This is a genomic window from Nitratireductor lacus, assembly GCF_056431025.1.
Window position 1 is genome coordinate 54592 of sequence record NZ_JBWKMB010000011.1, and the last position, 102318, is coordinate 156909.

Consider the following 102318-nt stretch of genomic DNA (forward strand, 5'->3'; position numbering starts at 1 on the left):
CACGGGCTTCCTGGCCGATGACATTGGCCTTCTTGCGGGCGTCAGCCAGTTCCTGCTCATAGGCAGCAACAGCCTCGTCCGCCTCTTCCTTCATCCGCGCCGCCTGGTCGAGATCCTGCGCAATGCGGTCGCGCCGCACTTCCAGGATACCGCCGATGCGCGGCAGCACGACGCGCTTCAGGAACAGGTAGAACAGCCCGAAGGTAATCGCCAGCCACAGGATCTGCGATGGAAATGTGGACGAATCGAAAGGCGGGAAGCCGGCCTCGTGTGCGCCGTCAGACGCCACGCCGGTTTCCGAATGGGTCGCTTCCGCGGCGTCTTGCGCCGAGGCTGCGAATGCCGATGCCACAAACATTGTCTACCTCTTTTAAAACCGGCCGGACGCCCGAGAGCGGCCGGCCACGCACACGAAAGGCGCGCTTAGGTGAAGAGGAGGAGCAGGGCGATGAGCAGCGAGAAGATGCCGAGAGCTTCCGTAACGGCGAAGCCGAAGATCAGGCGGCCGAACTGGCCGTCTGCTGCCGACGGGTTGCGCAGGGCGCCCGAAAGATAGCTGCCGAAGATGTTGCCGAGGCCAAGTGCTGCACCGGCCATGCCGAAACAAGCGATACCGGCGCCGATGGCCTTTGCTGCTTCTACTTCCATTTTAAAACTCCTTGTGATCGCGGATTTGCGTGTTTTCTTCAGACTTGGCGGAAACCGCCGGTGAAACCTGTTTTCCTCTGACCGACCCTTGAGGCCAGTACGAAGCCAGACTTTTCAAACCTCTTGATCAGTGGCCCGGATGGACGGCATCGTTCAGATACATGCAGGTCAGAACGGCAAAGACGTAGGCCTGCATGAAGGCGACGAGGAACTCGAGACCGGTGATCGCCACGGTCATGATCAGCGGCAGAATGGCACCGGCCACACCGGCCGCGCCAAGCGCGCTCATGGAGGTGACGAAGCCGGCAAAAACCTTGAGCGTGATGTGTCCCGCCAGCATGTTTGCAAAGAGGCGGACCGAAAGGCTGACCGGACGCGACAGGAACGAGACAATCTCGATCAGCACCACCAGCGGCACGACGATGCCCGGCACGCCCTGCGGCACGAAAAGCCTGAGGAAGCCGAAACCGTGCTTCCAGAAACCATAGACGACAACCGTTCCGATCACCAGAAGCGCGAGCGCGAAGGTGACGATGATGTGGCTGGTCACTGTAAAGAAGTAAGGGAAGAGACCGAGCAGGTTGGCCATCAGGACGAACATGAAGATCGAGAACACGAACGGGAAGAACCGCATCCCGTGCGAGCCCGCCGAATCTCTCAGCATGGAAGCCACAAACTCGTAGCTCATCTCCGAGATCGACTGCAGGCGGCCAGGCACCAGGCCACGGCTCGACGTCGTCAGGAACAGAAAAGCCCCGGCGGCGACCACCGTCGCAACCATGAAGGCGGACGAGTTCGTAAAGGAGAAATCCAGTCCGCCGACCTCAATGGGAATCCACTTGGAGATCTGGAACTGATGGATCGGATCGTTGGCCACCTGGCCCCCCTCACTTCTGGTCTGGCGCCCGGGCGCCGTTCACTTCTTCTCAGGATCCCGCCCGTCATCCGATGAGCGGATCCCAAATTCAGCAACAAGTCCCGCCGAACGCAGGACATTGAGAACACCTGCCCCAAAACCGAGGAGCAGGAAAATGATCAGTCCCCAGGGAGACGTACCGGCAAAATGGTCGATGAACCATCCAAGAGCAGCGCCGACACCCACGCCGGCAATAAACTCGCTGGACAGTCTGAGCGCCTGCGCGGCACCCGCCATATCGCCCTTCGTCTTCCCCTCACCGCCGTCCTGCTTCGCCGGTCGTCTTTCCGCGAGAGCCTTCTCCAGATCGGCGCGCCGGCGCTCCAGGTCGTCCGGCTGATCCTTGTCGGCCACCGCAATCTCCGTACCGGGTTTGCTGGTCAGCGGCTATCCGCTTGAAAGTCGCGCGCAACATAGTGAGCGCCCACGCCCCAGTCAAGCCGCTGTCGACGCCATTCACAAAGACGAAAATACGTTAAAAAACAACTGTATAAGAAGATGCGACAATGCGCGCAGCGGCAAATGGCACGATGAAAACGGGAATCGCGGCAGGTCCTGCCGCTTTTCAACCCGTCAATTGGGCGATTTCGCCGCCCCCGTCAGTTCCAGCCACCGCCATAGGTGCGGTAGAAAATGTGCTGGCCGATCTTCTTCATGCGCTGCATGGCGCCGGCCCAGCGCGGATGCACATAGGTCGCATGATAGTGCGTGGAGGAGCCTACTTCGGGCAGCCAGATCTTGCCGGCGGTCGTGGCCATCGCCACTTCCTGCGCGGTCTTGAAGTGGCCCGGGCTCTTCACACGGTCGCGGATTCCGTCACAGGCGAATGAAAACTGGCAGCGATTCCGCCACTTCTCGTTCTGGTAGACGACGCCGCAGATGGTGTTCGGATAGGTGGGATTGCGTACGCGGTTCAGGATCACCTGCGCCACGGCGGCCTGCCCCTTCACGGATTCGCCCCGCGCTTCGAAATAGATGCCGGCGGCAAGGCACTGCTGCTCCCTGTCGGAGAAAACCGCCTCCGGAAGCGGCTCGCGCGCCCAGGGGTGATCCTTTGCGCCGACCGGCGGAATGAAACGGCCACCCGCCGGGTCTTCCTCTCGCAGAATGCTTGCGAACGGCGAGGCCTTTGCATAATCGGGCTTCTGCGGCGCATAGGCCGTTGCAAGAATGTCCGGCTGATCATTGTTGACGAGTTCGGCAATCGCGCGCGGCAGGGCCGGATCGGCCTTCCTGTCCTTTTTCATGTAGAAAGCGGACGCGATACGCACCTCCTCACCCTTGATGTCGGGATCGACAAAGGCCATCAGCTTCTGGTCGGGCTTCGGTTTTTCGAGAAGAAAGCTTGTCTTTTCAAAGATTGTGCCGGCTTCAAAGAGTTTCGGTGGCTGCACGGGCACGACCTGCACGAGACGCCCGGTCTTCTCTGCACGGTTGATGCGGTCTTCGTCCGGCGTGGTTCCGGTGAACCCTTTCTTGCCGCGAAAGGCGATCTTGCCGATGCCGGGTGCAGCGATTCCGGAACCGGAAATGCTGCCTGTCTTCAGGTCGCCATCAACAAATGGCATCTCTGCCTGGTGGATCGAACCGGCGACCGATTTCTCCACGAAAGCCGCCCAGCGCGGCCCGGTGCCTTCTTCTCCTGAGACGAGCCCGGCCATGTCCTGATGCGCGACAATGCCCGGAAATCCGATCCAGAACCCCAGCGCCACCAAAGCTAGTGCCAGAAAGGAACGCGATTCATCAACCGCCTTGCGCGGTACTCTTCCACTCCGACGAAGCACCCACACTCTCCGCTACGCAACTCAACCCAATTTCCAAAACCATATTTGGTTAACCTTGATTACTGGTTAACGGGCCATCCAAAGGGCCCATCTGACGGCCAGGACAAAGCAAAACGGGCCCTGCAATGCAAAGCCCGTCACGCTCACGATGGAAATCCGGATACCGCGCCGTCAGCGGCGTTTCTTGGCTCGCCCCGCATAGGGATTGTCCGAGGTGCGCAGCGCCACGCGGATCGGCACGCCGTAGAGATTGAACGTCTCGCGCAGGCCGTTCATGAGATAGCGTACATAGGATTGCGGCATCGCCTCGGGCCGGGAGCAGGAGACCACAAAGCCCGGCGGGCGCGTCTTGATCTGCGTTATGTACTTGACCTTGAGCCGGCGTCCGGCCACGGCCGGCGGCGGATGCTGCCCCGTCGCGCCTTCCAGCCACCGGTTGAGACGGCCGGTTGAGATGCGGCTGTTCCAGGTGCGATGGGTCTTTTCCACCGCTTCCATAAGCTTGTCGAAGCCGCGCCCGGTCTCCGCAGAAATTGGAACGGCCTGCAGCCCGCGCACCTGTGGCAGAAGCCGCGCCGTCTTCTCATGCAGTTCGGCGAGCGTTTCCTGCCGGTCCTCGATCAGATCCCATTTGTTGAAGGCGATGACCGGCGCCCTGCCCTCGCGGATGATCAGATCGGCGATCTGCAGGTCCTGTTTCTCGAACGGGATGGTCGCGTCGAAGACCACGATCACCACTTCGGCAAAACGCACCGCGCGCAGCCCGTCGGATACGGAAAGTTTTTCCAGCTTTTCCTGCACGCGCGCCTTGCGGCGCATGCCGGCCGTGTCGAACAGCTTGATCTTGCGGCCACGCCACTGCCAGTCGACGGAAATCGAATCGCGCGTGATGCCGGCTTCGGGGCCCGTCAGCATGCGTTCCTCGCCGAGAAGCGCGTTGATCAGCGTCGACTTGCCGACATTGGGACGCCCTACAATGGCGATCCGCAACGGTCTGGACGAATCGTAAACCGCCTCTTCTTCCGAATCGGGCTCGATGTCCTCGCCGACAGTGATTTCATCCGTCGTGAGAACGGCCTCTTCCGGCTCTTCCGCCAGTGCCCGGTCCTCGCCGAGCGCCTCGACGATGGCGTCACGCAGGTCGGACATGCCGAGACCGTGTTCCGCCGAAACCTCGACCGGATCGCCCAGCCCCAGTTCCCATGCGTCAAGAACCCCGCTGCGGGCGGCATTCACGTCCATCTTGTTGGCGACGAGGACGACCGGCTTGCCGCTGCGGCGCAGAAGATTGGCGAAGGTCGCATCGTCAGGCATCACACCGGCGCGGGCATCGATCATGAAAAGCGCAATGTCGGCCTCGTCGATCGCCTGCTCCGTCTGGGCGCGCATGCGGCCTTCCAGCGTCGGTGCGGCGGCGCTTTCCAGACCGGCCGTGTCGATCACCTCGAATTTGAGGTCCTGAAGGCGGGCAGGATGCGAGCGGCGGTCGCGCGTCACGCCCGGCGTGTCATCGACAATGGCCAAGCGTCGGCCGGCAAGCCGGTTGAACAGGGTCGATTTGCCGACATTCGGCCGGCCGATGATTGCAAGCTTGAAGGCCATGGCGGCTTACCGGTTCCGGCTATTCGGCCGGGCTCGAGCCGAGAATCAGCTCGATCATCATTTCGGCACGCTGGCGCGTGTTGCGGGGTGCCTCGGCATCGCCGGAAATCTGCTGGAAGAGCTGCAGCGCGTCGTCACGCCTTCCCTCTTTCCATGCGGAGAGCCCGAGCGCTTCGCGCGCAGTGTGGCGCAGCGCGTTGCCGTCAGCCGTCAGCGTTTCAACCCGCGCGGAGACGTCCGTATAGGAACCGTGATCCACCAGCAGAAGCCCGGAGCGCAGGCGGGCGATGTCGGCGATCACATCGGTCACGGACCTGTCCGCGGCAATCGCATCGAAGGCAGCGACAGCCCCTTCGGTATCGCCATCGGCGGCCAGAACCGTGGCAGCGCGCATGCGCGCCAGAAGCGGATAGGAGCCGTAACCGCCCTCTTCCAGTTCCTTGAACGCGGCCAGCGCTTCGTCGTTCTCGCCCTGGCGGGCCAGTTCCAGTGCCTGGGAAAAGGCATCGCCCGAGGCGTTTGCGCGCGAGGAGGTCCAGCGCTCATAGCCGACATAGCCTGCGGTCGCGACCACGAGCAGCACGGCGGCACCAATAGCAATGGGCCCGAAACGACGCCAAAGAGATTTGAACTGATCCTGGCGGAGCTCTTCGTTGACTTCGCGAATGAAACTGTCGTCGGACATATGCGACCCATGTCTGGCGGGAATTTCCCGCGCTTTTCCGGTTCCGGGCTTTTTAGACTAAATTTGCCGCCATGGAAGGGGGGGCCGCCATTTCGTCCCGATTCTGTTGATTTGAAGTCAACATCAGCCGCAGCGCAACGGTGCTGCTTTCCAAACTCGGCCATATTTGGGCGGTAACGCTGCCCGCTTCGATTTGCATACTGGATTGCCCGATGATGCTCAAATTTCTCTGCGCCGGCGCGACCGCGCTGGCGTTGACAGGTTCCTGTTTTGCCGGCGACGCCGCGAAAGCGCAGAAGCCGCAATATGTGATCATTTCCTTCGATGGGGCCCTGCACCTGGAACAGTGGGAGCGCAGTCGCGCGCTCGGCCAGAAGACCGGTGCCCGCTTCACCTATTTTCTGTCCTGCGTTTATCTGCTCTCGCCCGAAACGCGCAAAGCCTACGAGGCCCCCGGCATGCCGCGCGGGCGCTCGAATGTGGGAAGCGGCTATTCACGCGAGGATGTCGAGGGCCGGCTCGGCCAGATCTGGACCGCCCGTTCCGAAGGACACGAAGTGGCAAGCCATGGCTGTGGGCATTTCGACGGGAAGAACTGGAGCACCGACGACTGGGCGCAGGAATTCGACCAGTTCACGACGATTGTCGCCGATGCGTGGAAACTGAACGGGATCGATGGAGAACCCCGGGGCTGGCAGGATTTCGCGCGCAGGGAAATTCGCGGTTTCAGGGCACCGTATCTGTCCACAAACAAGGGGCTTTTCAAGACACTCGAGAAAGCGGGCTTCGCCTATGACGCGAGCACCGTTTCACGCGGCCCTGTCCTGCCCAGAACACGCAATGGCGTCGCGCATTTCTCGCTTCCGCTGATACCGGAGGGACCGCGCGACAGACAGATCATCGCCATGGACTACAATCTCTATGTGCGCCATTCCGGCGGCAAGGAGAAGCCGGAGGCTGCTGCCTCCTTTGAGCAGCGAACCTATGATGCCTTCATGGCCACCTTCGAGAAAGAGTATGCCGGACGTCGCACACCCTTCCAGCTCGGCTTTCATTTTACCCTGATGAACGATGGCGCCTACTGGAACGCGCTGGAGCGTTTCGCAGAAGACGTCTGTATCATGGAAGATGTGAAATGCGTGAGCTATCGCGACTACCTGGCAGCGGTCTCCAAAGCCGGCACACCCGCTCAGGGCGGAACCTGACTGAATCAAAGAGCCCCGGCAGGTCCATGCCGGGGCCCTTTGTACGTTCAGATGGACGCACGGCGATCTAGAGCATCGGACCGAAAAGTGGAAACCGGTTTTCGGTTTATTCCGATGCTCCATCAATCGTCTAGATCGTCCTTTGTGCGTCCGGATGGACGCACGGCGATCTAGTTCCCGCTTGCCCTTTCATGCCGCAGCGCCTTGAAGGTGGCGTAGAGCATGACCATCAGAAGGATGGCGAACGGGAAGCCCGTTGCAATCGCACCGGCCTGAAGCGCGGCCAGCCCGCCACCGAGCAGAAGCACGATCGCGACCAGGCCCTCGAAAAGCGCCCAGAAGACACGCTGCGCCACCGGAGCATCGATCTTGCCGCCGGCGGTGATCGTGTCGATCACCAGCGAACCGGAATCCGACGACGTCACGAAGAAGACAACCACCAGAATGATGCCGATCAGTGAGCTGATACCGGCCAGCGGCAGATCAGCCAGCATCGCGAACAGCGAAAGTTCCGGTACATAATCCACCACCGTCTGCTGAACGCCCGTATAGCCTTCCGCAAGGAACTGGTTCATCGCCGTGCCGCCGAACGTGGTCATCCAGAGGATCGAAACCAGTGTCGGAATGATGAGTACGCAGACGATGAACTCACGCACCGTGCGCCCCTTCGAAACGCGGGCGATGAACATGCCCACGAAGGGCGACCAGGAAATCCACCACGCCCAGTAGAACGTGGTCCAGCCATGCATGAAGCCTGTGTCTTCACGACCGATCCAGTTCGACAGTTCGGGCAGCTCCTTCACATAGGACCATGTGTTGGAGAAAAAGCCGGTGATGATCGCCAGTGTCGGGCCAAAGATAATGACGAACAGCAGAAGAAGGATGGCGAGCACCATGTTGATCTCGGAAAGGCGCTTCACGCCGGCATCCAGCCCCGCCACCACGGAAACCAGTGCTACACAGGTGATGCCCATGATGAGCAGAACCTTGATCGTGTCCGTGTTCGGAACACCATAAAGCTCGTTCAACCCGGCAAGGGCCTGCGAGGCGCCAAAGCCGAGGGAAGTTGCAAGACCAAAGAGCGTTGCGAAGACGGCCATAATGTCGATCAAGTGACCGGGCCAGCCGCGCACCCGTTCGCCCAGAATCGGGTAGAACGCCGAACGGATGGATAGCGGCAGCCCCTTGTTGTAGGCGGCAAGCGACAGCGAAAGTGCCAGAACGGCATAAATCGCCCAGGGATGCAGCCCCCAATGGAAGATGGTCGCCGCCATGCCCATTTCACGGGCTGCCGGCACCGCGCTCGCGACGAGCTCGCCATCGGCAAGCGGCGCCTCGAGGCCGAGCGGCGGGTTGTTGAAATGATACATTGGTTCGAGAACGCCGAAGAACATCAGACCGATGCCCATGCCAGCGGCGAAGAGCATGGCAAACCAGCCGGAATAGGAATATTCGGGCACCGCATCCTTGCCGCCCAGCCGAACCTTGCCAAGGGGGGTCAGCGCGACCACGATGCAGAACAGCACAAACAGATTGGCCGACAGCATGAACACCCAGTCGAAGGTCGAGGTCAGCCAGACCCGAAGACCGCCCAGAACGTCGCCCGCTGCATCGCGAAAAATCAGTGTCACGATCACGAAAGCGACAATCAGCACGGCGGAAACGAAGAAAACGGGGTTATGAACGTCGAGACCAAGCAGACGAATATTGTCCTGCCCCGGTTCAAGCCCGTGGTCCTCCTCAATGATTTCATTTGACATGTCTCACTCCATTTCTGTCCGAGAGCTGGAAGCGAACGACAGAATGGCCACCCGTCCCCGGAACACTCCTCCACACATTGAAGGGTGGCCCAAAAACGCCATCGCACATTGTCTGTATGCGACTTCGACCGTGTGGATTGAGACCAGGGTCGGGCAAATAGAAGGCAGATGGAACCCCATCAAGCCAAATTTCTGCCCAGAAAAAGCCAAAATCTGCACTTCGCGATGAAATTCGCGTTGATTTCAGTGGTCTAACTCACACAAGAAGACGAGAAATAGACACAAACTGCGCTTGTCTAACGGAGTTTTGCCGGATTTCATGTCCATGCTATATCGCTATAGGGACATCATTATTCGGACGGCTACAGACGGAACCAAATCAGTGTCTGCGGCTTATGAACAAGGAACCAATTGGAGAGGATCCATGAAAAAGTCACTTCTTCTCGTACCAGCACTGCTTCTCGGTGTCGCGGCCTGCACACCCACCGAGCAGGGCGCTGCTTTCGGTGGCGCCAGCGGCGCGGCCATCGGCGCGCTCGCCTCGGGCAACAAGGTTGAGGGTGCCATCATCGGCGGCGCCATCGGCACCGTGGCCGGCGCCCTCGTCGGTCGCGCATCAGAAAACAGCAACCGCTGCATCTACCGCGACGAATACGGCCGTCGCTACGAGGCACGCTGCCCGCGCGGTTACTGATCGCCCGGCAGCGCAGGCCGCGCTGCCCGACGTCACAAAACATGGCGAAGGCCGGGATGTATCCGCATCCCGGCCTTTCTCATGCCTGCATCCCGATCGAGCCGGCCAGCCACCTCATCCTGGTCGGCGAGCCGCGCCACAATGGCACCGCCTCCCCGACCTCTCGCGTCTTCCCGCTCCCCCGATCTCCCGCTCCCCGAGCCTGCCCCTTCTTCCCGACGGTGAATTGACTTTTGTCAATCGCCGTGAATAATGTCGAAAGGAGGCGCGGAATGGCTTATCGTCCTGCAGAGCAGATCATACACAAGGCCGCCTGGCTTTATTATACGCATGGCCTGCGTCAGGACGAAGTCGCGCGGCGGCTGAACATTTCGCGCGCGTCGGTGGCGCTTTACCTGCGCAAGGCGCGCGAGGCCGGCATCGTCAACATCTCCACCTCCACGCATCTTTTCAGTGGCGAGCGCCTTGCGCGCCAGATGGAGGATGCCTTTGATCTGGAGACCGTTTGGCTCGTGGGTGAGGATTCTCTCTCGCCCTCGCCTGCCGCCGAAATCCCGACCCTGGCTGCCAATGTCTTTCTCGAAATGGTCGAGAATGGCGATCGCGTCTGCGTGGCGTGGGGACGCACCGTCTACGACATCGCCGACGCGATGAGCTATGCCGACCGCGAGGGGGTCACGGTCGTGGAAATGTGCGGCAATCTCGGCTCGCCCTATGCCTATCGCCCCGACCAGTGCACGATGGAAATCGCCCGGCGGCTGAACGCCAAGGGTCTGAACTTCTATGCGCCTCTCGTGCTCCGCACCGAGGAACTCGCGCGCGCCCTGCGCGAAGAGCCCGTCATCCGCGAGCAGCTCGACGGCATCGGCGCATGCGATCTGGCGCTGTTCACGGTCGGCGCGCTCGATACCGACAGCCATGTCATCAAATGCGGTGCTCTCAGCGTGGCCGAGCTTGAGCGACTGAAAGCGATGGGCGCGACCGGCGTCATCGCCGGGCAGATCATCACCGCCGACGGCACGCTGCTCGACTGCGACTACAACCGGCGCATGATCTCGGGCGATTTCGACGCCATCCGCGCCATACCGAAGCGCCTGATGGTGGTTCAGGAAGACGAGAAGTTCGAGCCCCTGCAGGCCGCCATCGCCGGCCGTTTCTTCACCCATCTGGTGACCACGTCATCCATGGCGACGAAGCTTCTGAAGCATCACATCGCCAGTGAACCCACGCCGGCCTGATCCACGCCGGCAAGCGCAACCCTTCAAGACACGTACAGGACAGACATGCAGAACCTCTGGAAAGACAGCGAAGCCGAAAAGCTCGTCGAGCACTACGCCGCAAAGGGCGTCGACCGCGATCTGGCGCTGCGCGTCTATACGACCCGACTTCTGGGCGGCGAGCCGCGCCTTGTCCTGCATGGCGGCGGCAACACCTCGCTGAAAAGCAAAGCCACCGACATTCTGGGCCGCGAGTATGATGTTCTGTGCGTCAAGGGCAGCGGCTGGGACATGGGCGTGATCGAGCCGCAGGGCCTGCCTGCCGTCAAGATGGACGCGCTCCTTGCCGCCCGCAAGCTCGATGCCCTGGCTGATGAAGACATGGTCGCCATGCAGCGCGCCAACCTCATCGATCCGGGCTCTCCGAACCCGTCCATCGAGACCCTTCTGCACGCCTTCCTCCCGCACAAATTCGTCGACCACACCCACTCGACCGCCATCCTCGCGCTGGTCGATCAGAAGGATTCCGAAGCGCTCTGCAAAAAGGTCTTCGGCGACCGGCTCGGCTTCGTGCCCTACATCAAGCCGGGCTTCGACCTCGCCAAGGAAGCAGCCGACATCTACGACAAGTACCCGTCCGTCGAAGGCCTGATCCTCGACAAGCACGGCATCTTCACCTTCGCCGAAGACGCGAAGACCGCCTACGATCTCATGATCGAGTTCGTTACCATGGCCGAGGATTACGTCGCCAAGCACGGCAAGGCTCCCTTCAAGCCGGTGGCGCTTCCCAAGGAACTCGCCACGCCGTCCGAGATCATGCCCTATCTGCGCGGCGCGATCGCCATTGACGAGGGCGAGGGCAAATATGGCCGCATGGTCTGCGACTTCCGCACCTCACCGAAAATCCTCGATTATGTGAACGCCGACACGGCCGAAGAGCTCGCCACACACGGCGTCTCGACGCCGGACCTTTCGATCCGCATCAAGACCGGCCCCATGGTTCTGCCCGCACCGGAGGCTGGCAAGCTCGATGACTATGGCAAGGTGATCCGCGAAAAGGTCGCCGAGTTCTCGGCCCGCTACAAGGACTATTTCGAGACCAACAACGCTGCCGACGATGTCGAGCGCACCATGCTCGACACCATGCCGCGCCTGACACTGGTGCGCGGTCTCGGCCTCATCGGCCATGGCCGCAGCATGAAGGAGGCGAAGATCGCCGCCGATGTGGGCGAGATGCTGGTGGAAGCGGTCACCGGTGCCGAGGCCATCGGCTCCTTCCACCCGCTGGCGCTGTCTGACCTCTTCGAGCTGGAATACTGGTCGCTTGAGCAGGCCAAGCTCGCCTCCAACAAGCCCAAGCCGCTTTCCGGCCAGGTCACGCTGGTCACCGGCGGCGCGGGCGCCATCGGTGCCGCCACGGCAAAACTTTTCGCATCGCAGGGTTCCCATGTGGTCGTCGTCGACATGCATGCCGACAAGGCCGAAGAGATCGCGAAATCAATCGGCAATGCCGCCATCGGCATCGGTGCCGACGTGACCGACGCCACCGCCGTTCGCGCCGCCTTCGACAAGGCGCGCGATGTGTTCGGCGGTGTCGACATCGTCGTTTCCAATGCGGGTGCCGCATGGGAAGGCAAGATCGGCGATCTGGAAGACGCCACGCTGCGCCAGAGCTTTGAGCTCAACTTCTTCGCCCATCAGAGTGTGGCGCAGAATGCGGTGCGCCTCTTCAAACAGCAGGGCACGGGCGGCGTGCTGCTCTTCAACGCCTCCAAGCAGGCGGTCAATCCGGGTGCGAATTTCGGCGCCTATGGCCTGCCCAAGGCGGCAACGCTGTTCCTCTCGCGCCAATATGCTCTGGACTACGGCTCCATCGGCGTGCGCTCCAACGCCGTCAACGCCGACCGCATCCGCTCGGGCCTCCTGACCAACGAGATGATCGCCAACCGCTCCACCGCGCGCGGCGTCTCGGAGAAGGATTATATGGGCGGCAATCTTCTCGGCCTCGAGGTCCGCGCCGAGGACGTGGCGCAGGCCTTCCTGAACCACGCCCTTGCCGAACGCACCACCGCCGACGTCACCACCGTCGACGGCGGCAATATCGCGGCAGCACTGCGCTGATATAGAGAAACCCGGCAGGCCCCTCATCCGCCTGCCGGCACCTTCTCCCCGTGAACGGGGAGAAGGAGGAAGCTTCGATTTTCACTCCTTCAAGTGCAACGTTGAAACAGCTCCACCACCCTCTCCGCACTTTCCTTCTCCCCGCCAGCGGGGAGAAGGTGCCGGCAGGCGGATGAGGGGCGAGCGCCAACACTGCAAAGATCGCCCCTCCATTCCGCCCTCGCCCTTCGACAAGCTCAGGATGAGGGCTCTCGTTGCCACGTCACCACGAGCCACGTTCCCCCATCAAGCCGCACCCCGTTTCCCTGCCCTTTCCCTCATCCTGAGCTTGTCGAAGGGCCGAGGGAAAGGGCACGCACCATCATCTCCGCGCAAAACAAAAAGGGGCGACCCGAAAGCCGCCCTCACCGATCCATTCTCGCACGACATTGGGCCCGCGCAACATCCCACCCACCCTGCCGTAAGAGCGCTGACGTACGAGCATTGACCATGCCGGCATGGCCCCTCGGGTCGGGGCCCGAGGGTGACGAAAAGCAGAAGCAGCGGCGTCAATCTCGAACGCCGACGATTTGCATCGCCCCCACCCCCAATTCGTCATACCCGGCCCCCGAGCCGGGTATCCATGCCTGAACGGCAAAACAAAAAGGGCGACCCGAAAGCCGCCCTCGTCGATCCATTCTAGCGCTGCCTCAGTCGCGCGCAGGCAGCGGCATCCAGTCCGGCACCGCCACATCGGCATGGGCAAACTGCGGCATCTTCGCCGAGAGGTCGTCCATGTTTTTGATGTCGCCATCGTTCAGCGCCTGCTGGGTGATCAGCGTCGGCGGGACGATCACGCTCTTGCCCGGCTCCTCGCCGGCCAGAAGCATGGCGAGCGCGCGCACCGAAACCTCGCCCACAACGGCGGGGTTGGTGGCAGCCGTCGCAACCCAGGCGCTACCCGGCTCGCGCATGGCCGAAATGTCAGCCGTCGAAACATCCGCCGAATAGATCTTGATGCTGTCGGAAAGACCCGCCTCGTCCACGGCGATCTTCACGCCCTTGGCGAATTCGTCATAGGGCGCGAACATGACCTGAATGTCCGGGTTCGCCGTCACCACCGAGCGCGCCTGATTGGCGACCGAATTGGCGATGGGATTGTCGAGCGTGCCGAACTGCGCCACTTCCTCGATGCCCGAATATTTCTCCTTGAACTCGCGCCAGGTCTCGTCGCGGCGGTCGAGCGGCGCGATGCCGGCCACATAGACATAGCCCGCCTTCCACGCTTCGCCATTGTCGGCAACGGCCTGCTCCAGCGCCAGACGCGCCAGATCCCGGTCGGACTGTTCGATCTGCGGGATCGCGTCATTCTCGACATTCACGTCGAAGGCCACGACCTTGATGCCCGCATCGACGGCGCGCTGGGCGGCTTCCTTCATGGATTCTGTCAGGCCGTGCTGGATGATGATGCCATCAACACCAAGCGCAATCGCCTGATCCACCATGTCGGCCTGAAGGGCTGCGTCCTGCCGGCTGTCGAGCACGCGCAGGTTCACACCCAGCGCCTCAGCCTGCTTTTCCACGCCCGAAAGATAGGCCTGGAAGAAGTCGCCCGTGGAAAGATAGCGCACCAGCGCAATCTCCACATCGCCCGGATTGTCGAATGGCGCGGGCTTGTCCTGCGCGCCGGCGGCTGCCGGCAGAAGCATGGTCGCGCCGGCCAGCGCCACGGCCATCTTGCCCAGAAGTCTGCGTGAAATTTCCATACTCTTTCTCCTCCACTGCCTGTTTTCTCTTGAACGGGCGCTACCGGGCATTCCTCCCAAGCAGCGCAAAGGTAAAGATCAGAGCGATGACGAGCACCGCGCCCTTGACGAAATCCTGTGTGTAATACGGCACGTTCATCATGGTCAGCCCCTGCAGGAGCACACCGACAAAAAGCGCCCCGATCGCCGTACCGAATGCGTTCGGTTTGGCAGCGCCCAGCACCGCAAAACCGATCAGCGCCGCCGCCACCGCATCCAGAAGCAGATTGTTGCCCGATGCGATGTCGCCGCGCCCCAGGCGCGCTGCCAGAAGAATGCCGCCGATGGAAGCAAACACGCCCGAGATCACATAGGCCCAGATACGATAGGCCTTGACCGGAGCACCGGCAAACTCAGCAGCCCGCGCATTGGACCCCACCGCATACATCATGCGGCCAAACCGCGTGTATTCGAGGAAGAACCAGATCAGGATGGCAAGCACGATCAGCACCACCACCGAGGCCGGCACAAGGTTCTCTATGAAAAGATCGAACCGATGTCGCCCGAGCGCCAGAAAGGCCTGGCTGAACGTACCCTCGGCCGTCGACCCGTCTGGCAGCGTCATGCCGGTGGCGATGGAGCGTCCTTCGGTCGGGATGCGCTGCAGGCCGATCAGAAGGAACATCATGCCGAGCGTCGCCAGAAGATCGGGCACGCGCATGTAGCAGATGATCAATCCATTGATCAGCCCGACCAGCGCGCCGATGGCGAGGCACACCAGAACCGCCACCAGCGCGTTTTGCTCCAGCACCACCATCACATAGGCCGCCGCCATCATGGAGCTTGTGGCGATGGAGCCGATGGAAAGGTCGAAACCGCCCACCACCAGCGTCGCCGTCACGCCGAGCGCCAGAATGCCGGTGATCGAAACGGATTGCAGGATGAAGACCGCCGCCTGCGGCGAGGTGAAGCCGCGCGTCGCAAGCGAGAAGAAGATGATCAGCCCCACCAAGAGGCTGAGAAAGCCATAGCGGATCGCCAGCTCACGCAGCGAGCGGCCGTCTTTCGGCTGCGCCAGCGCCTCAGCCGGGGTTTCAACCGGGGTCTTGTCCGCCGTACGGCTGTCCATTCTCTAAATGCTCCCTGCGGGTTCCAGACGCTGGCCGGCAACTTCGGCCAGCAGCCGGTCCATATCCACGTCGGCATTGCGATGCTCGCCGACAATCGTGTTTTCGGACATGACGAGAATACGGTCCGCCGTCTCCAGCGCCTCGTCCAGTTCGGTCAGAAAGACCAGTGTTGCGCGGTCGCCCGCACTTTCGCGCAGCTTGGCCGCAATGTCATGGCGCGCGGCAATGTCCACGCCCTGAAACGGCTCGTCGAGGATGAGCAACCGCGAGGGCTGCGTCAGCCAGCGCGCCACGGTCACCTTCTGCTGGTTGCCGCCCGAAAGCGTCGCCAGATCGTCGCGCTCGGAGCGGCAGACGATCTTGAGGTCCGCAATCTGCTCGCGCGCGGTCTGCCGCTCGGCCCGCCGCCGCGTCACGCTCATGTTCGAGAAGCGCGGCAGAAACGGCAGGCTCATATTCTCATAGATGTTGAATTCCGGCACGATGCCGGTGGAGGCGCGGTCCTTGGCGACAAGGAACACGCCGTCCCTGATCGCGCTGGCCGGCGTCCTGGGCGCATAGGCCCTGCCATCGAGCTGCATGGAGCCGGCAAGCGGCGCATGAATGCCGAACAGCGTTTCGGCAAGCCGCGTCTTGCCGACACCCACAAGCCCCGTTACCGCCACCACCTCGCCCGCGCCCAGTTCCATGGAAAGCGGTTTTGCGCCCGGTGCGATGCGCAGATCGCGGACCGAGAAAACCGACGCGCCGGCAGCGCGCGCATCGATGCTGTGAAGGCCGAGATTCTGCCCCAGCATGGCATTGACCGCGCCTTCATAGTCGAGCGGCTTCTCGTCGAACTGCCCGACGATTGCCCCGTCGCGCAGGCTGACAATCCGGTCGGCCAGACGGCGAATGTCCGACATGCGGTGTGAAATGTAGAGAATGGCGACGCCGCGCGCCCGAAGCCGCTCGATCAGCGCAAAGAGCCGTTCTGCCTCATTGCTTGAAAGCGAAGAGGTGGGCTCGTCGAGGATCATCACCTGGGGTTCATGCGCCATGGCGCGCGCAATGGCCACCATCTGGCGGTCGGCGAGCGGCAGGTCGGTCACCTCGGCGCTGAGATCGATCCCGAGTCCCATGCGCTCGGCCACCTCGCGCGCCTCGCGCCGCACCTTTCGTGGATTGAAGAAGAAGCCGCTGCCCGCGCCATTCAGCCGGTCGAGCACCAGATTGCTGGCGACGTCGAGCGCGCCCACCACACCGTCATTGATGTTCTGATGCACCGTCACCACGCCGGCGCGCATCGCTTCTGCCGGGGTGGCAGGAGAGAAAGGCTTGTCGCCCAGCATCATCACACCACGGTCGGCGCGGTGAACGCCGCTCATGATCTTGACGAGCGTCGACTTGCCGGCGCCGTTGGCGCCCATCAGAACCGTTACCTCGCCAGCGCGCAGGTCGAGCCCCACTCCACGCAACACAGCGTTGGGTCCGAATGCCTTGGTCAGGCCGGCAATACGAAAAACGGCGGTGTCGCCCATGCTCTCCTCCCAATATGACGCTATCAGATAACAAGCATTTGTCAACACGATTGACAAATGACAGAGCATTGGTAGCGTGGCATCAGAATTGACGACGCTGGCACCATGGCCATCGTCCTTCTCCCCGCACGCGGGGAGAAGGTGCCGGCAGGCGGATGAGGGGCAAACGTCGCGCGCTCGCGTGCGAAAGGGAGGAGACGGAGAGATGAAAGAGAACGCCTTCGAGGCTTTGACGGTGGAAACCCTGTCGGATCGCCTTGGCAGCATCCCCGAGATTGCGGACCGTCTCGGGGGCACGCCCGCCGCTTGGAAAGTCCGCGAAGTGGGCGACGGCAATCTCAATCTCGTCTTCATCGTGGAAGGTGAGGCGCAAACGCTCATCATCAAGCAGGCATTGCCCTATGTGCGGCTCGTCGGCGACAGCTGGCCCCTGCCCCTGAAGCGCTCCTTTTTCGAATATCACGCGCTGACACGTCAGGAGCAGCGAGCCCCCGGCACCGTGCCTGCCGTCCATTACTTCGATGAGACTCAGGCCCTGATTGCCATGGAGTTTCTGTCCCCGCACATCATTCTTCGCCGCGCTCTCATCGAGGGGCAGGAACTGCCGAAGATCGGCAGGGACCTCGGCCTTTTCATGGCCCGAACCCTCTTCCGAGGGTCCGACCTTTCCATGAAGGCGGCAGACCGCAAGGCCGATCTCGCCCTCTTCGCCGACAATGTCGACCTTTGCGACATCACCGAAAATCTCGTCTTTTCCGATCCCTATTTCGAAGCGCCGATGAACCGGCACACGCCCGGTCTCGACGCGCTGGTGAAGGAACTGCGTTCAGACCGCGATCTGAAGGTCGCCGCCCAGCGCATGAAGCACCTCTTCGCATCGAAAGCCGAGACCATGGTGCATGGCGACCTGCATTCGGGCTCCGTCATGGTCACGAAGGACGACACCCGCGTCATCGATCCGGAATTCGCCTTCTACGGCCCCATGGCCTTCGATGTCGGCATGTTGCTTGCCAATTACTGGATGGCCTATTTCTCCCAGCGCGGGCATGAGGAAAAGGGCAGCCGCGCCTCCATGCGCGGCTATCTGCTTGGCGTCATTTCCGAGACATGGACCACCTTCCGCGACGAGTTCGCCCATCTGTGGCGCACCGAGCGCAGCGGAATTCTTTATCAAACCGCCCTATATGAAGATCAGGACGACGGGCTCGCAGCCGAACAGGCACTCAACCATGTGATCCACGATCTGTGGACCGACATGCTGGGCTTTGCCGGCATCGAGATGCACCGCCGCATTCTGGGCCTCGCCCACAATGCCGATTTCGAGGACATCGCCGACGAGAGCCTGCGCGCTTCGTGTGAAGCACCGGCGCTGAAATTCGGCCGCCATATCGTCGTCAACCGCAATCACATTCAATCGCTGGCCGAGCTCGATCGGCTGGCCGAAGCACTCGACCAGGGGAAACTGTCATGAAGGTTGGAGACAAGCACTACCGCACCATCTGGGTAAACGAGGATGGCTGGTCTGTCGATCTCATCGACCAGCGCTGGCTGCCGCACGAGCTGCGCGTTGAAAACGTGAAGACCGTCGAGGGCATCGCCACCGCCATCCGCGACATGTGGGTACGCGGCGCGCCGCTGATCGGCGTCACCGCCGCCTATGGCGTTGCCATGCGCATGCGCGAGGATGCTTCCGATGCCGCACTCGATGCGGTGTGGGAACAGCTCCACGAGACGCGCCCCACCGCGATCAATCTGCGCTGGGCGCTGGATGAAATGCGCGGCCTCCTGCGCGACATTCCCGAGGCCGACCGCGCCGCGGCTGCCTACAGGCGCGCCGCCGAAATCGCTGACGAAGATGTGGAACTGAACCGCAGCATCGGCCGGAACGGTCTGGAAATCATTCGTCAGATCGCCGCCCGCAAGAAGCCCGGCGAGCCGGTCAACATTCTCACCCACTGCAATGCCGGCTGGCTCGCCACCGTCGATTTCGGCACCGCCACCTCGCCCATCTACCACGCCGTTGAAGAGGGCATCGCCGTTCATGTCTATGTGGACGAAACACGCCCGCGCAATCAGGGCGCGCAGCTAACCGCCTGGGAGATGGCCGGCCATGGCGTTCCCCACACGCTGGTGGTGGACAATGCCGGCGGGCACCTCATGCAGCACGGCATGGTGGACATGGTGATCGTCGGCACCGACCGCACCACCGCCGATGGCGATGTCTGCAACAAGATCGGCACCTATCTGAAGGCGCTTGCGGCGAAGGACAACAATGTCCCCTTCTACGTCGCACTCCCCTCACCCACCATCGACTGGACGGTGCATGACGGCGTGAAGGAAATTCCCATCGAGGAACGTTCAGGCGACGAGGTCTCTCTCGTCTGGGGCAAGGATGAGGACGGCAAGGTGCGGCAGGTGCGAATTTCACCCGAGGCATCACCCGCCGGCAACCCGGCCTTCGACGTGACACCCGCCCGCCTCGTCACCGGCCTCATCACCGAGCGCGGCATCGCCGATGCCTCCCCCGAAGGGCTCGCCAAACTCTTCCCCGACCGGGCGAAATCGAACGCTGCGTGAATTTCAGAAAACGATTCAGAAATCCGGGAAAATCACCTGTTTCTGAATCGTTTTCGGGAATTTTCAGGCGTTTTCCGGAAAACTGAAAACCGCCCCGCCCTCGTGGTTCGACAGGCTCACCATGAGGGCTATATCGATGCCCTCTCCTGGCGCCTTGATGCCGCCCGCCGCCACACCAAAGGCCCTCATGATGAGCCTGTCGAACCATGAGGGCAGCATCAACCCCATGGGCAAACGTCATGCCGTCCGCCGCCAGGCCAAAGGCCCTCATGGTGAGCCTGTCGAACCACGAGGGCAGCGCGCCGATCAATAAGGCGTGTCGCCACCATCAATGGTGATGGACTGTCCGCGGATGATCGTTGCCGCATCCGACAACAGGAAGACAATCACACGTCCCACCTCGACCGGCTGGATGTGACGCCCAAGCTGTGCGGGGACCATCTGCTTCATCATCTCTTCCGACTTCGCCGCATCGCCGCCGACGATGAAGTCCGCCACCGTCTTGAGCATGTCGGTTGCCACGCCGCCCGGACACACGGCATTGACGTTGATGCCGCGCGCTGCCCATTCGAGCGAGAGCGAGCGGGTCAGGTTGATCACCGCCGCCTTGGAGGCGTTGTAGCCGGCCATGTTGGGATAGCCGACCTTGCCGGCGTTCGAGGCAATGTTGACGATCGCACCGCCCTTTTCCATCTGGCACGCGGCAGCCTGCGAGGCGAGCAGAACGCCCTTCACATTGACCGCCATTTCGAGATCGATGTCGTCTCCGGTCAGTTTGTCTGCCGCCCCGAGGCGCACCACGCCGGCATTGTTGACCAGCCCGTCGAGCCTGCCCATGCGGGCGACCACTTCGGCGAATGCGGCCTCCATGCTGGCGCTGTCGGTCACGTCGCTTGCAGCCGCGATGACATTGGGCTCGCCGCCAATATCCTTGAGTGCCGCTTCGAGTTTTGGCCCCGGCAGATCGAGCAGTGCCACGCGCCCGCCAGCCTCGATGATCGCCTGAGCGATGCCACGGCCAATACCGCCGGCTGCCCCGGTCACCGCAATGACCTTGCCTTCAAGTGCCTTCATTCCAAGCCCCTGTCGTTCTTCGGAACCCACCTCACGGGTTGAGTCCGGTTCTTGTTGTAATTGTCTGTTTCAGTTTTGTTTCTCACCAGGTCGAGCGGGCGCTGACGCCACCGTCGACCGTGATGTTCGTCCCGCTCACCCAGCGCGAAGCTTCTGAGAGAAGGAAGAGCGCGGCGTCGCCGATATCCTCCGGCTGGCCGAGCCGGCCAAGCGGTGCCGCCTCCTTCCAGCGGTTCACACCTTCGGGCCATCCTTCCTCGATGCCATCGCGGTGGATCAGACCCGGAGAGACGGAGTTGACGCGAATGCCAAGCCCGCCAAGCTCCAATGCTGCCGCCTTGGTGAACATCAAGAGCGCTGCCTTGGAGGCCGCATAATGGGCATGGCCGGGGGCCGGCTGATGCCCTTCGATGGAGGCAATGTTGACGACGGCACCACCGCCACCGCGCGCCTCGACATGGTCGGCAAAGGCGCGCGTCAGGAGAAACGGCGCGCCGGTGTTGATCGCCATCATCTGCGCCCAGCCGGCCTCATCGATCTGCCTGAGAGCCTCGACGGGCTGGAATCCGGCGTTGTTGACCACGCCGTGAACAGCACCGAATTTTTCACGCGCCGCTTTCATGAGAGAGGCCGTTTCGGCTTCCTTCGAAAGGTCACCGCCGGCAGCAAAACCCCGCGCGCCAAGTTCGCCGGCAAGCGCCTCGGCGGCGCCTTTGTTGTCATTGTAGTGGCACACCACATTTGCGCCGGCCTCGTGCAGCCGCCGTGCGATGCCGCTACCAATGCCGCCGCTGGCGCCGGTGACGATGACCGTGCGACCGGTGAGATCAAGCAGTGATGCGACGGGTGGGATGGTTGCAGCCATGATCAGGCTCCTTTCAGATTGGGCAGAAGCTCGGCCAGGATCGCCTCGATTTTGCGCCCGGCAATCTCGGCATTGGCAAACACCTCTTCGATCGTGTCGGGCTGCTGGTCCGGCCCGCCGGTCGCCTTGTTGGTGATGGCCGAAAGCCCGATGACGGGCAGCGATGCGTGGCCAGCGGCAATCACCTCGGTCACCGTCGACATGCCGACGGCATCCGAACCCGAGGCGCGGTAATAGCGGCGCTCCGCCGAGGTTTCGAGGGACGGTCCCAGAACGCCCGCATAGATGCCCTGCCGCACGGAAATGCCAGCCGCATCCGCCGCTTTGCGCGTGAGCTCGAGCAGGTCTGGATCGTAGGCGCGCGACATGTCGGGAAAACGCAGGCCGATCTCATCGTCATTGGGGCCGACCAGCGGGTTCAGCCCCGTGAAGTTCATGTGATCCTCGATGAGCATCACGTCTCCGGGCTCATAGTCGGGATTGAGCGAGCCGGCGGCATTGGTAACGATCAGCGTTTCGGCACCGAGGCGCTTGAGCAGATAGACGGCAAGCGCAATATCGCGCGGTGCCCAGCCTTCATACAGATGCAGCCGGCCCTGCATCATGATCACGCGCTGGCCTTCCAGATTGCCGATCACGAAAGCGCCCTTGTGGCCGGGTGCGGTGGAGACCGGAAAGCCCTCGACCTCTCCGTAAGGGATCGTGACTGCATCCTCCACCCGGTCGGCGAGCTGGCCGAGCCCCGACCCCAGCATGATGGCGATGGGTGCTGGCGCCCCTGCCCGCTTGGCGATGGATGCATGGGCGCGCTCAAGACGCGCGAGTTGGCTTTCGCTCATTTCATTCTCCCAGGGTTTTACTGTCAGGCCACGGTGGCGGCGATGCGCGGCGCGAGCTCTGCCACCGCGTTCAGCGTGTCGTCGAGCGTGTGGCGGGTGAGCACGCCATCGCGCACCACCTGCTCGCCACCGACGAACACATGGCGCACGTCGGATTTGGCGGTGGAATAGACGAGATGGGTGACGGGATCGAACATCGGCACCGCATGCGGGCGCTTCACATCGATTAAAATCATGTCGGCGAGCTTGCCTTTTTCGAGACTGCCCAGCCGGTCGGCCGCGCCCAGCGCCCGCGCGCCGGAGCGTGTCGCCATACCGAGCGCCTCATGGGTGGAGACGGCATCGGCCCGCTGGCTCGCCCCCTTGTGCAGCGTGGCGGCCAGCCTCAGCGCCATCCACATGTCGAGATCATTGCCGCTGATCGCGCCATCGGTGCCAAGTGCGACATGGACACCGGCGGCCAGCATGTCGGGTATGCGGGCAATGCCGGAGGCGAGCTTCAGGTTCGACATCGGGTTATGCGACACGGTCGTGCCCGTCCGCGCCAGAATGGCGATTTCCTCATCGTCCAGATGGACGCAATGGGCGAGCGTCGTGCGCTCATCAAGGAGATCCAGATGGTCGAGATGGCGGATGACGGAACTGCCATAGCGGCCTTCCACATCGGCCTGTTCGGCCTTGGTTTCCGCCGCATGCGTGCTGAAGAGCCCACCATGTTTGTCCGTGATGTCCCTGGCCGTCTTCAGGTTTTCGGGCCCCACCGTATAGGCTCCGTGGGGCATGGTTGCCGGGAAGACATCGTCTGCGCCCGCAAACGCTTCAAAGAAGGCCTCGGCGCTGGCAATGCGGTCATCGAGTGTTGCGCCGTCCACTCCCGGCCCATCGAAGAAGATGCCTCCCGTCGACACCCGCATGCCCACTTCGCGCGCGGCGCGCACCGTTTCCACCGGATACCAGAACATGTCCATCGTGCTGGTGACGCCCGACAGGAGCAGTTCGGAAAAGCCCAGAAGGCTGCCGAGATGCGAGGTATCGGGATTGAGGATCGCGCCTTCGGCGGTCCACACCTTCTGCAGCCACGGCTCCAGCGGCAGATCCTCCACCAGACCGCGAAACAGGCTGTCGGCGGCATGGCAATGGCTGTTGATCAGCCCCGGCATCAGGATGTGCCCGCTGCCGTCGATGACGTTGCGGGCGTTCCCCGCAGCCTGTTCAAGTGCTGTGCTCTCGCCGATCTGCGTGATGCGGCCATTTGAGACCGCAACGCCGCCATCCCGGATCACCGTCTGCTTTTCATCGCAAGTCACGACAATAGCGTTTTTGACAACCAGATCGACGGTCATGAAGCATCTCCTCTTACGCGTCTTGCCCGCCACCATGACAGGGCCACCAGCACGATAAGGGTCGCCAGATACGGCATCATGTCGGTGAACTGCTGGGCAAGCCCAAGACCCTGCACGCGGAAGGACAGGCTGTCGACGGCACCGAACAGAAGCGCGATGAAGAAGAGCGGCCACGGGCGGCCACGCGTCAAGAGCACCGCGACAACGGCGATCCAGCCGCGCCCGGCGCTCATGTTTTCAACGAAGAGATTGACATTGGCGATGGAAAGCTGCGCCCCGCCCAGACCGCAGAGTGCGCCGCAGGCGATGAGCGCCAGAAGCTGGACGCGCTTTGGACTGACGCCGCCGGCCCGAAGCGCCTGAGGGTTTTCACCCGCCGCGCGAATGCGCAGGCCAAGGCGGTGACGGGCGAGAAACACATGCAGGAACGGAACGCTGAGAAGCGCCAGATAAAAGGGCAGCGCCTGGCCGCTCAGGATCGGGCCGAGGAGCGGCACGTCTTCGATGAAAGGCAGGCGGATGGGTGCGAACCCGGCAATCGCCGGATCGCTGAAGGCACCCGTGACATCGAAAATGGCGCGCAGAAAGAAGGTGGTGAGACCCGCTGCCAGAAGGTTGATGGCGATGGAAACGACGATGGAATCGCCGCCGCGCCGCACATTGAACTCGGCGAAAACAACACCAAGCGCCATGCCGGCCACCATGGCGGTGAGCACGCCGATATAGGGCGTGCCGGAGAAATAGGCCCCCAGCACCGCCGCGAAAGCGCCCACGAGCAAAAAACCTTCCAGCGCGATGTTGAAGACACCGGCCCGCTCACACAGCGCGCCGCCAAGGGCGGCCAAAAGGATGGGCGTGACAAAGCGCGGAATGGAGGCGGCGAAGGAGGGATCGGCGATCAGCTCAAACATGGCCGTCTCCATCGCCCCGGGACGCCGTCAATGCGCCGGAGACGCGGCTTGCCACGAAGAGGATGATGACCGCCTGCACGACAAGCGCGATCTCCTTGGGAACGCCGGCCGCCCGCTCCATGCCGGCAGCCCCCGTCTGAACGGCGGCAAAGAAGAAGCCGGAAATCGGCACCGCCCATGGCACCATGCCAACCAGCAGCACCGCGATAATACCGGTCCATGCATAGAGCGGCTGCACCAGCATGCCGTCGATATAGCGGTGGTGAATGCCGAACACGGCGATTGCACCGACCATGCCAGCAATCGCACCGCTGAGCGCTAGTGTCTGCAGCGTGAGCCTGCGCACCGGCAGGCCGACCGTGCGGGCGAAATCGGGCGAAAGCCCGTTGAGCCGCGTGTGATAGCCGTGGACGGTCCAATAGCTGTAGATCAGCGCAAAGGCTGCCGCCACTGCCGTGAAGAGGATGCCGATATCGAGCCGGGTTCCCGGAAAATAGGCCAACCAGGTTTCCTGCGGCACGAGATGCGACTGCACCATGCCCGACTGCACGTCGCGATAAGGATGCGCCACCAGATAGGAGGCGATGTAGCGGATCGGATAATTAAGGAGGAGCGAACCGACAAGCAGCGGCACGCCCATGAAAAGCTGGAGCACACCGGCAAGCAGTGCCCATAAGGCACCGGCCAGCATGGCAGCGAGGATCGCCACGACCAGCACAAGCAGCGGTGGCCCCGGCATGAGCACGGCAACGAGGGCTGCCACCAGCCCGCCGGCGACAAGCTGCCCCTCGCCGCCAATGTTGAACAGCCCGGCACGAAAGCTCAGCATGACGGAAAGCGCCATGCCGACAATCAGCGCCGAGCGGCTGAGGGTCGCCATAAGATAGGCGTTTCTGCGCCCGCCGAAAGCGCCGTTCCAGAAGCCCGAAAGCGCCTCGCCCACCGGCGCACCGACGAAGAGCAGCAGCGCCAGAATGATCGCCGCGATCCACAGGAAGGTGAAGAGCCATGGCAGCGCGCTGCGGGTGGCCTTGCCGGCATCGAAAGCCATCATGCAGCAGCTCCCGGCGACGCCGCGCCCAGCGCATCGGCGGCACGTGAGGTCATCAGCGCGCCGACGCGTTCGCGGCTCGCCTCGCCGCCATCGACCTCACCGGCGATTGCGCCGTCATACATGACCAGAATGCGGTCGGACAATGCGATCACCTCGTCGAGCTCGGTGGAGACCAGAAGAATGGCGTGGCCCGCATCGCGCATGCGCATCAACTCGCCATGGATGAAATCGATGGCACCGATATCGACGCCCCATGTGGGGTTTTCGGCGATCACCAGCGGGGTGTTGCGCGAGAGTTCGCGCCCGACGACGAGCTTCTGCTTGTTGCCGCCCGACATGGTGGAGGCGGAAGCGCGCGGACCGGCCACACGAATGCGGTAGCGCTCGATCAGGGAGCGCGCATATTGGGCCATGGCTCCATGTTTCAGGAACGGGCCGGCGGTGAAAGCGCCCGCATCGTCGCGGCCCGCATTGGCGTTTTCGCTGACGGAAGCGCCAAGGGCGAGCCCCATGCGTTGCCGGTCTTCGGGGATGTAGCTCATGCCGCCCTGCCGGCGGGCCTCCACATCCAGTTTTTGTATCTCATTGCCGCACAGGGTGATGGAGCCCGAACGCGCCGGCTCAAGCCCTGTCAGCGCGCGGATGAGCTCAGCCTGTCCATTGCCGCTGACGCCGGCAATACCAACGATCTCGCCTGCCCGCAGATCGAAGGAAACGGGGCCGACGTCCCGGCCCCGCCGCGCGACGGTGAGGCCATCGACGGCAAGCACCGTTTCGCCGGGCGAATGGGCCTTCCGGGTTCTGGCCGCCGGCAGATCGCCGCCGACAATGCCGCGGGCAATCTCGTCCTTCGAGGTTTCGGCAAGCGATGAAGAGGCGACAAGACGCCCCGCCCGCATCACGCTCACCCGGTCGGCGATCTCCATCACCTCATCGAGCTTGTGGGTGATGAGGACGATCGCCTTGCCCGCCTCGCGGAAGCTCTTGAGCGTTGCGAAAAGCCGGTCCTTCTCCTGCGGGGTGAGCACTGCGGTCGGCTCGTCGAGGATCAGGACTTCGGCTTCGCGGTAGAGCACCTTCAGGATCTCCACCGCCTGCCGCTCGCCGACGGAAAGGCGGCCGACGCGCCGGTCGAGATCGATGGCGACACCATGGGTTTCGGCAATCTCATCGAGGCGCGACCGCGCGCGGGCGAAATCGACAAAGCCGAAGCGGCCCACCGGCTCTGCGCAAAGCACGATGTTTTCCAGCACCGTCATCTCTTCCTGCAGCATGAAATGCTGATGCACCATGCCCAGCCCATGGGCGATGGCATCCTGCGGCGAGGCCCAGCGGCGCGCCTCGCCATCCAGACTGATCGTGCCGCTTGCCGGCATAACCAGCCCGAACAGCGCGTTCATGAGGGTGGACTTGCCAGCACCGTTTTCACCCAGAAGCGCGTGGATTTCGCCCGGCTTGATGCCGAGCGATACATTGTCCACGGCCGTGACCGGGCCAAAGCGGACCGTGACGTCCTGCAGGTGGATGCGCATGATGCGTGCTGCTCAGGCCGCTTACTTGGCGAACATCGGGTCTTCGAGTTTTAGCGAGCCATCCTCGATCTGGCCTGCGACCTCGCGCATCTTGGCCACCACCTCCGGATGATCGGCGATGAGGCAGCCGCTGTCGGCCAGTTCGTCTTCCTCGAGCGCGATGGTCGACACGCCACCTTCCTTGAGGCCGAGCGCCATTGTGAGCTTCTTCTCGCCTTCAAGGATCGCGCCAATGGCCTGAACCATGGCGTTGTCGACGCGCTTCAGCGTGACATCGACCACGTGGCCGGGCGCATTGGGGCACTGGTTCACATCGACGGAATAGACCTGGAAATCCTTTTCCTTCGCAGCCTCGAAGACACCGAAATCACCGCCCGACGTGGCCGTGAAGATCTGGTCGGCGCCGGCCGCCTGCATGGCCACGGCCTGTTCCTTGGCGCGCACCGGATCGGCGAACGGGTTTTCGCCACCCACCCAGCGAATGTCGACCGAGGCATCGGCATTCACCGATTTGACGCCATCGGCATAGGCATCCGTGTAGCGGTGCAGGAAGGGGATATCGAGCGCGCCGACAACGCCGACCTTGTTGCTCTCCGTCAGCATGCCGGCAGCAACACCCACGAGATAGCTCGCCTCATATTCGCGGAAGACCGCGCAATGCACATTGTCGGGCCGGTCGTCGATGCACTGGTCGACGATGAGGAACTGCGTGTCGGGCGCGGTGGGCGCGACCTGCTTCACGATGTCGTTGAACTCGAAACCGAGGAGCACGACGATGTCGGCACCCTCGTTGACGGCTGCGTTGACGTTTTCGAGACGGTCGGCCGCCGTGCGGCTCTCATAGGTTTCCACCTCGGCGCCATACTGCTCGCCAGCCTGCTCGATGCCGGACTGGCCGAGCTTCAGGAAGGCGTTGACGCCGATCTGGTCGGGAGAGACGTAGACGAAAAATTTATCCGCCGCAGAAGCGGGCACAGTGAACGCTGTCGTTGCCAGAAGCCCCACCGCCAACCAGTTTTTCAAACCCCTCATGCCACCACTCCCTGTTTGGTCCTTAGATCGCCGTGCGTTCATCCGGACGCGAAAAGGACGATCTGATCTTCTGATGGAGCATCGGAATAATCCGAAAACCGGATGCCACTTTTCGGTCCGATGCTTTAGTCGAAGGCATACTGACGCACCAACAGGACTTTGACAATTGTCAAGCTGACTGATCATTGTGGAAGTTTGATCGAGCGAGGTTTGTCATGCCCCCTTTATGGTTCATCGAAAACACCGGCCAGGCGGAGTTCTGGACCGAGGAACGGTGCTACATCACCGAGTTGATGAACACGCCGGCCTCGCCCGAAACCTCGCTGGCGATCGCCCGTGTGGAACCCGGCGTGACGACACAGTTGCACAGTCTGACGGGAATCTGTGAGCGCTATGTGGTGCGCAGGGGCGAAGGCGTGGTGGAAATCGAGGGTGTGCGGCAGGCCCTTGCGGTCGGGGACCAGGCGATCATTCCAGCGGGCGCGGCGCAGCGCATCGCCAATACGGGGACGGAGGATCTGGAGTTCTACTGCGTCTGCACCCCCCGCTTTACGCCTGAGACCTATGTGAATCTCGAAGACTGAAAACAAAAAGGGCCGGTCTTTCGACCAACCCGAAACATGTTTGCAGGTCTGAGTGTTTGTCTAGCCCCTCTTGGTCGGACCTGGTGACCGTCAGGACTGCATTTCGCGAATTTTATAGGCGACCTCGGTTCTGTTGGTCGCGTTCAGCTTTTTCATGATGTTGCGAATGTGCACCTTCACGGTGCTTTCGCAAAGCTGCAGTTCATAAGCGATGATCTTGTTGGCCTTGCCGCGCCGCAGCGCCTCGGCAACTTCGGCCTCGCGGGCGGTGAAGAGATTGCCAAGCCCGACCACGCGGCTGCTGTTCGAATTGATGACATCGCGCATCGCCAAAACGCCGCTGGCGGGAACGAATACACCGCCGGCGCGGGCCAGGAGTATGGCCTCCGCGGCGACATCGACGCCGACATTGCTGGGAATGTATCCCTTTGCGCCGGCTTCCAGCGCCTTCAGTATCTGGCCCAGATCGTCCGTATCGGCGATGACGATGACCGGCTGCTCCTCGAATTCTTCGGCTAGATCGTGGATTTCGTTGCAGATGCCCTGCTCGGTGATCTTGCGACTGCCGACGATCAGAAGCACGGCCTCGGGCTGGCGCCCGTCGGCAATCTTGTGCCATTCCTCCGAAGAGCCGACAGCGAAAATGTCGAGGGACGGGTTCTGCGTTTCCAGACTGCGTGCCAGACATTCCCGGTCCAGCACCCGGGGATCGATCAGAAGCACGAGCTCCCGATCCGTATCCTCGCGAGCCTCGTCCCAGTCTTTCGAACCGGTCGCTGCGAGTGCGCCACCCGACGCTTTCATGATTCCGTGTAGATTATTACTGCTGCTGCTCTGCCCTATCTTTGCGTGTTCCATGACCAATGCTCCCCAACACTCACCCAAAACAAACCCCAGTGATATTGGAGAAGCGCATTTTTGTTTTTATTGCACGCCCCATCCCCCACCGAACAGAGTATCGGCGGCGCGAACCCCTCAGAGAGGCCCCCAAACAGGATTATCACTTGGAGATTTATTATCCTCACGATTAGGGAGTTTGTGCATTAACATGGATCAATTTTATGCAAGAATCATTCAATATGATTATAATCACGAAATACTTTGTTAAAGTTGTACTTCACTCAAAATACCAGACATAATTGAAAAAATCGGCCTTGTCGCTGTCTGGTTGTCCCGCACATCAATGGGTTGGCGGTATCCATCATCCTCAAGGGGATGTGGTTTCAGATCATGACTGCATTGTATCGGAGGAAGGCATAGTCCTGACAAGCACCCAAAAGCTGTAACCACAGTCTTTTGATCTATGGTTGATATAATGGGTTATACAGATATGAAAAATTAGGGAGTGACCGGCTCGGCAAGTGCGAGGTAAGACCCCTCAAAGCCCGTGGCCTCGATCAATCCCGCACGGTTCTGAAACGTCACCACACCACTGCGGAAAGACACGTAACCACTTTCGCGCAGTTTTCTCAAAACACGATTGACGTGAACGACCGACAGGCCGAGTGCATCGCCCAGATCCACCTGGGTGAGCGGGCAGGCAAAGGAGCTCGCCCCCTGCCCTTCATACACACCAACACGGAATGACAGTTCGAGCAGAAGATGCGCGACCCGTTCAAACGCACCCCGGCGGCTGATGTTGACGAAATGCTCGGCCGCGCGCGCATAGCGCCGCGCCATTCCCTTGAGAATGAACTCGCGCACGTGACGCGGATAGGTCGACAGGTTTTCGTAGATCGCGCCAGGAAACTCAAACAACGTGACAGCCGTGAGCGCCCGCACCTCTTCGCGTGCCCACTCGGTGGTTCCCACGGTGATGACATCGCCGGTCAGGGAAAAGTCGACCACCGTGCGCGAGCCGTCTTCAAGTTCTTTGCCATTGGAAACCCAGCCCGAGACAACCAGGAGAACGGCGCGCTTCTGGCCATCCATATCCGCAATCGTATCGCCGCTTGAATATATGCGCTTGCGCAGCCCGGTATGGTTCGACTTGCTCGCCGCCATGCCGAACAGTCCGCGAGCCGTTTCAGCCTCCAGATAGTGTAGAATTTCCCTGTAATTTTCGGTGCCCCGAACCGGCATGCTACCCCGCATCCTGCGCTCCCGATCGTCCGCAGATCGACCACTATAGCGATCGGCAGTACTCATGGAGCAAATACCCGAGTTTTAAACGCCCCATCCATAGCCTCGGTTCCACTTATAGTCGTCAGCCGGCAATTAAACGCCTCCGAAATACGACCATCTGACCTTGGAAACACTAGAGCATCGGACCGAAAAGTGGAATCCGGTTTTCGGATTATTCCGATGCTCCATCAATCGTTTAGATCGTCCTTTGTGCGTCTGGATGGACGCACGGCGATCTAGACAAGAAGGCTCGATGCCCAAATCACAATAACGTTAGCTGGCATGAAGTGTAGCCAAGGACAGGACCTATTGATATGGCCGCGAACCATGATGGCTGCCGAACCGGTTTCCAGATATTCGCGACATCATCCCACGCAGGTTCTTCGACGTCGCCGTCATGCGGTCTCGCGTTCCGATCCACGGATCGTCATCTTCAACTCCGCTGCCAGACCATCAATTGCCTTCTCCGCCCTTTCGATACACTGGCGGCGATCATCAAGGTCAATTCCTTCTCCAAGAGTCGTCAAAATGCGTTCTCCAATCATCTCCACGTCTCCTTTGTGCGCGGAAACGAAGAATGGTTCACGGCCGATCAACTGGAAGAAGGACTCCACCTTCTGATCCCAACCGAGACCGACCGGAGGGACCCCGAGCGCATAGGCCGTGATGCAGGCGTGCAGTCGATGCGCTGCCACAGCGTCGAGCGTGCCGAGCAATGCAATCAGCTCCTGCGGAGTGTTTGGCCGTTCAGCAAAACAGCAGCGGTCCGGTGCCCGGCTTTTTGCCCTGGAGGGCGTATTCCGGATCTGTTCCAGACAGGCCTGATCTTCCACCGCACCATTGGTAAAGAAGACGACGTCGCACCCCGCGTCCATTAGCCATTCAGCCAATGCGCCATACCCCTGCACGGTCCCGAGCGGGATATCCTGCGTGTTCACACTGGCATGCCGCCTGAGAACGAGCGGGTGTGTCACGCATAGACCGACCAGCGGGCGGGCGCGGTCCCGCATCGCGTGCATTTCCACCTGCAAGGTCAGGGCCGGGTCGGGCGCGATGTTCGGGCTCGGCCAATCGGGAAAATGCTGCTCCCAGTTCTGCCGTGCACCATGATCGCGCACCGAAACACGAAGGACATTGCAGGTGCGAAGCGTATCGAACAGCGTCGCAGCACGCCGCGACCAGCGCCGCCCCACGCCAACGGCGTGGATCGCCACGGGGCAGTTTTCCTCTCGGCAGAGCTCCAGAACCTGCGCGATCTTCAACGGGAAATTCAGGTCGTCATCCTGAAAAAGATTGCCGCCGCCGATGACCACCGCATCGGCCCCGGCGATTTTCCCAAGCCATTGAGCGCGCAATGCGGCCAGTCTTGAGCCGAGCACACGCGCGACCAGAGTGCGGCGGACGGGCGGCGGCATGGCCCGCAACAGGCGCAGGACACCCGAACGCCGCGCATCCGCAGCGCCATAAGCAGTGCGGCCAGCCAGGTCCAGGGTTTCGATTTCCGCGCCTGGCAGCGACACGCCAAGCCGGTGTTCCAGACATTCGGCAAGTATTCCATCCCCCAAATTGGGACTGTAGCGGACATTGAAGATGACAATCTTCATTGAACCGCCTCCGCTTTCCCAGGTCTGTATGCCCCTGCCTCCACAGGAACCCACCGCAGCGCAGCCGCGCTTCCCGCCAGTACGAAAAAGAGGAGCCCCAGATCGTAGACCGTTCCGGAGATCATCGCTTCACTAAGGCCTGCAAGAACGCCCGCCCTGACCGCCCGCATCGTCGCGTGCTCGTGGAACCCGCCGGCGCTCTTCATCATCAGCGTGTTGCCGACAAACAGCAGGAACAGAACCGTGCCGATAAGGCCGACATTGGACAGGAGCACAAGCGCATAGCTGGAAGCACGCGCGCTGCCCAGACCAGCGCCCCACCCCCAGGTATCGAGGAACACCTGGAAGGCCACGGCGTTCCATTGCATGCGTTCGCGCGCCGACTGACTGTTCAGCTTGGAATAGAGCGTTTCATCCAGAAAATCCTGCACGGCCTTTGCGAATTCCGGCATCAGGACAAAGACCAGCATGAAGCAGAGCGGGACAGCAAAAAGAGCGAGCGCAATGGCAGCAGGCCGCCCCGTGGCACGCCTGCCGTAGGAAGCCGGCAATGCCCGCCACAGAAGAAAGACCATCACCATCGCAAGGCTGACCAACGCCGTTGTCGATGTCGACAGGAGAAGAGCAAGCAACAGCAGGCCGGCGATCCCCCCGGTCGCGACCGTTCGCACGCGGTCGATCCACAGACTGGCAGTGAACGCAAACAGCACGATTGTGTAGCCGGCGAAGGCTGAAGCCTCGGGAAACGTGCCCGAAATGCGTTTGAAGCCTGCCTTCTCCGATCCGGTCAGAAGCGCGTAATTCGCAGTGCGAATGAAGTCGAAAAGATGCGCCGTGCCCGTACGGTACGTGATCACGTCCAGAAGCGCGAAGATCAGATTGGCGACGGCAAGAACCAGCATGGCGTTGATCACGTCGCGGGCGGTGCCGCCGCATTTGAGATAGGCGTAAGTGAAGGCGAAGCAGAAGAGCCCGCCCACCGCATAGACCGTCTGGGTGATGTTGTTGCTTGAAAACGATAATGGCGTCAGATCAATGATGCGATGTCCCGCGGAGGAGCGCAGCACGATCATCGTTTCCGTCACCCCTTCCAGAAGACGCGGGAGGAAGAGCGCGGAGAAGACGCCATAGACAGTTAGCAGGAGAAGCCAGATGCCCGGCGACGAGGAAGACACTGCCGCCAGAACAGGCCTTTCGCCAAAGGCCATGAAAAGACGCAGGCAGTAAAAGGCAAGCAGGAGACTGGGAACCAGCACTGAAGCCCCGCCCAGACCCGGCACGCCGAAGGCAGCAGCAGCACCGAAAAGTGTCGACATGACAATGACATAAAAGGCCATACGGGGCGGCGCCAGCAGAACAGCCACCCCCAGAACCAGCGATAGGACTCCCAACAATTCGATGCGCATGGTGCGCCCCAACCTCTGGTTTTCGCTTTTCGTTGAATCGCGAAAACGCTCTACCCTGTTTTTGCGCAATTCCGGACGGAAAACCGGTACCCACTTTTCCTGGAATTGCCCTCGCCGCAAACCGGCTTAAACCCGGCCAAGAATACCACGCGGGCGATGGAGCGTCCCGCTTCGCCGGGTACCACTTATGGCCAGTGACGCGGCGATTGGCTGAGTTCCTGAGCAAGGCGCAGCGATGATATTCTGCCCGACGGGAGGTAACCGCATTGCCGTTCGCCTCGAGCACGTTGCGACATCTGACACGCCGCCGCTTACTTGGTGCCGGCACGGCGGGCCTCTGTGCAGCGCTCGTGACGGCCTTTGGCCCGCCTCCCGCGCCAGCCGAGGATCAACTCGCAACCCAAGCCGACGCGCTGGATGTGGATGCGATGCGGCTTTCCTTCGACGAGGATTTCTCCACACTCGACGTTTCGGCCTGGGGCCCCGGCACGCGCTGGATCGCGCACACGCCCTGGTCGGGAGATTTTGGCGGCGCGCGCTTTGCCAATCCCGGTGAACGGTCGCCGTTCCGCATCGAAGACGGCACTCTGCGCATTGAGGCAAAGCGAGATCCGGAGGGCGACTGGCAATCGGGACTGCTTGCCTCGGTCGATCCCGATGGCAACGGATTCTCACAGCAGTATGGCTATTTCGAAATGCGCGCGCAGTTGCCGGAGGGGCCCGGTGTGTGGCCCGCCTTCTGGCTGATCGGCAAGGATCGCTCGAAGGCTACAGCCGAAATCGACGTGATCGAATTCTACGGGGACAAGCCGGACGGCTATTCCTCCGTGGTCCATGTCTGGCATCGCGATGGGCGCCACTACTCCCGCTTTCATCGCAACGCGGTTTTCGTGGAAGCAAGCCCCGGTGCGTTTCACACCTACGGCGTGAAGGTGGACCGCAACTGGATCCGATTCTATTTCGACCGCGAGTTCATCTGGAAGACCGAAACGCAACCGGAGCACCGGCAGCCACTCTATATTCTGCTCAATCTCGCCCTCGTCGACGGACCGACCAGGGATGCGACCCCGGACCCTTCCTACATGATCGTCGACCATGTGCGGGCCTACCGCCTGGACTGACATTCTAATGCTTTGGGATAGGCTTTCTCCTCCACCCAACGGTGGCATCGCCGAATGGTCTATATCCGTGAAACCCTAAGACCTCCGGTCGGCTCGCGGGTCATCCAGATAGCTATCTGTCTCTTTGCCGGCCTGCATGAAATTCTTTCCCTCGAAGGCATGAGAACCATTTTTCTCCCGCGCCTCAACTATAAACAATAAGCGTTTTCGGATGCTTGAAATATAGGCGCGGGCTTTTTTCGGGCGGGGCGTCTACATGCATCAGAAAAGGCAATACGCGGAGCGATCCAGCCTCAACGGCGCCGTCACCGCCAGGCAATCCTCGCATCGACGCGCCTATGACCGCAATGCGTCGGTCCACGGCATCGTGGCCGGCATCGCACGCGCCCGACCGGATGCGACAGCCATCTCCTTCGATGACGCACGCATGTCGTATGGCGAACTCGACCGGACAGCCTCGAAACTCGCCGCGCATCTCATCTCCATGGGCATCCGCAAGGGTGACATTGTCGGTCTGCTCTTGCCGCGCGCGCAGAAAACGCTGATCGCCAAGCTGGCGATCCTCAAGGCAGGGGCCGCCTATGCCCCCTTCGACCCCGCCTATCCGATGGAACATCTCTCCTACATGACCCGGGACTGCGCGCCGCGTGCGCTCATGATCGACCGGGAAAGCGCCGCGCTTGCAGCCGGTCTGCCGATGGAAGCCGACCGGCTTGTCGACATAGACGCCGCGCTTGCCACACTGGCAGGGCGTGAGATTGCGGCGGCGTTTCCGTCCGTCGGCGGCGGCGATGCCGCCTATGTGATGTACACGTCTGGTTCGACGGGGCGACCGAAGGGTGTCGTCATTCCCCATCGCGGCATCCAGCGGCTTGTGTGCGACCAGAATTTTGTCGACTTCCGCCCGGACGACGTGGTGCTGCATACGGCGACGATCTCGTTCGATGCCGCCACATTCGAGATCTGGGGTGCGCTTCTCAATGGGGCGCGGCTGGCGGGCATCGGCGACCGCACGCTCTCCATGCCGCGCATCGCCGGCACGATCGACGACGAGCATGTCTCGGTGATGCTGCTCACCACCGGGCTCTTCAACCTTCTGGTCGATCATTCCGGCGGTAAGCTCAACTCGCTGCGGCATGTCTTCTTCGGTGGTGAAGTGGCATCCGCCGATCATGCGCGGAGATTTCTCGCCGCTCATCCGACATGCCGCCTGACCAATGCCTATGGGCCGACGGAGGTCACCGTCATTGCCTCGACCTTCGACATTCCCGCCGACCTCCAGGATGATACGGTGCCCATCGGTTATACCATCGCCAATAACGGCCTTCACATTCTCGACGATGATCTCACCGAGCTTCCGCCGGGACGGGAAGGCCAGCTTGCGGTTTCCGGTGACGGGCTCGCCATCGGCTATCTGAACCGGCCGGAGCTGACGCAGGAACGCTTCGTCACGATCACCGCGAGGAATGGCGAGAGCCTGCGCTGCTATCTGACAGGCGACATGGCCGTGATGGACCCTGACGGGCTCCTGCATTTTCGCGGCCGCCGCGACCGGCAGGTGAAGATCGACGGCAAGCGCATCGAGCTCGATGAGATCGAGACCGCGCTGCGCCGCGACAGGCATCTGGCCGACGCGGTGGTGCAGTGCCACCAGGCTGGGCCGGCGAAGCGGCTGATCGCCTATCTTCGCCCGCACACCATGAACGGGCATGACGAAGGGGACTTTGCCGCCGCCGTTCTCGGGCGGCTGAAGGGCGTATTGCCGTCGCATATGGTGCCGGGCCGGGCCATCGTTCTGGAGGAATTCCCCATGAACCGCGCGGGCAAGGTCGACCGCTCCCGCCTGCCGGCCCCGACAGAAGCGCAGGCGCCCGCGGCGACGCCGGCGGAAGGAATGGAAGCCGTCATCGCGCGGCACTGGCGCAGGGTGCTTGGCACCGAAAATTTCGGCACGGATCAGAATTTCTTCGACCTCGGCGGAACGTCGATGCAGCTCATGCGCGTCCACGCAGCGCTGGAACAGGAGCTTGGCCGCAGCATCGATGTGGTGACGGTGTTCGAACACCCGAAGATCCGCAGTCTGGCGCGCTTCCTCGAGAAAGCGCCGGACAGTCTCCAGAAGACAGCCAAAGCACAAAGCCGCGCCGCGCGGCAGAGAGAGGTCATGTCTAAACTCCGCCGGAGCAGACAATGAACGAGCGCATCCCGATGAAACACGGGCCGATGGAGCCTGAAACGGGACTGGATGAGGGCATCGGCAGCGTTGCCATCGTCGGCATGGCCGGGCGGTTTCCCGGTGCGCCCTCGGTCGAGGCGCTGTGGCAGATGGTGCGCGAGGGGCGGCATGCCTTCCGCACCTTTGCGGCCGACGAAATCGAGGACGCCTATGACGAGGCGACGCGCGCCTCGCCGGACTATGTGCCCTCCAGGCCCTATCTGGACGATGTGGGCATGTTCGATGCGGAGTTCTTCGGCATGTATCCGCGCGAAGCGGCGGTGCTCGACCCACAGTTCCGTCTGTTTCTGGAAATCTGCTGGGAAGCGCTGGAAAGCGCGGGCTGCGACCCCTTTAGCGCAAAACAGTCGATCGGCGTCTTCGCCGGCTCGGCGATGAGCACCTATCTCATCAACAACATCCTGTCGGACCGGAAAAAGGCCGAAGCCTTCACCTCCGGCTATCAGGTCGACATGTTCAACGAACTGGTGGGCGCGATCAACGACACGCTGGCGACACGTGTTGCCTACAAGCTCGACCTGAAAGGGCCGGCCTTCACCATCCAGTCGGCCTGTTCCACATCGCTCCTGGCGGTCACACAGGCCTGCCAGAACCTTCTGACCTATGGATGCGACATGGCGCTGGCGGGCGGTGTGTCGATCTCGGTGCCGCAGAAGCGCGGCTACATCCACATGGAAGGCGGTATGGTTTCGCCGGACGGTTTCTGCCGGCCCTTCGATGCGCAGGCAGGCGGCACGGTTTTCGGCAGCGGCGGCGGCGTGGTGCTTCTGAAACGGCTTGAAGACGCCATCGGCGATGGCGATACGATCCATGCCGTCATTCGCGGCTATGGCGTCAACAATGACGGCGCGGACAAGGTGGGCTACACCGCACCCAGCGTTTCGGGACAGGCCGACGCGATTGCGGCAGCCCTTGCCAGTGCCGGCATCGACCCTGATAGCATCGGTTATGTGGAGTGCCATGGTACTGCCACGCCGCTCGGCGATCCCATCGAGTTCAACGGCCTGATGAACGCTTTTGGCGGCGATGGCGCTGAAGGCCGCTGCGCGCTCGGGTCCGTAAAAGGGAATATCGGCCATCTGGATGCAGCCGCAGGCGTCACCGGTCTCATCAAGGCGGCACTCGTGGTGCGCGACGGCGAAATCCCGCCGGTGGCGAATTTCGTGTCGCCCAACCCGCATATGGCACTGGAAAACAGTCCGTTCCGCATTCCAACGGAACTCGTAGCGTGGGAAGCGGCGGGCGCAAAGCGCCGCGCCGGCGTCAGCTCGTTCGGCGTCGGCGGCACCAATGCACATGTGGTGCTCGAACAGGCGCCCGACAGAGATGCTCTTTCGGAAACATCGCCCGACCGCAAGCTCATTCTCCCGCTTTCGGCGCGGAACGAGGCGGCGCTTGCCGCGATGCGCAAGAATTTGGCCGAGGTACTGCGCGACAGCACTGTGCCGCTTGCGACTGTGGCGCATACGCTGCAGCAGGGGCGGCACGCTTTTTCGCACCGAACGGCGATTATTGTGCGCACGCGCGACGAAGCGATTGCTGGGCTTGAATCTGAACGCCCGATCAGCGGCGAGGCAGCACAGGATGCCCCGCCCGTGGTCTTCATGTTTCCCGGACAGGGCGCGCAGCATGTGGGCATGGGCGGCGCGCTTTATGGGACCGAACCGGTCTTTGCCGAATGGATCGACAAAGGCGCTGATCTTCTTGAGCCTCTGATTGGCCGCGACATTCGCGATTTCATCCGGTTGCCGGAAGGCGACGCGCCGGAAGAGCTTTCCGAAGCACTACGCGACACGGAGATCGCCCAGCCCGCCCTCTTTCTGGTCGAATATGCGACGGCAAAACTCTGGATGAGCCGTGGCCTCATGCCCGAAGCCATGATCGGCCACAGCGTGGGTGAATTCGTTGCGGCCACACTTTCGGGCACGATGCGCTTCGAGGATGCGCTCGGGCTGGTCGCAGCACGCGGGCGGCTGATGCAGAGCCAGCCCAGGGGAGCCATGGTTTCGGTGCGGGCGGATACGGAAACGGTGGCCGCGCATCTTTGCGACGGGGTGGAGATCGCCGCCATCAATGCACCGAAGCTCAGCGTCATCTCCGGCGCGTTCGAGGCAATGGACGAGACATGCGCAGCGCTTGACGCCGCAGGCATCGCCTACAGCCGGTTGCACACCTCGCATGCCTTCCATTCGGCCATGATGGACGAGGCTGCCAGGGCGCTCGAAGAAGAGACGGCAAAGGTCGAATACGGTCCATCCACCATTCCCTACATTTCGTGTGTGAGCGGCGACTGGCAGACGGACACGCAGGGCGCTTCGCCGGCATACTGGGCGCGCCACTGCCGCGATGCGGTGCGCTTTTCCGACGGCATCACGACCATTGCGCGCGAGCGCAGGCCCGTTTTCATCGAGGTCGGCCCCGGCCGCACGCTTTCTGTCTTCACCGCGCAGACGCTGAAGCGCGATGACATCGCCGCCATTATCCAGTCCCTGCCCGAACACGACCGCGCATCCTTTGGTGAGAAGGTTTTCGCCGAAGCCCATGCGCGGTCGTGGATCGCCGGCTGCGGGCTCGACTGGCCGGCCCTGCCAGAGACGGCGCGGCGGAAAATCCCGCTGCCGACCTATCCCTTCCAGCGCCAGATGCACTGGATCGACGCACCGATGCCACAGAACCGGGCGCATGCGGCCCTTCCCAATCCGCTGCCCGAAACACCGGTACAAGCAATCTCGACAGACGGAATGAGCCCAATGACCACCGCACCTTCGACCATCGACCGGCGCGCCACACTGGAACGCGCCCTGACCGCCCTGCTCTCAGACCTTTCAGGCGAAGACCTGCCAGACGATGCAGCCGGAGCGACCTTTCTGGAGCTTGGCTTCGATTCCCTCTTCATCGGCCAGTTCGCGCAGAAGGTGGAGAAGGAATACAAGATCAAGCTCTCCTTCCGCGAACTGCTCGGCAACATACCGACCATTCATGAATTGGCGCGACACCTGGATACCGAACTGCCGGCGGATGCCGTGCAGGCGGTGTCTCCCTCTCCGGTGGCTCAGGTCCCCCCCACGCCGGACGTCGCGTCTGCTGCGCCATCTTCAGTGGCGAATGGAACTCCACAGGCACCTCAAGGGCTCGAGGCGCTTTTCCAGTCCCAGTTGCAGATGGCGCAGCAACTTTTTGCACAGCAGTTCGCGGCTATCCAGTCGCTTGGCGGCTCCGTGCCGGCGGCCGCGCCTTCAGCCGCGCCGCAGGTTGCACCGGCTCCAGCCGCTGCGCCCGCGCCTGTGCCGGACACAAGCGGCGACGAGAGCGAGATCGGCGGGAGCCGCATCCGTGTGTACAAGCCCGGCGCGCAGCCCAGGGAACAGGCGCTCACGGAGGAAAAACGCGCCTTCATCAACGATCTGGTTGCCCGCTATTGCGAGAAGAACGCGCGGTCCAAAGCGTTCACGCAGGAACACCGGCCGCATCTGGCCGATCCACGCGCGGCCTCCGGCTTTCGCGCCGACTGGAAGGAACTGGTCTTCCCTGTTGTCTCCGACCGCTCGAAGGGATCGCGCATCTGGGACATCGACGGCAATGAATATATCGATCTCGTGAACGGCATGGGGCAAACCGCCTTCGGTCACGCCCCCGATTTCGTGGTCGAAGCGATCCGCGCCCAGACCGACAGGGGCTTTGCCATTGGCCCGCAGACACCGCTCGCCGGCGAGGTGGCGGACCTGATCAGTGAACTGACCGGGCACAGCCGCGTCACCTTCTGCAACACGGGATCGGAAGCGGTGATGGCCGCCATGCGGGTTGCCCGCACCGTGACGGGCCGCGACCGCATCGTCGTTTTCGGCAACGACTATCACGGCCAATTTGACGAGGTTCTGGTCAAGGGCCGCAGCCGTGCGGGGCAGCATCGCACCTTGCCCATAGCCGCCGGCATTCCCGCAGATTCCCTGTCGAACATCACGGTCCTGCCCTATGGCGCGCCCGAGAGCCTCGACTGGATCCGCGCCAATGCGGAGGAGCTTGCGGCCGTCATCATCGAGCCGGTGCAGAGCCGCCATCCGGAGCTGCAGCCGGTCGAGTTCGTACGTGCGCTGCGGACCGTCGCAACGGAACGCGATTTCGCGCTGGTCTTCGATGAGGTGGTAACGGGCTTCCGCGTCGACCCCGGTGGCATGCAGGCCGTGTGGGGCATACGCGGCGACCTTGCGACCTATGGCAAGGTGCTGGGCGGCGGAATGCCGATCGGTGTTCTGGCCGGAGACAGCCGGTATATGGATGCGCTCGATGGCGGTCACTGGGATTATGGCGATGACAGCGTGCCAATGGTCGCGCCAACCTTCTTTGCAGGCACATTCGTGCGCCATCCGGTGGTTCTGGCGGCGACACGCGCCGTACTCGAGCACATCAAGGGTGAAGGCCGTGCGCTCTATGACCGGGTGGCCACCCGTACGGAAGCGCTCGTCACGGAGCTGAACGGCCAGCTTTCGGATCGCGGGATTGCGACGCAGATCCATGGCTACAAGAGCTGGTTCGTGACAGATTTCGGCAATGCCGACCCGCTCGGCGCGCTGTTTTACCCCTGTGCGCGGATGCAGGGTCTGCATGTCCAGGACGGCTATCCCTGCTTCCTGACGACCGCGCATTCGGAAGAGGACTTTTCGCGCATTGCGGCAGTCTTCGGCGAGACGCTCGACGCGCTTCAGGGTGCCGGCATTCTGATGTCCGATGGAGAGCGGGCCGAACGACCTGCGGCAAAACCCGCGCAAGAGACGCCGCAACAGGCACCGCTGACCGAAGCGCAGAAGGAAATCTGGCTTGCAGCCCAGGCCGGCGACGAAGCCTCCTGCTCCTTCAACGAATCCTTCAATCTCACGCTCGATGGCGCGCTGGACGAAGCCGCATTCCGCAAGGCGTTCGACCTGGTCGTGGCCCGGCACAATGCGCTTCACATCCGCTTTGCGCGGACGGGCAAGCATTTCGAGGTGACGCCCGGTTTCCGCATCGACATGCCAATGACGGAGGTTTCGGATAGCGAAGCGCTTGCACGAATCGTCGAGCGCGAGGCGCGCGCGTCCTTCGATCTCGTCAACGGTCCGCTGGCGCGCGCAGAACTCGTTCGGCTTTCAAACGACCGGCACGTGCTTGTCTTCACGGCCCATCATATCGTTTGCGACGGCTGGTCGGCGAATGTGCTGATCGAGGAGCTGGCGACGGCCTACAGCGCGCTTGCGCGGGGCGAGACGCCTGACCTGCCACCGGCACTGGCTTTCTCGAGCTATGCGCAGGCGCGCGCGAGCCGGTCGGACGACGATGCAGAAACGGAGCGGTTCTGGCTTTCGCAATTCGAGACCGTGCCAGACCTGCCGGACATGCCGACCGACCGACCGCGCCCAGAACAGCGCAGCTTTGCCGGCGGCACCGTGACCGCGCATATCGACGGCGATGTCTACAGGCGACTGAAGAAGGCCGGCGCGAAGAACGGCGCGACGCTGTTTTCCACGCTGCTCGCAGCCATGCAGGTGATGATCGCACGGCTCTCAGGCAGCAACGACATCGTGATCGCCGTGCCTTCGGCAGGCCAGAGCCTGCTTGATGCCGAAACGCTGGTCGGCCATTGCGTCAACCTTCTGCCCCTGCGGCAGACGCTGGATGAAGAACGGTCCTTCGCCCAGCATTTGAAGGACACGCAGCAACTGGTTCTTCAGGCTTTCGAGCATCAGGACTTTACCTATGGAACGCTGGTGCGGAAGCTTGGCCTGAAGCGCGATCCGAGCCGCCTTCCCCTGACGGAAATCCAGTTCAACCTGGAGCGGGTGACGAAGGGAACGGATTTTGGCGGGCTTTCCGCGGATGTGGTCCCCAACCCCAAGGCGTTTTCGAATTTCGACATGTTCGCCAACATGATCGAGAGCGAGGACGGCATCCGCATCGATGTCGACTACAATGGCGACGTGTTCGATCCCGAGACCATCGAACGCTGGCTCGGCCATTTCGCCACGCTCGTCGAAGCTCTTGCGAAGGATATGGGCACGCCCATCGAACGCCTGCCGCTCATGTCTCAGGACGAGATGGACTGGCTTGCCTACGGTCTGAACCAGACGCAAGCGGCCTATGATGATGAGCGCTTTGCCTTCGAGCTGTTTGGCGACCGCGCGGCGGAAACGCCCGACGCCATTGCCGCCACTCATGGCGAGGAAAGCATCACCTATGGCGAACTCGATGCTCGAAGCTGGCAAATGGCACGGCTGCTCCAGGAAAAGCTGCTCGTGCCCGGCTGCCGTGTCGCCGTGGCGCTCGACCGCTCCATAGACATGCTGGTGACGCTGCTGGCGATCATGAAGGCCGACCACATCTATGTGCCGCTCGACCCGGATCATCCCGAGGCACGCCTGCGGCAGACCATGGAGGCAGCCAAAATCTCCGCCGTGATCTGCAAGAGTGACAGGATTGCCGCCCTTGCCGGTGAAGACGTTCTGCCGATCATGCTCGATCACGAGCGCGATGCGATTGCCGCCAGGGATGCGGCACCGCTCGAGGAGCGGGTTCATGGCACGCAGGCTGCGGCCTACATCATCTTCACTTCAGGTTCGACCGGCGTGCCGAAGGGCGTGGAGGTTCCGCACAACGCGCTGGTCAACTTCCTCACCTCCATGGCGAAGGAGCCCGGCTTTGCGGCGGACGACACACTGCTTGCCGTCACCACCATTTCCTTCGACATCGCCGCGCTGGAACTCTACCTGCCGCTGATCCGCGGTGGCCGCGTGGTGATCGCCGACAGGATCGAGGTGCAGGACGGGTTTCGGCTCGTGCAACGTCTCGACGAGTGCGGCGCTACGGTTTTGCAGGCAACGCCAACGCTCTGGCAGATGCTTGTCGAAGCGGGGCTGGGCGAGAGGAAATCGCTCAAGATGCTGTGCGGCGGCGAACCGCTGCCTGCAAGGCTGGCACAGAGCCTGTGCGCGCTGGGCGGCGAATTGTGGAACATGTATGGGCCGACCGAGACCACGATCTGGTCCTCTGTCGCGAGGATCGACGATCCGGATGCACCGATCACCATCGGCCAGCCCATCGCCAACACGCAGCTCTACATTCTGGACGCACGCAACCGGCTTGCGCCCGTGGGCGTGACGGGCGAACTGAACATTGGCGGCGACGGCCTTGCCGTCGGCTATTTCAAGAACGCCGAGCAAACCCATGCCGCTTTCCGCAATGTGTCGATTGGCGGCGTTCCGCAACGGCTCTACAAGACGGGCGATGTGGGACGGCGCCTGGCCGATGGCTCGCTCCAGCTTCTGGGGCGCCGCGACAACCAGATCAAGCTGCGCGGCTTCCGTATCGAGCTGGGCGACATCGAGGCGGTCATCGCAAAGGCCGAGGGCGTGCGCCAGTGCGCCGTTGTCGCCCCCGTGAACCGCAATGGCGACCGGCAGCTCGTGTGTCACACCGTGCCTGACGATCCGGCGAGCCCGCCTGAAGCAAAGGCGCTCAGCGCCCATGCCAAGGCGCATCTTCCCGGCCATATGGTGCCCGCCTTTTGGGTCAATGCCGAAGCGCTGCCCCAGACGGCCAATGGCAAGCTCGACCGCAAGACGCTCGAAAAGCAGGGCATTCCGCGCCAGGAGGCAGCCATCATCCGCACCGCGCCGCGCACGCCCATGGAAGAAAAGCTCTCGGCCATCTGGCGCGATGTGCTCAACATTCCCGAAATCGGCGTGGAGGAGAACATCTACGCGCTGGGGGCGGATTCGCTCAGCATCTTCCGCATCGCAGCCCGGATGATCGATGCCGGCCTGCCGCTGGAGGCGCGGCATCTCCTGCAGCACCCCACGATCGGGGAGCTGGCGCTGATCGCCGATGAGGCCGATGACGAGACTATGAACGGGATCAAGCCGCATGTGCCTTCGCTGAAAGATTTCCGGCACGGCGCGCGCCGCCGCATGGAGGCACACGGATGAGCGACATCGAACACCGCCTGATGACCTCCGATTCGAACGAGATCATCGGCGAATTTCCCTACACGCAGACGCAGCTGCGCTGCTGGTTCCTGGATCGTCTGAACCCCGGAAACCCCGCGCTCAACGTTGCCGTGCGGTGGGAGATTCGGGGGAGTTTCAGGACCGAGAGCATCGAAGAGGCTTTCCGGCAGATCATAGAGAGGCACGAGATTCTGCGGACCCGTTTCGTGGAGACGGACGGGCAACCCATGCAGCAGGTGGTGCGCGGGGTCGAGTTCCGCATGCCGGTCATTGACCTGCGTCACGTGCCGGAAGACCAGCGCGAGGCGCGCATCCAGTCGATCAGCAGGGAAACGGCGGCAGCGCCTTTCGACCTTGGCCAGCCGGGGCTCTTCCGCGTCACGCTGCTGATGGTGGAAAACAGGCGCGGCTTCATACTCATCACCGCGCATCAGAGCTGTTTCGACGGCTGGTCGATCCGCGTTCTCGGGCGCGAAGTGGGAGAACTCGCAGCGGCAATCGACGCGAAACGCGCGCCGCACCTGCCGGAGCTGGCGCTGCAATATGGCGACTTCGCGCTGTGGCAGGAGGAATACCGCAACAGCTACGGTTTCGAAGCGGAGAAGACCTACTGGCGCGAACAGTTGCGCGATGCCCCCTATTTCGAGATCAGGCCGGACCGGCCCCGTGGCCGTGTGAAAACCAGCCGCGGCGAGATCCTTTCCGCCGTGCTCCCGCTGGAATTCGGCGAGCGGATCGAGGCGGCGGCGCGCGCGCATCATGTTTCGCTGTTCAGCTATGGCGCGGCGGTCATCAGTGCTGCACTTCACCACTATTCGGGCGAACGTGAAGTGCTGTTCGGGACGCAAATCGCCGGGCGCGACGATGTGGATCTGGAGAGCCTGATCGGCGTTTTCATCAACAATCTCGTTCTGCGTTTCGATATTACCGACGAGTTGAGCTTTGCCGATCACCTCTCGAGGGTCAGCGCGACGGTGGGGGCGGCCCTCAACCATCAGAAAATGCCGTTCAACAATCTTGTCGAGCTGGTCAATCCAGTGCGCGATCCTTCCCGCAATCCGCTCGTCTCGGTGAACTTCAACCAGCAAAAGGCCTTTCTGGAAGACACGCGCTATGGCGATTTCGAGCTGATCAGCGCCCCGTCGCAATCGCCGGGCGTGATCTATGATCTCAACTTCATCATGATCGGCCGGCCGACCGGCTGGCGCATGTCGGTGGAATACAACACCGACCTGTTCGACGAAGCGACCGCGCGGGAGCTGCTCGATCTGTGGCAGAAGGCCTATGCCTTCGCGCTTGACGATCCGCAGACGCAGATTGGCGCGATGGCGGGGCCGGTTCGTGCCGGCAGTTTGCCGAAGGAAGCGCAGCCAAAGCCGGCATTGCGGCTGGAAGCGCTGCTTCTCGCACACCCGGATGTCGCCGATGTCGCGGTCCGGCGAAACGGCCCGTCCGGTCGGCCCCACGCCTTCGTGGTGCCGACAGCAGGGCTCATGGTGCCGCTCGAAACCCTTCCTGCGCAACTGGACGCCTATCTGGCAGAACGGCTGCCAGAGGAAGAGTTACCCGCCGCAATCAGCGTTCTTCTTTCCCTGCCGAGACGGGCGGACGGCGCAGTGGAATTGCCGGCGATGCCGCCACCCACGGCCAATGTCCCTGCCCCGGTTACTGCCAGAAGTCCGGCCCCGCCAGCAGACAGGCAGGCGGAGCTTGGCCGGATATGGGCGCGTGTGCTTGACGTGCCGCGGGTGGATGCAAACGACGACTTCTTTGCGCTGGGCGGTCATTCGCTTCTGGCTCTCAGAATGTTCTCCGGCGTGCGCGAGGCCTTCGGCATCCAGCCTGACCTCGCTCTCCTGTTCAGGGAGCCGACGCTCTCGGGCTTCGCGTCCGCGATCTTCGGCACACAGCCTGCCCCTGTTGCAGAACCGGCGGAAGAACTGGAGACCCCGTCACCGGTTACCGTCGACTGGGAAACGACAATCTATCGGCAAGGCAGCGGAGATTGCGCGGTCTATACGCTGAACCATCCCTTCCTCTATTACCGGATGGCGAAATCGCTTCCCGGCCATGCCTCCGTCGTCAATCTTCACATGTTCAACGCGAGGATCGATGAAGAAACCGAAGGCTTTTCGCTGGAAAAGATCGCCGGCGATGCGGTGGACGCGATGCAGCTTGGCGACACACCAAAAACCGTCGCGCTGGTGGGGCTTTGCGTCAACGGCATCCTGGCCGCCGAGATGACCCGGCAATTGCGGGCCCGGGGTCATGAAGTGAGTTTCGTTGCGCTGATCGACAGCTGGGCACCCGGTTATGTGCGTTCGCAGCCGGCCCTGATCCGCTGGCGCTGGAACACCGAAAAACGCGCAAAACGGCTCGTCTATTTCACCGGCAAGCTTTTGCGCGGGCGCATGTCGCTGATTACCTACCTGAAGGAGTTCAGCCTTTCGCTGAAGCTTGTCGAGCGCTTCGCACCTGCCCGTGCCATGAACGAAGAAGAGCAAACCACCGAAGCAGTCACCCAATATCTCGTTCGTGCGGCCCGGCGCTACAGTCCGCGGGCGCTTTCCGGCGAAACCGTTCTCTTCTTCCGCAGTCAGGCCACGCACCGGCGCGCAAGGCGGCTTCTATTCGGGTGGCGTGGTTTCGTGCCGGATGAATCGCCGGTTTTCGATCTCAGCGGCTGGCACGAGGATTCGCTCAGCGAAATGGGCATCGACAAGCTTTCATCCGTGCTGGGCGAGCGTCTTGAACTGGGAGGCTCCGCTGACCGCCGCTCCTGATAAGCAAGGCAAGCGAAGCCAGGCAACCCCTCCCCTGCGCATCGGCATAATGCGGCAGGCAGGCCTTCCATTCGAGAACTGGGAACTGCAGCTCGTCGAAAGGCTGCTTGCGGACCGCCGTTTCCGGCTTGTCGCGTTTCTGACCGTTTCGAAACAGGCCGGAGAAAACCACGCCGACATGCTGACCAGATTGGTCGCACAGCTTGACGGTGCGCTTTTCGCACGACAGTCCGACTATGGCGCAAAGCGGTTCGAGCGGGCTCGAAAAACCATACTGAACATCCCGCTGGACAATGCCGTGGAGGATTGGGCCGTGGAGGATGGCGACCGGCACCGGCTGCAACTCGATGTGATCCTGCGTCACTGCGATGCAAAACTGCCCGAGCCCATGCTTCGGAACCTTCCGTTCGGCGCCTGGTCGCTCAGTCATGTTTTCACGCAGTCGGGCTCGGCAAGCTGGGACGGCATCGCCGATATGGCGGCCGGTGCTCCGACAAGCCAGCTCTCGCTCTTTCTGGAAACGGCACGGCACCCGGGGAGGCGCGTCATCGCGCAGGCCGAATTCAATGTGAAATTCAGTGCGGCGCGCAATGCCGCCTTCATCAAGGAAAAGTCGGTTCTGCTTCTGATGCGTGAACTCAGGCGCGTCGCGGACACCCGCAAACTGCCAAAGCCGCTCAGAGCCCCCGATGCCGTCCAGGCGCTCGGGCCGCCCGGCGTTTTCAGGACAGGCCGCTATGCAGCGGCACTCACAAAAAACATAGCGCAGCGTGTGCTCAAAAGCGTGCGCCGCGCCTCCCATCAGGAAACCGCCGTCTGGACGCTTTTCAGCGGGCGCGGTGCCATTGACGATTTCGATCCCAGCGAAGCCATCGAGATCCCGCCGACGGACACGGCCATCAAGGCCGATCCCTTCCTTTTTCACCATGAGGGGCGGACCTATCTGTTCTACGAGAATTACGGACTGGGCGATACCAAAGCGCACATCGCCGTGGGCGAAATCACCCGCAGCGGCTTCGAGCCCATCGGCATAGCGCTGGGTGGCAGCGAACACCTCTCGTTTCCCTTCGTTTTCCGCGAGGGGGACGAGATTTTCCTCATGCCGGAGACGCATCAGAGGAAGCGCATCGAAATCTGGCGCGCGGTGAGCTTTCCGTTGATCTGGGAGCCCTATTCCCGAGCCCTCGAGGGATGGTCAACCGCCGACAGCACACTTTTCAAACATCGCGGTCAATGGTGGCTTTTCACCAATCTTTCAGAGCATCACGCGTTCGAGGATCACTGCTCCGCGCTCTACGCGTTCCAGGTCGACGGACCGGAATTGAAACGGATCGTTCCCCATCGGCGGAATCCCATTGTTGTGGGCAGCGCCACGGCACGCAATGCCGGCCGCATCTTCTCACGCCATCGCCGGCTCTACCGGCCCGCGCAGTACAATGCGCACGGCATCTATGGCTACGGTCTCAACATCATGGAGATCGAGCAACTGGACCTGGATGATTATCGGGAAACATGTGTGCGCCGCATCCTGCCCGATTTCAAACCGGGCCTGACCGGCTGCCATCATTTCGATGCGAGCGGCTCACGCTATATTCTGGATGCGCGGCTCAACGCCTGATGACGTTCGATCCGGGCTGCGGGCCACCAGGCCCCGCGCCTTTCGCGTCGGACAGTCTGCAATGTACCGCCGCGGTAGTTCAGCGAAACGGCGTTGCCTGCCGTCAGCGCCGCGACCGCTCCGACATAGCCACGCGGCAGGGTGAGGTTGAGAAACTGCCACTGGGCCGGCGCATCGTCCACGCCATCGAGCCGCAGCAGTCGCGGCTCACCGACGGGATCGATGGTGACATCAAAGGATTCAAGCGGCAGCGAAAGCCCCGCACCATGCGCCTTCACGAACGCTTCCTTGCGTGTCCAGCAGCGGAAAAACGCTCCAAGATAATCCTGCGCCGGCACCACCTTCAGCGCTTCGTTCTCAGCCCCGGAGAAAAAGTGCTCTGCGAGATTTTCCCGGAACGGAAGGACGCGCTCTATGTCTATGCCGAGCTGATAGCGATCGGAAACGGCGAGAACCGCCGTCGGGCCGCTGTGACTGAGATTGAAATGAAGCGGCGGTTCACCGCGCCCGGCAAGCCGGGGTTTGCCAAAGGCATTGTACGAGAAAGCAAGCCGATTTGGCGCCACGCCTAGATAGGACCCGAGGATCGCCCTCAGCCGACCTCGCCCGGCGATGAAACGCAGCCGGTGCTGCTCATGCACGAAGCGAGAGGCACGTGCGAACTCCGCCTCATTGAGTGCCGAGACGAGCGGCGGAAGCGCCTCCAGGGGTACGTCGAGGGACCACTGCCAGACATCGATCGTGCCGGCGCCGATGCTTACGGGTTTAAGCTGCATAGGAGAACCGCCTTTCCTGCGCCCCCTGGCCTGCCATGCGGCGGGCAAGATAGGCCATGAGCGCAGTTGGATAGTTTTCACCAAGGCTGATGCGGCAGGTGCGCTTGAGAATATCCAGCGAACGGGCACACATATCGGGCCCGTACTCCACATCGGCCGAGGCCCAGCCATACGGGTTCATGGCCGGATGGAATGCCCGCTTTTCCAGGATCGGAGTCCAGTGGGTGCAGACGTGGCGGCTTGAATCGAAAACGCGATAGACGCCGCGCCGGTTCCGGGCGGCAAAGGCCTTGGCTTCGCCTTCCGTCTCGAACAGCACATGGAGACCGACGGCGTTTTGCGGGTCGTTGTGCGGCCCCAGCCGGAAGGCGTCGCTGCCCGACAGGATGTGCGACATGACCTGATGCCGCCTGCGCATGCGACCCAGCATGGGATCGAGCTTGGCAAGCTGCACATTGAGCATCGCGCCCTGGATCTGGCTTGCCTTGAAGTTCACACCGAAAAAACTCGGCTCGTTGTAATTGTCGAGATGCCCGCGAAAGAGTTCGCCCACATCATGATACATGCGCGCGCGGGCGAAATACCGGTCGCTCTGCGAGACCACCGCACCGCCCTCGCCGATATTGATGTTCTTGAACTGGTTGAAGCTGAAAGCGCCAATGTCGCCAATGGTGCCGACACGCTGCCCCCGGTAACTCACCCCCACCGCCTGGCAGGCATCCTCGATCACCATGAGACCGTTCTGGCGGGCGAGCGTCGTGATCGCCTCCATGTCGCAGACCATGTTGGCCATATGCACCGGCAGGATGGCACGGGTGCGCGGCGTGATCTTGCGCGCAATGTCTTCGGGATCCATGGTCAGCGTCTCGTCGATATCGACGATGACCGGCACGGCCCCGACAGCGAGTACCGAGGCGGCCGTGGCGATCCAGGTATAGGCAGGCACGAGCACCTCGTCGCCGGGGCCCACCCCGGACGCAGCCAATGCACTGATCAACGCGCCTGTGCCGCTGCTGACTGTCAACACATGTTTGACGCCGAACTTTTCGGAAAATGCCTTTTCGAACCGGTCGAGCGGCCCCTCGCCGGGCCCGCCATAGCGCGCAAGACGCCCCGAAGCGATGACCCCGCCGATCGCCAGCCACTCACGCAAACCAACCTTTGCCATGGTGTTTTCCCGCTTGGCCGACGGGCGAGCCGTGCCCGTGGCGCCCCATTTATTCTTCAAGCGTATGCCCGGGCCATGGGCTTTTCAAATAATCCAATAATGTAGCGACGCGGCGCCGCGCACTACTTCGCAGTGGCCAAAACCCTTAGCAAGTCGCCCCTTCTATGCAATTTGGATGAGTTCGGCTGGGCCGGAGATTTTGCTAGCGTGCTTAAGGGTCAATCACGATGCAGCAAACCGCTTTTCATGCGCGGCTGACGTGCTGCTGTGATGGCCTGCTCAGGGGGCAACGTGTCCACTCTAGACTTGCGCAGCGTGCCTTCGGGCACACAGTTTGACGCCGATCTCGCCCTTGTCGGGGCGGGACCCGCGGGGCTGGCACTGGCGCGAGAGTTTTCCGGTACACGCCTCAGGATTCTCCTTGTCGAAAGCGGCGGCGTGGACTTCGATCCCGAAGTACAAACCCTCAATCGGGTGGAGAATATCGGCGATCCCAACGCGCGTGATGCCATGCCGCTCCAGCGAGGCTATACGGGCGATCTTGCCTGGCTCAACGACATCCCCGCCTTCGAGCTTCGCAACCGCATGGTCGGCGGCAGCACGCACACCTGGGTCGGCAAATGTGCCGCGTTCGACGATATCGACTTCGACGCCCGCAAATGGGTTCCCGATTCCGGCTGGCCGCTGCAGCGGCGCGATCTCACGGATGTGCTCGACCGCGCGGCGGCGCTGCTCAATCTCGGCCCCAACATCTACGACAGGGCGCTCTATCACCGGCTGGCCTCACCGCCCGCCGATATCGACCTGAATGACGATCTCGTGCGCACCTTCTTCTGGCAGTTCAGCCACAGGATCAAGGGCAGCGAGCCGCTGCGGTTTGCAGACATTGCGAGGGGACTGACGGCGGGGAACATCGACATTCTGACCCATGCGACCGTCACCCGCATCGGGCTCTCCGAGAATGGAAGAAGGGTCGAAGCACTCGATGTCAAAAGCCTTTCGGGGGAGGAAGCGGTGATCCGGGCGCCGGTGATCGTGCTGTGCGGTGGGGGGATTGAGAACGCGCGCATGCTTCTGGCCTCCAGAGATGTAGCGGCAAAGGGCATCGGCAACGATCATGACTGCGTGGGCCGTTACCTGGCCGACCATCCGCGCACGGTGATCGCACGGTTCGGGAAGGAGACGCTGCAGGACGTTGCCGAGCATTTCGGCTTTTACGGGCTCAGCCACAAACGCCGCACGCATTTTTATCTGCGTGGGCTGGCGCTTAGCCCGCGCCTGCAGGCGCGCGAGGGGCTGCTCAACTGCGCGACCTATCCGGTGCAGATACTGGCGCCGAACGACCCGTGGCTGGCGCTCAAACGCTTCTATGCCGGAAACCGGCGGTTCCGGCTCGACGACCTGAGGACCGCGCTTGCGGCCCCCGGCGGGCTGGCAGCCGGCCTGCACCGGCGGCTCATCATGAAACGGGGCCTGCCGCGCCAACTCACCGAGCTGCGCTTCGACGCCATGGCCGAACAGAGGCCCAACCGCGACAGCCGCGTGACGCTCTCATCCCTCCGCGACCGGCTTGGCATCCCGCTCGCGCGTGTAGACTGGAAGATCGGCTGGGCGGAAACCGCCAGTGTCGCGCGGCTTGCCGAACTCATCTCGGCCGAGTTCTGGCGGGTCGGCCTGCCCCAGCCCAGACTCGAGCCCTGGATTCTGGAGGAGGATTTCAGGAACGCACCCTTTAGCGACATGGCCCACCCGGCCTGTACCACGCGCATGGGCGATGATCCGGCGACAAGCGTGGTCGACCGGAACGCCAGGGTTCATGATGTCGAGGGACTTTACGTTGCGGGCAGTTCGGTGTTTCCAACGGCAGGCCACGCCAATCCGACGCTGATGATCATCGCCATGACCCTGCGCCTTGCCGACCATCTCAAGACGCGGCTTCTTGCCTGAACACACACACATATATTCACAGGGTCAGTGCCCGGATTTCAGCCAGCCCGTCCATTTCCAGCTTGCATAGAGAACGGCCAGATAGATGGTTGCTCCCACCAGAACCTGCATCGCCATTTGCGAATAGGGCGGCAGGTGGGTCTCGGCGGGCCAGTGAGCAAGCGACGACACGCCGACGAACATCACCGCAGCCGCGAGCGCAATCAGCCCGCTATTGGCGGAAATCCCGACCCAGTCGAGCTTTCCATAGCGTATCTGGAACCATACAGACAGCGCACCGGCAAAGGCGGCCGCCACGCATTGGCCCAGCGCCGCATATACGAGGCCGAATGGAGCCAGCACCAGGATCATCAGGATCGAAGCGAAGCTTATGAGCAGTGAAAGGGGCCAGAGCCGCTTCACCTCACCGCGAACAGTCAGGAGCGGCTCGGTTACATATCCCTGAAACATCAAAAGTTGCCGGACCGCGAGGATTTTGACGACAAGCGCCACCGGTGCCCAGGCGGCGCCCAGCGCAATGTCCACCAGATTGCCGGAAACCAGAACCAGGCCGAGATACACCGGGGCTGCGATGGCGAAAAGCACAGGCAGAAAAAAGCTGCCCGCGCGCGTGACCGGATCACCTGCCGAGGCAGCAGCGTTTCGGCTGTTTGCGCGGCGAAACACAACCCAGGCCAGCAGTCTGGCCGGTTCGCCAACCAGTTCTGAAAAGGCCGCCACAATGCGCTCGGCCGCGCGGTAGTAACCGGCATCCGCAAGACCGAGCAAACCACCGACCGCGAGCGTGCCTGAATAAGAACGGGCAAAGACGATGATCCGCACACTCAGGATGTACCGCGCGAAATGGATTACCTCAGCAAGAACTGCACGGCTCGGAAGCCTGGGCGTGATCCAGCCGATCACATGGATGCCACCGGCAAGACCGAAAATGTGCGTGGCAAGACGTCCGATCACGAGGGCGACAATGTTCCAGCCGGCCCAGAGCCCGATCAGCGTTACCGTTAGTCCAGCCGCCTCGGCGAGAATGCGGATAACCGCCTGTCTGTTGAGGAGGTTCCGGTGCACCAGCATTCCGTCATAAACCGCGTTGAGAGCAGCGGGGATAAACCAGAGAGCAAACAACACGAACAACCAGGCCTGCCAGGCGGGGAACCAGAACGCACCTGCGAGAAGTGCAAGGACAAGCCCCGCTGCAGTAAAGCAGCAGCCGCTCACAAGCGCGATGGAAGCGAGCTGCGGCAATTGCTCTTCGCCATGGTCGGCGCGCATGATGTACTCCGCCCACCCTCCTTCGCTGATCACGACGAACAGGAAGGCGATGGCGGAGACGAAGGCAAAGAATCCGAACTCGGCGGGCGAGAGAACCCGCGCGGCAGCGACGAAGGCGACCAGTTGCGCGACCTGCGAAAACAGCCGCGCGACCATGACCCACACGCCGCCGCCCAGAAGATTCGAGACGGACAGACCAAGGAATCCGCTCACCTGTGTGTCATCCTGCCGTGGTTTGTGATCCGGTTTCACGTTGCATTCCCCCTGCCGCTATTCACCTGCGCAAGCGCTTCCGCTACGATTTCCACGGGAACACTGATGATTCGTCGTCCCTGGCGATGAAACTTTCAGATGTGCAGCCGCATGGGTTTCGATGCTCGATGCGGCCTGGCGTTCAGTATGGGAACCGGAGCGATTGCGGTTCCCTGTGTGCGGTTTCCAGTTTTGATGCTTTGCGGCGGACAATGAGCAGCCAGTGCGAGATGCAAGTAAAGAAGACCAGCTGAACCACGGCTTCCTCGCGCGGCCGTTCAAGGCCATCAGCGCCAAGATCAGCATACGCTGGCTCGTTATCGGTTTATGCCTCATCGTCTGGCTGGCCGTTCTGTTTCTCGTCCTCCTCTGAAACGCTTCCGGTTTTCGGTCCGATGCTCTAGCAGCCATTGTGATCGAACAGGAAGACGCCGACCGTGCGCCAGACGATCTTCAGATCGAGCCAGGTCGTACGGTTCTGGAAATATTGAACATCAAGCTGGACCCGCTCGGCATAGGATGTGTCGCTGCGACCTGACACCTGCCACAGACCGGTAATGCCCGGCTTCATCATGAGATAGTCGTTTATGCGCTCGCCGTAGCGTGCCATCTCGTCCTCGACGATCGGGCGCGGGCCGACCACACTCATCTCACCGCGCAACACATTCAGGAACTGCGGCAACTCATCCAGGCTCGACACGCGAAGGAAATGGCCGATGGGATGAATGCGCGGATCGTTGCGCAGCTTCTGGCAGGCGCGCCACTCCTGGAGGAGGACGGGATTCTGGTCCAGGAGTTCCTTGAGCAGACGGTCGGCGTCGCGGCGCATGGTGCGGAACTTCAGGCATTCGAACACCCGGCCATCCCGACCGATCCGCTTCTGTCTGTAAAAGACAGGCCGCCCGTCGCTGACCAGAATACAAAGACAAATCAATGCGATGGCAGGGAGAAGAAAAACAACGACAAGAACGCTGAAAGCGACATCGAAAAGTCTCTTCACAACGAAGTACGAGCGGAGATGCCTGACTTTCCGCAGCTCCAATCCCTGCTTTACGGAATCATCATATGCGTACAGCATGAACCCGCCCCTGGGTGTTTTTGTTTGCCTCGCCGTCGATCATTATAAGGCCCCGCAGACCCCGTGATATAACTCCATCGGGGTATTGGGCGGGGCAATTTAGGTGCAATCCACCGCACAATCGGACCATCCCTACCCCTGCAGCGCCACCGGACTAATCGGCTTCATTTGACTGGCTGGCTGCGTGGCCAAAAGCATTAGCTCCCGGTGCATTTCCGCTGGTGCCAACAGCCTGCCTCGCCGTGATTTCCATGCGGCGATTCCCCCGCCCACCCCCTGGCGTCGGTCCTCTGATCACGCGGTCCAGGATGCCTGCATAGAGCGCAAGGAGCGCCGCCAGCCAGCTTTCCGTCGTGTTGGAGAGCTGCGGCGCGCATGCGAGGGCGTTTTCGCTCATCGCCGAAATCAGGTCATCGTCATCGGCCAGCCGGCGCAGAGTGGCAGCAAGGGCCTCTATGCCGCCCGTGGGAAAAGTGAAAGCCGCACCCGCCTCCGTCAGCTCGCCGCCGAGCAATGCATGGGATGGAAGCACGACTGGGATGCCGCTTCCCACGGCCTCAAGGGCAGCGAGGCCGAATGGTTCGGGAACCCTCGAGGAGATGACGACACAGCGTGCATCGCCGATCAGGCCGGCAATCTGCGCGCGATTGCACCAGCCATGCAGTGTCACCTCCGGATAGCGAGCCTCAAGGAGCACGCGCCCGGCACCCTCGCCAATGACATGCAGGGGAACACCGGCAAGATGTGCTGCCTGTGCGGCGTCTTCAAACCCCTTTTCAGGCTCCAGACGTCCTATGAAGAAGAAATCTCGCTTCTCCTGCGGACGGGCCCCGGAAGACAAAAAGGGCGCAACGGGGTTGCGAATGGTCACCATCCGGCTGTCATTGATGCCGGCACGGTTGAAAAAGCGCCGCATCCCCTCGTGCACGAGCACGATGTTGGCGGGCTGTCTTTGCAGGGCAGAGAAACGCTGCATCAGAAGGTGTCGCGTGGAACGCCAGGCCTTCTGGTGAAAGCCGCGCTTGTCGCACTGCGTCGCGAGGCAGCGTAGCGACATGGGATCAAGGTCGCATATGGATGCTGCCGGATAGTTGATGAAGCCGCCATTGGGGCAGGCGAGAAAATAATCGTGTGCATGCAGGACCACCCGCTCGCGCACCGGTGCGAGCGCCCGGAAGATGGACGGCGACAGGATCTTGGACCATCCATGGACGTGATAGATTGTCGAGGGCCTGTCATGCCTGGCAATCCAGCCACTCAGGGCGCTGTAGGCGTTCCGGTTGTAGAGCCCGCCGGCAAGGGCAGAAAAACGCCCGCGCTCGACAAGCGGCTTTCCGTTGACGTGGACGGTCTCAGGCTGCGCCGTCCGGGCTGGTTCATCGCCTGCAAAAAAGGTCACGGGCACGCCTGCCTCACGCAGAAGCCGGGCAGACAGGCAGGACAGGTTGGAGGCGCCGCCGATCTCCGTCGACCGATCGTTGATGATGACAACCCGCCCCGGACGCATGATCGCCCCCTATTCCAGAACTGTCACGTTCCGGGGGGAGAGCCGGCCGCGCACCAGATCCGCGACGGCGCGCATATTGCCCAGCAGCCGGCCGCGCCGGTCCACCCATGGCTCGGGCCGGAAAACCTTCACCGCATTGGCGGCAAGGTTGCGCATGATCTGCGGCGCCGCATGACGCGGGCTCATGGTCTTTTTGCCCATGAGGTAGACCGGATTGGCAATCTGCGAATACCCCAGCCGGAGGCCCGATGTGCGGCCAGTCTTGGTGCCGAGATGCACGCCATGAAGACGCTCGGAACTCACAATACGCCCATGCCGCGCCAGTTGCCGGCTGAAATCCACATCCTCGAGCCAGCCATAAAGCGGGAGATTTTCGTCGAAGCGGAGGCCATACCCGCGAACGGTCGACATGCGGACCGCCATGTTGCACCCATAGCCGCTGTAGACGGGCTTTTCGCCACCGACCGGCTCTGCATCCGATTGCGAGCGGATGATGCGCAAACCGTCATCAAGCGGAATTCCCGGCCCGAGAATGCCGTCCGCGTCCACCGTTCCCGTGCTCATGACCACATCGGGATAGCGCTGGAAGATGCGCACCGTCTCTTCCAGATAGGACGGCGTGACAAGGAAATCATCGTCGAGGAACAGGACGATGTCGGCATCTTCCACACTCTCCAGAATGCGGTTTCGCTGCCGGCAGAGCCCCCGTTCGGCAAACACGACGCTGGTCCGTTGAAAGAGTGCGGCCAAGGCATCGGCGTCCACATCATCCTTCTCTGCCGCACATATGACGATACGGTCCACCGGCCGCGACTGGTCCAGCAGATGCGGCACCACGGCGTGGAGAATTTTCCTGCGTCCAGTGGTGGCGATGCCGACAGCGATCCGAAGATCCATCCGTCCCGGGTAGCGTTCAAACTGCATGGCGGCCTCCCGTATCGAGTTTGTTTCGGGCGATTGGATGCCACCATGGCCGGGTTTTGCGCTTGTTGAAGACGACACCCAGAATGCCGACGCGGGACTTGCCGAATGTGGCAAGCGCGCGGGCCAGCCATTCGACAGTCATCTTGCGCCGGTTGCCGAGCATGAGGAGGATGCCGTCGAGATAGGCGCTGGCCGCACGCGTGTCCGCCGAGGACGCAAAGGTGGAGAGGTCCACGATGATCACATCGTAATCCTGACGGAGCTCTTCGAGCTTTTTCTTGAGTGCGGGCAGGTGCCCGAAGCGGTGACCGGGGTGCGCTGCCCTTCGAATCTGCTCGACGGTCAGCACGGGGAGGATCGGCGCTTCCTCCAGTTGGGTGCGCTTCTCGCCCTTGTGCTTTTCCTCAGGCGCATCATCGACGTCCATAGCGCCACGATAAACGGAAAGGCCTGCTTTCGGCCCCGCGTTGACCGCCTGAATGCTGAGAAACGGATTCTTGAAATTGGCATCGACCAGCACCACCCGCAGGCCCTCATTGGCATAGAGCTGTCCCAGATTGGCTGCGATCGTGCTCTTTCCCTCACCACCGCCGACCGACGTCAGTCCCACGACGATCGGCCCGCCCGAAGGAAATGCCGCGTCAATGGAGCTTTTCACGCCACGCAGCGCTTCGGAGAAGCCGGAGTAAGGTGCATCCAGAACGAAGCGCAGTGCACCCTTGGCACCCGGCGCCTGAAAGCGCGTAAAGGGAACATGGCCGAGTGTGGGCAGGCCCAGCTCACGGCTAAGGCGCTCGCCGGAACTGATGCGGCGGTCGAGCACATCGCGCAGGCCGGCGAGCCCCAGGCCGCCGGCAAAGCCCAGCATCAGGGCCATGGGAATGATGAGCGTCGTTTTCGGCCAAATCTTCGCAAGCGGCGGGGTTGCCGCCGTCACCATACGCGCATCGCCGATGGGGAAGGACTGCTTCTGCAGCGTGGTGATCAATTGCTGAAGGACACTTTCATACATACGCCGATAGGTGGTCGCCCGGCTTTCAAGCTCGGTCAGTTGGACGCGAGCCAGGTTCTTTTCCGTGACACTGCCCTTGATCGCGTGAAGTTGCTCCCTGAGCAATTCTTCGCGGGCCTGCGCGGTGTCGAGATTTGATTTGTAGACACCTTGAATGCGAATGAGCTCGGTGTTGATCTGTGCTTCCAGCCGCGCGATCTCTGACTTTGCCGCCAAGGTCGGTTCGCTGTCGGCACCATAGCGGGTCTGCAAGGTTTCAAGCCGCGTACGCACCGCTCCGAGTTCCGCTCTCAGACGGTTGATTTCGGTGTTGCTTAACGCATCGCCGACATAGCTGTCGGGCAGTTCCCCGGCCAGCATGCGGTTTATGCTGGCAAGCCGCGCCGCATCGCCTGCGGTCGCCGCCTGGGCCGCCAGCAACTGACTGCTGATTTCGGCAAGCTGCTGCTGGTCGAGACCGGAGGGGCCGACCTGCGCGATATCGTTGCTGTTCCTGTATTCCTCGGCACTGAGAGCGGCTTCCTGTGCCTGCCGGCCAATCTCAACCAGCCGATCCTCGATCCACTGCGCGCCGCGCGCGATGATTTGCGATTTCGCATCCAGGCTCGACTGCATATATGTGTTGGCGATGGCATTCGCGGCCCGCGCCGCCTTGACGGGGTCCGTGGACGTGTAGCCGATCTCCAGAACATAGGACTGGCCCACGCGGCGAACCGACACACGGCCGAGAAAGCCCGCCATGGTGCGGCGCATGATGTCTTCTTCATTCGGCTTGCCGGCTGCTTCTGCATCCTCCCCGGTCGCTGGATCGAACACGGAGAGCATCACCGCGAGCGCTCTACGCACGGCCGATCTCCAGGAGCCGCTCGTCTGGATCTCCGGGTCTTCAGTCAGATTGAGCTGCTTGATGACGGAACGGGCAATCGCCTCCGATTCGACGATCTCCACCTCGCTCGCAATTTCTGCGGTCTCGATGATGATGGTGCCGGTGGAAGCGTCCTGTGAGGCGATGCGCGCCTGTTCACGGTCGATGACGATGCGTGCGATGGAGGTGTAGGTGGGTTCCGTATTGGCAATGTAGAGTGCGCCGAGCGCCACGCCCGCAGCGGAAGCCAGGGCAAGAATCAGAAAATGCCTTTGCAGGAAGGCCCAGATGTCGCGAAAGGAGATGTAGTCCTGCTGCCGACCGCTTTCCTTCGACGCCATCTCCGTTCCGGTCAGCTTCCTGATTTCCTGCACCACCATGTTCTGCCCCACCCGTCCTGAAGCCCCATGCGTCCTTTCGGAGGCAGAGGGCTATCTCATTGTTTTCCGCATTTGCGCGGACGCCAGGTGACCCAACCTGACTGCAAATGCTCTAAGCATCGGACCGAAAAGTGGAATCCGGTTTTCGGGCCATTCCGATGCTCCGTCCATCGTTTAGATCGTCCTTTGTGCGTCCGCATGGACGCACGGCGATCTTGAGCATCGGACCGAAAAGTGGAATCCGGTTTTCGGGCCATTCCGATGCTCCATCAATAATTAGATCGCCGTGCGTCCGGACGGATGCACGGCGATCTAGCGAGACTGCGCCTGCCTGATCCCGTTTTCGAGGGAAGCGCGCGGCATCGAGGCGCGCAGCAGGTCTAGCTGCACATCCAGAACGTCGCCCGGTTCCAGCCCGGTCGTTTCAACTGCGTCCACACGCTGTTTCTCATCACCGCCGCGCAGGATGCTGAACCGCAGCGGCTGCTGCTCGAACGCCCTGTCCTCACGGTGCAGGATCGACGCCCCGGTTGCCTGAAGAAGCTGCTCCGTCATTCCACGGCGCAATTCCAGGTCGTCGATCTCCAGATTGACCCGTTGCAGCTCGGCGCCGATTTCCGTGCGCCTTGTGCCTTCGAGGCTGAGCGCATCACGCTCGGTCTCGCTCAGCCGCTGCCGCGCGCGCATGGATGCAACCGCGAGATCGAGCCGGCTCGACTGGAGGTCGGCAACAATGCGTTCAAGCCCTGTCTCGCGCGATTTCGTGACTGTGCCCTTTTTGACCAGCTGCGCGACATTGCCCAACTCTTCCTCGGCGATTTTGATCTGCCGGTCCTGCGCCACCATCTTTTCGCCGAGTATCCTGATCTCCTCTCGGAAAAGCAGTCCGAGTTCGTTCAGCGAGTTGCGCTGCCGCTCATAGGCATTGCGCCGGGCCTCGAATATCGCCCGCTCGTCCCGCACAAACTGTGCCGCGTGCCCGGCCAGCGGGCGTCCCTGAAGAGCGGCGTCGAAATCGACCTCCTTTCCCTCGACCAGTTCAGCTTCGAGCCGCGCTCGCCGAGTGGCAAGCTGCAGGAGCTGAAGATCGATGCGGCCGATCTCGCCGGCATAGCGGATTTGTTCGAGCTCCGAATAACCGCCCGTCAGATCAGATCTACGCACACGCCCGCCTGCCATGGCCAGCGCCTGCAAGACGTTGAGCCCCGGCTTGAACTCGAATTCTCCCGGCCGCTCCACACTCCCGGTGACGAACACAGACGGATAGCGCACCACTTCCACTGTGGTGGCCGGTGGCGCGATAAGGCCTGTCTTCTTTTGAAGTGCGGCGGCGATTTCGTCCGCGAACGCCTGGCTTGTCCTGCCGTCCGCTGCGATCGGCCCCACCAGCGGAAGGGCGATCATACCTGCCGAGGAAACGGTATATTCCCCGCTGAGGGCCGCCCATTCCCGATATTCGCCCTGCGCCTCCACCCATTCGACCACAGCGATCTTCACCCGCGTCTGCGGCATGAGCCGAAAATCGTCTTGTGCCCGTGCGGCATCACTGCTGGCGAGAATGCAGAGGATGAAGACAAACGCCGTGAGGACAAACGATCTCGCGCTGTCGAAAGAAATGGTGCGATCAGTCGTGCTTTGCTTCATCCTGCCCGTTCCGGAGATATCCATGGCGTTCGGGAAGGACGCAGAATCGCCTCCCCCACCGTCGATCATCGGGCGAAACGGCGCGAGGTAAATTCGGTTGAAATGGTGTGCGGCTAGTTCCTTTCGGCTAGAGCGCCTAAGTCCATTGGGCTTTTGACGCAGAACGGGCACCCCACGCGAAGCGTCAACGTCCGATCGGATGATGACCTAGCCCGTTTGAGCGCGCCGCTCCATCGTTCAGACACGCGTTCAACCGTATTGTCGGCGTGCCCCCGCGTGCCGTTTCAAAGCAATATCCCGGAGGGCAAATCCGGGAGAACCATCTTGCGTGTCGCCATCGTTCACTACTGGCTGGTCTCCATGCGTGGGGGCGAAAAGGTCGTCGAAGCCCTGTGCGACATGTATCCCGACGCCGATATCTTCACGCTGGTTTATGACGAAAAACGGGTTTCGGAGAAAATCCGCCGGCACCGGATCACCCCCTCCTTTCTACAGAAGATACCAGGTGCGAAACGGCACTATCAGTCGCTCCTGCCGCTGATGCCCTTCGCGCTGGAGAGCCTGGACGTCTCCGGATACGACCTCGTGATCTCCAGCGAATCCGGACCGGCCAAGGGCATCACGCCCGGCCCCCAGGCAACCCATGTCTGCTATTGTCACTCACCCATGCGCTATGTGTGGGACCACTATCATTTCTACCGGGCCAATGCCGGCCTGCCGGCACGGCTGCTCATGCCGTGGATCGCACCGGCGTTGCGCGCCTGGGACGTGACCACCGCTGCGCGCGTCGACGCCTTTGTCGCCAATTCGCGCCATGTGGCGGACCGGATCGGCAAATATTACCGCCGCCGGGCGACCGTGCTCAACCCTCCGGTGAACGTCGATGATTTCGCGCCCGTGAGCAACCTTGGCGACCATTATCTCGTCGCCGGCCAGCTTGTCGGCTACAAGCGGGTCGACCTGGCCGTGCGCGCGTTCACACGTATGGGCCGCAAGCTCGTCGTAATCGGCGAAGGACCGGAGATGGCGACGCTGAAGCGGCTCGCCGGGCCCAGCGTGATGTTTCTGGGCCGAACCCCCTTCCCGCAGCTGAAAGACATGCTTGCCCGCTGCCGGGCGCTCATCTTTCCGGGCACCGAGGATTTCGGGATCGTGCCGGTGGAGGCGATGGCGAGCGGCCGGCCGGTCATCGCCCATGCGAGCGGTGGCGTGCTCGATTCGGTCGTTCCCGACCAGACGGGGCTCCTCTTCGACGAGCAGTCCGAAGCCGGTCTCATCGATGCCGTGCGTCGCTTCGAGGCCATGGAAGGGACCTTTCATCCCGAGATCATCCGCCAGCATGCGCAGCAGTTCAGCGACGCTCACTTCAGACAGCGCATGCAGCAGATCATCGATGACGAGATTGCCAGGCGAAAGCCGATGCCGGTTTCGCTCTCACAGGCGGCGCGCAGACAGCCCCCCCTGCGCCCCCGGGTCGCCAGAGTGAAACTCCCCGACACACACTTGAGAAACGGAGCGTGACAGAGCCATGTTTTCAGTCCTGCGTATGAGGAGCGCGGCGCGTGACGAGGAAACCGATACACTGCGTTTCAACACGCTTCTGCACACGCTCGACCTTCTCGACAGGGAGTTGCGGGCTGAACGACGGGGCCTGAAGGAGCGCTGCGAGCGGATCGCGGCAACCGCCGCTTTCGCGCAGGAGCGCTTTGAAAGCAACGACCATGAGAACGCGCTCTCGACGCGGATCGACGAGATGACCCGCTCGATGAAGAACTACACGCGGCGGATGAATGCGCTTCAGCGCCAGATCGACCTTGTCGGTCAGCTGCGCGCGACCGCGTCGACCTTCACGGCGGACCACCATTTGCCCCCGGAGCCACGGGAGGCTCCCGGCTTGCGGCACTAACCCGCGCCGCAACGCGAAGCGTGGGATCCATGCCTTTCAAAATGATTAGAGGAGACCCGCCGATACGCTGACAAGATGAACGCCGTAACACCTAAGCGCAGGGGATTTGCACCAACGTTCTATCTGCACGACGCGCCGGGGCTTTTATGATTTCCAGCAGTTGAGAAGATTGAGAATCGTCGAATATAAAACGCTAAGTTACCGCCTTTATTGAGGTTTCGGAACTTGGCGCAGCGCAGAAACGAGGCTCCGGATCGCCAGTGCGAAGGCATGGCGAGGGATGTCTCCCGGTTCAAACGGAGAGGAGCGAACCGGGAGCGGGGGAGGACACGCGAACGATGGACACGTCTCGTGCGGAGAGGCTTCGCACCGGGCGGTAGACCAGGAAAGGTCGGCGAACCGGGCAGAACTCTGATGGCAAGCAGTGGCAGTTCAGAACGAGCACTTCAACACACAGACACAATCGGGATGCTCGCGCTCATCGAAGAGAACATTCGAGCCTTCGACCTGAGCCTTTCGGGACTGCGTGTCGTGGTTCCCGTCGACAGCCGATTTCTGGCAGCAACCGCAGCAACCGCCCTCATGGCGGGTGCCGCTGCCGTGACCGCCGTCACACCGACGGCCACCCGGTTCCAGTCAGCCGAAGAAGCGGCAGAGGCGACGCGTACACTGGTCGGGGCCGCCGGGCTCCTGGAAAATCTGTCGATCGACGAACGGATCGACCACGAGACCTGCCGTGCGACCAATGTCCTTCTCAATGGTCCATCCATCCGCCCGATCACGCGCTCGCTGATCGAACGCCTGCCCGACCATTCGGTCGTGGCATTGATGCACGAAGCCTGGATGACGCTGACAGGAGAGGTGGACATTGAGGCCTGCCTTGAGCACGACATCCCGATCTCCGCCGTCAACGAATCCCATCCGCTGGTGGGTGCCAGAGACTACCACCCGGCCCTCTGCCTCGCGCTGCTCAAGGATGCGGAAATCCCCGTGGCGGGGGCCGATATCGCACTGATCTGCGACAATCCTCTCTCCAACACGCTGGAACAGGGGCTGAGGCAGGCCGGTGCGCAGGTGGCTGTCGTCGCGCATGCCAATCAGATTTTCGAGCATGACTGGCGCGCCATCCTTCTCGCCAAGCGTCCCCGCGAGGAGCCGCGCCTCGGGATTCAGGATCTCGGCTGGATCGCCAAGAGCGCGCCCGACGCAACGGTGGTTCAGTACTGGGGAGATGTGGACCGGAAGGCGGCGCGGTATTTCGAGCTGAAGGTATGGCCGCAGCGCACACCCGGCAAGGGTCAGTGGGGAATACCGCTGGATACGCTGGGGCCCGGCCCGATATTGCAGCGCATCACAGGCGGTCTCAAAGCCGCCCAGTCCGTGCTCGCCGGAATGCCGACCGCACCCGACAGCCTGGCGCAAACCCTTACATCGACTGACATTTTCAACGGCGATTGACATTCGGCAATCTGCGCCGCAAGTCTTCGCATCCGCAAAAAACTGTGTCATATCCCTGTCGCAATCGTTCCGGCGCGGCACGTTCCGTACCAGTGGCGATACGCGAAGGGAGGACAGTTTGAGCGCAAACGCACGGATTACGGCACTGACGCCGCCCGACATCCTGGCGCGGAAGGGCGGCGATCCGCTCGTCTGCCTGACCGCCTACACCACCCCGCTTGCCCGCCTCGTGGACCGGCACTGCGACATCGTTCTCGTCGGTGATAGTGTCGGCATGGTCCTGCATGGCCTGCCAAGCACACTCGGCGTTTCGCTCGACATGATGATCATGCACGGCCAGGCTGTTCGGCGTGGCGTGGAACGCGCCCTACTCGTCGTCGACATGCCCTTTGGAAGCTACGAGGAAACGCCGGAGCAGGCTTTTCGCAATGCCGCCCGCATCATGGCCGAGACCGGATGCGCGGCCGTCAAGCTCGAAGGTGGCGAGACGATGGAAAAGACCATCCGGTTTCTGACCCGGCATGGCATTCCGGTCATGGCGCATATCGGCCTCACGCCCCAGGCGGTCAACAGTTTTGGCGGCTACAAAGTGCAGGGGCGCGGCGGCGACGCATTCCACATACTGCGGGATGCGGAAGCGGTGGCCGATGCGGGCGCATTCTCCGTCGTGCTTGAGAAGGTTCCCGCCACGCTCGCCGATCGCATCACCGAGACAATTGCCATTCCCACCATCGGCATCGGCGCATCGCGGGCCTGCGACGGGCAGATACTCGTGGTCGATGACATGCTCGGCATGTTCGACGCGTTCAAGCCGAAATTCGTCAAGCGCTTCGCCGAGCTTGGCGAGGCCGCGGATGCGGCCATCGCGGCCTATGCGCAGGAAGTCCGCTCCAGGGAGTTTCCGAGCGACGCCCATGTCTTCACCGATGGCAGGAAGGGAAAGACCGAATGAGCCCCAGCATCCTCCGCACGGTTGCAGAACTGCGTGAGCGCGTTCGCACATGGCGGTGCGCCGGCGAGCGTGTTGCCGTCGTGCCCACCATGGGCGCGCTCCACGAAGGTCATCTGAGCCTGGTGGAAGCAGCAAAGGCGCGCGCCGAACGGGTGATCGTCACGCTGTTCGTTAATCCCAGACAGTTCAACGACGAGTCCGATCTCGCCGCCTATCCACGCACGGAAGCCGACGATGCGGCCAAACTCGCGCCATTGGCTGTCGATGTCCTGTTCGCCCCTGCGGTAGAGGAGATGTATGGCTCCGGTTTCTCAACCACCGTTTCCGTCTCGGGTGTGAGCGATGGGCTGTGCGGAGCGCACCGGCCCGGCCATTTCGACGGCGTTGCGACTGTCGTCAGCAAGCTCCTCCTGCAGAGCGAAGCCGACATCGCCTGCTTTGGCGAGAAGGATTTCCAGCAGCTTCTGGTGGTGCGCCGGCTTGCCATCGACTTGAACATCCCGGTCGAGATCGTCGGTTGTCCGACGGTGCGGGAAGTCGACAATTTGGCGCTCTCATCCCGCAATATGCGCCTCACGACCGAGCAGCGGCGCATCGCACCCGCCATTGCAGATGTGTTGCTGAAAAGTGCGGCGCACCTGGCCACCGGTAGTGACGCTGCTCCCGTTCTGGAAGCGGCGCGGAACGCCCTGCAAAAAGCAGGGTTTGACCGGGTGGAGTATTTTGAACTGCGGGATGCAGAAACCCTCGAGCCTGTCCAGCGCGCCGATCGTCCTGCAAGGCTTCTTGCCGCCGCCTGGCTCGGAGAAACACGGCTGATCGACAATGTCCCTGTAGTTCCCGCGAACCTCTGAAACCCATGGGTGTTCCCTTCGAGGCTTTCAATGAGAATCGCGTAACACCCGCGTGAATATTCTTCCCAATGGCTTGATCGAAAGTGGCCGCGGTTTTCGCCAGCACTTGATTTCTCGGTGATCGCCTATCCTGCGATGGTCCCGGCATCGGCGCTTGCTATGTCTCGCCGAGATTACAAAGCAAACCAGATGCGACACGGAGATCATCATGAAAACCGCAATTCTTGCAGCACTCGCCACACTCATCCTCGCCGCGCCTGCAGCGGCGCTTGAGCCGATCAAAGGGAGCCTGAACTACAATGCCGATCAGACCGCCCTGAGCAAGACGCCCGTCGGTTCGGTAACCTTCAACGAATTCCATAACGGCGGCAACCGCTACCGTGAGGTCTATGTGGTCGATACTGATCGTCGGTTGAAAATCGTCAACCGCTCTGTGGTCGACAACTCCTAAATCCAGTTCCAATCGCGCTCAAACGGCCCCGCTTCGTGAACTAACGCCCGAAAGTTGGACACCAACTTCGGGGGGCAGTTCATTTGCGGGGCCGGTTTTCGTTTTCTGGCAGAAAGAAGGGCGATTCCAGAGCACCTTCACTCATCATCGCCATTGCGAAATACGGCCTGCACATCGTCTGCAAGAAGCAGCGCGATCGGCCGCGTGCTCTCGAAGTTGGCCATGATGATGGCGATGATCGAAGTCAGGGGGATGGCAAGAATGGCCCCGGGGATGCCCCATAGCGACGTCCAGACCGCCAGGGACACCAGAACGACGAATGGCGACATGTTGATCCTGCGGCCAATCATGCGCGGTTCAAGGGCATTGCCCACCCACATCTGCGCCGAGGTCAGCAAGACCGCGACCAGAAGCGTCGTCTGGAGTGATCCGTACTGCGCCAGTGTCAGAAGCACGGGGAACATCACACCAAGCAGCGAACCGACATAGGGTATGTAGTTTAAAAGGCCGATCAGAACTGCCCAAAAGAGCGCGAAATCGACGCCGAAGAGCTTGAGCACGACAAAGGAGAGGAGGCCAAGAATGATGTTCACAAACGTCTTGACCGCCAGATATTCTCCAATGCTGCGATTGATGTCGCGCACAATTGTGTGGGTCTGGCTTGCCCTGTCTCTTGGAAGAGCAGCGGCGATCTTTCTCGCAAAGCCACCCCGTTCCGCCATCAGAAAGGTCGAGTAGACAACCGCCATGAAGATGATGCCGGCCAGAGAACCGACCGAACCAAGACTGACAGCCGCGAGGCGCTGAAGATTGATGCGTCCCCATAGTGTTTCAATAAGGGTTGAAAGATTGGGAATCTCTTCGATATCGAAGCGGGAAAGGATGCCGGTGAGCATGTCCGTCAGGTTCTTCTGATACACCGGCAGACGCGCGATCACCTGTTCGGCTGTGCCGACCATCACACTGGCCAGCATGACCAGGGCCAGAACAAAAATTGCCAGAACGAGGCCGCGCCGCATCCACTCGGGAAGACGGCCGAGCACCGGCAGGCGCCCCAGCGCTTCAGACGCGGTCAAGAGAACATAGACCGAGATCACCGCAATGAAGATCGGCATCAGGACCGAGCGCCCGATCACCAGTATCCACCCGATCAGAACCGTGAGAATGACGGCAAGAACCAGGGTGATAAATGCGCGAAGCGGGTCAGTTTTCTCCAGCATGTCTCTTCAATCGCAACGACAGCAGCACGAGCGCGACACCGCTGGCCAACAGTTCCAGAGCCACAACCAGGCCGAAATTGATCGTCACGCCGAGAAGGACGATCGCACCAAGGATTGCGGAAACGCCACCTGCTCCGAGAAGTACGGGGAACACACGATCGCCGTGCAGACTACGTCCCACCCAGAGTTTCGCCGCACCCGACGCAATCAAAAGCGCTCCGAGGAGAAACTGCAACAGGCGACCATCCCCGAAAGGGCCGAGTAGAAGAGACAGGCCGAGAAAGACACCGGCGAGCGCCAGCAGTCCGGCACCGATCATCGTCGGGACACTGGGCGGCTTATAGGCTGCCCATCCCTGCAGGGCGCCAACAAGGATCAACGCCCAGCCGCCCAGTGTCAGCGTCAAACTGGAAGCGGAACCGAGGTTGAAAAGAGCGGCAAGACCGCCGATCAGAGCAACAATCCCCGCGAGCAACCACAACATCCAGTGCTTCATCTTCCCCTCCGTTCGGCCTCAAACGTTTTTTGGGACCTCCGGCTAAAGCAGCCACTCCACCGGAAGCCAGCCGGCAACCACTGTTGCCACCTGCTGGAACCACGTGGCGCCGGGCTCCTCCTGATAGATGACCGGATCCTGCTGTCGCCGTTCCTCCACCCAAATCATTTTGTTCTCTGGGGTCAACCGAGGTTGATAACTGACCAGCCCCAGCCTCTCGTCGAATCCCTCGCTGACCTTCCGGGCCATGTTCTCGCTATCGATCAGGAAGCCCATCTCACAGTTCAGGATCGCCGATCGCGGATCGAAATTGAAAGAACCGATAAAAATGCGTTCGCCGTCAACGGCGAAGGTCTTTGCGTGCAGGCTGGCACCCGAAAGACCGAATGGCTTTAGCTGAATCTCGGAGCCCTGCGTCACGCCGCCACGCAGTTTCAGCTCGTAGAGCTTTACCCCTGCCTCGAGGAGCCCTCGCCGATATTTGGCGTAGCCGCTGTGCACGAGGAGCACATCCGTCGTGTTGAGTGCGTTGGTCAGAATGCGCACCTGCCTGCCGGCCTTTGCCAGATCGCTGAAATAGCTGCTTCCGATCTTTCCGGGAACAAAGTAGGCCGAGATCAGATCGAGCCGTTCCTGCGCCTCACCAAGGATCGCGCCGAGCCGCATGATCATTAGCTGATCGCGCGTGGCGATCCCCTCTCCCTTTACCGGGTCATCGGCAACGAGCTGGACATCCGTCCATTCCAGCGCCTCACCACCCCCGGCATAGCGTTCGGCACTGCTTTCCAGCTCGGCCAGAACCGCGTGCGCTTCCTCGCTCGAGCGCACCTGCGCGACACGGGCCTCAAATGCCTGCAAATCTCCCGAACCGGGGATGATCTTCTCGACGCCATAGACCGAGGCGCTGTTCCAGTATTCGTCGAACACCGCAGCTGTTTCGGGAAGAATCGCGCCTGTCGCCAGCACATCCATGTCGACGTAGAACGCCTCGCCGATCTGGAAATACTCGTCGCCGATGTTGCGGCCACCGACGATTGCCGCAGCGCCGTCGACGATAAACGACTTGTTGTGCATGCGCCGGTTCATGCGGAAGAAATCGAAGGTGTAGCCGAGGAGCTTCGGCCGACGAACCGTCGACGGGTTGAACAGGCGAATGTGGAAATTCGGCAGGGCGTTGAGCGAAGCCATGTGGGCATCGAGCCCCGGCACCCCATTGTCGTCGAGCAGGAGCCGCACCCGCACACCGCGTGCCGCCGCTTCGCGCAGCGCAGCCAGCAGAAGGATACCCGACGTATCGTCGTGCCAGATATAGTACTGCGCATCGATGGAGCTTTGCGCGTGCTCGATCAGAGCCAGCCGGCTCGCCAGCGCGTCCTTGCCATCGGCAAGCGGCAGAACGCCTGTCTTGCCCGGATGCGCCGCCTCGCCCGCCTGCAGCAGCCGGCCGAGTTGCGTCGCAGGGTCGGCGGCGCTCGCGTTCTGCGGTTCCCTGTCCGAGATATCGGGCAATGGAAAGACAAGCCGGAGGACGATAACCGCCAGCACAACCGCGAGGGCTATGGAAATCAGACCGAACATAATCTGCTTTATACGCACGAAGCCCCCTTCCCGCACGAATGGAGTGCCCATTTTATCCCAACTGTGGGAAAGCAAGGCAAGGAAGGGTTTCACCGGTAGGCATCGCGCACCCGCGGCACTGGTCCCGGCCTGCGCTCAGGCAGAGAACGCAGCTTCGTAGATTTCCGGCTTGAATCCGACCAGCCGCCGGTCTCCGAGATCAAGCACCGGGCGCTTGATCATGGCCGGCTGTTCTTCCATCAGGCGAACCGCCTTCCCGGCATCCATATCGGCCTTGTCTGCGTCGGAAAGTTTTCGGAAAGTGGTGCCGGCGCGGTTGAGAAGCTTCTCCCAGCCAACCTCCTCCACCCACGCCTCCAACCGCGCGCGCTCAATGCCGACGGCCTTGTAGTCATGAAACGCATAGGCAATGTCATGCGCCTCAAGCCAGGCCCGCGCCTTCTTCATCGTGTCGCAGTTCTTGATGCCGTAGATCACGGGGGGCTTTGATTCTGTCACCACCGGTTCGCTCCCATTCCATTATGCCATGACCGCACAGCCACCTGATTTCGCTCATGGTTTTCAGATGGCAGGAATCACGTATCGACAAAATAGCCTCAGTACGCGGGCTCTTGAAAGCGCTGTCCTTCCCACACTTCCGCGGGTTGTGCAATTTGCCGGACACGGGGCTCAAATGGCCTCTTCAGGCCATTTGTTCGGAAAGACGATCTGCAGCCTTCACCAATAGCCCCAGATCCACGCCGGCGGCAACGAACTGATAGCCCCAGTCGCGGTAGCGCCTCGCATCTTCGGGACTGGTTGCAAGGATGCCGGCTGGCTTGCCGAGCAGCTTGAGCTGGTCCACCGCTCCCCGCAATGCCTTCTGCACATCTTCATGGCCAGGATTGCCCAGATGCCCGAGCGAAGCGGCAAGATCGGACGGGCCGATGAAAACGCCATCGACCCCGTCGACCGTGGCAATCTCGCCCAGTGCCTCCAGCGCCTCGCCCGTCTCGATCTGCACCAACAGGCAGACTTCGCGATTGGCGACCTTGAAATAGTCCTTCGCGCGGCCGTAGCGGCTGGCGCGCGTGCTGCCGGCGACGCCACGAATGCCCTCCGGCGGATAGCGCGTGGCCGCAACGGCAGCGCGCGCTTCGGCGGCGTTCTGGACAAACGGAACGAGAATGGTCTGCGCGCCGATGTCGAGCACGCGCTTGATGAGCACCTTGTCGTTCCAGGCCGGGCGCACGATGGCTTCGGCAGAGCCGCCGGACGCCGCCTGCAACAGCGGATAAAGCCCCGCCACTTCCACCGGCGAATGCTCGCTGTCGAAGAGCAGCCAGTCGAAACCGGCATCCGCCAGCGCTTCGGCGGCAATGGGGCTGCACAGGCTGCTCCAGAGGCCGATCAGCGTTTCGCCGGCCAGAAGCCGCTTCTTGAACGTGTTTTCCAGGCTCTTCACAGCGGACCTCAGACGAACTGGACGGCAACGCTGCCGAGCGGGCCGAAATCCGCATGCAGCGTATCGCCCTTCTGCGCCCAGACAGGCCGCGTGAAGGAGCCTGACAGCATCATGTGGCCAGGCTCCAGCGTGATGTCGAACGGCGCGAGCTTGTTGGCGAGCCACGCGATCGCCATCGCCGGATGGCCGAGCACACCGGCGGCAAGGCCCGTCTCCTCGATCTCTGAATTCCGGTAGAAAACCGCACCGACCCAGCGCAGATCCACCTCGTCGGGCCGCACCGGCCGGCCACCGAGCACGATGCCGGCGGCAGCGCCATTGTCGGCAACCGTGTCGAAAATCTTGCGCGGCTCGGTGACGCGGGCGTCGATGATCTCGATGGACGGCACCACATATTCCGTGGCGCGCAGCACGTCGATCAGGCCCACATTCGGTCCCTTGAGCGGTTCCTTCAGGATGAAGGTCAGTTCCGGCTCAACGCGCGGCACGCAGAAATTCTCGAAGGGAACCTTCGCGCCGTCATTCAGGATCAGATCGTCGAACAGATAGCCGTAGTCAGGCTCGTCGATCTTCGAGCTGGCCTGCATCGCCTTGGAGGTTAGGCCGATCTTGTGGCCGATGATCTTCGCCCCGGCCCTGACACGTTCTTCGGCGACCGCGGACGAAATGGCGTAGGAATCCTCGATCTGGATGTCCGGGAACATTTCCGAGGGGCGACGGCCCTGCACCTTGGTGCGGTGGCTTTCGAGCAGGGAGCGAACCGCTTCCGCGCGCTGTTCTTCGCTAAGCATTATGAATGTCCTCTGAAGCGATTTCAGGAAAAGTGGGAACCGGACTTCGGTCCGAAGCTGCGCAAAGCAAAGGTCAGAGCTTTACGCAGACATTGCGCAGTTCGGTGTAGAATTCGAGCGAATGAACGCCGCCCTCGCGGCCAATGCCCGAGCGTTTGGAGCCGCCAAAGGCGGTGCGCAGGTCGCGCAGGAACCAGCAATTGACCCAGGTGATGCCGGCGTCGATCCGGCCGGCCACGCGGTGCCCGCGCGACAGGTTTGTGGTCCAGATCGAGGTCGCCAGCCCGTAGGGGCTGTTGTTGGCGAGCTGGATCGCCTCTTCTTCATCGTCGAAAGGCGTGATGTGCGTGCAGGGACCAAAAATCTCGTCGCGCACGACGGGCGAATCTTCCGGGAGGCCGGTCCACACCGTCGGCTCGACCCAGCTTCCGCCTTCATAGCCCTGAATGGAGGGCACCCCGCCGCCGGCGAGAATCTCCGCGCCACCGGCCTTCGCCTTCTCATAATAGGAGAGCACCTTGCGGCGATGCTCCTCGCTTATGAGCGGCCCCATTGTCGTTTTCTGGTCGAACGGATCGCCATAGGCATAGGCTCTCGCTCTTGCCGCGAGTTTCTCGGCCACCTGATCGAAGATACCGCGCTGCACATATAGCCGTTCGGTGCCAAGGCACACCTGCCCCGTATTGGCGAAACAGGACCGGCCAAGCCCCTCTATGGTGATGTCGATGTCCGCGTCGTCGAACACGATGCCCGGGTTTTTGCCGCCAAGCTCCAGCGACACCGGACGCACGCCGCGCGAGGCCGCCGCCATGATGGCCTCACCCGTCGTCGTTTCGCCCGTGAAGGTGATCGCGTCCACGTCGGGGTGGCTCGACAAGAACTCGCCCGTGCTGCCGCCGCCAAAACCATGCACGACATTATAGACGCCTTCGGGAATGCCGGCCTCGTTCATCACCTCACCGAGCAGTGTGGCGGTGGCCGGTGTTTCTTCCGATGGCTTCACCACCACCGTGTTGCCACAGGCCAGTGCCGGCGCGACCTTCCACGTCATCAGGAGCAGTGGCAGGTTCCACGGGCAGACGACGCCGATGACGCCGCGCGGCATGCGGATCGCGTAGTTCAGCGCCCCGGCGCCGTCCGGCGTCGCCATCTCGAATGCTTCGGTCGCCACGCTGGCGATCTGATCTGCGAAAACGTTGAAATTGGCCGCGCCACGCGGAATGTCGATATGGCTGGCAATGGAGACGGGCTTGCCCGTATCCATGATCTCGGCGCGCAGGAATTCGTCGAAGCGCGCATTGATGCCATCGGCCACCTTTCGCAGAAGCGCGATGCGTTCCTGCACGCTCAGCCGTGCCCATGGCCCCGTGAGCGCCCTTTTTGCCGCCGAAACCGCGGCATCCACATCCTGCTCGCCGGCCGAGGAGACGAGCGACTGCACCTCGCCCGTTGCCGGGAAACGGTTTTCGAACAGGTCGCCTGTGCCATCGACAAAGCGGCCGTTTATGAAATTCTGAATACGCTTCACGTAATCTCGTCCTTCTTGCGGAAACTCAGAGTTCGGGATCGCCTGCCGTGAGGAAATCCCACATGCGCTCGAAAATGCGGCCGGCCTTCGTGGCCCGTTCGTTCGCCCCTTCGGCGGTAAAGGTCGGCGGCTCGTCGCCAAGCCCGGCTGCCAGCGCTTCAAGCTCGATGCGGCAGGCATCTTCCAGATACCAGGCAAGCACGATGGCCTCTTCCAGCGTGTCGCCCGCCGTCACCGCACCGTTGCCGCGCATCAAAACGGCGCGGGCATCGCCCATGGCGGCGAAAACGCCTCTGGCCTTTTCATCATCGCGCACCAGCTGCGGATGATCCCAGAGCGGCGGCTCCGGCGCGAAATAGGCGCCAAAGCCGTGACGTGCCTTCGGTGACCTGCCGAGGGCTGCAAGCGCCATCATCTTCGGCGACATGAAGCGGGCCACGCCGCCGACCGTCGGGCGGTTGCGATAGATTTCCTGATGGATACGCACCTCGCCCAGAACGCCTTCCGGCAGCGGCCCGCTGACCGGCACAACGGTGCAGGTTTCGCCCCGCTTCACCAGCCCCATGGGCTGTGGTGGACAGACGAGAAAACGTTCCGCATCGATCCGCGTCGAGCAATGGCCGTAGGCATGAGCAAGCCCATGCCTGCCAAGCGCCCGCGCCGCCATGCGCACCCGGCGCGCCAGATCGTCCATATCGGTCTGTGTCACGGCTCAGTCCTCGAACGCGGCGATGTTGGGCTTCGCGCCCCAGTGGCAGAAGCCAACGGGTTCGAAGGCGAATTGCCGGTCGCGCCACAGGGGTTCGTCGTGGATTTCGCAGACGCCGGTCGAATATTCGAAGGTCATGCCATCGGGGCCGCTGAAATACAGAAACTGCGCAGACGATGTGGGATGGCGACCGGGGCCGAAAGTGATGTTGATCTGACGGTCGCGGATGAAATTGGTCGAGCGCTGGATGTCGTCGGTCGACTCCACCTGGTGGTTGATGTGCTGGATGCCGGCCTTGTGATAGGGAAACAGCGCAATCGTGTGGTGGATCGAGCCAAGCCGCATCAGCGGCGCGTCTCCAATGCGGTCGGAAACGCGCGCGTTGCAGACCGTGGTCCAGAATTTCTCATCCCGCTCCAGATCGCTGGAGCACAGGCCCACATGGCTGAAGCCCGTGATGCCCGCATCACGCGTGCCGTGGTAGCGCTGGCCGGAAATGGCCGGGCGCACGACGAATTCGATGCTGTTGCCTGTCGGGTCGCTGAAACGGATGAACTCACGCACATGACGCGCCTCGCATTCCTCGCGGGTGCCGTAATACACCTTCTGCTGCAAGGTTTCGAGGGTGGCAGCGGCGGCGTGCAGATCCGCCGATGAGCCAAGCTCGAACGCGGTCACCTGGTCTTCCGGATCGCCTTCGAAATAGCACAGCGTGTGGTCGCGGCTGTCGGATTTGAAGTGCACGGCACCCTTGCGATCTTCGGACACTTCCAGCCCGAGAATGTTCTGTGCAAACCAGACCGCCCCTTCCAGATCGCGCGTGCCGAGACGGCAGTAGACCACGTCCTTCAACTCGATCATGTCGGTTCTCCTGTCGGTTACGCGCCCGAAAATTCAGGCTCGTTGGTGGGGGAGCCCCATGCGCAATGGGAAAGGGCCGTATCGGGAAACTGGCGCGGCGTGCGCTCAGGCTCGGCCTCGTTCATGCCCGTGGAATAGCTGAAGAGCACATCGCCCGGCCCGCGGGTGGCGACGAAAATCTTCTCCGACGCCGGCTGACGGCCCGGCCCATGGACGATGGGCATCTGCCGCGCCTGCAGGAAATAATGGTTCTGCATCACATTGTTGATCGACTCGACGGCGAAGTCGACGCCCAGTATGCCGTCGCGGGCGGAAGGATAGAGCGCGATGCGGTGATGCGCGCCGTCAATGCGGACATAGGCGGCATCGCCGGCCCAGTCGGAGACGGCGCCGCCCAGAACGCGCGTCCAGAAATCCTCATTGGCAGCGATGTCGGTGCAGGCCAGCGACACGGAAGAGATTTCTGTGATGCCCGCATCGCGCGGACCGTGATAGCGCCAGCCGGATGTGAGCGGACGCCAGACGAGTTCAACCGTGACACCGTTGGGCGCGCTGGTCGCGATGCCCTTCTTGATCTTCCGCGCGGCACAGGCCGCCTGATCGAATTCGGAGACGGAGAACCCTTCGGCGCGCAGCCGCTCGGCCATCGCGGTCAGGTCTTCGTCGCGGGCGACGGTCAGGGCGACTGCCGCATCCGTTTCAGCGGCGCTGAAGCAGAGCGAATAGGCGCGCGCATCGGAGCGGAAGTAGGCGCGCTCCTCTTCCCGCGCAAACTCCTGCAACCCGACGATATCGGTGGCGAAGGCGGCTGCCTGTTTCAGGTCTCCGGTCGCCAGCCGCACATAGCGAAGATCGCGATAGGGTCCGCTCACAATATCCTCCACATTTCCGTGCGGAGCGCTTTACGCGCCCCGCCTTTTTGATCTCGATGGCCTCAGAGCCCCGAGGCTTCCGCTTCCAGTTTTTCAAGCATTGGGGCCTTGGTGCGCCATTCCTTGTACCAGTTGTCGATCGCCACACCGAAGAAGGCGCGGTCGATCGTGATCACCGGCACTTCGGTGCCTTTCAGCTTTTCGAGATAGTCCGCGTCGATTTTCGCATAGGAGCCCACCAGCGTGTCGAGATGCGCCTTCAGCACGTCCTCGATGATCGCCTGATCCTCGGCGGGAACCGCACCCCATTTTCGCCCGGAACCGACGGCGATCATCGGGAACATCATGTGGTTGGATTCGATGATCGTGCCAGCATGCTCGTAATACTTGCTGTTCCAGGTGCCTTCGAAGTCGATCTGCATGCCGTCGACTTGCCCATTGGCGAAGGCATCATAAAGCGCCGGCAAAGGCATCGGAGTCGGAGCAGCCCCCACCTTGACCCAGAAGTCGAGTTCCGGCGCAAAGGGCACCGTGCGGATTTTCTTGCCCGAAAGCCCGCCAACGTCCTTTACCTCGCCACGCATGACAATCTGGCGCAGGCCGGCCATCGCATAGCCGAAACCTTTCAGGCCGAACTTGTTTACACCGTCGAGCAGTTCGCCCGCCGTGTCGCCCTTCAGGAGCTTTTGCGCGCCGGCAACATCCTTGACGATATAGGGAGCCAGAAAAATGCCGTAGTTCGGATCGCGGTTGGCGAACTCTCCCAGCGTGAGAAAGGCGAAGTCCAGCGCGCCCGTCTGCAATTGCTGGAGCATCTGCGCTTCGTTGCCGAGCTGGCCGCTCGGGAAGATCAGAAGCTCGACGCGTCCGTCGGTCTTTTCCTTGAGTTCTTCGGCGATTGTGTTGGCCGTCACCGTCCATTGATGCGGCGGCGGCGTGATGAGACCGAGCCGGTATTCTGCGGCACCGGCGATCTGCGTTGCCAGCATGACGCCGGCAATGGCGAGCGCACCCGCAATCTGTTTCAGCATGTTTCTTCCTCCCGTTTGTAATGCTTCGACCCGTTCCGGCCTTCCGTGCCGGACAACAGATTGAGAATGTCAGGCACCCGCGCATCCCGCCGGCCGGCGAGCGCTTGGGCATCCACCAGATCGGGACTTTGCGCGACGCCATCGATGAGAGCGGCGCGGGTTTCCGCGTCGAGGCGGGGCGCACCAAGCGAGGCCCACCACTTTTCCACCTCCGGCCCCAGATCGTCGAAAAACTTCGCCAGACCGGCATCGCCGCCTGCCAGATGGAAGATCGCCGTCGGTCCGGTCACGCACCAGCGCGCGGCAAGCCCCCTGGTGACCGCCTTTTCAATGTCGTCGACCGACGCGACACCTTCCGCCGCCAGATAAACCGCCTCGCGCCACAGCGCGGCCTGAAGACGGTTGACCAGATGGCCGGGCATTTCGCGCCGAAGCCGCAGCACCGTCTTGCCGATGCCGGAATAAACGGCCTCCGCAATGTCCATCGCAAGCGCGTCCGTCTTCGCGCCGGCGCAGATTTCCACCACCGGCATGAGGTATGGCGGATTGCAGGGATGACCGATCACAAGGCGTTCGGGATGGGTCAAAGCATCCTGAATATCGCTTGGCGACAGGCCCGACGTGCTGGACGCGATCACCGCATCCGCCGGCAAATGCCGCTCGACCCTGACAAGCACCTCTCTCTTGAGTTCCAGCCGCTCCGGAAGGGCTTCCTGCACGAAGGCCACGGCCTCCGCGACATCATCGAGCCGGGCGATGTGGGACGGCGGTGCCACATCGGCGCGGGCGCTTCCAAGCCGCTCCAGAACGGGCAGAGCCTTTTGCCAGACCAGATCGAGGCGCGGGACCGTGTCCGGCGCCGGGTCATAAACCTGTACCGGGTGCCCGGCAGCCGCAAATGCAGCCGCCCATCCGCAGCCGATGGTTCCGCCTCCGATGATCAGGACAGGTGCTTTCGCGTTGACCATCACAAAAACTCCTTCAGGCCCGTTGCCAGCCATGGAAAGAAGGCCAGAAGAACCAGAACCACGGCGACGGCCACAAAGAACGGCGTGACCAGCCACGCAATGCGCTCGGCCTTCACTCCACCCATCAGGGCGGCGGCGAAAAGGCCTGTTCCCACCGGCGGCGTCAGCAGACCCAGCGTCAGATTCAGGCAGACGATGACGCCGAACTGGAACGGATCGATGCCATAGACATCCGTGGCGACCGGCAGCAGAACCGGAACCACGAGAATGATGGCGGGGATCGGGTCCGTGACCATGCCGAGCATCAGAAGAAGCAGGTTGAGAAGCAGCAGGAACACGATGGGCGACGCGGTGATGAGTTGCAGCCCTTCCGCCACCCGCGCCGGCAGGTTTTCGAAGGTGATGACCCAGCTGAACACCTGCGCCGCCGCTATGAGAAAGAGCACCACGGCGGCACTGCGCGCGGCATTGGCAAAAGCCGGAAAAATGTCTGCCACGCTCATCTCTCGATAGACGAAGAGACCGGTCAGCATCGCCGCAAGCGTGGCAATGGCGGCGGCTTCCGTCGGCGTTGCAAGGCCGCCCAGAATGCTGCCGATAATGACGGCGGGAATGGCCAGCGCCGGGAGCGCATCAAGCAGTGCCGCCAGACGCCTCCGGATCGAAAGGCGTTCCGAATGCGGGAAGGCATAAAGCCTTGCAAAAACGGCAATCACCACGATGAAGGAAACGAACATCATCGCGCCCGGCACGATGCCTGAAATGAACAGATCGCCAATCGGCATCTGCGCAACCACGCCAAAGATGATGAACAGCATGGAAGGCGGGATGATCGGGGCCAAAAGACCGCCAGCCGCCGTGATGCCCACGGATACGTCGCGCGGATAGCCGGCCTTTTCCATCTCCGGCACGGCGATCTTCGACATGATGGTGATCTGCGCCACGGTCGAGCCGAGGATCGAGGCCATCAGCATGTTTGCGATGAGATTGACATAGGCGAGACCGCCCCGCACCGACCCAAGCAATGCAAGTGACAGGCTCATGAGACGCCGGCCTATACCGCCGGCGTTCATGAATTCGCCAAGCAGAATGAACATGGGCAGAGCCAGAAGGCCGTAATTTTCAAGCCCGCCGAAGAGCTGCTGGGCATAGGACTGAAGCAGCACCGTGTTGCCGCTGACGGCGATGAACACCAGCGCCGTTGCGGCGAGAACGAAGGCAATGGGCAGGCCGACGAGCAGAAGGGCAAGGAATGAGCCGGCAATCGTCATCGCCCGCCCTCCCCGCCGCGCAGGCGCGTCGTCAGGTTGGCCGCTGCGTGAAGCGTACCGCTCAGAAAGAAGGCAGGCAGGATCAGCCAGAACCAGACCTTGCGCATGGCGATGGTCGTGGTCGGTTCTTCATAGATGAAGTTAAAGCTTTGCTGGCTGAAATCGGCAAGCGTCTCAGCGGAGAGCACGCCGACCGGATCGAACCAGTTCCAGAGAATGACGCCCAAAATGGCGAAGAAGACCAGCAACGCTGCGTCAACACCGATCAGAAGCGCCCTGCGGCTTGCCGCCGGCAGCATGTCGGTAAAAAGGGTCATGGCGATGTGATCACGGTTGCGGATGCCGATGGACGCGCCGATGAGCGCGGCCCAGATCATCACATAGATCGCCAGCTCATCCACCCAGATCAGAGGCGAACCGAGACTGCGCGTCACCACATTCAAAAGCAGCAGCAGAAAGACGACGCAGAGCAGCAGACCGGCGCAATACCACTCGACCGCCGCAAGGCGGGCGCTGACGCGTTCCAGCGCACCAGCCCGTTCGGTTCGTTCTTCAGACAATATGCTCGACATCAGCAGAAACTGCCGCCTCCTCCAGGCTCCGTCCCCAACGCTGCGAATAAAATATCGATATTATTTGCAAGTCAACAAAAATATCGATATTTTTCCAATCAGGGAAACGCGCTTGTCGAAGACGGCGCGGGCCGGTTAACTGGGGAAACGAGCGGAATGGCAGAGATCCTGGTCAACATGCGGTATGACGGACCGGAACGAACAATCGCCGAGCGCGCCTACCGGCTGCTGCGGGAAGACATCATATCAGGCGCGCTTGCACCCGGCCTGAAACTCAAGATCGAAATGCTGCGCACGCGCTATGGGCTGGGCGCAGCGCCGATCCGAGAGGCGCTTGCGCGGCTTTCCAGCGACCATCTGGTCAAGCTGGAGGGGCAGCGCGGCTGCGAGGTGGTGCCCATGTCCGTCGGGGATGCACGTGACATCGGCAATATGCGCAAGCTGCTTGAGGTGGAAGCCCTGCGCATATCAATCGACAATGGCGACGACGAATGGGAGAACGGGCTTGCAGCCGCGTTTCATCGACTGGAGCGGCTCGAGCGAACAATCGATCAGGGCATTGACGACCTGGCCGCATGGGAGACCCTCAATCACCAGTTTCACAAGGCGCTGGTTGCGGCCTGCGATTCGCAATGGCTTCTGCGCATGCGCCAGCTCATGTTCGACCAGCATGAGCGGTATCGCCGCCTTTCCCGCGTCAAGACCGTGGCGACCCGTGACATCAGCCTTGAGCATCGCGCCCTCTTCGAGGCGGCGCTAGACCGCGATGTGGAAAAGGCGGTCACCGTTATGGAAACACATATCCGGCGGACCACAGATGCGGTTGTGCATACATTTGCGCGGCACGATCTGGCAGAGCAGACCAGCTAGGGTCAGGACCTATCAATATGACCGCAATGGTCAGCCTGATCTGTTTTTCTTATCATAGCAGCGACGTGGCGGCCTGGGTTTGTTGACGGGCTTTGCCCGGGTAAGGCAGGAATGGCACTGGCGCGAAGTTGGGATGTCGCGCCGGAACTGGCGAAGTGGCGGGGCCTTGAGGGCTGCGCTATCGTGACAGGGGGAGGTTGATGCGCCGAGGAGGCGCGGCGATGCCGTGCGGCCTGGCCTCCCTGGGAGGAGAGCCTTTGCGCAGATTGTTACATTGCTGGGTGGTGTCGGCCTGCGTCTGGCTGTCGGGTGCAGCGTTCGCTCAGGCCGCCGACACGGGATGCCGGCTCCAGATCATCACCTCCTACCCCGAAAGCTTTTACCGGCCTTTTGTGGAGCGGTTCTCCAGCGATCATGGCCGCGCCTGCGTGACCAACAAAAACACGATCGCACTGATGCGACACATGCGCGAAGGCCGCCGACCGGTCGCCGATGTGGTCTGGACAAGCTCGCCCGTTGCCTTTGCTGCGCTCGACGCCGACGGCCTGCTCGATCACCGGCCGGAGCTTTCTTTCGACCCGTCGCATTTCGGCGGGCTCGCGGTGGATGAGGCGAGTGGCGCGCGTTTCGGCTTTGCCCTGTCGCAGATCGGCCTGATGTGGAAGCCCGATGGCGACACGATAGGGCCAACCGCCGAGGTGGAGCTTCTGGCGCAGGATCGCTATCGCAACCGCATCGGCATGACATCGCCGGCGCGCAGCGGCACCACGCATCTGTTCGTCGAGACCGTCCTGCAGAACCAGGGCTGGGATGAAGGGTGGGCGCTCCTGTCGCGCATCGGAAGCAATCTGGCCACGGTCACGGCGCGCAGTTTCGGCGTGCGCGAGGGCATCGCCCGAAACCGGTTCGAGCTGGGCATCGGCATCGATTTTCTCGCCAAGGCGGCCAATGAAACGCAGCCGCCCATCGCCTTTGCGCCGCTGCGCGACAGTGCGGTCTTTCCGGCCAGTGTCGGCATCGCCCGCACCGGCGCGGAGAACCCGCTGGCGGTTGATTTCGTTGAGTTCCTGCGCTCCGATACGGGGCAGAACCTGCTGTTGCGTCCGGCCATTGCGCGCATTCCCGTCAATCCGGAGCTCTGGGGGCAGGTGGGATTCGAGCCCGAGCAAAGCGCCGGCGCGGCCTTCGATGCGGCGCTTGCCGCGCGCCGGCTTCCCATCGTCAATGCGCTGTTCGACGAGATGATCACCTATCGTTATCTGGAGCTTGCCGAAATCCGGGCCGGCATCGACCGCCTCATGGCTGCTCCGGAAGCCGCTGACGATCCGCAATTGCGCAATCTCATCGACGAGGCGCGCGACCGGGTGGAGACCGTGCCGGTCGCCTCCTTCATGTCGGATGCCGCAGAGCTGATTTGGCAGCTTGAAGGAAGCGATCTGGTCGATCTTTCCGCCGATGGCGAAGGCACGCTGCGGGACAGCTGGTCGCGCGACTTTTCAGGCCGCTTCAGCCGGGCCCGCGAACTGATCGCGCGCGGAGACGCCCGGCTTGCCGAACTCAATTCCGGGCGCGCGCCGTGAGCGGTCATTCCACCTCCCTGCGCAGCAAGCTTCTGGTCGCCATGGCGACGATTGCCGGATTCGCCATCGTGGCGATGCTGGTGGCGAATTTCACGCTGGGCAATGTCGGCAACACCATTTCCAACCTGGCGTCGGACAATCTCAAGACGGCGGCGGCCAGCGCCCGGCTCGCCGAAATCGGTCAGGCCATTCGCGTCGATGTGCCCATGCTTGGCAGTGCGCGCACGCGGTTCGAACGGGAAGCCGCGCTGGAGCGGCTCGAGGACCATTTCGAGCAGCTTCGCCAGCTTCTGGCGACCGGTATGGGAAAGGATGAGGCGTTTAGCGGGCTGGGCGGCGTTCTGGCCGAAGTGGAGGCCAATGTGCTGGCGCTCGACCGCAATGTGGCGCGGCGCTTCGTTCTCGCCAAGCAGCGGGAGGAGGAGACGGCGCGTCTCAACCGCCTGCATGGCGATTTTCTGCTGGAGGTCGATCCGCTTCTGGTGGACGCCAAGTTCAACGTGGAATCGGCGCTTGAGGCGCGGGCCGGCGAAGGCCTCGCCGACAATGCGCGGCGCAGTCTCGTCGAGCGCGAGGTGCGTCTGACGGAGGCGCTTGGCCGTCTGCACGCCAGCGCCAATCTGGCGGTCGGGATGATCCTGCGCGGCGCGAGCGAGACAGATTTCCGCCTGATCGAGCAGTTGCAGGGGCGGCTTGCGGAAACGGTCGATGAGGGCAACGCCAATGCGGCGCTGATCGCGAGCAATGCAAGCGCCATCACGCTGCGCCAGATCTGGGGCGACATCGCCCTGTTCGCCACCGAGCCCGACAATCTGCTGGATCGTCGGCTGAACGAAAGCGGGCTCCTGGCTGAGAGCGCTCAGTTGCAGGAAATGAACGCCTCGCTGCTTGAAGAGCTTGGCAATGTGGTTGCCGGCGCGGTGCGCGAAAGCGGCCTTCGGTCGAGCCTAGCGTCTGCGGAAATCAACGATGCCCTGTCGGGCTGGCGCGTGTTCAACGCGTTCAGCACCGCCATTCTTCTCCTTCTCCTGCTCGCCTTCTCCTATTTCTTCGTGCGCGGGCACCTGTTCCAGCGTCTGATGAAGGTTCTGGAGGCGATGGGCCGCATTGCGGGTGGCGAGAAAGGCATTCAGGTCGGCGTGTCGGGTTCAGACGAAATCGGCCAGCTTGCGGATGCGGTTCGTCTGTTCCGCGACAAGTCTGAAGCGCTCGACCAGCGGGCGCGCGAGCTGCGGCAGGCCAATGTCAGCCTGACGTCGGAGATCGAGCGGCGCAGACAGGCGGAGACCGAGCTGCGCGAAACACAGGCAGAACTGGTGCAGGCTGCAAAGCTTGCCGCCCTCGGGCAGCTTTCGGCGGGCATTGCGCATGAGTTCAACCAGCCGCTGACGGCGATGGGATCCTATACGCACAATGCGCTGCGCTATCTGGAGCGCGGCGACATCGACAAGGGCAGGGAGAAGCTGGGCGACATCGAACGGCTTATCAAGCGTCTGGCGAAAACCTCCAATCATCTGAAGACCTTCGCCCGCAGGCCGCAGGATGTGCTGGTGCGCAACGATGTGACGGAGGTGGTCGCCAACGCGCTGACCCTCTTCAAGGAGCGGATCGAGCGGCAGGGCGTCGCGCTTGTCATGGAGCACCCGCCGCACCCGGTTCACGTGATGACGGAGCCCGCACTCCTAGAGCAGGTGCTCGTCAACCTCATTTCCAACGCGCTCGACGCTCTGGAGCCTGTTCATCCCGCCCGGCTCACAATCCGGGTAAGCGAGACGGACATGCTGGCGCGCATCGAGGTGGAGGACAATGGTGAGGGCATTGCCGAGGGACTGGAAGGAAAACTGTTCGATCCATTCTTCACGACGAAGCCGCCTGGCGAAGGGCTCGGGCTGGGCCTCTCCATATCGTATAACGTCATTCGCGACCTGGGTGGCCGACTAGACGTGAAAAGCCGAAAGGAGGGTGGAGTGATCGCAACCGTGGAGCTGTTCAAGACATGAATCCGATACCGGTCATTCTGGTGGACGACGAGGCCGATATCCGGGATGCGTGGGCGGAGACCCTGGCGCTGGAGGTCTATGAACCCTTCCCGTTTTCACAGGGAGGAGAGGCACTCTACGCGCTGGACCGTGACTGGCCGGGCGTCGTCGTGACGGATCTGAGGATGCCCGGAATGGACGGAACCGCGCTCCTTGAAGCGGTGCGGGAAATCGACCGGGATATACCGGTCATCATCATCACGGGCCATGGCGACGTTCCCATGGCCGTTTCGGCCGTACGCAGCGGCGCCTATGACTTCATCGAGAAACCGGTGGATCCTGACGTGCTGTTGGCCGCGGTGGAGCGCGCGGCCCGGATGCGGCAGCTCGTTTTACAGAACCGTCAATTGATGAGCGGCGCCGGTGAGCGCTACACACTGGAAAAACAGCTCATAGGCAACAGTGAAGCCATTCAACTCCTGCGCAAGCGCATCACCGCCGTCGCCCTCGCCGATGTGAACACGGTGATCTATGGCGAAACCGGCTCCGGAAAGGAAGTGGTGGCAACGGCGCTTCACGAGCTTGGCCAGCGGCGCGACGGCCCTTTCGTGGCGCTCAATTGCGGCGCCCTGCCCGATACGCTGATCGCAAGCGAACTGTTTGGCCATGAGCCCGGTGCCTTCACTGGAGCGGACCGCCGGCGCATCGGCAGGCTGGAACAGGCAAGCGGCGGCACACTGTTTCTCGACGAAATCGAAAGCATGCCCCTTGCCCATCAGACCCAGCTTCTGCGCGCGCTTCAGTCACAGACCATCACACGGCTCGGTGGCAGGGACGAAATCGGGATCGATGTCCGGGTCGTCGCAGCAGCCAAGAAGGATCTGGAGGAGGCATCCGAAGAAGGCACTTTCCGCGCCGATCTTTACTACCGCATCGCCGTTGCAACGCTCTCCATCCCGCCGCTTCGCAAACGGTCCGAAGACGTGCCGATACTCTTCATGCACTATGCGCAACAGGCTGCCAGACGTGTTCAAAGACCCTTTGTCGAGCCCGATCACAACTATCTGGATGCATTGCGGAACCGGCCATGGAAGGGCAATGTCCGCGAGCTGATCAATCTGGCCGAGCGATATGCGCTTGGCATTGACGGCGAAGGACGCAGGGAGGGGGCGGATCATCCGACAGCCGGCCTTGCCGAACAGCTCGACGCCTTCGAGAAGCGCGTTCTATCCGCGGCATTGCGTAGAACCGGCGGGCAGGTGCAGCGGGCAGCCGACCTTCTCCAGATCCCGCGCAAGAAGCTGTATCTGCGCATGCAGCGCCATGGCCTTTCCCGCGAAGACTTCAGCAATGAAGAAGGTGTCAATAGTGACACGCGAATTGGATAAATGCGTCAAAAGCGACCCACGTACGACCACGTCCATTGGGTTATTTCCTTCGTGATATCAATTACTTGCTGAAAATACTCTGCGGCGCTGAAAACTGGCACGGCAGTTGCTCCCTGTTTGGCGCGATGAAAAAGATCGCGGTAAATTTCTGGGAGGAATTTTATGCCTGACTTTAAACGCAAGCCGCTTCGCTTTCTGGGACTGGGGGTCGCGGCTGCGGCCCTGCTGGCGACGTCACCGCTTCATGCGGCCGATGACAAGCTTGTCATCGTCACATCCTTTCCATCCGATCTGACGGATGTCTTCAAGACCGCCTTCATGAAGGAGAATCCCTCCATCGCCGTCGAGGTGGTGAACAAGAGCACGTCCTCGGGTGTGAAATATCTGATCGAGACGGCACAGAACAACCAGTCCGACATTTTCTGGGCGTCCGCGCCGGACGCGTTCGAAGTGCTGAAGGGAGAGAAGCTTCTCGGCAGCTATTCCAAAGAAGTCGACGGCATCCCTGCCGATCTCAATGGCTACCCGATCAACGACCCCGACGGCCAGTATCTGGGTTTTGCGCTTTCCGGCTACGGCTTTATGTGGAACACACGCTACATGGAGGCCTACAATCTGCCGGCCCCCAAGGAGTGGGACGACCTGGAGAACGCCGTCTATCACGGCCATGTGGGCATCTCCTCGCCCTCGCGCTCGGGCACGACGCACCTCACAATCGAAACCATCCTTCAGGGTGAAGGTTGGGAAGAAGGCTGGACGACGCTGAAGGCCATCTCCGGCAACGCGAAAACCATCACCGAGCGCAGTTTCGGTGTGCCGGATGGCGTCAACAGCGGTTCCTTCGGCGTCGGCATCGTGATCGACTTCTTCGGGTTCTCGTCCAAGGCCTCCGGCTTCCCGGTCGAATTCCACTACCCGAGCGTGACGGCGCTGGTGCCGGCCAATATCGGCGTGGTCGCCAATGCACCCAATGAGGGACCGGCGCAGAAGTTCATCGACTTCCTGCTGTCGGAAAAGGGGCAGGAACTGCTCTTCGATCCGAAGATCATGCGTCTCCCCGTCAACAAGAACGCCTATGCGGGAGCGCCAGAAGGCCTGCCCAACCCGTTTGACGGTTCCATCGAGACCAAGGTGAACTTCGACAGCGATGTATCCGAACAGCGCTACAACGTGGTGAATTCCCTGTTCGACGTGATGATCACCTATCGACTGGACGATCTGCGCAACGCAACTGCTGCCGTGCAGGCCGCCGAGACCGCCCTTGCCGAAGCCGGTTCGGACAATGCCGAGGCTTCCAAGCTGATCGAGGAAGCAAAGGCGCTGCTCTACGCACTTCCGGTGACCGCAGAAGAAGCCTCAGATCCGGACTTCAACGCGATCTTCACTGTCAAACGCAAGAAGGCCGACACGCAGGTCGAGGGCCGTCAGGCCGAGATCGAGCAGCAGTGGGACGCCATGGTGGTCGAGAACTATCGCAAGGCTGCCGAACTGGCCGAACAGGCCAAATCGCTGCTCTAAGACAGGAACGGCCCGCCGGGGGCTCTTCTTGAGCATCCCACCATAAAGCTGGTTCCCGGCGGGCCGGCCATTCAAGACTTCCCGTTCCAACGGAGCATTTCCATGCCCACTGCAGCCCTTCGGCGGCCGGCACTCAACGTGTCTGTCGGACCCTATCTGGCGGCTGGCCTTGTCGTTCTGTTTCTCGGCGCGTTTCTCGTCGTGCCGGTGCTGAAAGTCATTCAGGTCGCGTTTCAGGACCCGGCCACAGGCAGTTTCACACTGGTGAATTTTCAGGACTTTTTCGCCAGCACGCTGTTTCGCCAGTCTTTCTACAATTCCGTCTATGTGGCGGGCATGTCGGTGGTGATCGCCTCGGCCATCGCCCTGCCGCTTGCCTATTTCACCACACGCTTCAACTTTTCCGGTTCCGTCATCATCCAGACGCTGGCCTTCGTACCGCTCATCATGCCGCCCTTCATTGGCGCAGTGGCGATGCAGCTCCTGTTCGGGGCGAATGGCAGCATGAACCTCATCCTGCGCGACTATTTCGGCGTCACGATCCCCTTCATGAAGGGGCTGAACGGTGTGATCTTCGTGCAGAGCCTGCACTATTTCCCGTTCATCCTGATCAACCTTTCGGCCAGCCTGCGCAACATCGACCGCTCCATGGAGGAAGCGGCCCAGATGCTCGGCTCCAGCGGCGTGCGCATGTTCCGGCGCATCGTGTTTCCGCTGGCCATGCCCGGCTATATCGCTGGTGCCTCGCTGGTCTTCGTGAAGGTGTTCGACGATCTGGGCACGCCGCTGCTGCTCAACGTCAACACCATGCTTGCGCCGCAGGCCTATCTGCGCATTTCCTCCGTCGGCATCTCCGATCCGATGGGCTACGTGATCTCGTGCATCCTGATCGTGTTTTCGATCTTCGCTATGTGGGTGTCGTTTCTCGGCATGCGCGGCAAGGATTATTCGACCACGCAGAAGGGCGGTGGCGGACTTTCCAAACGCGACTTGACGCGGCGCGAGGCGGTGCTCTGCTACATCGTCGTTCTGTTGATCCTTGCGCTGGTTCTGGCGCCGCATCTGGGGCTTCTGCTTCTGTCCTTCGGCACGGTCTGGTCGTTCGGTGTTCTGCCTGATGGCTTCACTGTAGAGCACTACGAGACCGCCCTCACTTCTGCCTGGGGCTTCATCCAGAACACGCTTATCTATGCCGGGCTTGCTGGCCTGATCGACATCATCATCGGCACCGCCATCGCCTATCTGGTGCTGCGGACGAACATCATCGGGCGCAAATGGCTGGACTATATGGCGGTCTCCGCACTCGCCGTTCCCGGCGTGGTGCTGGGCATCGGGTATCTGCGTGTCTATTACGGTGTGGAGATGCCGCTCACCGGTCAGCCTCTGGCAACCTGGTGGGGCATCATCGTGATCGCGCTTGCCGTCAGGCGGCTGCCTTACGCGCTGCGCTCATGCACCGCTGCGCTTCAGCAGATTTCGCCCGCACTCGAAGAAGCGGCCGAAAACCTCGGTGCTTCGAAACTGCGCACGGTCCGGCGTGTCGTCGTGCCGCTCATGGTGAGCGGTCTGGTGGCCGGTTTCGTGACCAGTTTCGCAACCGCAGCGGTGGAGCTTTCGGCCACGATCATGCTGGTGGCCAGCGAGAAAGACGCGCCGCTGGCCTACGGACTTTATCTTTTCATGCAATCGGCGGCAGGCCGCGGCCCCGGCGCGGCGCTGGGCATCATGGCAGTCGTGATCGTCGGGCTGGCGACTTATCTGTCGCATCGCCTGGTCGAAAACGCACGCCATAACCAGGCCACGGCCGGCAATCAGGGGGGAGGACATTGAGATGAACATGCCCATGAAATCCGTAACCACTCACGAGCCACCTCAAAACGTCAAAACCGGCGGGGTGGAGCCTGTCGAGATCGACATTCGCAATGTGTCCCTCTCCTTCGGTACGACCGAAGTGCTCAAGGGGATCGATCTGAAGATCGAGCCCGGCGAGTTCTTCGCATTCCTAGGCCCCTCGGGGTCGGGAAAGTCCACACTGCTTCGCGCCATCGCCGGCTTCGGCCCGACGCCCAGGGGAGAAATCCTGCTTGGCGGACAGGATGTGGTCGGCATGGCGCCCTGGAAGCGCAATGTCGGCATGGTGTTCCAGAGCTATGCGCTTTGGCCACATATGAGCGTGGCGCGCAATGTCGCCTTCGGTCTCGATGAACGTCGTGTGCCGAAGGCGGAGACGGAGCAACGCGTCAGGGCGGCGCTGGAGATGGTCGGCATGAGCCAGTATGCCGAGCGCTATCCCTCGCAGCTTTCGGGCGGCCAACAGCAGCGCGTGGCGCTGGCCCGCACCATCGTCGTGGAGCCGCGGGTGCTTCTGCTCGATGAACCGCTTTCCAATCTGGATGCCAACCTGCGGGTCCAGATGCGGCAGGACCTCCTGAAACTGCAAAGGCGGCTCGGCATCACGACCATCTTCGTCACGCACGATCAGGAGGAGGCCAACACGATCTGCGATCGCATTGCAGTCATGGCTGACGGTGTGGTGCAGCAGGTTGGCAGACCCGATGATGTCTACGACACGCCGGCCAATGCCTTCGTGGCGAAGTTCCTCGGCACGGCCAATGTGCTGGAGGGCATGGTGGAGCAGCGAACGGACGGAAACGCATTTGTGCTGCCGTCCGGCATCGCCATCCCCTGCGCGGCGGATGCAGGGGCCGGCGCGGGAAAGCTCGTTCTGCGCCCACAGAGCATTTCGTTTGCGCAAAATGGGGATGCCGGTCTCAGCGGCACGGTTCAATCCGCCGAGTTCCTTGGCGGCATGATCCGCTACACCGTCGAGGTCTCGGGGCAGACGCTGCTCGTGGACGAAGTCCATAACCGGGGCAGCGGGCGGCGGCAGGCCGGTGAGGCGGTCAGCCTCGATGTGCGCCACCAGGAGGGTGTTCTGATCCATGGCTGACGACATGCTTGTCCGTGAGGCCGGTCGCGCCGGCGACGTATGTGAGGCACCGGGCCGTGAGCCCGGCCTCTACCCGCCGATCCTGCTCATTCGCCACGGAGAGACACAGTGGAACCGGCATGGCCGGCTTCAGGGGCGTATGGACGCGCCCCTGACACTCAACGGCACGCGGCAATGTCTTGCCGTCGCCACGGCAGTCGAGGCACATCTTCGTTCCCTGCCCCCTGATGCACGCTTCTGGGTTAGTCCGCTCGGACGTGCCCGGCAGACGGCTTCCATTCTGGCGGATTGCTGGAGCGTCGATTTCGAGCGTTTCGTCGAAGTCCCCGAGATCGCCGAGCGTGCCTATGGGGCGTGGGAGGGAAACACTCTGAGCGAAGTGAAGGCGGAGCGGCCAGGAGAGTTCGATGCACATGCCGCCGATCCCTGGGGATATCGGGTGCCCGGCGGCGAGAGCAAGGATGAGCTCTTCGCACGGATCAAGGCATGGCTTGATCATCTCGACCGACGGCAGGCGCATGTCGTCGTGACACATAGCGGCTGCTTCCGGGCTCTCCGCGCCCATTATACAGGCGCTTCGCGTGCGATGATCGATGCATATCGCGAGCCGCAAACCACGGCATTTCTGCTTCAGCCGGCCGGTGAGGAAGAGATCGTACCATCCCCCTCACTTCTCAACACCTGCGGTGTCGCGGGTACCGGACACACGGTGGAGATATAGCGCAGTCCAAAGGCATGCCCCAACGCTGCCTGCCGTTCACTTCACCAACGCTGGCTTTCTGCGTCGTGCTGCCCATATGGGCAGCACGACGACCACCGCCGCCAGCAGATAAAGAATGATGCTGTTCCAGGAGTGCAGCAGGATCCCGCAGTCTCCGGCCGATATGGAGAGAGCGCGACGGAGATTGTTTTCAAACAGGTCACCCAGCACGAATCCGAGGATGACTGGCGCAAGGGAAAAATCGAGCTTGCGCAGGCCCCACCCGAACACCCCAAGCAGGGTGATCATGTAGAGATCGTGGGATTGCTGACCACGGAATAGACGCCGATGAATGCCAAGACGGCAATCAGCGGCGTCAGATATTGCTGCGGGATGCTGAGCATGCGTGCAAAAAGCCCCGCAAGCGGAAGATTGATCACCAGAAGGGTCAGGTTGCCGATATACATCGATGCGATCAGCCCCCAGGCGATTTCCGGCCTCTGCTCGAACATCAGCGGTCCCGGTGCGACATTGAAGAGAAGCAGCGCCCCGAGCAGAATGGATGAGATGCGCGCCCCATATTCCGCTCCATAATAGATGCCGGCAAGGAGAATGAGGGCTGCTTCAGGCGGAAAGCCCAGTCCATACGCTATGGGCAACAGGATCGCCACGCCGTTTATCGGTCCGATGCCAGGCAGCGCACCAATCAGCGTGCCGGCAAAGCATCCCGCCAGAACCAGAAAAAAAGAAGGGTTGCAGGGCGACAGAAAAGCCTGCCGTCAGTCCGGAAATCACACTATCCATTGGAGTCTCTCAGCAAGGATTCGAGTAGTCCGCCCGGCAGGTTGAGTTCGAGCAGAACGGTGCAGAGGAAATACTAGCGCCGTCATGCAGCTTATTCGCCAATTTGAAGTCAGCACGCCGGGGGTGCGTGTCGAATATACCGAGTTCAACACAAGCGAACTCTACCCGGAGATTCGCAGGGGAGATTCACCAGCCGATGTGGTCATCAGTTCCGCCATGGATTTGCAGGCCAAGCTCGTCAACAGCGGGCTGGCCCATGCTTTCAGGCCAGCCAACGCCGGGAATGTTCCCGCCTGGGCGCAATGGCGCGACGAGCCCTACGGATTCACCTTTGAGCCCGTCGGCCATGGTCTACAATCGCGCGGCATTTGCTCAAAGGGAACTGCCGCGCAAACAGCGACCCGCGCGTCGGCGTCTATCTGCTGGACGACTGCACGCACCTCATGACCCGCACGGCGTTCATTCCCAAAACAGCGCCCAACAAGGCCCCCGCAGCCGCCTTCATCGACTTTCTGCTCTCGCCGGCGGGACAATCTATCATCGCCCGGCACTCGTCCCTTTTGCCACTGCATTTTAGCGCATCAGATCAGGAGAACCCATCTCCCGAGATGGCCACTGAAGGGCGTTCTGCCCTGCCCATACGTCTGGGTATCGGGCTTCTGACTTACCTGGACCGTCTCAAGAAGAAAGCATTCCTGGCAGACTGGGAAGCAGCGATGCAGCCGGGGCTGAATGCCGGGCAGCAGACACGCGACTAAATCGGGCGGACTTCATGTCCGCCCGTCGCATCCACTGTCCCGTCAGGTCGTTGTGCGGGGATTGAAAACCACTCTAGATCGCGTAGCGCTTTTCGAGCTCGTCGAACAGATCCTTGCGGACCATTCTCTGACGTTCAACGAAGCTTGCCACTGGACCGCCCTCGTCCATTCGGCCCGTTTCCCGGAGCTGGCCCAGTGCCATCTGCATGCCGTAAACGGCGGATTGCAGGGCGACATTGGCGTAAAGCACAAGCGAGAAGCCCATGTCGCCCAGCTCATCAAGATCGAGGATCGGCGTCTTGCCGCCGACGACCAGATTCACGAGCTGCGGCGTGCCTTTGAGAGCTGCCGGAATGCCGCGCATCTCTTCTTTTGATTGCGGCGCTTCAACGAAAGTGATGTCGGCGCCGTCCTCGATGAAGGCGGCGGCACGCTCCAGCGCTTCATCGTACCCGTCCGTGGCGCGGGCATCGGTGCGCGCAACGATGAGCGTGTTCTCATCCTGGCGGGCGTCGACCGCTGCGCGAATGCGCGAACGGGCCTCATCCAGCGGCACCACTTCCTTGCCCGAAAAGTGCCCGCAGCGCTTGGGTGTCTTCTGGTCTTCGAGCTGCACGGCACTCGCGCCTGCCCGCTCCAGAGTGCGAATGGTGTGGCGCACATTGAGTGCATTGCCAAAACCGTTATCGGCATCCACCACGATGGGAAGTTCGGTCGCGTCACGAATGGTGGAGGTGTGCTGCGCAATCTCGTTCAGCCCGACGAAACCCATGTCCGGCATGCCGAGATAGGTGTTTGTAAGGCCTGCGCCCGACAGGTAAATCGCCTCGAACCCCTGGTCTTCGATAACCCGCGCCGCAAGCGCATTGGCCGCGCCGGGCATGAGTACGGGGCCGCCCTTCAGAATACGCTGCTTGAAGGCGCGGTTGATTTCGTGGTTCAGCATGAAACGTGTCTCTTTCTTCAGTCCTGTTAGGCGAGGGTTTGGTTCCGGTCAGGGTATGTAGACATGCCCGTCCATCAGACGGCGCTGGGTGCGAACGATGCGTGCGGCGCTGATCACGCCGCTTTCAGCATCGCGCGTCGCGCCCACCGTGACGATGCCGCTCGGCGTAGCGATGCGCAGATTCAGCGGATCTGCTCCCTGCGAGAGACAGGCGCTCACGACCGAACCCTCCACCACCGCAGCGCATGCAAGCGCCAGCGCGCCGGTGACCGGGACCGCACGATGCGCCTGCCCTGCGGAAATCATGCGGATCTGCAGATCCTGTGTTTCAGTCGAGTGCGTGATGCCCGCGATATCCCTGTATTCGGCAGCGGGCCCCACCATGGCGACTTTCGGTGTGGCGATGCGCCGCTCCGCAGCCTGGAGATCAGGGCTCAACCCCATCATCACGGAAGCCTGCCGGCGGATGTCTTCAAGGCGATCCATCAGCGTAGTATCCTCGTCGATCGCGCCGGGGTGGCTGCGCGTGTCGCCAGCGACATCCCCGGCCGCCACGAACACCGAGGGTACGGCTGCATCGATCATCGTCACGCGAACCCTGCGGCCATCGGCCAGCGTCAGTTCGCGGCGTGCGCTGCCGCCCGGAAGCGTGCCCCGGCCGAATGTGTCGGAAGGATCGAGAAAGTCCAGCACGACCGGCGCGCCGGTGCCATGCACACCGGGAATGGCCGTGTCGCCCGCCACCACCGCATGGCCTTCGGATACAGCGAAGCGGGCAACGATCACCTTGCCCGAATTCGTGTTGTGGATGCGCACGACGGCTTCGCCATCGCGCGGCCCCTCGACCAGCCCTTCATCATAGGCAAAGGGCCCCATGGCAGAGCTCATATTGCCGCAATTGCCGCTGAAGTCGACGCTGTCACTGTCCACGCCAATCTGGGCAAAGGTATAGTCGATATCGGCGTCATCGCGGGTCGCAGGACCGACAACACACACCTTGCTCAGGGAGGAAATCCCGCCGCCCATGCCGTCAAGCTGCCGTTTGCCGGGATCAGGACTGCCCATCAGCCGCGCAAAAAGCTGCGGCCATGCGGCTTCGTCTTCAGGCAGGTCCGCGCGTTTGAGCACCACTGCCTTGGAGGTTCCCCCGCGGATGAAGGCTGCAGGGATGCGCTTCTGGCTCATTCCACCTCCCCGGCGGTCTCGGAAAGCTGCGCCTCGAGCGCAGTCCAGCTGTTGCGGATATGACGACGCATGAGAAGTCCGGCGATTTCCGCATCTCCGTCGGCGATCGCCGTAGCTATGCGCTTGTGCTCGTTCAGCGCTTTCGTTCCGCGTCCGGTCACATTGCGGTGCTTCACGCGCAGGAGCGAAAGCTGCGGGTAAAGCTCGCGCGCCAGATAGCGCAGGATCAGCGGGTTGCCGGCCATTCGTGCGATCACCATGTGGAAGTCGCGATCCCCGGCCCCCTGCAGATAGGCCCCTTCAGGGTGCGCTGCGATCTCACCGGCATGCTGGTCCAGAAGATCGCCAAACAGGGCCGCCGTTTCCGGCCCGGCTTTAGAGGCGGCGAGCATGGCGGCTTCGGCTTCAAGCGCTGCGCGCACCTCGTAAAGTGCGCGCGCATCCGCACGCCCCATTTCGCGCACACGCGCGCCGCTGTTGGGGACAATTGTCACAATACCGGCTTCGCTGAGCAGATTCAGGGCCGCGCGCACAGGCCCCCGGCTGACTTCAAACCGCTCGGCCAGTGCCACCTCGCCCAGCCGCGCCCCTGAAGGAAGACGGCCAGCAAGAATATCTTCCCGCAACACATCGGCCAGCCGCTCGGCCGCGAGCCCACGAGATTTATCCAATATTGTTGACAATTTTTCCTCCCTCAAGCGGGCAATCAAAGCGGGAAACAAAACCACTTTCCATAAAATCCTTAAAAAACATCGATATGTCAATGTTTCCTGTTCTCTTGACATACAGAGCCTCAGAGCGATAACTGTTCATCGCAAAAGATTGAGCTACAATTCTTTAGCGCAACGTCAGGGAGGACAGTCTGACCATGAGAAAACTCGCAATCGCCGCAGCTGCGCTCGGCATGTCGCTGGCCGCTGCCTTGCAGCCGGCCACCGCCAAAGCCGAAGAGAGCTGGCCACCACGCAAGATCACATTCGTCGTTGCACTGGGACCGGGTGGCTCGGCCGACCGCACGGCACGTGCGCTCGCACAACGCCTTCAGGACGAGCTTGAAACACCGATTTCCGTGATCAATCAGGAAGGCGGCGGCGGCCACGTCGGTCACACCTATTTCTCCCAGATGCCGAAAGACGGCAGCTACTTCCTCGCCACCTCGATCCACCCCTATATTTCCAATGCGATCCTCCGCTTCGATGCGGATTACACGCTCGACGACTTTGCCTTCATAAACGGCCAGTGGAACGATCACGATCTCTTCGCGGTCAATGCAGAGACGCCCTACAAGACGCTCGCCGAGTTCATGGATGCAGCTAAGGCCGAGCCCGGCAAGCTCAAGGTTTCGGTCGTGCCCGGCTCGACCGGCGCCATCAACCTGGAACTCGCTCTTGAAGCCTTCGGCGTCGACAAGAGCGCCGTCAACATCGTGACCTATCAGTCCGGTGGCAAGGCACGCACGGCCGTGGCCGGCGGGCAGGTCGACATGACCGTTCTGGCAGCAGATGGCACGCTCTCCATCGCCGAATATGTGCGCCCGCTTGCGCTGGCCGCTGATGAGCCGAGCGAAGACTGGGATGCCCCAACGCTCAACCAGGCTCTTGAAAAGAACGGCCTCGAAGCCGTCCCCGTTCTTGCCGGCTCCATGCGCGGGCTGGCGGCGCATGCGGAATTCAAGAAGAACCATCCCGAGGCTTTCCAGAAGATGGTCGATGCCTATAAGGCCGTTCTCGAAGACGAGGCGTTTGTGAAAAGCCTCAAGGAGCAGAAGATCGGCGCGGAATGGCTGGGGCCGGAGCGCACGACCGAGATCATCAACTCCAATTTTGATGTTCTGAAACGCTTCGACACCGAAGAATAGTGACGATAAGGCGGGGGCGCAGCTCCCGCTTTCTTTCGCTCCTGCACAAGTGAGGGACGGACATGACCACGAGATTCCCGGCCACGCATGCCGCTCTGCTCGGCATCGTGTTTGCCATATCAGGCTTCATACTCTGGAGTGCCGTCTCCGCCTCCTCTTCCCTCAACAATCTGGTGGTGGCTGTTCCGGTCGCAGCCGTGCTCGGCATTCTCGTGCTGCTCGTCATTGCCGACACAATCCGCAAGCCGATGGACGAAAGCGCAAAAACCGGCCTCTGGGGCGACCTGCTTTTGCTCGCCGGCTTTGCCGCCTTCTGTTTCGCGCTTACCCATATCGGCTTCGATGTCGCGACCTTCGTCTTTGTCTGGGCCGGCGTGGTGATGAGCGGCGGGCGCGGTCTTTGGCAACCACCCCTTTATGCAGCGCTCTTCACCGTGCTTCTGGTCAAGGGGTTCGGCTCACTTTTCCCATACCCGATGCTGACGCTGGTGCTCTGAAATGATCGACCAAGTCGCCCTTTCACAGGCCCTCGGCCTGCTCTTCACCAGCATCGAGCCCTGGCTTTGGGTCATTCCCGGCCTGCTGATCGGCCTGATTTTCGGCTCGATCCCCGGCCTTCAGATCTCGATGGCCATGGCCGTTTTCCTGCCGGTCACATTCGGCATGGATTTTCTGCAGGCCATGCTGTTTCTCACCGCAATCTTCACCGGCGGCGCCTATGGCGGCGGGGTGACCGCGATCCTGATGAACATTCCAGGCTCTTCCTCCTCCATCGCCACCGCCTTCGATGGCTACCCCATGGCGAGACAGGGAAAGCACAACGAGGCGCTGGGCCTGGGGCTTGCCGCGTCGGTTATCGGTGCGTTCGTCGGCTATATTCTCCTGCTGCTGCTCATCAATCCTCTGGCCACGCTTGTGCTGAAAATCGGTCCCATGGAGATGGTCGTGGTGGTGCTCTGGGGCCTGACCCTGATTGCAACACTCAACGACGGCAGCCTGTCGAAGGGTCTGCTTGCAGGCTTTTTCGGACTGATGCTCAGCCAGATCGGCATGTCGACCACAGGCGTCATGCGCACCACCGTCGGCAACCCGCATTTGCTCGACGGCATTCCCGTTGTCCCGGCCATGATCGGCATCTTCGCCGCATCGGAGCTTTTGCGGCTAAGGGGCAGCTCCTATCTCGTGCAGGACGAAGCGCAGCGCGACATTTCGTTTGGCCGCATATTGCGCGGCGCGGGCGAAACCTTCCGCTATCCGGGCGTCCTGATCCGCGGCAGCCTTATCGGCGCGGTGATCGGGGCAATCCCCGGGGTCGGCTCGTCGGTCGCCAATCTGGTGTCTTACGGAGAAGCCAAGAGAACGTCCCGAACGCCAGAAACCTTCGGCAAGGGTGCGCCGGAGGGCGTTATCGCGGCAGAATCCGCCAACAGCAGCTCCGAGGGTGGCTCCATGACCGCGCTTCTGGCGCTCGGCATTCCCGGTGGCGCTGCAACGGCCGTTCTTCTCGCAGCCTTCTCCTTTCACAACATCATCGGCGGCCCCTCCTTCATCCGCAATCAGACCGATGTGGTCTACTCGATCATTCTGGGCAATCTGGGGCAGGTCGTGCTTCTGGCCGTGATCGGCCTCATGATGCTTCGGGTTCTGGGCATGGTGGTGCGGGTGCCGCTTGCCTATCTCGTGCCCAGCGTTCTGGCCATGTGCGCCTGGGGCGGATACGGCATCACGGGCACGATTGCGGGCCCGCTGACCGTTGCCGCATTCGCCGCTCTTGGCTGGCTCATGCGGCGCAACGACTATCCGGTCGCCGCCACCGTCATCGGCCTACTCCTCGGCCGCATGATGGAAGGCGAGCTGGTACGCACCCTCCAGATCTCCAACGGCCAACCGCTGAACTATCTGCTCGAACGGCCCATGGCGCTTGGTCTTTTCATGTTCATGGTGATCGTGCTGGTTGGCGCGCCGCTTCTTAAAACACTGCGTCAGCGCAAGGTTCAGCAGGTCGGAAATTGACCATGCTGGCTTCAGCCGTCACCCGCGGCGCTGTAACCATCGGTGTCGGTGCCGCAGGCGGTCTGACATTCTTCCTGCTCGATCTCCCACTGCCATGGGTCCTCGGAAGCGTTGCGGCCTCGGCGCTGATCACACAGCTCTCACCATTTCGCCCGGAGCTGCCTGCGACATGGCGCAGCTATGCGATGGTTGCCATCGGCACAATGCTCGGCACCGGGTTCACACCCGACGTGATCGCCCGGGCCGGAACATGGGCTGTCAGCCTCCTTGCAATGGCGCTTCTGTCGCTCTGCTTCGGCCTTTTTGCCTATATGGTTTTCCGGCGCTGGGGAGACATGAACCGCGAGACAGCTCTTTTTGCGGCGATGCCCGGCGGTCTCTCCGTGGTTACGATGCTGGCAGAGCAATACGAAACCGAGACGAACCGTGTGGTCCTCTGCCACACGGCGCGTCTGGTGGTGTTGCTCATATCCGCCCCGCTCCTCATCCAGTGGATAGCCGGCATCGACCTCTCCGCCGCAAACCGTACGGCCTTCTCAGCCCCCGAAGCGTTCGACCTCACCGAACACGGCAAGCTCGCACTCGTCGCCATCGCCAGCTGGCACGCTGCCACGCGCATCCGCTTTCCCTCGGTCATGCTTCTCCTGCCGCTTTTGAGTTCTGCGGTTCTTCACGCGACCGGTCTGGTCACGGTCCACGTGCCCGCGCCTCTTTCCATCCTTGCGCAGATCGTCATCGGGTCCGGTGTCGGCGCGCGGTTTGCCAGCTATACCCTGCGCCAGATCGTCCGCGATGGCTGGCTGGCGGCGCTGGTGGGGGTGGTTCTGGCCGCCGGCTCTCTCGCGGCGGCCTTCATCGTCGCTCCCTTCGCCGGTGGCGATGTGGCTCCGCTGTTCCTTGCCTATCTGCCCGGCGGCGCGCCGGAACTCGGCGTCGTCGCACTGGCGCTCATGATCGATCCCGCAATGGTCGCCGCGCATCACGTGTTGAGGGTATGCCTCATCGTCGCGATACTGCCCTATGCAGCGCATCGTGTGGGGACATCGCGAACCGGCTCCCCGTGACGGAAAAACACTCCGATGTCCGAGACCGGCCTGGAAAACACTGAAGAAAAAAGTCGTCACTCCGGCGCCAATCCGGCGAGCGCTTTGTGCAAAATCACATCCATGGATCAGCAAGTTTGGCAGCGGCGCGATGATTGCGGATGCGGTCGCTGCCGAAGCCGTTTATAGAATGGCCGCATGCGCATTCTTGATATCAAGACATTCGTGGCACTCGCCCGCAACCGCCATTTTGGCCGAACCGCGGAAGAGCTGAACACGACACAGCCGGCGATTTCGAGCCGGCTTGCGGCCATTGAGGCCGAACTGGAAAGCCGGCTGATCAACCGCGGCGATGGCAGCTTTGCGCTGACCGCCGATGGCGAGCGCGTGCTGCAGAGTTTTGAGGCGATCCTTGGCGATATCGACCGGTTGCGCGGCACGCTTCAGGGCGACGCCGTGCCGGCGCTGGAGCCGCTGCGGATCGGGGCGATCGATTCCGTGTCATCCACCTGGATGCCGCATCTGATCGACTCGCTGCACCGGAGCTTTCCGAACCTGAAGATCGAGCTGACGGTCGATGGCACGAAGCATCTCGTTCAGGGCATGACCAAGGGCGAGTTCGATGTGATCTTCTCGCTGCACCCGGTGCTGGACGACGGTTTCCGCAGCTTCACCTCCTGCGTGCTGCAGATGGTGTGGGCGGGATCGCCCAAGCTCATCGACCCGGACAGAACCTACAGCGTGGCGGAGCTGGCGAGCCTGCCGATCATCAGCTTTCCCAAGAACTCGCCGCCCTACCAGATGATCGCGCCCTATTTTCACGACGAGCAGGCGCTCGCCTCGAAGCTGACAAGCTGCAACTCGCTCTATGCGATCATCAACCTGATCATTGACGGGTTCGGCGTGGGCGCGATCCCCGCCGTGACCATCAGGCGCGAGTTGAGCATGGGCCTCCTGCATCAGGTGCAGGTGTCGAAGCGCTTTCCGCCCATGCACATCGTGGCCAGCTATCAGGCCTCGACCCATCAGGACTTCATCCGCAAGGTCATCAGCCAGGCGCGCATAAGCGCCGCGCGGTTCTGCGCCAGCGTGGAACCCGACATGGCCTGGATAGACTGATCCCAACAGGAAACACAAAAAAGCCCGGCATCTCTGCCGGGCTCAGACCACTGACAAACCCCGTCGATTTTCGGCGGGGTTTTGTTCAAGTGTGTGCGGTTTCTGGTTTTTGCCTGTCAGGAACAGGCGTCATCAGGC

86 protein-coding genes (1 of these 86 only partly in view) are annotated in these 102318 nt (G+C 61.9%); 35 read left to right on the forward strand and 51 right to left on the reverse strand.

Annotated features, from left to right (window positions below):
* From AC07E3_RS11090 to AC07E3_RS11120, 7 genes are all read right to left on the reverse strand, one after another.
* Nucleotides 1–358, reverse strand: partial view of a F0F1 ATP synthase subunit B gene (locus AC07E3_RS11090; protein ID WP_065816111.1) — the 5' portion only. 224 nt of this gene lie to the left of the window's left edge; only the first 358 of its 582 coding nucleotides appear in the window; it begins with the start codon at nucleotides 356–358; its stop codon lies beyond the left edge, outside the window.
* Nucleotides 359–423: 65 nt separating this feature from the next.
* Nucleotides 424–648 (reverse strand): F0F1 ATP synthase subunit C, encoded by a 225-nt coding sequence (locus AC07E3_RS11095; RefSeq protein ID WP_065816112.1) that lies wholly within the window; start codon nucleotides 646–648, stop codon nucleotides 424–426.
* A 127-nt stretch (nucleotides 649–775) separates the two neighbouring features.
* Nucleotides 776–1525 (reverse strand): F0F1 ATP synthase subunit A, encoded by a 750-nt coding sequence (locus tag AC07E3_RS11100; RefSeq protein ID WP_336066154.1) that lies wholly within the window; start codon nucleotides 1523–1525, stop codon nucleotides 776–778.
* 39 nt (nucleotides 1526–1564) lie between these two features.
* Nucleotides 1565–1918 carry an AtpZ/AtpI family protein gene (locus tag AC07E3_RS11105; protein WP_459439962.1) on the reverse strand — a complete coding sequence of 118 codons (354 nt, stop codon included), beginning with the start codon at nucleotides 1916–1918 and terminating at the stop codon, nucleotides 1565–1567.
* Nucleotides 1919–2163: 245 nt separating this feature from the next.
* Nucleotides 2164–3348 (reverse strand): cell wall hydrolase, encoded by a 1185-nt coding sequence (locus AC07E3_RS11110; protein WP_478361892.1) that lies wholly within the window; start codon nucleotides 3346–3348, stop codon nucleotides 2164–2166.
* Nucleotides 3349–3519: 171 nt separating this feature from the next.
* On the reverse strand, nucleotides 3520–4950 hold the full coding sequence (gene der / locus AC07E3_RS11115) for a ribosome biogenesis GTPase Der (protein WP_478361894.1): 1431 nt from the start codon (nucleotides 4948–4950) through the stop codon (nucleotides 3520–3522).
* Between the two features lie 19 nt (nucleotides 4951–4969).
* On the reverse strand, nucleotides 4970–5635 hold the full coding sequence (locus tag AC07E3_RS11120; RefSeq protein ID WP_336066161.1) for a tetratricopeptide repeat protein: 666 nt from the start codon (nucleotides 5633–5635) through the stop codon (nucleotides 4970–4972).
* A 215-nt stretch (nucleotides 5636–5850) separates the two neighbouring features.
* On the opposite strand from AC07E3_RS11120, the gene AC07E3_RS11125 reads away from it, so the two are divergent.
* A complete protein-coding gene (locus AC07E3_RS11125; protein ID WP_478362002.1) occupies nucleotides 5851–6840 on the forward strand; it encodes a polysaccharide deacetylase family protein in 990 nt (329 codons plus the stop codon).
* A gap of 170 nt (nucleotides 6841–7010) precedes the next feature.
* On the opposite strand, the gene AC07E3_RS11130 is transcribed toward AC07E3_RS11125, so the two are convergent.
* A complete protein-coding gene (locus AC07E3_RS11130) occupies nucleotides 7011–8600 on the reverse strand; it encodes a BCCT family transporter (RefSeq protein WP_065816118.1) in 1590 nt (529 codons plus the stop codon).
* Nucleotides 8601–9024: 424 nt separating this feature from the next.
* Between AC07E3_RS11130 and AC07E3_RS11135 the strand changes: the two genes are divergently transcribed.
* The 3 genes from AC07E3_RS11135 to AC07E3_RS11145 all read left to right on the forward strand — a co-directional run bounded on the left by AC07E3_RS11135 (nucleotide 9025) and on the right by AC07E3_RS11145 (nucleotide 12632).
* The gene (locus AC07E3_RS11135; RefSeq protein WP_229447620.1) at nucleotides 9025–9294 is read left to right on the forward strand and encodes a YMGG-like glycine zipper-containing protein; all 270 of its coding nucleotides are present in this window, start codon (nucleotides 9025–9027) and stop codon (nucleotides 9292–9294) included.
* A gap of 272 nt (nucleotides 9295–9566) precedes the next feature.
* Entirely contained in the window at nucleotides 9567–10532 is a 966-nt protein-coding gene (locus AC07E3_RS11140) for a sugar-binding transcriptional regulator (RefSeq protein ID WP_478361898.1), read from the forward strand.
* A gap of 45 nt (nucleotides 10533–10577) precedes the next feature.
* Nucleotides 10578–12632, forward strand: coding sequence for a bifunctional aldolase/short-chain dehydrogenase (locus tag AC07E3_RS11145; RefSeq protein ID WP_478361900.1), 2055 nt, complete (start codon nucleotides 10578–10580; stop codon nucleotides 12630–12632).
* A 689-nt stretch (nucleotides 12633–13321) separates the two neighbouring features.
* Here AC07E3_RS11145 and AC07E3_RS11150 read toward each other — a convergent pair.
* The 3 genes from AC07E3_RS11150 to AC07E3_RS11160 are packed head-to-tail and all read right to left on the reverse strand — an operon-like array spanning nucleotide 13322 to nucleotide 17006.
* Entirely contained in the window at nucleotides 13322–14377 is a 1056-nt protein-coding gene (locus AC07E3_RS11150; protein ID WP_336066171.1) for a substrate-binding domain-containing protein, read from the reverse strand.
* 40 nt (nucleotides 14378–14417) lie between these two features.
* A complete protein-coding gene (locus AC07E3_RS11155; protein WP_245291769.1) occupies nucleotides 14418–15485 on the reverse strand; it encodes an ABC transporter permease in 1068 nt (355 codons plus the stop codon).
* 3 nt (nucleotides 15486–15488) lie between these two features.
* A complete protein-coding gene (locus AC07E3_RS11160; protein ID WP_478361903.1) occupies nucleotides 15489–17006 on the reverse strand; it encodes a sugar ABC transporter ATP-binding protein in 1518 nt (505 codons plus the stop codon).
* A 205-nt stretch (nucleotides 17007–17211) separates the two neighbouring features.
* Here AC07E3_RS11160 and mtnK point away from each other — a divergent pair, with 205 nt between their 5' ends.
* Together mtnK and mtnA are read left to right on the forward strand one after the other, a co-directional pair.
* Nucleotides 17212–18477 (forward strand): S-methyl-5-thioribose kinase, encoded by a 1266-nt coding sequence (gene mtnK, locus AC07E3_RS11165; protein WP_478361905.1) that lies wholly within the window; start codon nucleotides 17212–17214, stop codon nucleotides 18475–18477.
* A complete protein-coding gene (gene mtnA, locus AC07E3_RS11170) occupies nucleotides 18474–19583 on the forward strand; it encodes an S-methyl-5-thioribose-1-phosphate isomerase (RefSeq protein ID WP_478361907.1) in 1110 nt (369 codons plus the stop codon). The genes mtnK and mtnA overlap by 4 nt, the downstream gene beginning before the upstream one ends.
* Nucleotides 19584–19646: 63 nt before the next feature.
* Here mtnA and AC07E3_RS11175 read toward each other — a convergent pair whose 3' ends face one another.
* The 9 genes from AC07E3_RS11175 to AC07E3_RS11215 all read right to left on the reverse strand — a co-directional run bounded on the left by AC07E3_RS11175 (nucleotide 19647) and on the right by AC07E3_RS11215 (nucleotide 28233).
* The gene (locus tag AC07E3_RS11175) at nucleotides 19647–19811 is read right to left on the reverse strand and encodes a hypothetical protein (RefSeq protein WP_336066185.1); all 165 of its coding nucleotides are present in this window, start codon (nucleotides 19809–19811) and stop codon (nucleotides 19647–19649) included.
* Nucleotides 19812–19889: 78 nt separating this feature from the next.
* Complete coding sequence (locus AC07E3_RS11180) at nucleotides 19890–20657, reverse strand: SDR family NAD(P)-dependent oxidoreductase (protein ID WP_478361909.1); 768 nt, start codon at nucleotides 20655–20657, stop codon at nucleotides 19890–19892.
* A gap of 82 nt (nucleotides 20658–20739) precedes the next feature.
* Entirely contained in the window at nucleotides 20740–21522 is a 783-nt protein-coding gene (locus tag AC07E3_RS11185) for an SDR family NAD(P)-dependent oxidoreductase (protein ID WP_478361911.1), read from the reverse strand.
* A 2-nt stretch (nucleotides 21523–21524) separates the two neighbouring features.
* The gene (locus AC07E3_RS11190) at nucleotides 21525–22361 is read right to left on the reverse strand and encodes a purine-nucleoside phosphorylase (protein WP_478361913.1); all 837 of its coding nucleotides are present in this window, start codon (nucleotides 22359–22361) and stop codon (nucleotides 21525–21527) included.
* Between the two features lie 23 nt (nucleotides 22362–22384).
* Nucleotides 22385–23704 (reverse strand): amidohydrolase family protein, encoded by a 1320-nt coding sequence (locus tag AC07E3_RS11195; protein WP_478361915.1) that lies wholly within the window; start codon nucleotides 23702–23704, stop codon nucleotides 22385–22387.
* The gene (locus tag AC07E3_RS11200; protein ID WP_478361917.1) at nucleotides 23701–24615 is read right to left on the reverse strand and encodes an ABC transporter permease; all 915 of its coding nucleotides are present in this window, start codon (nucleotides 24613–24615) and stop codon (nucleotides 23701–23703) included. The genes AC07E3_RS11195 and AC07E3_RS11200 overlap by 4 nt, the downstream gene beginning before the upstream one ends.
* Complete coding sequence (locus AC07E3_RS11205; RefSeq protein ID WP_478361919.1) at nucleotides 24608–25669, reverse strand: ABC transporter permease; 1062 nt, start codon at nucleotides 25667–25669, stop codon at nucleotides 24608–24610. Before AC07E3_RS11205 ends, AC07E3_RS11200 begins: the two co-directional genes overlap by 8 nt.
* Nucleotides 25666–27201 (reverse strand): ABC transporter ATP-binding protein, encoded by a 1536-nt coding sequence (locus tag AC07E3_RS11210; RefSeq protein WP_478361921.1) that lies wholly within the window; start codon nucleotides 27199–27201, stop codon nucleotides 25666–25668. The genes AC07E3_RS11205 and AC07E3_RS11210 overlap by 4 nt, the downstream gene beginning before the upstream one ends.
* 21 nt (nucleotides 27202–27222) lie before the next feature.
* Nucleotides 27223–28233, reverse strand: a complete 1011-nt coding sequence (locus tag AC07E3_RS11215) for a BMP family ABC transporter substrate-binding protein (protein WP_478361922.1) — start codon at nucleotides 28231–28233, stop codon at nucleotides 27223–27225.
* Between the two features lie 215 nt (nucleotides 28234–28448).
* On the opposite strand from AC07E3_RS11215, the gene AC07E3_RS11220 reads away from it, so the two are divergent.
* Complete coding sequence (locus AC07E3_RS11220) at nucleotides 28449–28817, forward strand: cupin domain-containing protein (RefSeq protein WP_478361924.1); 369 nt, start codon at nucleotides 28449–28451, stop codon at nucleotides 28815–28817.
* A 90-nt stretch (nucleotides 28818–28907) separates the two neighbouring features.
* On the opposite strand, the gene AC07E3_RS11225 is transcribed toward AC07E3_RS11220, so the two are convergent.
* The 4 genes from AC07E3_RS11225 to AC07E3_RS11240 form a co-directional block, all read right to left on the reverse strand.
* Nucleotides 28908–29621: a response regulator transcription factor gene (locus AC07E3_RS11225; protein WP_336066209.1), complete on the reverse strand. Its 714-nt coding sequence runs from the start codon at nucleotides 29619–29621 to the stop codon at nucleotides 28908–28910.
* Between the two features lie 534 nt (nucleotides 29622–30155).
* Nucleotides 30156–30899 (reverse strand): Crp/Fnr family transcriptional regulator, encoded by a 744-nt coding sequence (locus AC07E3_RS11230; protein ID WP_322339528.1) that lies wholly within the window; start codon nucleotides 30897–30899, stop codon nucleotides 30156–30158.
* A gap of 437 nt (nucleotides 30900–31336) precedes the next feature.
* Entirely contained in the window at nucleotides 31337–32545 is a 1209-nt protein-coding gene (locus tag AC07E3_RS11235; RefSeq protein WP_478361927.1) for a polysaccharide pyruvyl transferase family protein, read from the reverse strand.
* Complete coding sequence (locus tag AC07E3_RS11240) at nucleotides 32542–33951, reverse strand: hypothetical protein (RefSeq protein ID WP_478361929.1); 1410 nt, start codon at nucleotides 33949–33951, stop codon at nucleotides 32542–32544. The genes AC07E3_RS11235 and AC07E3_RS11240 overlap by 4 nt, the downstream gene beginning before the upstream one ends.
* A gap of 266 nt (nucleotides 33952–34217) precedes the next feature.
* Between AC07E3_RS11240 and AC07E3_RS11245 the strand changes: the two genes are divergently transcribed.
* The 5 genes from AC07E3_RS11245 to AC07E3_RS11265 all read left to right on the forward strand — a co-directional run bounded on the left by AC07E3_RS11245 (nucleotide 34218) and on the right by AC07E3_RS11265 (nucleotide 49685).
* Nucleotides 34218–35072, forward strand: a complete 855-nt coding sequence (locus AC07E3_RS11245) for a glycoside hydrolase family 16 protein (RefSeq protein WP_336066217.1) — start codon at nucleotides 34218–34220, stop codon at nucleotides 35070–35072.
* 256 nt (nucleotides 35073–35328) lie between these two features.
* On the forward strand, nucleotides 35329–37266 hold the full coding sequence (locus AC07E3_RS11250) for an amino acid adenylation domain-containing protein (protein ID WP_478361931.1): 1938 nt from the start codon (nucleotides 35329–35331) through the stop codon (nucleotides 37264–37266).
* Entirely contained in the window at nucleotides 37263–45263 is an 8001-nt protein-coding gene (locus tag AC07E3_RS11255) for a hybrid non-ribosomal peptide synthetase/type I polyketide synthase (RefSeq protein WP_478361933.1), read from the forward strand. Before AC07E3_RS11250 ends, AC07E3_RS11255 begins: the two co-directional genes overlap by 4 nt.
* Entirely contained in the window at nucleotides 45260–48067 is a 2808-nt protein-coding gene (locus tag AC07E3_RS11260; RefSeq protein WP_478361934.1) for a condensation domain-containing protein, read from the forward strand. Before AC07E3_RS11255 ends, AC07E3_RS11260 begins: the two co-directional genes overlap by 4 nt.
* A 49-nt stretch (nucleotides 48068–48116) precedes the next feature.
* The gene (locus AC07E3_RS11265; RefSeq protein ID WP_478361935.1) at nucleotides 48117–49685 is read left to right on the forward strand and encodes a glucosamine inositolphosphorylceramide transferase family protein; all 1569 of its coding nucleotides are present in this window, start codon (nucleotides 48117–48119) and stop codon (nucleotides 49683–49685) included.
* Here the strand turns inward: AC07E3_RS11265 and AC07E3_RS11270 are convergent.
* Nucleotides 49655–50461, reverse strand: a complete 807-nt coding sequence (locus AC07E3_RS11270; protein WP_478361936.1) for a 4'-phosphopantetheinyl transferase family protein — start codon at nucleotides 50459–50461, stop codon at nucleotides 49655–49657. The genes AC07E3_RS11265 and AC07E3_RS11270 overlap by 31 nt on opposite strands.
* Entirely contained in the window at nucleotides 50451–51629 is a 1179-nt protein-coding gene (locus tag AC07E3_RS11275) for a DegT/DnrJ/EryC1/StrS family aminotransferase (RefSeq protein WP_478361938.1), read from the reverse strand. The genes AC07E3_RS11270 and AC07E3_RS11275 overlap by 11 nt, the downstream gene beginning before the upstream one ends.
* A 291-nt stretch (nucleotides 51630–51920) precedes the next feature.
* Here AC07E3_RS11275 and AC07E3_RS11280 point away from each other — a divergent pair, with 291 nt between their 5' ends.
* Nucleotides 51921–53576 (forward strand): GMC oxidoreductase, encoded by a 1656-nt coding sequence (locus AC07E3_RS11280; RefSeq protein ID WP_478361940.1) that lies wholly within the window; start codon nucleotides 51921–51923, stop codon nucleotides 53574–53576.
* A 24-nt stretch (nucleotides 53577–53600) separates the two neighbouring features.
* Here AC07E3_RS11280 and AC07E3_RS11285 read toward each other — a convergent pair whose 3' ends face one another.
* Nucleotides 53601–55058, reverse strand: a complete 1458-nt coding sequence (locus AC07E3_RS11285) for an oligosaccharide flippase family protein (protein ID WP_478361942.1) — start codon at nucleotides 55056–55058, stop codon at nucleotides 53601–53603.
* 262 nt (nucleotides 55059–55320) lie between these two features.
* Between AC07E3_RS11285 and AC07E3_RS11290 the strand changes: the two genes are divergently transcribed.
* Nucleotides 55321–55470 (forward strand): hypothetical protein, encoded by a 150-nt coding sequence (locus AC07E3_RS11290; protein WP_336066239.1) that lies wholly within the window; start codon nucleotides 55321–55323, stop codon nucleotides 55468–55470.
* 27 nt (nucleotides 55471–55497) lie between these two features.
* Here the strand turns inward: AC07E3_RS11290 and AC07E3_RS11295 are convergent, their stop codons facing one another.
* The 5 genes from AC07E3_RS11295 to AC07E3_RS11315 all read right to left on the reverse strand — a co-directional run bounded on the left by AC07E3_RS11295 (nucleotide 55498) and on the right by AC07E3_RS11315 (nucleotide 62507).
* Nucleotides 55498–56175, reverse strand: a complete 678-nt coding sequence (locus AC07E3_RS11295) for a sugar transferase (protein ID WP_336066242.1) — start codon at nucleotides 56173–56175, stop codon at nucleotides 55498–55500.
* A gap of 154 nt (nucleotides 56176–56329) precedes the next feature.
* Nucleotides 56330–57682, reverse strand: a complete 1353-nt coding sequence (locus AC07E3_RS11300) for a glycosyltransferase family 4 protein (RefSeq protein ID WP_478361945.1) — start codon at nucleotides 57680–57682, stop codon at nucleotides 56330–56332.
* A gap of 9 nt (nucleotides 57683–57691) precedes the next feature.
* Nucleotides 57692–58606, reverse strand: coding sequence for a glycosyltransferase family 2 protein (locus tag AC07E3_RS11305; protein ID WP_478361947.1), 915 nt, complete (start codon nucleotides 58604–58606; stop codon nucleotides 57692–57694).
* Nucleotides 58596–60875, reverse strand: a complete 2280-nt coding sequence (locus AC07E3_RS11310; RefSeq protein WP_478361949.1) for a GumC family protein — start codon at nucleotides 60873–60875, stop codon at nucleotides 58596–58598. Before AC07E3_RS11310 ends, AC07E3_RS11305 begins: the two co-directional genes overlap by 11 nt.
* Before the next feature lie 300 nt (nucleotides 60876–61175).
* A complete protein-coding gene (locus tag AC07E3_RS11315) occupies nucleotides 61176–62507 on the reverse strand; it encodes a polysaccharide biosynthesis/export family protein (RefSeq protein WP_478361951.1) in 1332 nt (443 codons plus the stop codon).
* Between the two features lie 324 nt (nucleotides 62508–62831).
* On the opposite strand from AC07E3_RS11315, the gene AC07E3_RS11320 reads away from it, so the two are divergent.
* The 6 genes from AC07E3_RS11320 (at nucleotide 62832) to AC07E3_RS11345 (ending at nucleotide 68128) form a co-directional block, all read left to right on the forward strand.
* A complete protein-coding gene (locus AC07E3_RS11320; RefSeq protein WP_478361953.1) occupies nucleotides 62832–64028 on the forward strand; it encodes a glycosyltransferase in 1197 nt (398 codons plus the stop codon).
* A 7-nt stretch (nucleotides 64029–64035) separates the two neighbouring features.
* Nucleotides 64036–64413 (forward strand): hypothetical protein, encoded by a 378-nt coding sequence (locus AC07E3_RS11325; protein WP_336066257.1) that lies wholly within the window; start codon nucleotides 64036–64038, stop codon nucleotides 64411–64413.
* A gap of 468 nt (nucleotides 64414–64881) precedes the next feature.
* Complete coding sequence (locus tag AC07E3_RS11330; protein ID WP_478361955.1) at nucleotides 64882–65871, forward strand: hypothetical protein; 990 nt, start codon at nucleotides 64882–64884, stop codon at nucleotides 65869–65871.
* 118 nt (nucleotides 65872–65989) lie between these two features.
* Nucleotides 65990–66823, forward strand: a complete 834-nt coding sequence (panB, locus tag AC07E3_RS11335) for a 3-methyl-2-oxobutanoate hydroxymethyltransferase (RefSeq protein WP_478361957.1) — start codon at nucleotides 65990–65992, stop codon at nucleotides 66821–66823.
* Nucleotides 66820–67677 (forward strand): pantoate--beta-alanine ligase, encoded by an 858-nt coding sequence (gene panC / locus AC07E3_RS11340; RefSeq protein ID WP_478361959.1) that lies wholly within the window; start codon nucleotides 66820–66822, stop codon nucleotides 67675–67677. Before panB ends, panC begins: the two co-directional genes overlap by 4 nt.
* A gap of 208 nt (nucleotides 67678–67885) precedes the next feature.
* The gene (locus tag AC07E3_RS11345; RefSeq protein ID WP_336066268.1) at nucleotides 67886–68128 is read left to right on the forward strand and encodes a hypothetical protein; all 243 of its coding nucleotides are present in this window, start codon (nucleotides 67886–67888) and stop codon (nucleotides 68126–68128) included.
* Between the two features lie 137 nt (nucleotides 68129–68265).
* On the opposite strand, the gene AC07E3_RS11350 is transcribed toward AC07E3_RS11345, so the two are convergent.
* The 14 genes from AC07E3_RS11350 to AC07E3_RS11415 all read right to left on the reverse strand — a co-directional run bounded on the left by AC07E3_RS11350 (nucleotide 68266) and on the right by AC07E3_RS11415 (nucleotide 81469).
* Nucleotides 68266–69348: an AI-2E family transporter gene (locus tag AC07E3_RS11350; RefSeq protein ID WP_336066271.1), complete on the reverse strand. Its 1083-nt coding sequence runs from the start codon at nucleotides 69346–69348 to the stop codon at nucleotides 68266–68268.
* A complete protein-coding gene (locus AC07E3_RS11355) occupies nucleotides 69332–69844 on the reverse strand; it encodes a hypothetical protein (protein ID WP_478361961.1) in 513 nt (170 codons plus the stop codon). Before AC07E3_RS11355 ends, AC07E3_RS11350 begins: the two co-directional genes overlap by 17 nt.
* A 42-nt stretch (nucleotides 69845–69886) precedes the next feature.
* Entirely contained in the window at nucleotides 69887–71473 is a 1587-nt protein-coding gene (locus AC07E3_RS11360; RefSeq protein ID WP_478361963.1) for a phospholipase D-like domain-containing protein, read from the reverse strand.
* 84 nt (nucleotides 71474–71557) lie between these two features.
* Nucleotides 71558–71923: an ArsC family reductase gene (locus AC07E3_RS11365; protein WP_065816157.1), complete on the reverse strand. Its 366-nt coding sequence runs from the start codon at nucleotides 71921–71923 to the stop codon at nucleotides 71558–71560.
* Between the two features lie 181 nt (nucleotides 71924–72104).
* On the reverse strand, nucleotides 72105–72866 hold the full coding sequence (locus AC07E3_RS11370; protein ID WP_336066279.1) for an HpcH/HpaI aldolase family protein: 762 nt from the start codon (nucleotides 72864–72866) through the stop codon (nucleotides 72105–72107).
* 8 nt (nucleotides 72867–72874) lie between these two features.
* Nucleotides 72875–73657: a 2-oxo-hept-4-ene-1,7-dioate hydratase gene (gene hpaH, locus AC07E3_RS11375; protein ID WP_336066282.1), complete on the reverse strand. Its 783-nt coding sequence runs from the start codon at nucleotides 73655–73657 to the stop codon at nucleotides 72875–72877.
* A gap of 73 nt (nucleotides 73658–73730) precedes the next feature.
* Nucleotides 73731–75185 (reverse strand): 2-hydroxymuconic semialdehyde dehydrogenase, encoded by a 1455-nt coding sequence (locus tag AC07E3_RS11380; protein WP_336066284.1) that lies wholly within the window; start codon nucleotides 75183–75185, stop codon nucleotides 73731–73733.
* 25 nt (nucleotides 75186–75210) lie between these two features.
* Nucleotides 75211–75894: a class II aldolase/adducin family protein gene (locus AC07E3_RS11385; protein ID WP_478361965.1), complete on the reverse strand. Its 684-nt coding sequence runs from the start codon at nucleotides 75892–75894 to the stop codon at nucleotides 75211–75213.
* 3 nt (nucleotides 75895–75897) lie between these two features.
* Nucleotides 75898–76755, reverse strand: a complete 858-nt coding sequence (locus AC07E3_RS11390) for a VOC family protein (RefSeq protein ID WP_336066290.1) — start codon at nucleotides 76753–76755, stop codon at nucleotides 75898–75900.
* Nucleotides 76756–76772: 17 nt separating this feature from the next.
* On the reverse strand, nucleotides 76773–77627 hold the full coding sequence (locus AC07E3_RS11395) for a VOC family protein (RefSeq protein ID WP_336066292.1): 855 nt from the start codon (nucleotides 77625–77627) through the stop codon (nucleotides 76773–76775).
* Nucleotides 77628–77689: 62 nt separating this feature from the next.
* Nucleotides 77690–78658, reverse strand: coding sequence for a TRAP transporter substrate-binding protein (locus AC07E3_RS11400; RefSeq protein ID WP_336066294.1), 969 nt, complete (start codon nucleotides 78656–78658; stop codon nucleotides 77690–77692).
* Complete coding sequence (locus AC07E3_RS11405; RefSeq protein ID WP_336066297.1) at nucleotides 78652–79626, reverse strand: 3-hydroxyacyl-CoA dehydrogenase NAD-binding domain-containing protein; 975 nt, start codon at nucleotides 79624–79626, stop codon at nucleotides 78652–78654. Before AC07E3_RS11405 ends, AC07E3_RS11400 begins: the two co-directional genes overlap by 7 nt.
* Entirely contained in the window at nucleotides 79626–80897 is a 1272-nt protein-coding gene (locus AC07E3_RS11410; protein ID WP_336066300.1) for a TRAP transporter large permease, read from the reverse strand. The genes AC07E3_RS11405 and AC07E3_RS11410 overlap by 1 nt, the downstream gene beginning before the upstream one ends.
* The gene (locus AC07E3_RS11415; protein WP_336066304.1) at nucleotides 80894–81469 is read right to left on the reverse strand and encodes a TRAP transporter small permease; all 576 of its coding nucleotides are present in this window, start codon (nucleotides 81467–81469) and stop codon (nucleotides 80894–80896) included. Before AC07E3_RS11415 ends, AC07E3_RS11410 begins: the two co-directional genes overlap by 4 nt.
* A 156-nt stretch (nucleotides 81470–81625) precedes the next feature.
* On the opposite strand from AC07E3_RS11415, the gene AC07E3_RS11420 reads away from it, so the two are divergent.
* The 8 genes from AC07E3_RS11420 to AC07E3_RS11455 all read left to right on the forward strand — a co-directional run bounded on the left by AC07E3_RS11420 (nucleotide 81626) and on the right by AC07E3_RS11455 (nucleotide 92475).
* Nucleotides 81626–82339 (forward strand): GntR family transcriptional regulator, encoded by a 714-nt coding sequence (locus AC07E3_RS11420; protein WP_478361968.1) that lies wholly within the window; start codon nucleotides 81626–81628, stop codon nucleotides 82337–82339.
* A 257-nt stretch (nucleotides 82340–82596) separates the two neighbouring features.
* The gene (locus AC07E3_RS11425; protein WP_478361970.1) at nucleotides 82597–83919 is read left to right on the forward strand and encodes an ABC transporter substrate-binding protein; all 1323 of its coding nucleotides are present in this window, start codon (nucleotides 82597–82599) and stop codon (nucleotides 83917–83919) included.
* Nucleotides 83916–85919 carry an ATP-binding protein gene (locus tag AC07E3_RS11430; RefSeq protein ID WP_478361972.1) on the forward strand — a complete coding sequence of 668 codons (2004 nt, stop codon included), beginning with the start codon at nucleotides 83916–83918 and terminating at the stop codon, nucleotides 85917–85919. Before AC07E3_RS11425 ends, AC07E3_RS11430 begins: the two co-directional genes overlap by 4 nt.
* Entirely contained in the window at nucleotides 85916–87286 is a 1371-nt protein-coding gene (locus AC07E3_RS11435; RefSeq protein WP_478361974.1) for a sigma-54-dependent transcriptional regulator, read from the forward strand. The genes AC07E3_RS11430 and AC07E3_RS11435 overlap by 4 nt, the downstream gene beginning before the upstream one ends.
* Before the next feature lie 162 nt (nucleotides 87287–87448).
* Nucleotides 87449–88804, forward strand: coding sequence for an extracellular solute-binding protein (locus AC07E3_RS11440; protein ID WP_478361976.1), 1356 nt, complete (start codon nucleotides 87449–87451; stop codon nucleotides 88802–88804).
* A 102-nt stretch (nucleotides 88805–88906) separates the two neighbouring features.
* Complete coding sequence (locus AC07E3_RS11445; protein WP_478361978.1) at nucleotides 88907–90634, forward strand: ABC transporter permease; 1728 nt, start codon at nucleotides 88907–88909, stop codon at nucleotides 90632–90634.
* A gap of 1 nt (nucleotide 90635) precedes the next feature.
* Complete coding sequence (locus AC07E3_RS11450) at nucleotides 90636–91754, forward strand: ABC transporter ATP-binding protein (RefSeq protein WP_478361980.1); 1119 nt, start codon at nucleotides 90636–90638, stop codon at nucleotides 91752–91754.
* Nucleotides 91747–92475, forward strand: coding sequence for a histidine phosphatase family protein (locus tag AC07E3_RS11455; protein ID WP_478361982.1), 729 nt, complete (start codon nucleotides 91747–91749; stop codon nucleotides 92473–92475). The genes AC07E3_RS11450 and AC07E3_RS11455 overlap by 8 nt, the downstream gene beginning before the upstream one ends.
* Nucleotides 92476–92511: 36 nt before the next feature.
* On the opposite strand, the gene AC07E3_RS11460 is transcribed toward AC07E3_RS11455, so the two are convergent.
* Nucleotides 92512–92763, reverse strand: coding sequence for a hypothetical protein (locus tag AC07E3_RS11460; protein ID WP_478361984.1), 252 nt, complete (start codon nucleotides 92761–92763; stop codon nucleotides 92512–92514).
* On the reverse strand, nucleotides 92760–93221 hold the full coding sequence (locus AC07E3_RS11465; RefSeq protein ID WP_478362004.1) for a tripartite tricarboxylate transporter permease: 462 nt from the start codon (nucleotides 93219–93221) through the stop codon (nucleotides 92760–92762). Before AC07E3_RS11465 ends, AC07E3_RS11460 begins: the two co-directional genes overlap by 4 nt.
* Before the next feature lie 121 nt (nucleotides 93222–93342).
* On the opposite strand from AC07E3_RS11465, the gene AC07E3_RS11470 reads away from it, so the two are divergent.
* A complete protein-coding gene (locus AC07E3_RS11470) occupies nucleotides 93343–93705 on the forward strand; it encodes a substrate-binding domain-containing protein (RefSeq protein WP_336066324.1) in 363 nt (120 codons plus the stop codon).
* On the forward strand, nucleotides 93702–94016 hold the full coding sequence (locus AC07E3_RS11475) for a hypothetical protein (RefSeq protein ID WP_478361986.1): 315 nt from the start codon (nucleotides 93702–93704) through the stop codon (nucleotides 94014–94016). Before AC07E3_RS11470 ends, AC07E3_RS11475 begins: the two co-directional genes overlap by 4 nt.
* Nucleotides 94017–94089: 73 nt before the next feature.
* On the opposite strand, the gene AC07E3_RS11480 is transcribed toward AC07E3_RS11475, so the two are convergent.
* The 3 genes from AC07E3_RS11480 to AC07E3_RS11490 are packed head-to-tail and all read right to left on the reverse strand — an operon-like array spanning nucleotide 94090 to nucleotide 96818.
* On the reverse strand, nucleotides 94090–94962 hold the full coding sequence (locus tag AC07E3_RS11480; RefSeq protein WP_025029245.1) for an isocitrate lyase/PEP mutase family protein: 873 nt from the start codon (nucleotides 94960–94962) through the stop codon (nucleotides 94090–94092).
* A 48-nt stretch (nucleotides 94963–95010) separates the two neighbouring features.
* Nucleotides 95011–96147 carry a PrpF domain-containing protein gene (locus AC07E3_RS11485; protein WP_478361988.1) on the reverse strand — a complete coding sequence of 379 codons (1137 nt, stop codon included), beginning with the start codon at nucleotides 96145–96147 and terminating at the stop codon, nucleotides 95011–95013.
* Complete coding sequence (locus tag AC07E3_RS11490) at nucleotides 96144–96818, reverse strand: GntR family transcriptional regulator (RefSeq protein ID WP_478361990.1); 675 nt, start codon at nucleotides 96816–96818, stop codon at nucleotides 96144–96146. The genes AC07E3_RS11485 and AC07E3_RS11490 overlap by 4 nt, the downstream gene beginning before the upstream one ends.
* A 197-nt stretch (nucleotides 96819–97015) precedes the next feature.
* Between AC07E3_RS11490 and AC07E3_RS11495 the strand changes: the two genes are divergently transcribed.
* From AC07E3_RS11495 to AC07E3_RS11515, 5 genes are all read left to right on the forward strand, one after another.
* The gene (locus AC07E3_RS11495) at nucleotides 97016–98005 is read left to right on the forward strand and encodes a Bug family tripartite tricarboxylate transporter substrate binding protein (RefSeq protein WP_336066333.1); all 990 of its coding nucleotides are present in this window, start codon (nucleotides 97016–97018) and stop codon (nucleotides 98003–98005) included.
* 62 nt (nucleotides 98006–98067) lie between these two features.
* A complete protein-coding gene (locus AC07E3_RS11500) occupies nucleotides 98068–98502 on the forward strand; it encodes a tripartite tricarboxylate transporter TctB family protein (protein ID WP_336066336.1) in 435 nt (144 codons plus the stop codon).
* Nucleotide 98503: 1 nt separating this feature from the next.
* Nucleotides 98504–100018, forward strand: coding sequence for a tripartite tricarboxylate transporter permease (locus AC07E3_RS11505; protein WP_478361992.1), 1515 nt, complete (start codon nucleotides 98504–98506; stop codon nucleotides 100016–100018).
* A gap of 2 nt (nucleotides 100019–100020) precedes the next feature.
* The gene (locus tag AC07E3_RS11510) at nucleotides 100021–101082 is read left to right on the forward strand and encodes an AbrB family transcriptional regulator (protein WP_478361994.1); all 1062 of its coding nucleotides are present in this window, start codon (nucleotides 100021–100023) and stop codon (nucleotides 101080–101082) included.
* A 177-nt stretch (nucleotides 101083–101259) separates the two neighbouring features.
* Entirely contained in the window at nucleotides 101260–102180 is a 921-nt protein-coding gene (locus AC07E3_RS11515) for a LysR family transcriptional regulator (RefSeq protein ID WP_223004983.1), read from the forward strand.
* The last annotated feature ends 138 nt before the right edge of the window (nucleotides 102181–102318 follow it).

Bases quoted from the DNA above. Each gene is read 5' to 3' on its own strand.
- AC07E3_RS11095 (WP_065816112.1), bottom strand. From the start codon at position 648: ATGGAAGTAGAAGCAGCAAAGGCCATCGGCGCCGGTATCGCTTGTTTC.
- der (WP_478361894.1), bottom strand. From the start codon at position 4,950: ATGGCCTTCAAGCTTGCAATCATCGGCCGGCCGAATGTCGGCAAATCG.
- AC07E3_RS11120 (WP_336066161.1), bottom strand. From the start codon at position 5,635: ATGTCCGACGACAGTTTCATTCGCGAAGTCAACGAAGAGCTCCGCCAG.
- AC07E3_RS11125 (WP_478362002.1), top strand. From the start codon at position 5,851: ATGCTCAAATTTCTCTGCGCCGGCGCGACCGCGCTGGCGTTGACAGGT.
- AC07E3_RS11130 (WP_065816118.1), bottom strand. From the start codon at position 8,600: ATGTCAAATGAAATCATTGAGGAGGACCACGGGCTTGAACCGGGGCAG.
- AC07E3_RS11135 (WP_229447620.1), top strand. From the start codon at position 9,025: ATGAAAAAGTCACTTCTTCTCGTACCAGCACTGCTTCTCGGTGTCGCG.
- AC07E3_RS11140 (WP_478361898.1), top strand. From the start codon at position 9,567: ATGGCTTATCGTCCTGCAGAGCAGATCATACACAAGGCCGCCTGGCTT.
- AC07E3_RS11145 (WP_478361900.1), top strand. From the start codon at position 10,578: ATGCAGAACCTCTGGAAAGACAGCGAAGCCGAAAAGCTCGTCGAGCAC.
- AC07E3_RS11150 (WP_336066171.1), bottom strand. From the start codon at position 14,377: ATGGAAATTTCACGCAGACTTCTGGGCAAGATGGCCGTGGCGCTGGCC.
- AC07E3_RS11155 (WP_245291769.1), bottom strand. From the start codon at position 15,485: ATGGACAGCCGTACGGCGGACAAGACCCCGGTTGAAACCCCGGCTGAG.
- AC07E3_RS11160 (WP_478361903.1), bottom strand. From the start codon at position 17,006: ATGGGCGACACCGCCGTTTTTCGTATTGCCGGCCTGACCAAGGCATTC.
- mtnK (WP_478361905.1), top strand. From the start codon at position 17,212: ATGAAAGAGAACGCCTTCGAGGCTTTGACGGTGGAAACCCTGTCGGAT.
- mtnA (WP_478361907.1), top strand. From the start codon at position 18,474: ATGAAGGTTGGAGACAAGCACTACCGCACCATCTGGGTAAACGAGGAT.
- AC07E3_RS11175 (WP_336066185.1), bottom strand. From the start codon at position 19,811: ATGGGGTTGATGCTGCCCTCATGGTTCGACAGGCTCATCATGAGGGCC.
- AC07E3_RS11180 (WP_478361909.1), bottom strand. From the start codon at position 20,657: ATGAAGGCACTTGAAGGCAAGGTCATTGCGGTGACCGGGGCAGCCGGC.
- AC07E3_RS11185 (WP_478361911.1), bottom strand. From the start codon at position 21,522: ATGGCTGCAACCATCCCACCCGTCGCATCACTGCTTGATCTCACCGGT.
- AC07E3_RS11190 (WP_478361913.1), bottom strand. From the start codon at position 22,361: ATGAGCGAAAGCCAACTCGCGCGTCTTGAGCGCGCCCATGCATCCATC.
- AC07E3_RS11195 (WP_478361915.1), bottom strand. From the start codon at position 23,704: ATGACCGTCGATCTGGTTGTCAAAAACGCTATTGTCGTGACTTGCGAT.
- AC07E3_RS11200 (WP_478361917.1), bottom strand. From the start codon at position 24,615: ATGTTTGAGCTGATCGCCGATCCCTCCTTCGCCGCCTCCATTCCGCGC.
- AC07E3_RS11205 (WP_478361919.1), bottom strand. From the start codon at position 25,669: ATGATGGCTTTCGATGCCGGCAAGGCCACCCGCAGCGCGCTGCCATGG.
- AC07E3_RS11210 (WP_478361921.1), bottom strand. From the start codon at position 27,201: ATGCGCATCCACCTGCAGGACGTCACGGTCCGCTTTGGCCCGGTCACG.
- AC07E3_RS11215 (WP_478361922.1), bottom strand. From the start codon at position 28,233: ATGAGGGGTTTGAAAAACTGGTTGGCGGTGGGGCTTCTGGCAACGACA.
- AC07E3_RS11220 (WP_478361924.1), top strand. From the start codon at position 28,449: ATGCCCCCTTTATGGTTCATCGAAAACACCGGCCAGGCGGAGTTCTGG.
- AC07E3_RS11225 (WP_336066209.1), bottom strand. From the start codon at position 29,621: ATGAAAGCGTCGGGTGGCGCACTCGCAGCGACCGGTTCGAAAGACTGG.
- AC07E3_RS11230 (WP_322339528.1), bottom strand. From the start codon at position 30,899: ATGCCGGTTCGGGGCACCGAAAATTACAGGGAAATTCTACACTATCTG.
- AC07E3_RS11235 (WP_478361927.1), bottom strand. From the start codon at position 32,545: ATGAAGATTGTCATCTTCAATGTCCGCTACAGTCCCAATTTGGGGGAT.
- AC07E3_RS11240 (WP_478361929.1), bottom strand. From the start codon at position 33,951: ATGCGCATCGAATTGTTGGGAGTCCTATCGCTGGTTCTGGGGGTGGCT.
- AC07E3_RS11250 (WP_478361931.1), top strand. From the start codon at position 35,329: ATGCATCAGAAAAGGCAATACGCGGAGCGATCCAGCCTCAACGGCGCC.
- AC07E3_RS11255 (WP_478361933.1), top strand. From the start codon at position 37,263: ATGAACGAGCGCATCCCGATGAAACACGGGCCGATGGAGCCTGAAACG.
- AC07E3_RS11260 (WP_478361934.1), top strand. From the start codon at position 45,260: ATGAGCGACATCGAACACCGCCTGATGACCTCCGATTCGAACGAGATC.
- AC07E3_RS11265 (WP_478361935.1), top strand. From the start codon at position 48,117: ATGCGGCAGGCAGGCCTTCCATTCGAGAACTGGGAACTGCAGCTCGTC.
- AC07E3_RS11270 (WP_478361936.1), bottom strand. From the start codon at position 50,461: ATGCAGCTTAAACCCGTAAGCATCGGCGCCGGCACGATCGATGTCTGG.
- AC07E3_RS11275 (WP_478361938.1), bottom strand. From the start codon at position 51,629: ATGGCAAAGGTTGGTTTGCGTGAGTGGCTGGCGATCGGCGGGGTCATC.
- AC07E3_RS11295 (WP_336066242.1), bottom strand. From the start codon at position 56,175: ATGCTGTACGCATATGATGATTCCGTAAAGCAGGGATTGGAGCTGCGG.
- AC07E3_RS11300 (WP_478361945.1), bottom strand. From the start codon at position 57,682: ATGCGTCCGGGGCGGGTTGTCATCATCAACGATCGGTCGACGGAGATC.
- AC07E3_RS11305 (WP_478361947.1), bottom strand. From the start codon at position 58,606: ATGCAGTTTGAACGCTACCCGGGACGGATGGATCTTCGGATCGCTGTC.
- AC07E3_RS11315 (WP_478361951.1), bottom strand. From the start codon at position 62,507: ATGAAGCAAAGCACGACTGATCGCACCATTTCTTTCGACAGCGCGAGA.
- AC07E3_RS11325 (WP_336066257.1), top strand. From the start codon at position 64,036: ATGTTTTCAGTCCTGCGTATGAGGAGCGCGGCGCGTGACGAGGAAACC.
- AC07E3_RS11330 (WP_478361955.1), top strand. From the start codon at position 64,882: ATGCTCGCGCTCATCGAAGAGAACATTCGAGCCTTCGACCTGAGCCTT.
- panC (WP_478361959.1), top strand. From the start codon at position 66,820: ATGAGCCCCAGCATCCTCCGCACGGTTGCAGAACTGCGTGAGCGCGTT.
- AC07E3_RS11345 (WP_336066268.1), top strand. From the start codon at position 67,886: ATGAAAACCGCAATTCTTGCAGCACTCGCCACACTCATCCTCGCCGCG.
- AC07E3_RS11350 (WP_336066271.1), bottom strand. From the start codon at position 69,348: ATGCTGGAGAAAACTGACCCGCTTCGCGCATTTATCACCCTGGTTCTT.
- AC07E3_RS11355 (WP_478361961.1), bottom strand. From the start codon at position 69,844: ATGAAGCACTGGATGTTGTGGTTGCTCGCGGGGATTGTTGCTCTGATC.
- AC07E3_RS11360 (WP_478361963.1), bottom strand. From the start codon at position 71,473: ATGGGCACTCCATTCGTGCGGGAAGGGGGCTTCGTGCGTATAAAGCAG.
- hpaH (WP_336066282.1), bottom strand. From the start codon at position 73,657: ATGCTTAGCGAAGAACAGCGCGCGGAAGCGGTTCGCTCCCTGCTCGAA.
- AC07E3_RS11390 (WP_336066290.1), bottom strand. From the start codon at position 76,755: ATGATCGAGTTGAAGGACGTGGTCTACTGCCGTCTCGGCACGCGCGAT.
- AC07E3_RS11400 (WP_336066294.1), bottom strand. From the start codon at position 78,658: ATGCTGAAACAGATTGCGGGTGCGCTCGCCATTGCCGGCGTCATGCTG.
- AC07E3_RS11405 (WP_336066297.1), bottom strand. From the start codon at position 79,626: ATGGTCAACGCGAAAGCACCTGTCCTGATCATCGGAGGCGGAACCATC.
- AC07E3_RS11410 (WP_336066300.1), bottom strand. From the start codon at position 80,897: ATGACGATTGCCGGCTCATTCCTTGCCCTTCTGCTCGTCGGCCTGCCC.
- AC07E3_RS11415 (WP_336066304.1), bottom strand. From the start codon at position 81,469: ATGTCGAGCATATTGTCTGAAGAACGAACCGAACGGGCTGGTGCGCTG.
- AC07E3_RS11420 (WP_478361968.1), top strand. From the start codon at position 81,626: ATGGCAGAGATCCTGGTCAACATGCGGTATGACGGACCGGAACGAACA.
- AC07E3_RS11435 (WP_478361974.1), top strand. From the start codon at position 85,916: ATGAATCCGATACCGGTCATTCTGGTGGACGACGAGGCCGATATCCGG.
- AC07E3_RS11440 (WP_478361976.1), top strand. From the start codon at position 87,449: ATGCCTGACTTTAAACGCAAGCCGCTTCGCTTTCTGGGACTGGGGGTC.
- AC07E3_RS11445 (WP_478361978.1), top strand. From the start codon at position 88,907: ATGCCCACTGCAGCCCTTCGGCGGCCGGCACTCAACGTGTCTGTCGGA.
- AC07E3_RS11450 (WP_478361980.1), top strand. From the start codon at position 90,636: ATGAACATGCCCATGAAATCCGTAACCACTCACGAGCCACCTCAAAAC.
- AC07E3_RS11455 (WP_478361982.1), top strand. From the start codon at position 91,747: ATGGCTGACGACATGCTTGTCCGTGAGGCCGGTCGCGCCGGCGACGTA.
- AC07E3_RS11460 (WP_478361984.1), bottom strand. From the start codon at position 92,763: ATGATCACCCTGCTTGGGGTGTTCGGGTGGGGCCTGCGCAAGCTCGAT.
- AC07E3_RS11470 (WP_336066324.1), top strand. From the start codon at position 93,343: ATGCAGCTTATTCGCCAATTTGAAGTCAGCACGCCGGGGGTGCGTGTC.
- AC07E3_RS11475 (WP_478361986.1), top strand. From the start codon at position 93,702: ATGACCCGCACGGCGTTCATTCCCAAAACAGCGCCCAACAAGGCCCCC.
- AC07E3_RS11480 (WP_025029245.1), bottom strand. From the start codon at position 94,962: ATGCTGAACCACGAAATCAACCGCGCCTTCAAGCAGCGTATTCTGAAG.
- AC07E3_RS11485 (WP_478361988.1), bottom strand. From the start codon at position 96,147: ATGAGCCAGAAGCGCATCCCTGCAGCCTTCATCCGCGGGGGAACCTCC.
- AC07E3_RS11495 (WP_336066333.1), top strand. From the start codon at position 97,016: ATGAGAAAACTCGCAATCGCCGCAGCTGCGCTCGGCATGTCGCTGGCC.
- AC07E3_RS11500 (WP_336066336.1), top strand. From the start codon at position 98,068: ATGACCACGAGATTCCCGGCCACGCATGCCGCTCTGCTCGGCATCGTG.
- AC07E3_RS11505 (WP_478361992.1), top strand. From the start codon at position 98,504: ATGATCGACCAAGTCGCCCTTTCACAGGCCCTCGGCCTGCTCTTCACC.
- AC07E3_RS11510 (WP_478361994.1), top strand. From the start codon at position 100,021: ATGCTGGCTTCAGCCGTCACCCGCGGCGCTGTAACCATCGGTGTCGGT.
- AC07E3_RS11515 (WP_223004983.1), top strand. From the start codon at position 101,260: ATGCGCATTCTTGATATCAAGACATTCGTGGCACTCGCCCGCAACCGC.